Here is a 115,343-nt window from a genome sequence, read left to right on the forward strand (position 1 = left end):
AAGATCATGACTATTGCAGAAAGATTACGTCAGGAAGGACATCGTAATGGGTTACAGAAAGGGTTACAGAAAGGGCTACAACAGGGTAAACAGGAAGGCCAACGTCTCGCCGCATTACGCATTGCCCACGCCATGCTGATCGATGGTTTTGATCGCGATACCATACTTAGGGTTACCGGTCTGACGCCTGCCGACCTGGCGTTTGAAAGCCATTGAGTTTTCAAAATGAAGCAGGCCCGGTAACGTCCGTTTTCCGGGCTAACGCCATTCTTACCGCGATGGCTTCAACGCTGTCAGCGCCTGACAGAACGCCGCCGGATGCGAGATAAACGGCGCATGAGCCGCTTTCGCTATTATCTGCGATGTACTGTGCGGCCATAGTGTATCAAGCAAAGGCACAATCTTACGCGGCACAAGGCCATCCAGATAACCATACAAACGCAAAAACGGCATATTCACGTTTTTAAGCGGTTCTCGTAGGTCGACCGTTTTTAAGATTTCCAGCCCGCCATTAAGTACTTCTACATCTGGCACAGGCTGCGCCAGCACCACGCTTTTTAACATGCGTGCATCCTGGCGCGCTGTCTCCGTTCCTAAAGTTTGCAGTGCCAGAAAACGCTCTACCGTACGCTGAAAATCATCACTGAGCTGCTGCTGGAATCCACAGAGGACTTCCGGTTTTATTCCCCGCCATCCCTCACGCGCGCTAAAACATGGCGAGGAGGCGACAGTCACCAGCGCCTGGACGCGTTCAGGATGAGTGAGCGCCATCTGGCTCGCGACCAGCCCGCCCAGACTCCAGCCAAGCCAGATAGCCTGGTCCGGCGCATTTTTCGCCACCTGCGCTGTCATCTCTTCAAGTGTCATGGCGCCATATCCCGTGCTACGGCCATAGCCCGGCAAATCGGCCAAATGCAACGTAAAATGCGAGCCAAGTTCCTCGCGAATGCAATGCCATACCTTCGCGTTCAACCCCCATCCGTGCAGCAGCACAAGATGAACATTTCCCTCTCCGTAGGTCTGCCACCCAATGTCATTCATCAGTTACTGTTCTCTTTTCGCTAACAAGGATGTACCTATGCTAACAGTACCGGGATTATGCTGGCTATGCCGAATGCCACTGGCGTTAAGTCATTGGGGGATTTGTTCTGTATGCGCGCAAGCCGTCCGTCAGCGTACAAGCCTGTGCCCGCAATGCGGATTACCTGCCGCGCATCCTTCGCTTCCCTGCGGTCGCTGCCTGCAAAAACCGCCGCCCTGGCAGCGTCTGGTGAGCGTTAGCGATTATACGCCCCCATTGAGTTGGCTGGTGCATCAGCTTAAATTTACCCGTCGCAGTGAAATCGCCGCCGCGCTGGCGCGTCTGTTGTTGCAGGAGATACTGCTGGCACGCCGCAGTAGCGGCTTGCTACTTCCCGACAGGATCGTCAGTGTTCCGCTCTGGCAGCGCCGACACTGGCGAAGAGGATTCAACCAAAGCGATTTGTTATGCCGACCATTAGCGCGCTGGCTTGGCTGCGCGTGGGACAGCCAGACCATTACACGAGTGCGGGCGACCGCCACACAGCATCATCTCAGCGCCAGGTTACGTAAGCACAATTTGAAAAACGCGTTTCGCCTTGAATTGCCGGTACGGGGTCTCCATATGGTTATTGTGGATGATGTCGTCACTACCGGAAGTACCGTCGCGGAAATCGCGCAACTGCTTTTGCGCAACGGCGCAGCGACTGTCCAGGTATGGTGCCTGTGTCGAACCTTGTAGAGCCTCGATGATGGGCGTATTATAACCAACTAAAATAGTCAACTATTAGGCCATTACTATGATCCGTATTTCCGATGCTGCACAAGCGCACTTTGCCAAACTGCTGGCAAATCAGGAGGAAGGGACGCAAATCCGCGTATTTGTTATTAATCCCGGCACCCCTAATGCGGAGTGCGGCGTGTCTTATTGTCCGCCCGACGCCGTGGAGGCAACCGACACCGCGCTTAAATTTGATCTGCTGACGGCTTATGTGGATGAGCTGAGCGCCCCCTATCTGGAAGACGCCGAAATTGATTTCGTAACCGATCAGTTAGGTTCTCAACTCACGTTGAAAGCGCCAAACGCAAAGATGCGTAAAGTGGCCGATGATGCGCCGCTGATGGAGCGTGTGGAATATGCCCTGCAATCGCAGATTAACCCACAGTTGGCAGGCCACGGTGGCCGTGTCTCACTGATGGAAATTACCGATGAGGGTTATGCTATTCTGCAGTTTGGTGGCGGCTGTAACGGTTGCTCGATGGTCGACGTCACACTGAAAGAAGGGATCGAAAAGCAGTTGCTAAACGAATTCCCTGAACTGAAAGGCGTTCGCGATCTGACCGAACATCAGCGCGGCGAGCACTCATATTACTAAGGTTTTGCCTCATCCATGCCCGATAGCGCTTGCGCTCATCGGGCCTACAGTTTACGCCGCCGTAGTCCCGATAAGGCATTCGCGGCACGATCAGCCTACTTCTCCGAACGATGTTCCTTCTCTGCCGATAACATGACCTGTGTCTCATAATTTAAATTTTGCCTGCCAGAGTCATTTTCAACACCAGCATGTTACCCGTATCATTCTTCTGGGCACCTAACATACGTATAACATCTGACTGCATTTGTTTGTCTCAACGTTAATCAGTATTGGTGCTGTTACGACTCTGTTCCCGCTGAGGGTTACAGGAATTTGTCGTCGAAAAAATGACGTTACCCATAACAAAATAAAGGCCAGGTAAATCATGCCATTAGTCATCGTTGCTATCGGTGTTATCTTGTTACTTCTTCTGATGATCCGCTTCAAAATGAATGGATTTATCGCCCTTGTCCTGGTGGCGCTTGCTGTCGGTTTGATGCAGGGAATGCCGCTGGATAAAGTGATCGGCTCCATCAAAGCGGGCGTCGGCGGTACGCTTGGCAGCCTGGCCCTGATTATGGGTTTCGGCGCCATGCTGGGCAAAATGCTTGCCGACTGCGGTGGCGCTCAACGCATTGCCACTACCCTCATCGCAAAATTTGGTAAAAAGCATATCCAGTGGGCCGTGGTATTAACCGGTTTTACCGTCGGTTTCGCCCTGTTCTATGAAGTGGGCTTCGTGCTGATGCTGCCGCTGGTATTCACTATTGCCGCAGCGGCTAACATTCCATTATTGTACGTGGGTGTGCCCATGGCCGCCGCACTCTCCGTCACACACGGCTTTCTGCCGCCGCATCCGGGGCCGACCGCAATTGCCACCATTTTCCATGCCGATATGGGCAAAACTCTGCTGTTTGGTACGATTCTGGCAATCCCGACGGTGATCCTTGCAGGTCCGGTTTACGCCCGTTTTCTAAAAGGCATTGATAAGCCGATTCCGGAAGGCCTGTACAGTGCTAAAACCTTTACGGAAGAAGAGATGCCGGGCTTTGGCGTCAGCGTCTGGACATCGCTGGTGCCCGTTATTCTGATGGCGATGCGCGCCATTGCCGAGATGATTCTGCCGAAAGGGCACGCTTTCCTGCCGGTTGCCGAGTTTCTGGGTGACCCGGTGATGGCAACGCTTATCGCGGTGCTTATCGCCATGTTCACTTTCGGTTTGAATCGCGGACGCTCGATGGACCAAATTAACGACACGCTGGTCTCTTCCATCAAAATTATCGCCATGATGTTACTGATCATCGGCGGCGGCGGCGCGTTCAAGCAGGTGCTGGTCGATAGCGGTGTGGATAAATATATCGCCTCAATGATGCACGAAACGAACGTCTCTCCACTATTTATGGCATGGTCCATCGCGGCGGTTCTGCGTATCGCGTTGGGCTCTGCTACAGTGGCGGCGATTACCGCTGGCGGTATCGTGGCGCCACTGATCGCCACTACCGGCGTCAGTCCAGAACTGATGGTGATCGCGGTCGGTTCCGGGAGCGTAATTTTCTCTCACGTCAACGATCCGGGTTTCTGGCTGTTCAAAGAGTATTTCAATCTGACTATCGGTGAGACCATTAAATCCTGGTCAATGCTGGAAACGATTATCTCAGTCTGCGGCCTGATTGGCTGTCTGCTGCTGGGTATGGTGGTCTGATAAAATTTTTGCCGGCTGGCGCTTCGCTTACCCGGCCTACAGAACTATTGTAGCTTCTCCCGTTTCAGATAGCTGACAGCTAATCAGCTATCTGTTCAGGATACAAGGCCGGATAGACATGTGACTCGTCGCCATCCGGCAAAATAACGTTACTTTTTCTTCGCTGCCGCTTTCCGGCGTCTGTCCAGATCCTTAATCAGCTTGTTTACCCGTTCGTCGGCAAACATCGCTTCAAGAGAAGCGGATAATTTCCGCCGCCAGTTTTTATACTGATTGCTGGTGCCCGGTACATTAACCGGATCGGCCATGTCCAGCCAATCCTCCGGCTGAAGCCCCAGCAACCCGCTGTTACTGTCGGCGATATAGCGCTGAAGACCGCGATTTAGCGTCGGCGTCATTGACATTAAGGATGCTTTACGTCCGGCGCGTTTCGGCAGACAGCCATAGTGATGTAAGGCATCCAGTAGTCCCTGCTTCGCCCGCTCGCGATCCTCGTATAACCCACGCAGTACGACTTCATCCGGATAAAGTCCCAGGGCTTTGCCCAACGTCAGATCACCACATTCCCAATAACCGCGCAAAGTAGGGAGATCGTGCGTTGAGGCAACGGCCATTGCCTGGTGAGGATACGCTTTTGGCGCACGGAAGTTTTTCTCAAGATCGTTTTCAAACCACAGTACTTTGTAAGAATAGACCCCGCTATCGCGCAGCTTGCCAACAATCTCAACCGGTACGGTTCCCAGATCCTCACCTATCACCATACAGCGATGACGCTGGCTCTCCAGTGCCAGAATAGCCAGCAGCTCGTCAACCGGATACTGAACATACGCCCCTTTATCTGCCGTTTCGCCATACGGTATCCACCATAAACGCAACAGTGACATAACATGGTCAATGCGCAGCGCGCCGCAGTTTTGCATATTGGCGCGCAGCAGGTCGATAAAGGGCTCATACGCCCGTGCGGCGATAATATGCGGGTCCATTGGCGGCAGCCCCCAGTTCTGACCGAGCGGGCCGAGGATATCCGGTGGCGCGCCGACCGACGCTTTCAGACAGTATAATTCACGGTCACACCAGGTTTCCGCGCCGCCTTCCGCTACACCAACCGCCAGATCGCGGTACAGACCAATCGGCAGTTTAAAACGTTGACAGATATCCCAGCAGGCGGCGAATTGGCGCCAGGCCAGCCATTGTAGCCAGAGGTAAAACTCCACCTCTTCGCGGTGCGCTTCACAGAATTGTTTCACAGCCGGAGACGCCACCGACTGGTACGCTTCCGGCCAGGCAGGCCACCCCCAGCGCTGCTCGTCCTCTTTCACCTGGTGCGCGTGCAGCGCGTCGAATGCCGCCTGCCAGTAAAGGCTCTCACCTTCGCGGGCGATAAAGTGACGAAACTCCGCCATTTGCGCATCGTCGCGAGCGGCAAACCGCGTCCACGCCATCCGCAGCGCCGTGATTTTCAGCGCGGTAACGGCAGCGTAATCGACCCATTGCGCATCGCGCGCCTGTCGCAGCGTTTGCTGCGTGGCGGGCATTTGCCACCACGCCTGCGCCTCTTCGCTCAGGCGGAAGTCTTCTATAGCGTTGACATCAATATAAATGACATTCAGCCAGCGCCGGGAGGAAGGACTATAGGGGCTGGCGCTTTCCGGATTCGCCGGATAAAGCGCATGGATCGGATTCAGACCAATAAACGCGCCGCCGCGCTTCGCCACATCGACCAGCATTGACTTCAAATCGCCAAAATCGCCAATGCCCCAGTTTTTTTCTGAGCGTAGGGTATAAAGCTGGACGCATGCGCCCCACAGTTTTTTCCCTTCCCGCAACGCCTGCGGCTCATAGCATCGTTGCGGCGCGACGATAATACGACAGTGCACACGCTGTTTACCCTGGGTCAATGTCAGGGTGTGATAACCTTCCGGCAGCGTTGCCGGAAGGTTGAGTTTTTTACCGCCAACCACGCGCCCTTTATATTGCTCGCCTTCTTCAGTCGTCAGCAGCCAGGCAAACTCGCCGCGTCCCTCTATTGGCAAGGACATTTTTTTACCAACGGTATAGACTTTCACATTCGGTATGATCGCCTGTGGCCCGGCGGCTGTACCCCTCATCGCTGCCAGCAAACGTCTCTTGGTTTCAGCGCCAATAGACTGCGGTTTGCCATGAGCATTAATGTAACTGGGGCTGATCCCCGCCGCCAGCGCGGCACTATCGAGACGTTTATTTTCCATCGCGTTCCCTTAGCGTTTTGCCTGCCAGATACGGGCCTGATAATCGCGAATAGAGCGATCCGAACTGAACATACCGCAGCGCGCGGTATTGAGGATCGCAGCACGCGTCCACGCTTCCTGGTCGCGATACAGCGTATCCACCTGCTTTTGCGCCTCGACATAAGCGATGAAGTCCGCCATGACCAGATACGGGTCGCCCCCCTGTTTGCCGAGGCTATGTAGCATCTGGTCAAAGGCATGTTTATCGCCATCGCTGTATTTACCGCTCTCCAGCTCTTTCAACACCGCATCCAGTACTTTGTCTTTTTTACGCCATTTCACCGGATCGTAGCCCCTGGCTTTAAGCGCCTTCACCTCTTCCACGGTATGGCCAAAGATAAAGATATTCTCTTCGCCCACTTTCTCGGCGATTTCGACATTGGCGCCGTCCAGTGTCCCTACTGTCAACGCCCCATTCAGCGCCAGCTTCATGTTGCCGGTGCCGGAAGCTTCTTTCCCGGCAGTAGAAATTTGCTCGGAGATATCCGCCGCCGGAATGAGCATTTCCGCCGCCGAAACACAGTAATCCGGCAGGAAGACCACCTTCAGCTTATCGCCCACCGCCGGATCGTTATTAATGGTTTCCGCTACCTTATTGATAGCAAAAATGATGTTCTTTGCCAGGTAATAGCCCGGTGCCGCCTTCGCGCCAAACAGGAATACACGCGGCACGCGGTCAGCCTGCGGATTTTCGCGAATCTCTTTATACAGCGCCAGAATATGTAGCAGATTCAGGTGTTGGCGCTTGTACTCATGCAGACGTTTGATCTGAATGTCAAAAATCGCATGGCTTGAAATCTCAATGCCAGTACGAGTTTTAATATATTTCACCAGGCGCTCTTTATTCGCCTGTTTGATATCACGATACTGCTGGCGGAAGGTGGCGTCATCCGCGTATTTTTCGAGGTTGATCAACTGGTCGAGATCGTTAGCCCATTCTTTTTTCAGCGTTTTATCCAGCAGCGCCGCAAGTTGTGGATTGCACTGCTTAATCCAGCGGCGCGGCGTAATACCGTTGGTGACGTTATGGAACTTATTCGGCCAAAGCTGGTGATATTCCGGGAACAGATCTTTCACCACCAGATCGGAGTGCAGCGCCGCCACACCGTTGACCGCAAAGCCGCTAACCACGCACATATTGGCCATTCGCACCTGTCGATCATGCACTACCGCCAGTTTTGCCCATACCTGCTTATCGCCCGGCCAGGTGTTATTGACCAGCGCCTTAAAGCGGTCATTAATCTGTTTGATAATCTGCATGTGGCGCGGCAATAGGGCTTTAATTAACTTCTCGTCCCAGCACTCCAGCGCTTCCGGCATCAGGGTATGGTTGGTATAGGCGAAGGTGTTGCGGGTAATAGCCCAGGCTTCATCCCAGCTCATCTGGTGTTCATCCAGCAATACGCGCAGCAGTTCGGGAATCGCGATGGTCGGGTGGGTGTCATTTAGCTGAATGACCTCATAATCCGCCAGTTCATGCAGTTTTCGTCCGGCCAGATGATGGCGACGCAGAATATCCGCTACCGAGCAGGCGCACTGGAAATATTGCTGCATCAAACGCAATTTTTTACCCGCCGTATGGTTATCGTTGGGATAAAGCACTTTCGTCAGTTTTTCCGCATCGATACCCTGCTGTTCCGCACGCAGGAAAGCGCCATCGTTGAATTTAGTCAAATCAAACGGATGCGCGTGAGTCGCTTGCCACAAACGCAGCGGCTGCGCTACGCCATTACGATAGCCCAGTACCGGCAAATCCCAGGCCTGGCCGGTGATCACAAAACCCGGTTCCCAGCGTCCGTCTTTTGTGACTTTACCGCCGATCCCCACCTGGACGTCCAGCACCTCGTTATGGCGGAACCACGGGTAGCTGCCGCGATGCCAGTCATCCGGCGCTTCCATTTGCTTGCCTTCAACAAATGATTGACGGAACAGTCCATACTGATAGTTCAGACCATAACCGATGGCAGACTGCCCGACGGTCGCCATTGAATCAAGGAAGCAGGCAGCCAGACGTCCCAGGCCGCCGTTACCGAGCGCCGGGTCGACTTCCTCTTCCAGCAGATCGGTCAGATTGATATCATGCGCTTTCAGCACATCGCTAACATCCTGGTACCACCCCAAATTGAGCAGATTATTTCCCGTCAGGCGGCCAATCAGAAATTCCATAGAAATATAGTTCACATGGCGTTGCTCTTTTGCCGGTTGCGCTACCGGCTGCGCGCTCAGTAATTCCGCCAGCGCACCGCTAATGGCCTGCCACCACTGACGAGGCGTCATGTCGGAAGCCGACAATAAACCGAAACGCTGCCACTGACGCGTCAGGGCGCCCTCAAATTGCTCTTTATTGAATATGGGCTGTGACATAGGAAATCCGTCCTCAGGTAATAAAACAACGTTATCGTTAGTTTGCCAGGCTCGCTGTTAGCCTTCCTCCTCCCGACAGGGATTAGGCAGGGAGGAGGTGCGGGGATGAGCATAAAAGTGTGATCGCCGCCACTTTATAAGTGCCACAATACGAATAAATCGGCGTACTTCACCTGAGACATTCCGTCTGGTTTGACAAGAATCCGCATAATACTACGCAAGAAGAGGTGACTAAATATTAGTTATAATTATTACAAAAAGTACTATGCCCGCTATTTTTAAATAATAAGACGGTTGCAATTAAAATACACCAGGAGCACACTGAGGTAAATCTTCGTCAAGAGATAATACATCAAACAAATAATATCCGGAGAAACATATGGCGAATTTATCCCGGATAACACTTAAAGGTGAGCTACAGGGCGATATTTCAGAAAACTGCGGTTCCAGAAACTCTATAGGAAATAAATCTCAGACGAATCATATCAATCAAATTATGATTTATGCTCTGGAGCATGAGACAACGCGTCAACAGAACGTTAATCATCACGAACTTCAGATCATCAAACCTGTTGATCGTTCGTCCCCTTTGCTGAACAAAGCGATCAACGATAACGAAACACTGGAGTGCGAAATATTCCTCTATCGCACCACCCCTACAGGAATGCAGGAAGTCTATTATAAAATTAAATTATTCAAAGCACATATATCAAACATTAAACTAATAGTTCCTCACAATATTATTGAAAACGGAAACGAAGCACAGGAACGAGTTTCGTTTATTTATGAATCGATTAGTTGGGAACATTGTATGGCAAATACCAGTGCTTATAGTTTGTGGAGTGAACGAACTTTCTGACGCCAGATATCTCTTGATAAGGAAACATCATGCGTAAACGTAACGCTATGTTAAATGGCAACTCACTCCGGTTTCATGACGAACGGCCGCAGGCAAGTGATTTTAATAGCTGGCATACCATGAACCCTGTACAGCGCGATATGGCCTTTATGGACGGCTCATTTATCACACAAAGCCATCACATCTTGCTGCTTACCCTCGAAGAAGCACAACAGGTGACAGACGATTTAATGGGCGGAGTGGATAAATTTTTCTCCTACCGTGCAGCGCCAGGTAATATTAAAGATGGCCTGGATGGCTTCCGCAGTCTCTCTAAGCTCACCACCTATTACAATTCCGCACAAGAGCTGGTCTTTAATTTCAGGGCAATCCGCATTAAAGCCATTGAATACAAAGTCGGCGGTAAAACCTATATCAAAATTACAGGGTACCCTGCCCTGCGCCGGATTCTTAACGGAACCCGCTACGGCGCAGGACATCCTCAGATGTTGGAAATGGCATTGGGTAAACGTGGGCTTTATAACAATATCCGAAATGGCGTCAAATATTGCATTTACTTCTCACTTGCCTGGCGGGCAATAGAACTTATCTTTAAGTCTGATTATGATCTGGTGGATTTTTTGGTGGATATCTCAATGGATGCTGCAAAAGCGGTGGTGTCGGGGGTAGTGATTGGGGTCATTGGAGGGATAGCGATATTATTTAGTGCACCAATATTCTTTACTACCGTCTGCATCGTCATATCAGGATTCGCACTTAATGCGAAATTAAACTCTCTTGATGAAAACACAGGATTGTCAAATTCATTAAAAGAAAAATTGCGAGATTATGTAATCCATAATAAAAACAGAATTGGTAATTATGGTTTTAACTCACCATATTTTTATTCTTTTTAAGAGGGTTATATGAAAAAAATATATATGCGCCTGATGGCTATTCTTGTCATTTTTTTTCTCCTTTGGATTCTTGACACACAACTCTTTGGGTACGTAATGACTGATTTTTTATCCATCATAAAAATGGGTGATATTGTTTCCTATAATCATACATTTGTGCTAATAGGCGGAATACCTACTATTATGATGATGACTATCAGTTTCGTCAGAATTCTGTTCAGCAAAAGCGTTAAATATCAAAATTTCCCCAAATCGATTGAGGCGTGGGTTACGTGTGCCGTCGTAATCCCCTTTGCAATAGGTTTGATTGCAGACTGTATTGTACCCTTTTTCTTTCTGGCATCGTCATACACCCGTTGCCCTCAAGAAAAATTTGATGATTATCATGTCGTTGATATCTCACTCTGCGAAAATATCGTAGATAACCGTAGGTTTTGGTAATCGCCTCATGCAAATGCTTCTTTTGTGAGCAACAATGCAGATCTTTAAATCTGATATTCTCAATATTTCTACTTATTCTAAAAAGAATGGCATGAAAATAATATACATACGAGTTTGGGTTTTTATTATGATATTTTCCCTAATCGCTGTGCTTTATAGTTTATTATTTGGCAGAACAATGACTGAATTTTTATCATTAATAAAAATGGAAAATATTATCTCTTATGACAAGACATGTGCACTGATAGGCTCAATACCATTGATAGGTTATACAGTAATTGCTCTCGTCAGAGTTTTTCTTAGTCAAGATGTATAGTACCGTTCCCTTCCCGCTCCTTTTGAAAGCTTAGTCCTCGCTACTATCACTGTTTCCTTTGCTATTGGCATTTTCATACACATCTTGTCCCCATAAGAAACTTCATGATTTCTACGTTACAGATATCGAATTGTGTAAAACTGTCGTAGATAATCGCGGCTTGTGGTAACGGATTCATAATAAAAATTTAACGGTTAAGGTTTTAATCCACTCTATTTCTACTCTTTTCAAGGAAGTGATATGAAAATATATAGGCGCTTGATAGCCTCTCTCAATCCTATTCCTTTACACCCAGGCAATATATTATCTGGTTCGTTAATGAACGATAGTTATCTCTAATAAAAATGGATATAAAAATCTGCAAAAGCCATAGTCAATAACGGTTCTTACTAAAAATTATCACTAAAAGTAACAATCAAGGTAGTTCTATAAGAGCACATTATGATCATCAGATGGCGCGCAATCACGATCCTTGACCAAACATCTCAACAACTACGCCTCTTGCCAACGGTCTCAGTACGAGTCCATCATTTTAAGAATTTGTGACCAAGCGCAAAATAAGACAGTCCAATCCCGGACATAACTTGCAATAAATCTTAATCTGGCCGACCTTATATCTATTAATTACGAAGCGCAAAAAAAATCGCAGTTCCCCCATTCCTCACAGTGAAGTGATTGCTATGTTGATTCCGTCTAAATTAAGTCGTCCGGTTCGTCTCGACCATACCGTGGTTCGGGAGCGGCTGTTGGCTAAACTTTCCGGCGCGAACAATTTCAGGCTTGCTCTGGTAACCAGTCCTGCTGGCTATGGGAAAACCACGCTTGTCTCGCAATGGGCGGCGGGCAAAAATGAGTTAGGCTGGTTCTCTCTCGATGAAGGCGATAACCAGCAAGAGCGATTCGCCAGTTACCTCATCGCCGCTATTCAACAGGCCACCGGCGGACACTGTACGACCAGCGAAGCGATGGCGCAAAAACGTCAGTACGCCAGTCTGACCTCCCTCTTCGCCCAACTGTTTATTGAACTGGCGCAGTGGCATCGCCCGCTCTACCTGGTCATTGATGATTACCATCTGATTACTAATCCGGTGATTCACGACGCGATGCGCTTTTTCTTACGCCACCAGCCAGAAAATGTCACCCTGGTCGTGTTATCGCGTAATTTGCCGCAACTGGGTATCGCAAACTTACGTGTGCGCGATCAGCTGCTGGAAATCGGTAGCCAACAACTGGCTTTTAACCATCAGGAAGCAAAGCAATTTTTTGACCGCCGTCTCTCCTCGCCGATTGAAGCCGCCGAAAGCAGCCGCATGTGCGACGACGTTGCCGGCTGGGCGACGGCGCTCCAGCTAATCGCCCTTTCCGCCCGTCAGAATAGCCACTCGGCGCACCAGTCCGCCCGGCGTCTTGCAGGTATTAACGCCAGCCACCTGTCCGACTACCTGGTGGATGAAGTCCTGGATAATGTGGATGTCAGCACCCGACATTTTTTACTTAAAAGCGCAATCTTACGCTCAATGAATGATGTACTGATCGGTCGCGTGACCGGCGAAGAGAATGGCCAGATGCGGCTGGAGGAGATCGAGCGTCAGGGATTGTTCCTGCAACGCATGGACGACACGGGCGAATGGTTCAGTTATCACCCGCTATTTGGTAGCTTTTTACGCCAGCGCTGCCAGTGGGAACTGTCTGCGGAACTACCGGAGATCCACCGCGCTGCGGCGGAAAGCTGGATGGAACAAGGTTTCCCCAGCGAGGCGATTCATCATGCGCTGGCGGCGGGCGATGCGCAAATGTTGCGCGATATCCTGCTTAATCATGCATGGGGGCTGTTTAATCATAGCGAACTGGCGCTGCTGGAAGAGTCATTAAAAGCATTGCCGTGGGAAAGCCTGCTGGAAAACCCGCGGCTGGTATTGCTGCAGGCATGGCTGATGCAGAGCCAACACCGCTACAGTGAAGTAAATACGCTGCTGGCGCGCGCCGAGCAAGAGATTAAGGGGGTCATGGACGACACGTTACATGCGGAGTTTAACGCGCTACGCGCTCAGGTCGCCATCAATGACGGCAACCCGGAAGAAGCGGAGCGACTGGCAAAACTGGCGCTGGATGAACTTCCTCTCGCCTGGTTTTATAGCCGCATCGTCGCGACCTCTGTCCACGGCGAGGTTCTGCATTGTAAAGGCGATCTCAGCCAGTCTTTATCGCTGATGCAGCAAACCGAGCAAATGGCGCGCCATCATGATGTCTGGCATTACGCGCTGTGGAGCCTGATTCAACAAAGTGAGATTCAGTTCGCCCAGGGATTCCTGCAGGCCGCATGGGAAACGCAGGAAAGAGCCTTCCAGCTGATTAAAGAGCAACATCTGGAACAGTTGCCGATGCATGAGTTTCTGGTACGTATTCGCGCGCAGTTACTGTGGGCATGGGCGCGCCTTGATGAAGCGGAAGCCTCGGCCCGCAGCGGTATCGCCGTGCTGTCCACGTTTCAGCCGCAGCAACAGTTACAGTGTTTGACGCTGCTGGTGCAATGTTCGCTGGCGCGAGGCGATCTGGATAATGCCCGTAGCCAGCTTAACCGACTGGAAAATTTATTAGGCAATGGCCGTTACCACTGTGACTGGATCTCTAACGCCGATAAGGTTCGTGTGATTTACTGGCAGCTAACCGGTGATAAGAAATCCGCCGCCAACTGGTTACGGAATACGCCAAAACCGGCATTCGCCAATAACCATTTCCTGCAGGGTCAATGGCGGAACATCGCCAGAGCGCAGATCCTGCTGGGCGAATTCGCCCCCGCGGAAATCGTGCTGGAAGAGTTAAATGAGAACGCCCGTAGCCTGCGCTTAATGAGCGATTTAAACCGTAACCTTCTGTTGCTCAATCAGCTTTACTGGCAATCAGGACGAAAAAATGATGCCCAGCGCGTGCTGCTTGATGCCTTACAGTTAGCCAACCGAACCGGGTTTATCAGCCATTTTGTGATTGAAGGCGAAGCCATGGCACAACAGCTACGTCAGCTTATCCAGCTCAATACGCTACCAGAGATGGAACAGCACCGCGCGCAGCGCATCCTGCGGGAGATTAACCAACATCACCGGCATAAGTTCGCTCATTTTGACGAAGGCTTCGTCGAACGCCTGCTTAACCATCCTGATGTGCCAGAACTGATCCGGACCAGCCCACTTACCCAGCGTGAATGGCAGGTGCTGGGACTTATCTACTCCGGTTACAGCAACGAGCAAATTGCCGGCGAACTGGCGGTGGCGGCAACCACCATTAAGACCCATATTCGCAACCTCTATCAGAAGCTCGGCGTCGCGCACCGTCAGGACGCGGTACAACATGCGCAACAATTGCTGAAGATGATGGGATATGGCGTTTAAATGAATGCCTGATGGCACTGTCCTTATCCGGTCTACGATCGCACGCAGACTGTAGGCTGGATAAAATGTTTACACTGCCATCCGGCAAGGGTCTTTAGCACAGCTCTAATTGAATATGATGGTCAGCAATGACCTGCATCACGCCAGCTGGCGGCAGAGTATCCGTGTAAACCGCGTCTACCATACTAATGCTGCCCATATTTACCATCGCATTACGGCCAAATTTGGAGTGATCGACCACCAGCATCACATGGCGCGAATTTTCGATAATCGCGCGCTTGGTGCGCACCTCATGGTAATCAAATTCCAGCAAAGAGCCGTCGCTATCAATACCGCTGATCCCCAGAATGCCAAAATCCAGACGAAACTGGGCAATGAAATCCTGCGTCGCTTCGCCAATGATACCGCCGTCGCGGCTGCGAAGTTCACCGCCCGCCAGGATGATACGAAAATCCTCTTTCGCCATCAGCGTATTCGCCACGTTCAGATTGTTGGTGACAATCCGCAGATGGCTATGCCCTAACAGGGCATGCGCTACTGCTTCCGGCGTGGTGCCGATATCAATAAACAACGTAGAGCCATTGGGAATCTGCGCCGCGACCTTACGGGCGATACGTTCTTTTTCTTCCGTTTGCGTCGCCTTACGATCGTGCCACGGCGTGTTCACCGAACTGGACGGCAACGCCGCGCCGCCGTGATGACGCAAAATCATATTCTGTTCCGCCAGATCGTTCAGATCCCGACGGATGGTTTGCGGGCTGACAGAGAAATGCTCCACCAGTTCTTCGGTGCTGACGTATCCCTGTTTTTTTACCAGTTCAATGATCGCGTCATGTCGTTGTGTTTGTTTCATGAATCATCTCTGAAAGTAACCCACCCTGCGCCGGAAATCGGCATTGCCTTATCCGGCCTGGAAAAATATCCCGACCGTCTTATGTTCGTTTTCGCGCATTCAGCGTATCGGCAAAGGCCATCGCTAAACCAACGACTAGCCCGGCGATGTGCGCGCCGTTCGCCATTGACATACCAAACCAGTCAAACCAGCCAGCGACTATCCACAATAACGCAAAAATAATTAAACCGCGCTGAAGGTAAATCCCGCTTTGCGGATCGCGTTCCCCACGCAACCATACGTAGCCCATCAGCGCGTAAACGACGCCGGACAGCCCGCCAAACCACGGACCGCTAAATTTCTGCTGTACATAACCGCTGAGTAGCGCGCTTATCACCGTAATGACGATCAATTTACCGCTACCCAGGCGCTTCTCTACCGCACCGCCGAGATACCACCACCACAGTAAATTAAAGAGGATATGCATCAGCGAGAAGTGCATAAAGATATGGGTAAAGTAGCGCCAGAATTCAAATTTTAAGGCCGGATCGAATGGCCATGCCAGCCAAACCATCGCTGTCTGATCGCCAACGAGATTCATCACAACATACACCAGCACGCAGGCGGCCATCACACTCCAGGTGACGGGGCCGGCTCTTTCGCGCAACGTAGCGAGAAAGGAGAACTGGCGGTAATGCAGCCCGCTGTTAGTTTGTCCGGACTGCCAGCTGGCCGCCAGATAACGCGGATCACCGGGATTTTCTATAAATCGCGCCAACTCAGCCTGCACACGATCGGCCTGCGATTCATCCGCCAGCCAGATATCGCTTTGATTATGTTGTTGAATAGTAAGAATAACGCCCTGTGTCGCCATGTAATCAACAAACGCCTGCGCCACGCGGGGATTCGCAAAGGAAGTAATCATCAACATTGTTGCTGTCGCTTAGTCCACACAAAAGAAGACAGTATATATACCCTTCTCGCCGGAGGCTGCATCTTTGTGGAATTAAGCGCCATACGTGACATCAGCAGGGAAATGGCGATGCCAGGCCTCAAAACCGCCATCAATGCTGTAAACCGCATCATAGCCTTGCTGGAGCAGATACTGCGCGGCGCCTTTACTGCTGTTGCCGTGATAGCACATCACCATCACCGCGGTATCGAAATCATGCTCACGCATAAACACGCCCAACGTATCGTTGGTCAGATGAAAGGCCTTCGCCGCATGCCCCATGGCATAGCTTTGCGGATCGCGAATATCCACCAGTACTGCTTCGTCCTGCTGCAGTTTCTGATATGCCTCTTCAACAGTAATACACTCAAATTGTTCCATGAATCGCTCTTTCGTTATTGCAGGTGAACCTGATTAAGGCATTTTATCGCCAAGTGTACGCCGACGGAGTAGCTTAACGCCATAATGTTATACGTATCACTCTAAAATGTTTTTTCTATGTTACCAATAGCGCGTTTCTTTGCTATTATGTTCGATAACGAACATTTTTGAACTTTAACGAAAGTGCAAGAGGACAGCATGGAAACCAAAGATCTGATCGTGATAGGCGGGGGCATTAACGGTGCGGGCATCGCGGCTGATGCCGCCGGACGCGGTTTGTCTGTACTCATGCTGGAAGCACAGGATTTGGCCTGCGCGACCTCTTCCGCCAGTTCTAAACTTATCCACGGCGGCTTACGCTACCTGGAACACTATGAATTTCGGCTGGTCAGCGAAGCGCTGGCAGAACGTGAAGTACTGTTGAAAATGGCGCCGCATATTGCCTTCCCGATGCGCTTTCGTCTGCCGCATCGCCCGCATTTACGTCCGGCATGGATGATTCGCATTGGTCTGTTTATGTACGATCACCTGGGAAAACGTACCAGTTTACCCGGCTCTACCAGCGTGCGTTTTGGCGCAGATTCGGTGCTGAAACCCGAAATCGTGCGCGGTTTCGAATATTCGGACTGCTGGGTAGATGATGCCCGTCTGGTGCTGGCCAATGCGCAGATGGTGGTACACCAGGGCGGGGAAGTTCTTACCCGCACGCGTGCAACCTCCGCTCGCCGGGAGAAGGGTCTGTGGATTGTCGAAGCGGAAGATATCGATACGGGTAAAAAATATATCTGGCAGGCGCGCGGACTGGTCAACGCGACCGGGCCGTGGGTCAAACAGTTCTTCGACGAAGGGATGCACCTGCCGTCGCCTTATGGCATCCGCCTGATCAAAGGCAGCCATATCGTTGTGCCACGCGTCCATAATCAGAAGCAGGCGTATATTCTGCAAAACGAAGATAAACGAATCGTCTTTGTCATCCCATGGATGGAAGAGTTTTCGATCATCGGCACAACCGATGTTGAATATAAAGGCGATCCGAAAGCAGTAAAAATTGAAGAAAGTGAAATTAATTACCTGTTGAAGGTTTATAACGCGCATTTCCAAAAGCAATTGGGACGCGATGACATCGTCTGGACATACTCCGGCGTGCGTCCGCTGTGTGATGATGAGTCTGACTCACCGCAGGCTATTACTCGTGATTACACCCTGGATATCCACGATGAAAACGGCAAAGCACCGCTGCTTTCCGTGTTTGGCGGTAAGCTGACGACCTACCGTAAGCTGGCCGAACACGCGATGGAAAAACTGGCGCCCTGGTATCCAGGCATCGGGCCGGCATGGACCAAAACGTGCGTACTGCCCGGCGGCGACATCGACGGCAGCCGCGAAGATTACGCGGCCAAACTGCGTCGTCGTTATCCGTTCCTGACGGAATCGCTGGCGCGCCACTATTCGCGTACTTACGGCAGCAATACAGAGTGGATTCTCGGCGAAGCCACGTCACTGCTTGATTTAGGCGAAGATTTCGGCCATGAGTTTTACGAAGCGGAACTCAAATATCTGGTGGATCACGAATGGGTGCGCCGTACTGAAGACGCTATCTGGCGACGCACCAAAGAAGGCATGTGGCTGACCGCTGAGCAGCAGTCGCGCATTACCCAGTGGCTGGCGGAGTATGTTGGCAAACGCCAGCTGTCGCTGGCGTCGTAATAAACAGCCGGATGGCGGCTAACGCTTTGTCCGGCCTACATGCCTGACGTAGGCCGGACATGGCGAATTACAATCTTACCGGATCAATATGCCAGATATTTTCGGCATACTCTTTGATGGTTCTGTCCGATGAGAAGTAGCCCATATTGGCAATGTTGAGCATCGCTTTCGTCGTCCACTCTTCCGGGCGACGATACAATTCATCTACCTTATCCTGGCAGTCCACGTAGCTACGGTAGTCCGCCAGCACCTGATAGTGATCGCCAAAGTTAATCAGCGAATCCACCAGATCGCGATACCGTCCTGGCTCTTCCGGACTAAAGACGCCGCTACCGATCTGCGTAAGTACCTGATGTAGCTCTTCATCTTTTTCATAATAGTCGCGGGGCTTATAACCCTGCTGGCGTAACGCTTCCACCTGCTCCGCCGTATTGCCGAAGATGAAGATATTTTCCTCGCCGACATGTTCCAGCATTTCAACGTTCGCGCCGTCCAGCGTACCGATAGTGAGCGCGCCGTTCAGGGCGAATTTCATATTACTGGTGCCGGAGGCTTCCGTCCCCGCCAGTGAAATCTGCTCGGATAGATCGGCTGCGGGAATAATCACCTGCGCCAGGCTTACGCTGTAGTTCGGGATAAATACCACTTTCAGTTTGTCGCCAATCTGCGGATCGTTGTTAATCACTTTCGCCACGTCGTTGATCAGGTGAATGATATGTTTTGCCATGTAGTAGGCAGAAGCCGCCTTACCGGCAAAAATATTCACCCGTGGCACCCAGTCGGCTTCAGGATCCTCCTTAATACGGTTATAGCGGGTGATGACGTGTAACACATTCATCAACTGACGCTTATATTCGTGGATACGCTTAATTTGCACATCAAATAGCGCTTTAGGATTCACCACAACGTTCAGTTGCTGCGCAATGACCACCGCCAGCCGTTTTTTATTCTCCAGTTTCGCCTGACGCACCGCATGATTGACCAGAGGATAATCACAATGCTGTTCCAGCTCGCTGAGCTGACTCAGGTCAGTACGCCAGGTGCGGCCAATATTCTCATCCAGCACCTCAGAAAGCGACGGATTTGCCAGCGCCAGCCAACGGCGCGGCGTGACGCCGTTAGTGACGTTACAAAAACGGGTAGGGAAAATCTTCGCAAAATCCGCGAACAGCGACTGCACCATCAGGTTGGAATGCAGTTCAGAAACGCCGTTAACTTTATGGCTGACCACCACCGCCAGCCAGGCCATCCGCACCCGGCGTCCGTTCGACTCATCAATAATCGACGCGCGACCAAGCAGGCTGGTGTCGTTGGGATATTGCTCTTGCAGAGTTTTCAGAAAATAGTCGTTAATTTCAAAGATAATTTGCAGGTGACGGGGCAGAATTTTACCCAGCATATCAACCGGCCAGGTTTCCAGCGCCTCGCTCATCAGCGTATGGTTGGTATAAGAGAAAACCTGGCAGCACACCTCAAACGCATCATCCCAGCTGAATTTATGTTCATCAATCAGCAGACGCATCAGCTCCGGAATTGACAATACCGGGTGAGTATCATTAAGGTGAATGGCGATTTTATCCGCCAGATTCGCATAGGTTTTATGCAGCTGATAATGACGGCTCAGGATATCCTGCACCGTCGCTGAGACCAGAAAATACTCCTGACGCAGACGCAGCTCGCGCCCTGAATAGGTGGAATCATCCGGGTAGAGCACGCGGGAGACGTTCTCGGAGTGGTTTTTATCTTCTACCGCCGCAAAGTAGTCGCCCTGGTTGAATTTACCGAGATTAATTTCACTACTGGCCTGCGCATTCCACAGGCGCAGCGTGTTCGTGGCATCGGTGTCATAGCCAGGAATGATCTGATCATACGCGACGGCAAGGATCTCTTCTGTCTCGATCCAGCGCGCTTTTTTACCTTCTTGCTGGATACGGCCGCCAAAACGCACCTTGTAGCGCGTATTGTGCCGTTTGAATTCCCACGGGTTACCGTACTCCAGCCAGTAATCCGGCGACTCTTTTTGCCGCCCGTCGACAATATTTTGCTTAAACATGCCGTAGTCGTAGCGTATACCGTACCCACGTCCCGGCAAGCCTAGCGTCGCCAGCGAATCCAGGAAACAGGCCGCCAGACGACCTAAGCCGCCATTGCCCAGCCCCGGGTCATTCTCTTCGTCGATCAACTCTTCGAGATCTAACCCCATGGCCTCCAGCGCGCCTTTAACGTCGTCGTAAATGCCCAGCGAGAGTAGCGCGTTAGAAAGAGTACGGCCAATCAAAAACTCCATTGACAGATAATAAACCTGCCGGGTTTCCTGCGATAATTGGGCTCGATTAGAACGCAACCAGCGCTCCACCAGACGATCGCGCACCGCGAACAACGTGGCGTTCAGCCATTCGTGTTTATTGGCAATAACCGGATCTTTACCAATCGTAAACATCAGCTTATAGGCGATAGAATGCTTCAGCGCCTCAACGCTGAGTGTGGGCGATGCATAAGTAAATGGAGCATTCATATAAATGATTCCTGGGTGACTATTTCAAGCGATAGTACAGCTCGCGGTACGATTTCGCGGCAACTTGCCAGCTAAAATCCATCGCCATCGCCTGCCGTTGTACAAACCGCCAAAGCGAAGGCCGTGACCACAGCACAAAAGCGCGTCGAATCGCGCGCAGCAACGACCAGGCGTTACTGTCTTCAAAGACAAACCCACTGGCGATACCGTCCGCCAGATTTTCCAACGAACTGTCGGAAACCGTATCGGCCAGCCCCCCGGTTCGCCGTACCAGAGGCAGCGTGCCATACTTTAAGCCATATAACTGCGTCAAACCGCACGGTTCGAAACGACTTGGCACCAGAATAACGTCCGCGCCGCCCATAATGCGATGCGAGAAGGCTTCATGATAGCCAATCTGTACGCCGACCTGCCCCGGATGTTCCGCCGCCGCCGCGAGGAACCCCTCCTGAAGCACCGGATCGCCCGCGCCGAGTAGCGCCAACTGCCCGCCCTGCTCCAGCAGCCCCGGTAACGCCTCCAGCACCAGATCCAATCCTTTCTGGCTGGTCAACCGGCTTACCACGGCAAACAGTGGCACTTTGTCGTTAACCTTCAGTCCCATCGCAATTTGCAACTGGCGTTTGTTTTCCGCCTTCTCTTCCAGGGTATCGCGCGTGTAGCGCGACGCCAGCAGCAGATCGGATTCCGGGCTCCAGATCTTCTCATCCACACCGTTCAGCACACCGGACAAACGCCCTTCCAGATGACGCTGGCGCAGCAGGCCTTCCATGCCATAGGCAAACTGCGGCTCGGTAATTTCACGCGCATAGGTCGGGCTAACCGCCGTAATATGATCGGCGTAGTACAAACCGGCCTTCAGGAATGAAATTTGTCCGTTGAATTCCAGCCCATGCATATTAAAGAATGACCACGGCAATTCGATGTCATCCATATGCTTTGCATAAAACATGCCTTGATAAGCCAGGTTGTGTACGGTAAAGACCGATTTCGCCGGACGCCCACGCGCCGCCAGATAGGCGGGCGCCAGCCCGGCGTGCCAGTCATGGGCATGCACCACATCGGGGCGCCAGAATGGATCAAGTCCGCAGGCCATTTCACAGCCGACCCACCCTAACAGGGCAAAGCGCAGCACGTTGTCGGTATAGGCATATAAATTCGTATCGTGATAAGGACTTCCCGGACGCTCGTATAAATGCGGCGCGTCGATCAGGTAAATGCCGACGCCATTATAATGTCCGAACAGCAACGATATCTTGCCTGCGAAAGTATCGCGACGACTCACCACATGCGCGTCGGGGATCCCCCGACGGATATCGGGAAAGCCGGGAAGCAGAACGCGAACATCAACGCCATCCGCAATTTGTGCCGCAGGCAACGCGCCTATCACATCCGCCAGACCCCCAGTTTTTAGCAGGGGGAACATCTCTGAACATACATGTAAAACCTGCATTATCGCTCCTGTTTGACCTGCAGTTTGCGCAGCATTTCACGCGTGACCAGTACAATACCTTCCTCTGAACGGTAGAAACGACGAGCGTCCTCTTCCGCATTTTCACCAATCACCATGCCTTCCGGAATAATACAGGCACGGTCAATAATACAACGACGTAAGCGGCAGGAGCGCCCAACCCAAACCTCAGGTAACAACACTGCCGAATCAATATTACAAAAAGAATTTATTCTTACCCGTGGGAAGAGCACAGATTGCACCACCACCGAACCGGAGATAATGCAGCCGCCGGAGACCAGCGAGTTCAGCGTCATGCCATGGCTACCGGAGCGGTCCTGCACGAATTTCGCAGGCGGTAGCGATTCCATATGCGTACGGATAGGCCAGTTCTGGTCATACATATCCAGCTCCGGCGTTACCGAGGCTAAATCCAGGTTCGCTTTCCAGTAAGCTTCCAACGTACCTACATCACGCCAGTACGGCTCGGCATCCGGATCAGACTGCACGCAGGAAAGCGGGAAAGGATGCGCGTAAGCCATGCCTTCGCGGGTGATTTTCGGGATAATGTCTTTACCAAAATCGTGGCTGGAAGCGTTATCTTTATCGTCTTCCGCCAGCAGTTCATACAGATAATCAGCGTCAAAAACGTAAATACCCATACTGGCCAGCGCTTTAGTATCGTCACCAGGCATAGCGGGAGGGTTAGCTGGTTTTTCAACAAAATCAATAATCTTATCGCTTTCATCTACCGCCATCACACCGAACGCCGTCGCTTCTTTTATCGGTACTGGCATACAGGCCACTGTGCAACGCGCGCCCTTTTCAACGTGATCGATCAACATGCGCGAGTAATCCTGCTTGTAGATATGATCGCCCGCCAGGATGACGACATACTCCGCTTTATAGCGACGAATAATGTCCAGGTTCTGGGTCACGGCGTCCGCCGTACCGCGATACCAGTTTTCACCCTGCATTCGCTGTTGTGCGGGCAACAGATCGACAAACTCGTTCATCTCTTCGCTAAACAGCGACCAACCGCGTTGAATATGCTGCACCAGCGTGTGGGACTGATACTGGGTAATCACGCCGATACGGCGAATCCCGGAGTTCAGACAATTGGATAAGGCAAAATCGATGATGCGGAACTTCCCGCCAAAGTGGACGGCGGGCTTGGCGCGTTTGTTGGTTAAATCTTTTAATCGCGTGCCGCGGCCGCCGGCCAGGATTAGGGCAACAGATTTCAGTGGCAGCTGGCGCGCCAACATTAAACGATCGTTCTTCTCTAAACTCACCATGATTAACTCCTTTTTTATCCTCTCTGGAACACACACAGTCCATGCGCAGGTCCCTGCCAGACAGCCGTTATCACCGGATTATCCTCTCCAGCGAATGGGGGAACGGCGCGCCATTCCCCTTCGGGTAAATCAATATCTGTCACCTCAAGCGTGGCGTTTATCGCAATCAAAAAACGGTCCGACAGCAGTATTTGCATCAGCTTAGGTCCGTTTTGCCACTCCTCCGCACTTAAGGGTTGTGCGCGTTTATTGAGCCAACGCACGTTGCCATCGCCTTCTTCCCACCAGCTATCGCCGATTAATGCCGGTATCTGCTGGCGCAAACGAATCAACGCGGCGGTAAAGGTGGTTAACCCACGGTTTGCCTGCCGCCAGTCCAGCCAGGTTAAGGCATTATCCTGGCAGTAGGCGTTGTTGTTGCCGTACTGACTATGACCATGTTCATCACCCGCCAGCAGCATCGGCGTTCCCTGAGAGAGCAACAGCGTCGCCAGCAGCGCGTGTATGCTGTCGCGTCGCCGCTCAATGACATCAAGCGGACCGCCTAATCCTTCTTTACCATGATTGTCACTGTAATTATTGTTGGTGCCGTCGCGATTTTCCTCACCGTTCGCCTCATTGTGTTTCTGATTGAAACAAACACAGTCCCGCAGTGTAAAACCGTCATGCGCTGTAATCAGATTGACGGAGGCGCCAGGCCTGCGGCCATGACGTTTAAACAGATCGCTGGAGGCAGCGAAGCGACAAGCAAATTCTCCGGTTGTCAGGTTGCGCGGCAACCAGAAACGGCGGGCCGCATCGCGAAAATGATCGTTCCACTCAGCAAACGGCGGCGGGAAATTGCCCACCTGATATCCCCCCTCGCCGATATCCCATGGTTCAGCGATAAGCTTGACCGCGGATAACACGGGACAGGCTTTAATCGCGGCAAACAGCGGCGCATCCTGACGAAAAACCGGGGTACGCCCCATAACGGACGCCAAATCAAAACGAAAACCATCGACATGGCAGCTTTCCACCCAATAGCGCAAACACTCGCACGCGTACTCCACTACGCCGGGATGGCTTAAATTGAGCGTGTTGCCACATCCCGTCCAGTTGTGATAATCGCCATCGTCTCTTATCCAATAATAGCTACGGTTATCAATTCCGCGCAGGGAGAAGGTCGGCCCCTCCAGATCCAGCTCAGCACTGTGGTTCAACACAATGTCCAGAATGACTTCAATTCCCGCGCGATGCAGCGCTTTCACCGCATCGCGAAATTCGTTCAACGCCGTCTCCGGCGAACTGGCCCAGGCGGGATGCAGCGCGAACATCGCCATCGGGTTATAACCCCAATAGTTCGTCAGCCCCATTCGCTGCAGACGCGGCTCGCTGGCAAACTGCGCCACAGGCAACAGTTCCAGCGCCGTAATGCCAAGCTGTTTGAAGTACTCCACCATGACCGGATGGCCGAGCGCCTTATAGGTGCCGCGTATCTGTTGAGGAAGATCCGGATGCAGGTACGTGAGGCCTTTGACATGGGCTTCATAAATGACCGTTTTTCCCCACGGCGTGCGCGGCGGGACATCATCTTCCCAATCATAATGGTCGCTGGTTATCACGCTTTTCGGCGCAATCGCGGCGTTATCGCGGTAATCCGGTTGATCATGTCCGCTGTGCAACAGCGGATGATCTTTTAGCTCGCCCTCAACCCGGCGCGCATAAGGGTCAAGCAATAATTTTGCCGGATTAAACCGATGTCCCTGCGCTGGTTGCCACGGACCATGTACACGATAGCCGTAACGCAGGCCGGGTCTGGCGCCAGCCAGATAACCGTGCCAGACATCACCGCTACGCCCAGGGAGATCGTAACGGTGTTCATCCCCCCGGGAATCAAATACACACAGCTCTACACGTTCTGCATGGGCGGAAAAGAGCGTGAAATTCACGCCACAGCCGTCATACGTTGCGCCATGCGGCGTTGCTTCGCCGATTGCAAGCTGCGTCATTCCCCCTCCCGCATCAGCCAGATCGTCGCCAGCGGCGGCAAGGTCAGGCTAAGAGAGTGCGGACGGCCATGACTTTCGATCTCATCGCTATGTACCACGCCACCATTGCCAGCGTTGCTACCGTGATAATGCATTGAGTCAGTATTGAGGATTTCACGCCAGCGTCCTGGCTGGTTGATGCCAAAGCGATAGTCGTGACGGGGAACAGGCGTAAAGTTGCTGGCAATAATAATCTCGTTACCGGCTTTATCGCGACGCACGAAAATAAACACCGAGCGCTCATGGTCATCGACCACCAGCCACTCAAAGCCGTAAGCATCAAAATCCAGCTCATGCAGCGCCTTATGGTGGCGATAGGTGTGGTTGAGATCGCGCACCAGACGCTGAACACCGTGGTGCCAGTTATCTCCCCCTTCCAACAGATGCCAGTCGAGACTGACGTCATGGTTCCACTCGCGTCCCTGGGCAAATTCATTGCCCATAAACAACAGTTTCTTACCGGGGAAGGCCCACATCCAGCCATAGTAGGCGCGCAGGTTGGCGAATTTCTGCCACGCATCGCCCGGCATACGATCGAGGATAGATTTTTTACCGTGAACGACTTCATCGTGCGACAGCGGCAGGACAAAATTTTCGGTATGGTTATACACCATGCCGAAGGTGAGCTTATCGTGATGGTACTGGCGGTAGACCGGGTCCAGCTTCATGTAGTCCAGAGTGTCATGCATCCAGCCCAGATTCCACTTGTACCAGAACCCCAGTCCCCCCATTTCTGGCGGACGCGTCACGCCGGCAAAGTCTGTCGACTCTTCGGCCATGCTGACCGCGCCAGGCACCTGTTCGCCAATAATGCGGTTGGTATTACGCAGAAACTCAATGGCTTCCAGGTTTTCACGACCGCCGAACTCGTTCGGGATCCACTCGCCTTCTTTACGGCTGTAGTCGCGGTAAATCATAGAGGCCACCGCATCCACACGCAGCGCATCAATCCCGAAACGCTCTATCCAGTACAGAGCATTACCCACCAGGTAGTTACTGACCTCACGACGGCCATAATTATAAATCAACGTGTTCCAGTCCTGGTGATACCCCTCGCGCGGATCGCTGTGCTCATAGAGGTGCGTACCGTCAAACTCCGCCAGGCTAAACTCATCGGACGGAAAATGGCCCGGTACCCAGTCGAGAATGACATTCAGTCCTGCCGCGTGAGCTGCATTGATGAAATAGCGGAAATCATCACGCGTGCCGAACCGACGGGTGGGGGCATAAAGCCCGGTTGGCTGGTAGCCCCAGCTGCCGTCAAACGGATGTTCGTTAACCGGCAAGAGTTCAAGGTGCGTAAAGCCCATCCATTTGGCGTAAGGCACAAGCTGATCGGCCAGTTCACGGTAGCTCAGCCAGAAGTTGTTATCCGTATGGCGTCGCCATGAACCTAAATGCACCTCGTAAATCGAGATCGGCGCGTCAAACCGATTGGCTTTTTGTCGTTCTTCGCTTTGCGTCACCTTCTCCGGCAAGCCGCAGATCATCGACGCCGTTTCCGGACGCATCTGCGCCTCAAAGGCATACGGGTCAGCTTTAATGCGCAGATTTCCATTCGCGTCGAGCAGTTCGAATTTATACAGTTGCCCATTATGCGCGCCAGGGATAAACAGCTCCCAAATACCGCTCTCTTTGCGCAGACGCATCGGGTGGCGACGGCCATCCCAGTAGTTAAATTGTCCTACAACCGAAACGCGGCGGGCATTAGGCGCCCAGACAGAAAATCGGGTACCGGTGACACCGTCCATCGTATCAGCGTGCGCACCCAGCGTTTCATAAGGACGCAGGTGAGTACCTTCCGATAACAGCCAGGCATCCATTTCCTGAATCAATGGACCAAAACGGTAAGGATCGTCGATCAGATTTTGCTGTCCGTGCCAGACCACGGCGAGCTGATAGCGAAAGAAATTTTTACGTCTGGGTAAAACGCCGCAGAAAAAACCGCGAGCATCGAGACATTCCAGTTTGCCGACTTTACGTCCGGTTTTGGTCTCAATCACCCATACGTCGGTGGCGTCAGGTAATAGGGCGCGGACTTCCAGTCCGGCTTGGGTCTGGTGCATTCCGAGTACGGAAAAAGGGTCCGCAAAATGTCCTGCAATTAGCGCATTAATCACGTCTCTATCGATACGACTGGACATGGTTTGTCATCCTGTTTTGTGGCGTCACTCCATCGCACTGAATTCAACATCCGGTAGTGACACTTCTTTGACCTGAACGGCGCAGCACACTGTGCATCCTCTCTGCGTCGTCCTACCTTCAGGTTAGGCTTAATCCCCGCGGGATTAAGCCACCCTTAAAGAATAGCCAATGCTCTGCTTAACTCCTGATAAAAATGAAACATCTGCGTTTACTCCTGTATTACGCAAAAAAAGGGTGACAATGCACCCCTGGTTCAACACAAATTCCCCCGCCGGATGGCGGCGCGAACGCGCCTTATCCGGCCTACTGGAGAACCACACGCAGGCCCGATAAGCGCTGCAATAGCCGCTACGCCAGTTGGCGCAGCATACGACGCAACGGTTCAGCGGCGCCCCATAATAACTGGTCGCCTACGGTAAACGCCGACAGAAACTCCGGCCCCATATTCAGTTTACGCAGACGCCCAACCGGCGTGGTCAGCGTCCCCGTTACCGCCGCCGGCGTTAATTCGCGCATGGTGATATCACGATCATTCGGCACCACTTTCGCCCACGGATTATGTGCCGCCAGCAGCTCTTCCACCGTCGGAATGGACACATCTTTTTTCAATTTGATGGTGAATGCCTGACTGTGGCAGCGCAGCGCGCCAACACGCACGCACAGACCATCAACCGGAATCACCGATGCGGTATTGAGAATCTTGTTGGTTTCCGCCTGGCCTTTCCACTCTTCGCGGCTCTGACCGTTATCGAGTTGTTTATCAATCCAGGGGATCAGACTGCCCGCCAGCGGCACGCCGAAGTTATCGACCGGCAGCTCGCCACTGCGGGTTAATGCTGTCACTTTGCGTTCGATATCGAGAATGGCGGAAGATGGCGTCGCCAGCTCATCAGCCACATGGCCATACAACTGGCCCATTTGGGTTAACAGCTCACGCATATGGCGAGCGCCGCCGCCGGAGGCAGCCTGGTAGGTCGCGACGGATACCCAGTCAACGAGATTATGGGCAAAAAGCCCCCCCAGCGACATTAGCATCAGACTAACGGTACAGTTACCGCCCACAAAGGTCTTCACGCCCTTGTTGAGTCCGTCGGTAATGACATCCTGGTTGACCGGGTCGAGAATAATAATGGCATCATCTTTCATGCGCAGCGTAGAAGCCGCATCAATCCAGTACCCCTGCCATCCGCTTTCGCGCAGCTTTGGATAAATTTCGTTGGTATAATCGCCGCCCTGGCAGGTCACGATGATATCGAGCGCTTTTAGCGCATCCAGATCAAAAGCGTCCTGTAGCGTGCCGGTGGCGTTGTCGCCGAAGGTCGGCGCCGCTTGCCCGAACTGGGAAGTAGAAAAGAAAACAGGGCGAATCGCGTCAAAATCGCGCTCCTCTACCATGCGTTGCATGAGAACAGAACCGACCATTCCGCGCCAGCCGATAAAACCAACATTTTTCATAGCGTTTTTTTCCTGCAAAGAGATGTGCTGTGTATGCGCGCCAGTATCCTGTGGCGCATTCTTCACCATACAAAAAGCAGCCAAAGTCGCAAGCGAAATTAATCAATGATAGCGAAGCCATCAGTAATGCGACTTATCCTGCCTTACCGCGCAAGCAGAAAGTCCAGTGGCGATTATCAGGGAATTTGCGTTAGGAAGGGAATCATTTCCGTCGCTGTTTTATTGATCCTAATTATGGATCAGCGTGGAAATTTGCCTGCTTTTATGCGCGTACTGAAACATGGCGAGGCAAAACGCCGTTGGGTGATTGCATACGCACACATCAACAAAAAAGCCGGGTGGCGATGACGCCTTACCCGGCTTACAGTAGGAATATGCGCCCCGGTTAACGCTACCGGGTCAGCCCCTCAACTCAGCAACTGGAACGCAATCATCCCGATAATCGCGCCTGTCGTGCCGAGGATGGTTTCCATCATTGTCCAGGTTTTTAACGTCTGCGCTTCGGTCGCGCCGGTAAATTTACCGAACAACCAGAAACCAGCGTCGTTCACATGGGAAACGACAATTGAACCGCCGGCGATACAGATAGAGAGCGCCGCCATCTGTGCGCCGGAGAAATTTAGTTGCTCAATGACCGGCATCACCAGACCGACTGCCGTTAAGCACGCGACCGTTGCAGATCCCTGAATGATACGGACCGCTGCCGCCAGCACGAAGCAGGTGATGGCAATGGGCAGTCCCATACCGGTTAACGCTTCGCCCAGTGCCGGACCGACGCCGGAGTCAACCAGTACCTGTTTGAACACCCCGCCTGCGCCAATAACCAGCAGGATAATACCCGCCGGTTGCAGCGCGTGGCCGCAGATTTCCATCACTTTATCTTTCGGCATCCCCTGACGCATCGCCAGGCCGTAAATCGCTACCAGACAAGCGACCAGAATCGCAGTGAAGGGGTGGCCGATAAACTCAAACCATTCGTAAGCGGTAGAACCTTCCGGCACAAAACGCGCGGCGATCGTTTTCAGCCCGACCAGCACCAATGGTAACAGGATCAGCGCCAGGCTGAAGCCGAAAGAAGGCATTTTACCTTCGCCCAGATGCGGCTCGGTAATGTCGTCAGGAATACGCAGCTCAACGTAACGGCTGATAAAATTCCCCCACAGCGGCCCGGCGATAATCATACCTGGAATGGCTGCGCACAGCCCAATCAGGATCATCCAGCCGAAATCAGCATGCATCTGGGACGCCAGCAGCATCGGCGCAGGCCCAGGCAACAAAAACGCCGCGGCTGCCGCCACGCCCGCAAACAGCGGAATGACCAGCTTCACCAGGTTTGTGCCGGTATGACGCGCCATAGAGAACGCGACGCTAATCAGCAGCACAATCGCCACTTCGAAAAACAGCGGGAGCGCGCAAATCAGCCCGGCCAGGCCAATCGCATAGTGCGCGCGGTTATGGCCAAAGGATTTAAGCATTTTCACGGCTATCTGATCGACCGCGCCGGTTTCATGCAGAATTTTACCGAACATCGCCCCCAGCGCGACCACAATCGCCAGGAAACCCAGTGTGCCGCCCATTCCTTTTTCCATGGTTGCAGCGATTTTATCAAGCGGCATACCCGAAAAAAGCCCCGCGCCCATCGAGACCACCATTAACGCGACGAAGGCATGCATACGCGCCTTCATCACGAGGAACAGCAGCAGCAAGACAGAACCGACGGCGGTTAAAACCAGTGTTAATGTACTCACAGCGTACTGCCTTTGTTGATCGCCTCAATGGTGCTCGCCACCACCCCTTCCAGTGGCTGATCGATATCCACCACCAGAACGTCGCGTTCCTCAGCGCCTGGCTCTTGCAGCGTTTCAAACTGTGTTACCAACATCTGGGTTTTGAAGAAATGGCCTTTGCGCGCTTTCAGACGGCTTTCAATAACGTCGAAATCACCTTTCAGATAGATAAAAGAGAGATTCGGGTTTCCCTCACGTAACAGGTCGCGATAGTGTTTTTTCAGCGCGGAACAGACGATCAGCGAGATTTTATTGGTACGCTGCATCGCAAAGGCCGCGTCGTTCAGCGCCTGCAACCACGGTTTGCGGTCATCATCATTCAACGGCTCGCCGGAGGCCATTTTTTCAATATTGCAGCGCGGATGCAAAAAATCACCGTCCAGAAACGCGGCATGAAGCTGATGCGCCACTGCGCTTGCGACCGCGGATTTACCGCTGCCGGATACGCCCATCAAAACGTAAACGTGGTGATCATGATTAGTCGTGCTCAAAGCGGGCCCCCACTCTACAAGGTTCAATTTTGTTACGGGTAACTGTTATCGGTAACATTGTCCAGCCACGCTATTCGAGACGCAATGACCATTCGTGCCAAAAGTGAATAAGTGTGAGCTACTTCAAAGTTGTCAGATTAAATAGATCCGCCCGGTGACAAGGTGAAACCTAAATCTAACATTTTCGGCGTCACCGTTTCGCCGCGGATACGGGCCAGCAGCCGCTCTGCGCCAATGCTGCCCATCCGTTCGCGCGGCGTCAGGACACTTGCCAGACGCGGTTCCATTACCTGACCGATATCATGACCGTGGAATCCGGCAATGGCCATATCATCCGGGATTTTTAGCCCCAGACGCTGGCATTCAAAGGCTGCGCCCACCGCCAGGTCATCGTTAGTGCAAAAAATACCGTCAAGCTGCGGGTATTCGCGTCGCGCCTGGCGCATTAACTCGATACCGGAAGAATAGGATGAAGATTGCTCCATCATCACACTGTAGGGCGCCAGACCTGCGTCCCGCATCGCCTGCTCATAACCCTTTTGCTTGATAATAGTTCGTTCGTCGAGCCGCGCGCCCAGATAAGCAATATGACGGTGGCCACGCGCGATAATTGCGGCAGTCATCTGGCGGGCGGCGTCAAAGTTGTCAAAACCTACGGCAATATCGAGACACGGCGACTGGCTGTCCATCAGCTCAACCACCGGAATCCCGGCGACTTCGATCATTTTTAAGGTGCGCGGCGTATGGGTACGCTCAGTGAGAATAAGGCCGTCAATATTCCAGGAGAGCATTGATTCCAGGCGCTCCTGTTCCATCTCCGGTTTATAACCGTAGTGCGCCAGCATGGTCTGATACCCATGGGCGTCGGTGACGCTTTCAATACCGCGTAAGACTTCCGCAAAGACCTGGTTGGTTAAGGACGGTAGTAGAACGCCAATGGCGCGGCTGGTCGCATTGGAAAGAATATCAGGCGCGCGATTGGGGATGTACCCAAGTTCATCAAGCGCAGCCGCAATTTTACCCCGCAGCGCGACGGAGACCTGCTCCGGATTACGCAAAAAACGGCTGACCGTCATTTTGGTCACGCCGACACGGTCGGCCACATCCTGAAGTACGGGTCTTTTCTTTTTCATCGTCCTGAAAGGTGTAAAAGGAATAGATTTTCCCAGTTTACCACGGACGTGCGGAATTAATGACAAACGATGAAAAGCCGGATGGTAACGCTTTCGCGTCTTATCCGGCCTGTATCCTGAACAGATAGCTGATTAGCTATCAGCTATCTGAAACGGGAGAAGCGACAAAGGGTTACAGCAAGTTAGACTGGCGGCAAGTCAAACAGCAGCACTTCGCTATCGCTGTCGGCATGAACCGAGATCGCCGGCTCATCCCAAATCGCCAGACCATCGCTGGTCGTGGCTTTGGTGCCATTAATGGTTACGTCGCCTTTTACCACCTGAATCCAGACGCGACGATCGGCGCTAATCTGATGTACCGACTGCTCCTCTTTCACCATCGCCCAGCGGTACAGCGCCATATCCTGGTAGACCTTCAGCGAACCGTCACGGGCATCCGGTGAAAGCACCAGTTGTTTACCCTGCGCGGCATCAAAGCGGCGCTGTTCGTAGCGCGGCGTAATGCCCGTTTCCGCCGGAATAATCCAGATCTGGTATAGCCGAAGACGATCTGTTTTGCTCGGGTTGTACTCGGAGTGGCGAACGCCGGTGCCGGCACTCATAATCTGGAATTCGCCCGCGGGAACCTGCTCTTTATTGCCCATACTATCCTGGTGTTCTACGGTGCCTTCCAGTACATAGGTCAAAATTTCCATGTCTTTATGCGGGTGAGTACCGAAACCCTGGCCTGCATCGATCACGTCGTCGTTAATCACCCGCAGCGCCGAGAATCCCATAAAATTTGGATCATAATAATCGGCGAACGAAAAGGTGTGCCAGGAGTCCAGCCACCCATGATTCGCGTGGCCGCGGTCGTTTGCTTTGCGTAAGTAGATCATTGTGTTCACCCCAATTCATATTGATAGCGTGAGTGTGAACCTAATCCTTCAATGATGATAGAGGGTGAAAATTGACTCCTCTGTTCAAAAAATATGAATAAGTTCAAAGGAGCCAATCGTACTTACTTAGAAAGGGTTATGGTGGCGGGAGAAGGCTGCTCAAATGCCCGTTCCAGAATCTCCAGATTGGTAAGAACCTCAGATTCACTGACGTAATTTGGCGCGCCGGCAGTAAGCGTTGCATACAAAGCATCATAGACGCGGCCATAGTCACCCGTTTCCGGTTTCACCTCTTCTTTCACGGTCACGCCTTCATCGTTAACATATTCCAGCACACCGACAGATTCATCAGCCGCAAAACCCGGCTCGCCAGGCATAATGTTCGCTTTCAGGCTGGTTTCTTGTTGATCGATACCGTACTTCACAAACGAGCCTTTGGTCCCATGCACGATAAATTTCGGGTAATCAATTTTCACCAGGTGGCTGGTTTTAACGATAGCCTTCAAATCGCCATAAAACAGCTGCGCTTCGAAGGTGTCATCCGGATTCGCTTTATTACGCAGGCTACGAATGTCATACGCGACATGATCCGGGCGACCAAATAGCGAAATCATTTGATCCATCGTGTGAACGCCAAGTCCGTAGAAAGCGCCATCCTGCGGCAGCCCCGGCCTGGTTTCTGCTACCGGGCGGTAATAATCGAAATGGCTTTCAATTTCGACGATATCTCCAAGCTTCCCGCGCTCAATGACCTTCTTAGCCGTCAGAAAGCAGGAGTCAAAGCGACGATTCTGATAGGGCGACACGATTAACCCTTTGCGCTGCGCCAGTTCAAACAACGCTTTCGCTTCCCTCATCGTTGGCGTAAAGGGTTTTTCCACCAGTACGTTTTTACCGGCTTCCAGGGCACGTTTAGCGTATTCGAAATGGCTGTCAGCATGGGTACAGACGATCACCAGCTTAACCAGAGGATCATCGAACACGTCATTCAGATCGCTGGTGAAGTGGATGTGCGAATAGATCGGTGCCTGCTCTTCCGGTTTCGCATGGCGGCGAAAGATATGCGCCACATGCCAGGTGTCCTGACGGTTAAGAACATAGGGAAGATGGTAGCGGGTGGTGCTTTTACCAAAACCAATGAATGCGCAATGTAAGGCCATAGCCGTATCCTTTTTTAAAACTGATGGTCTACACCATAGCGCAAAGCGAAAGGAGACGACATAGTGTATTACCCATAGCCGATAGCCCGCCACTGCTCACACTTTGGATGTCATGGGTATGCTGGCAAGCAGGCGCGTGTGGAAAACCGCAAAAAAAAAGCCAGCACCCGGCTGGCTAAAGTAATACTGGAAGCAATGTGAGCAATGTCGTGCTTTCAGGTTTTCCGTCGAGGTCCCCCTGAACGCAAAGCAATAATAATCATTCTCATTCGCACTTGTCTAGCTTTTTTTTGCAAAAAATGCCGTTAACGCCATTTGACAGCCAGGAATGCCGGGAGGAGCATCCCCCTTCATCATACACCCGCAGTAAGCGAGGCCATGTTACGTCGTGGTGAACCACATGATGATGTTATTCGTCAGCAGATTCATGTCCAGTCGGAGATCATCACTGCACGTCAGGCATTGAAGGTATGGGCAGGATAGAGTCTATGGAATATTGTCACCTGTTTTAGGGAAAACACTAAATAGTTTATTCCTCCTAAATAACGAGCTAAAAAACGCTCTACACGACCTGTTGCGTTATATAAAGACTCCATTTATTTTTTCTGGTACTTGCTCACACTATTTTTATTGGCATTTTGTTACTGGCTTTTTTTGCCGTAAAAGTTCCCCTTTTGCTTTTTTTTGCTTTTGCCCGTCACTTTATGGTGATTATCACAACAATATACTTCCCCTGATATTAACGTAACTCAGGTGAGGTGAACCGTGAAATTTGAACGCCATCATAAAATATTGAAACAAATTAGCACGTCAGGAATCGTAAAAGTCGCTGTTCTGGCGAAAAGTCTGAACGTCACAAAAGAAACCATCCGTTCAGATCTTAATGAATTAGCCAGTCTTGGTTACTTAACCCGTTGTCATGGCGGCGCGTTTATCACTCTCGACTCGCTTGATAACGTTGCGAAAAATGAAATTGCTTACGCACTTGAAAATTATGAAGAAACACGGGGAATAAAAAAGGGCCGCTCCGATATGAAAAGTCATGTATGTGTAATTGGATCATTTAATGTCGATATCATCAGCTATTTGCCCCGACTACCCGCCATCGGCGAGTCGCTTCTTGCCAATAAATTTATTTTCTCCCCCGGTGGCAAAGGCTGTAACCAGGCCTTAGCGGCAAGCTATGCGGATTCGGACGTACATTTTATTACTAAAGTAGGCGCAGATCACTTTAGTGAATATGCTATCAATTTTATGAACGCCTCGAAAATTCATAAAAGTATCATTTACCAAACGCCAGAAACGCAAACTGGCACCGCGACCATTCTGGTTAATGAAGACACCGGCGATAATGTTATCGCTATCTATCCGGGGGCAAATATGACCATTACACCAGATGAGGTCATGATCCAACAAGAGGCCATCATTAACTCCAACATTGTCCTGCTTCAGCTTGAAACTAATTATAGCGCACTACGTCAGGCCATCTCTTTGGCGCAAAAAAATGGCGTTCCAGTAATTATAAACCCAGCACCCTATAATGACGGGGTGGATTCTCTTATTAAAGATATTGATTATATTACGCCGAACGAAACAGAGGCTGGCTTACTGGCAGGGATTGAGGTTACAGATATTACTTCTGCCAGACAGGCAGCCAAAATTATCCACCAGAAAGGTGTAAAAAACACCATTATCACTTTGGGTAGTAAAGGCTCGTTAGCTTATGACGGGAAAAAATTTATATATTCCCCGGCATTTCCGGCAGTCGTCAAAAATACCGCTGGTGCAGGCGACGCATTTAATGGCGCGCTCGCTTCTGGTCTCGCCAAAGGAAAACCCCTGGAGTCTGCGCTGTGCTACGCCAGTGCTTTTGCCTCCCTGGCGGTAGAGACGGCTAACGCCTCTGATATGCCGGAACATGAATCCGTCATTCACCGTATTCAGAGCACACCATATCAACAATCCATCTCTACTCATTAAAAGGAGTCAATAATGCATAATGCCAACACAACGTTAAAGGTGCTCTTTATTGGAGAATCCTGGCATATCCATATGATCCATTCAAAAGGATATGACAGTTTTACCTCAAGTAAATATGAAGAAGGCGCCACCTGGTTACTGGAATGTTTAAAAAAGGGAGGTATCGCTGTCGATTATATGCCAGCACATACGGTGCAAATCGCCTTTCCAGAAAGCGTTGACGATTTAAACCGTTATGATGTTATCGTAATCAGTGATATTGGCAGTAACACGTTCTTATTACAAAACGACACTTTCTATCAGCTAAGAATAAAGCCAAATGCTCTTGAATTAATTAAAGAATATGTGCACAACGGCGGTGGTTTATTAATGATTGGCGGCTACCTCTCCTTTATGGGGATTGAAGCAAAAGCAAATTATAAAAATACCACCCTGGCCGATGTACTTCCGGTAATAATGCCTGATGGCGACGATCGTGTTGAAAAACCGGAGGGCGTCTATGCACAGGTTGAAAACCCTGAACATCCAGTTATCAAAGGTTTTTCTGATTACCCTCCTTTCCTGGGTTATAACCAGGCTGTCGCGAAAGATGATGCTGCCGTCGCGTTAACCATTAACGGCGATCCTTTACTGGTCTTTGGTGAATATCACAACGGGAAAACGGCCTGCTTTATGAGCGACTGCGCGCCACACTGGGGAACACAACAATTTATGGCGTGGCCATTTTACAGCGACTTGTGGATTAACACACTTAACTATATCGCCAAACGATAACAATAGAGGAGTAACGCAGGTTACTCCTTCGCCAAATAAAAGGATTGATGTATGAACAAAAATAAGTACTCAACTCCCTTGCTGATGATTGCCACTATTCTCGCAGGTATGCTTTCGCCCATGCAATCAGCGGTTAATGGTCAACTTGGTCATTGGTTAAAAGATGGCAACGCATGCGCAGTCATCTCTTTTGCCAGTGGTCTGGTAGTGATGTTTTTTATTATTATGGCCCGCAAAGAGACTCGCCAACAATTTGCCGCTATTCCTTCTCTCATTAAAAATAAAAAAGTGCCGCTGTGGAACTGGTTTGCCGGTCTGTGCGGCGCAATGGTGGTATTTTCCGAAGGCGCTTCCGCCAGCGCGCTTGGCGTTGCCACCTTTCAGACTGCGTTAATTTCTGCCTTGCTACTCTCCGGTCTGCTTTGCGATCGCTTTGGTATTGGCGTGGACGAAAAAAAGTTTTTTACCCCCTGGCGTGTTACCGGCGCGCTTTTTGCCGTCATCGCTACGGTATTTGTCGTCTCTCCGCAGTGGCACTCAACTTCTTTTATTCTGCTGGCTATTCTGCCTTTCCTGGCGGGTCTGCTGGCAGGCTGGCAGCCCGCCGGTAACGCTAAGGTCGCGGAAGCCACGGGTTCAATGCTGGTCTCTATCACCTGGAATTTTATTGTCGGTTTTTGCGTGCTTGGCGCGGCACTGGCCATTCGCGTTGCGATGGGACACCTTACCGTCCAGTTGCCGAACGTATGGTGGATGTACCTCGGAGGCCCCTTAGGTCTGATGTCTATAGGCCTGATGGCTCTGTTAGTCAGAGGCCTGGGACTGTTGATGCTGGGCGTCGCGTCTACTGCCGGCCAGTTACTGGGTTCTGTGCTGATTGATAAATTAATCCCTTCCCTGGGTAACACCGTTTATCTGGTCACCATCATCGGCACGTTATTTGCTCTTGTCGGCGCAATCGTCACCACTATTCCTGAATACAAAGCCTCTAAATTAGCGAAAAAAATGGAGATTACAGGATGAAAGGCTACCTGCAAACTGTCACCGGACCGATCGTAAAAGAAGAGATGGGACTGACTCTCCCCCATGAACATCTGTTTAATGACCTCTCATCAGTGGTTGATAAGCCGCACTATGCATTTTCGGAACAACTGGTCGATAAAAAAGTGAGTGCGGAGATCCAGTGGGGGCTAAAACACGATCCCTACTGCTGCGCCGATAACATGGACAAAAAGCCCATCGCGGATGTCATTTTTGAAATCAATAACTTCATGTCGCTGGGCGGCAAAACTATCGTTGATGCCACCGGGTCTGAATCCATAGGCCGGGATGCGCAGTCACTGCGGGAGGTGGCGGTTCGCACCGGGTTGAACATTGTGGCTTCTTCCGGCCCTTATCTGGAGAAGTTCGAAAGCCACCGAATCCATCAGTCTGTCGATACGCTGGCGGCCATTATTGATAACGAGCTTAATCAGGGGATTGGTGAAACGGATATTCGCGCCGGCATGATTGGCGAAATCGGCGTATCCCCGGCTTTTACCGAGGCTGAGCATAACAGCCTGCGTGCGGCTTCACTGGCTCAGGTCAATAACCCGCATGTGGCAATGAATATACATATGCCGGGGTGGCTCAGACGCGGTGACGAGGTGCTGGATATTGTGCTGGGAGAAATGCAGGTATCGCCGGCAAAAGTGTCTCTCGCCCACTCCGATCCTTCCGGGAAGGATCTTACCTACCAGCGCAAAATGCTCGATCGCGGCGTATGGCTGGAATTTGACATGATAGGGCTGGACATTACCTTTCCTAAAGAGGGTGTAGCGCCCGGCGTGCAGGAGACCGCTGACGCGGTTGCTCATCTGATTGAACTTGGGTATGCCAACCAGCTTGTGCTTAGCCACGACGTCTTCCTCAAACAGATGTGGGCTAAAAATGGCGGTAACGGCTGGGGATTTGTGCCAAATGTCTTCCTTGCATACCTGGCGGAGCGCGGCGTAAATGCAACGACGTTACGCAAACTGTGTATTGATAATCCCGCCCGTTTGCTAACCGACTGAGGGAATGACAACCCGGTGCCACGTACCGGGTTGTTTGCAATTCATCACTCGCCCCATTTTTATTACCCTGCCACTGGCTCTTTTATAAGATTTTCCTTAATTATTTTTGCCAAAGTGAAAGTTTTTATTGCTTCTGTATACGCGCGTTGTTATCAGGCGTAAATAAACAAATGCATAAGGCGCAAACGACGCCATTATTTACCAATGCAATTAACAATAACGAACAACTGTTTATGGCATTTTACTTCTGGCGTATCAACCGATTCGGCAGATGGGAGAAATATTATTCTGTTCAACGTCGGGGAGCCTTTGTATCCGGTATCCACTGTCTGTTCCGTGAAAATTTCTTACCCACGGAAACCATAAGCATCAGCTATGAATATATTCTCTGCAAGCATCTCATTGCTAATACCGAATTCAGCTATCTGGCGCTGCCCGAAAATTATAACCGCCTGTTTATTCCCCGAACAAAAGCGCCCACAGATAACCGTCTCAAAACGTTAAACAGCAAAGGGGTTGGCATACTGCTTGCCGCCGGAGGTATCTACAACGGGAATATAGACGGGTTCAGAGACACGGCGGAAAAGTTGGGCGGCGATGCGCCTGCGGGTTACAAGCAGGTTATGGATAACAAAGGATTGCTTATCCTTGGTGCTTCAGTAGCTGCTGGATTAACAATGGGAAGGATGAAATTTCCTGAATTAGAAGAACTGGAGCAGTTTGGAGCGAAAGGAACTTATACATCAAGGCCATTTGATCCAGATAAAGCGGGAGGCCCTGTTGAACATCTTACAACTGAAGGCGTAAATATTACCTATGAAGGAATTGCAATTGTAGAAAAACACATATCTCGCTTCGATCCAGATCCTGGTAATGAATTTATGGTAAGCCGTTTAAAAAAGATAGCGAGCGGTGAATTGTTACCAGAACAAGTGGATTTAAACTACTACATTCATGAATGTCGAGAGTATCAACGTTATTGCAATTTAGGTTGGGAAACTGGCAGGCCAAGCGATAACCAAGAGGCTTATGATCTATGGAATAACACGCATACATCAACACTCGAAGATTATAGAATAGCTGGTAATGACCTTTATCACCCGGATGCACCATCATGGTAAACAACACTGAACTTAACATCTTGAAATTATTAGCTTCCAGAGATGACGTAAATTGGACCTGGTATAATCTTGATCGCGCAATGACCAGTAGGAAAATGGATGGAGTTGGTAACGTAGTCAGACTCATAAATAACCTATCTAAAGCGGGTTTAGTCGATATAGTAACAAGAACCCCCTCAGGAATGGATTATTATCGCGTATCCGCCCAAGGCCATAAGTTGCTAATCGAAATTGACCAGCATCACCAAGACCATTCACTATAGTGAAAACTACTCGACAAGCCCTCTCCCATCGAAGAGGGCCACTTGCCTTAATATCCCGCCGTTAAATCATCGACCGAACGCGGGTCGGATGCGCCATACAGTTCACCGTCCGGTCCAACCATAATACTTTGGGTGCTGCCCATCGCTTCTTTCAGCGCCACTTTCTGCCCTTTCTGTTCCAGCAACTTTAGCGTATCGGGGCTGAAGCCCTTTTCTACCCGCAGTTCGTCCGGCAACCATTGATGATGGAAACGCGGCGCGTTGGTCGCTTCGGCGACGTTCATTCCGAAATCAATGCTGTTCACTACCATTTGCAGCACGGTAGTGATGATTCGACTCCCGCCAGGGCTGCCAGTGACCAGCCATGTTTTGCCCTCTTTCACCACAATGGTCGGCGACATCGACGACAGCGGTCGTTTGCCAGGCCCAATCGCGTTAGCATCGCCGCCCACCAGCCCGTAAACATTGGGCACGCCGGGTTTTGCCGAGAAATCATCCATTTCATTATTCAGTAAAATGCCGCTGTTGCCCGCCACAATCCCGGTACCAAAGGTAGTGTTCAGGGTGTAGGTCACCGCGACGGCGTTACCGTCTTTATCGACTACCGAGTAATGGGTGGTTTGGTTGCTTTCGTAGGGTGCCAGCTTGCCGGGACGAATCTGGCTGGAGGGCTTCGCTTTGTTGATATCGATCTGTTCAGCGAGCGATTTGGCGTACGCTTTGTTCGTCAGCGCCTGCCACGGCACCTTAACGAAGTCCGGATCGCCAAGGTATTCCGACCGATCGGCATAGGCATATTTTTCTGCCTCTGCCATGACCTGCATGGCGTCCGCGCTGCCAAAGCCGTATTTCTTCATATCAAAGTTTTCGAGGATATTGAGGATCTGCACAATATGGATCCCGCCGGAAGACGGCGGAGGCATGGAATAAACCTCATAACCGCGATAATTGCCGCTAATCGGCGTGCGCTCTACCGCTTTATAGGCGGCTAAATCCGCTTTGCCAATCAGACCACCATTTTTTTGCATCTCTTCGGCTATCTGGTCGGCAATGGCCCCTTTATAGAAGGCATCCGGCCCGTTCTCAGCGATCATCTCCAGACTTTTCGCCAGGTTGGTTTGTACGAGTCTGTCGCCTTTTTTCAGCGGCTCGCCGTCTTTCCAGAAGATAGCCTTGCTGTTCTCATGTTGAGGGATCACTTCACTGCCGTAGGTTTTCAGATCATCGGCCAGCGCATCATTAACGATAAACCCCTCTTGCGCCAGTTTAATAGCCGGACGAACGACTTTGTTGAGCGGCAGGGTGCCGTATTTGTCCAGCGCCAGCGAGAATCCCGCTACCGTTCCGGGCGTACCGGATGCCAGATGTGAGGTCAGAGATTTTTTGCTGTCCGGATTGCCCTGCTCGTCCAGAAACATATCACGCGTGGCGTTAGCAGGAGCCATTTCACGAAAGTCGATCGCCGTGGTTTTACCGTCTTTGGTTCGCAGCAGCATAAACCCGCCGCCGCCCAGGTTACCGGCCTGCGGGTGCGTTACCGCCAGTGCATAACCCACGGCCACAGCTGCATCCACAGCATTACCGCCCTGCTTTAAGATATCCACCCCAACCTGCGTCGCCATTGCATCCACGGACGCCACCATCCCCTGCGTTGCTCGCTCGGGATGAAAGATATCTTCTTCAACACCATAGGAGACGGGCGGCGCGTCGGGAGGATTGGCCACCGCGTTAAATGTCCCCCCGGCCAGCAGAGCGGCAATCGCCACCCAGCGCATAAACGTTGGTTTCATCGTTGTTTTTCTCCAGATAAATGGGTGTATGTCCCGTTTAATCCTGGTTCACAATGCTTAAAAAATCATCGTCATGAAGAAATAGAGATACACTTAAAAAGAGGCCTCATCGGGAGGAGACGACAATGAAACGCTTACTACTTATTACGGCTTTATTGCCATTTACGGTATTTGCCCAACCAATTAACACTATGAATAACCCTAATAAGTCAGGCTACCAGATCCCCAGCCAACAGCGTATGCAGACGCAGATGCAAACGCAGCAACTTCAGCAACAAAGTATGTTGAAGCAACAGATACAGACGCAGGCGCGCAACCAGCAGCAGCATCTACAGTCGCAATTGAATTCCAATACGCAGCGGGTGCAGCAGGGACAGCCGGGCAACGGTATGCTCGGCCAGCAACCAGTTCCCAATAGCAACGGAGGCATGTTGAGCGGCGCAGGCAACCCCGACAAAATGCTAAATAGCCAACAGCGCATGTTACCGCGAAACAGCGGGACGCCATCGCCTGACATCCCGCTGAAAACCATCAGCCCTTAAAGCGGAAAACAGGGGCCAATATCGTCAATGCGATCGGTACAGATACAGTCCACGCCCCAGCGCAGCAGCTCTGCTGCGCGCTGCGGCTGGTTGACGGTGTAAACCAGAATCCGTAGCCCTGCTGCCTTAATTTCTTGTACTCGCCGTTCATCCAGCAACTTATGGTTAAGGTGCAGGGAAACGCAGCCCAGACGCGTCGTAAGTTCGCGCCAGTCTTCACGCCATTTATCCAGCAGTAACCCGCGCGGCAACTCAGGCGTGACCGCCTGTGCCGCTTCCAGCGCATCAATTTCAAACGAAGAAAGCAGTGGCGGTGTCATATCAGCCCACAGCTCACGGGCAGCCTGAGCCACAACGCGTCCCGTTAACGGCCCGGTTCCAGTCGTCGGCTTAATCTCAATATTTGCCATCATGCCATGTTTACGGCAACGCTCCGCCACCTGTGAGAGCAATGGCAGCGGTTCGCCTTTAAACTCACCGCTGAACCAGCCGCCGGCATCCACACGCTGTAAATCCTGCCAGTTCAGTTCACCTGCCACACCCCAGCCGTTGCTGGTCCGCTCAAGATTGTCATCATGCAGCAGGAAGATCTCGCCGTCTTTCGACAGTTTGGTGTCAAACTCAATCATAGTGTGCCCATACTGCGCGCCCACATCGATCGCCGCCAGAGTGTTTTCCGGCGCGAGTTTACCGCCACCGCGGTGGGCGACAATAGGGGGATAAGGCCAGTGACTCATACGCGTTGTCCTGTTTCACCATTAAATAAATGCAAATGATTCTCCGGCAGGCGCAACCAAAGCATACTGCCTGCCGCCGGACGTTGCTGGTGAGCCAGACGCACCACCAGTTTCTGATCGCCCCACCGTCCATGCGCCAGATTATCCGCCCCCAGAATTTCCAGCGTGTCTACCGTTAGCGGCACGCCGCCTTCCGCCTGCGAGCTTAACGCAATATGCTCCGGGCGGATACCCAGCGTCATTTTGCGTCCAGCCTGACGACGATAATTGCCGCCGAGCGGTAACACCATACCACCAGGTAGTTCGAAACGATCGCCAGAGGCGCTGATTACACCGTCCAGCAGGTTCATCGCCGGGCTGCCGATAAAGCTCGCCACGAAACGGCTGGCTGGTTTTTCATACACCTCTACCGGCGTACCGACCTGCTCTGCAACGCCTTTGTTCATTACCATAACCCGCTGGGCAAGGGTCATTGCTTCCACCTGATCGTGGGTCACGTACAGCGAGGTGGTTTTCAGCCGCCGGTGCAGGTGCTGAAGCTCCAGACGCATCTGCACACGCAGCTTAGCATCGAGGTTAGAGAGCGGTTCATCGAATAAAAAGACCGCCGGATCGCGCACTATCGCCCGCCCCATTGCCACACGTTGCCGCTGACCGCCGGAAAGCTCGCGTGGACGACGTTTGAGCAGGCCATCCAGCTCAAGGATGCGCGCCGCCTCTTTAACCCGCTCTTCGATATGCCCCTTGCTCATACCGCGAATTTTCAGTCCCCACGCCATGTTCTCCTCTACGCTCATATGCGGATAGAGTGCGTAGTTCTGGAATACCATCGCGATGCCGCGATCTTTAGGTTCCATCTCCGTAACCCGTTTGCGGTCAATCCAGATATCACCGCTGGTCACGCGCTCAAGGCCTGCGACCATCCGCAATAGCGTTGATTTTCCGCAGCCGGAAGGCCCAACCATCACGATAAATTCGCCGTCCGCGACATCCAGCGTCAACGGTTGGATTACCTGGGTCTTGCCGTCCCAGCTTTTACTTACTGCCTGTAGTTTTAAACCAGCCATTTTTATTTCTCACTATCGACCAGGCCACGCACGAAGGCACGCTGCATGGCTAACACGATGATTACCGGAGGGATGAGCGTCAGCAGCATGGCTGCCATAACGTGGTTCCACTGCGTCGAGCCCTCTCCGGTAGCAATCATCCCTTTGATTCCCGCCACGGCAGTGCCCAAATCGACATCGGTGATAATCAATAACGGCCACAGATACTGGTTCCAGCCGTAAATAAAAGTGATAACGAACAGCGCCGCCAGATTGGTTTTCGACAGTGGCAGCACAATATCGCGGAAAAAACGCATTGGGGAAGCACCGTCAATACGCGCCGCTTCCACCAACTCATCCGGCAGCGTCATAAAGAACTGGCGAAACAGAAAAGTGGCGGTAGCGGAGGCCATCAGCGGCAGCGTCAGCCCCGCATAGCTGTCGAGCATTTTCAGGTTGGCAATAACTTCCACCGTCGGGAAGATACGCACTTCAACCGGCAGCATCAGGGTGATAAAAATCATCCAGAAGAACAGGTTACGCAGGGGAAAACGAAACCAGACAATGGCGAACGCGGAAAGCATAGATACCGTGATTTTGCCGACTGTAATGCTCAACGCCATAATGAAACTGTTAAGCATCATCAGCCAGAAGGGCGCGCTATTGACACCTACGCCATTAACCCAGATGGTTTTGATATTTTCCAGCAGATGCGAACCGGGGATCAGCGTCATCGGTGTCTCAAACACCGCGCGGTTGTCCAGCGTTGCGGCAACAAACGCGACATACAACGGAAACAAAATGACCATAATGCCCAGAATCAGCATGGTGTGGCTGAATATTGTCAGCCCGCGTCGATTTTCTATCATTGATAACGCACCTTACTTTCCACATAGCGGAACTGCACTACCGTCAGAATGATGACGAGGAACATCAAGATGACGGACTGCGCGGCGGATGCCGAGAGATCCAGTCCGGTAAATCCTTCGCGGTAGATCTTATAAATTAGCGTCGTGGTGGCCTGTACCGGCCCGCCTGCGGTCGCGGCATCGATTACCGGGAAGGTGTCGAAAAAGGCATACACCAGGTTGACTACCAGCAGGAAGAAACTCACCGGCGCGATAAGCGGCAGAGAAAGCCGGAAGAAACGCCGAATCGGTCCGGCGCCGTCAATCGCCGCCGCCTCGACCAACGAGCGGGGAATGGACTGCAACGCCGCGAAGAAAAACAGAAAGTTGTAGCTGATTTGCTTCCACACTGAGGCAAATACCACCAGGAACATCGCCTGGCCACTGTTTTGCGCATGGTTCCAGTCATAACCGAATTCGCCGAGAAAATGGGTGATTAATCCCCGCCCCGGATTAAACAGGAAAATCCACAATACGGCGGCAACAGCGGGCGCGACGGCATAAGGCAGGAGCATCAGCGTCTGATAAAAGCGGCTGCCGCGGACCACATAATCTACCAGGGCGGCGAAAAACAGCGAGACCAGCAGGCCGCTAAACGTCACCAGTGTGCTGAATTTAATCGTCGTCCAGAACGAGTCGAGGTAATAGCTGTCATGAAAGAGCGTAACGAAATTCTCCAGCCCGACAAATTGACTGGAAAAACCAAACGGATCGACGCTTTGCAGTGAATACCACAGCGCTTCGCCCGCAGGCCAGATAAAGAATATAAGGGTGATAACCAGCTGCGGGGCCACCAGCAGATAGGGTAGCCAGCGCGAGCGGAATACCGGACGGAAAGATGACATGAGGATTAGGTTCCTGAACAGCGCCGGGAGGCGGCTTCGCCTTACCCGGCCTACGGTCTTGTAGGCCCGGTAAGCGCAGCGCCACCGGGCCTATCACACATTACGCTTTGCTTGATTTCTCAAAACGGCGCAGCAACTGGTTACCGCGCTCCACGGCGGCGTCCAGCGCCTGCTGAGGCGTTTTCTTGCCGGTCCAGACGCTTTCCAGCTCTTCGTCAACGATGGTGCGGATCTGCGGCATATTGCCAAGGCGCAGGCCTTTAGTGAATGCCAGCGGCGGCTTGTTCAGCATCTGGCGGGTGGCAATGTCCGCCCCCGGGTTTTTATCGTAGTAGCCTTGCTCGCGAGTCAGCTCATACGCGGCGGTGGTAATCGGTAGATAGCCGGTTTTTTGGTGCCATTCGGCGGCGTTTTCCGGCTTCGCCAGGAAATCGAGGAATTTCGCGACACCAGTATAGGTTTCTTTATCTTTGCCCTGCATCACCCACAGACTGGCGCCGCCGATAATCGCGTTTTGCGGCGCACCTTTGATATCTCCGTCATACGGCATCATCCCTACGCCGTAATTAAATTTGGCGTACTGGCGGATGTTGGCAAGCGAGCCGGAAGAGGCGGTAGTCATCGCACAGTCCCCGTTATAAAACTTCTCGGTAGATTCGTCTTTGCGACCAACGTAACTAAAATCGCCCTTCTTGTTCATCTCCTGCAACAAGGCAATATGTTTCACCTGCTCCGGCTTATTAAACTCCAGCACCGCGTCCGTACCGTCAAACCCATTATTTTTGCTGGCGAAAGGCAGACCGTTCCAGGCGCTAAAGTTTTCCAGTTGGATCCAGCCCTGCCAGCCGCTGGCGTAGCCGCATTTCATTCCTGACGCACGCAGTTTCGCGGTATAGTCAGCCAGCTCCTGCCAGGTTTTCGGCGGCTGTTCTGGATCTAACCCAGCTTTTTTGAAGGCGTCTTTGTTGTAGTACAACACCGGGGTGGAGCTGTTAAAGGGTTGAGAAAGTAAATGGCCCGATTTCGCATCGGTGTAATAGCCTGAAACAGTTGGAACAAACTGCGACTCGTCAAAGTTAATCCCGGCATCTTTAAAAACTTCATACACGGGTTTGATGGCTTTTGACGCCATCATGGTCGCCGTCCCGACCTCATAAACTTGCAAAATAGCCGGCGCGTTGCCGGTACGGAAAGCGGCTATTCCGGCGCTCAGGTTCTGCTCATAGTTACCCTTATACACCGGCACGATTTTGTAATCCGGGTTGGCCTGGTTGAAACGTTGCGCCAGTGAATCAACTTCTTTGCCCAGTTCGCCTTCCATAGAGTGCCAGAATGGGATAGTCGTAACTGCCAGCGCCTGACCTGCAAATGCCACACTTAACGCCAGTCCTAAAGCGGTATGTCGTAACGATATCATCGGTTATCTCTCTTTTTTGTGCCGGATGCGCGATATCACGCGGTTTATGTTCGCGGGGGTAACATGACATGCTCGAATGACAGAAAAATAACTTTTTTATTACAAAAAAAAGATAGTAAGGCGACAGAGAGATGGCAAGGCAGTGAATATCCGGCGAAGGAAAAGTGAGAGCTATGGCACGTCTGACGCGAAAGAAGCGCCAGACAGGATAAAACAGGATATCGACGATTTAATCACGAAACTTTTTTTCATCGCCATTCTGCCAGCGTCGCTGCTCTCGTCGTTCGCGTTCGCGCTGAATATTGGATTTTTCATCTTCCCATCTGGCACAGTGCGGGCCACTGCGCACTTCACAGGGTACATCGACCAGAGGATAAGGCGCAGGAGGTTGTTCCTCCTGCCAGATGGTGGGATCGCGGGGATCGAAATCATTTGAGGTGATCGCATGGGCATTCAATGCCGCAACGAGGATCACGGTTGCCATGATGCAGGTACCAGAACGTATCATCCTTTTTCCTTGTTCTGTGTTTATTATTGATAATCATTATCAATAATAACATAACTGTATCAAAAATCAGCAACCGGTGTTCCCGGGCGGAGTCTGCGCCATATTCAGCCTACAACGCCATACCGCCACTTAGCCGCCTAAATAAGCGCTTCTGACCGCTTCGTTCGCCAGAAGCCGCGCGCCGGTATCCTCCAGTACCACATGACCGTTTTCCAGCACGTAGCCGCGATCGGCCAGCTTCAGCGCCTGGTTAGCGTTTTGTTCAACGAGGAAGATGGTCATCCCCTGCTCACGCAGTTGCTCGATGGTGTCGAAAATCTGCTGAATGATGATTGGCGCTAACCCCAGCGACGGCTCATCCAATAGCAGCAGACGCGGCTGGCTCATTAACGCCCGGCCAATCGCCAGCATTTGCTGTTCACCGCCGGACATGGTGCCCGCCCGCTGAATACGGCGCTCGTGCAGACGCGGGAACAACTCGTACACCCACTTGATGCGCTCCTGGAACGGCTCGCGCCCGGCAAAGAAGCCCCCCATCGCCAGGTTCTCTTCCACCGTCATACGCGAGAAGACGCGACGCCCTTCCGGCACAATCGCCACCGCTTCGCGCATAATTTTCGCCGTCTGCCAGTCGGTAATGTCTTTATCATCAAACACAATACGTCCGCTGGAAGCGCGTGGATCGCCACACAGGGTACCCAGTAGCGTGGTTTTTCCCGCCCCATTCGCGCCAATCAGGGTCACAATTTCCCCTTGATTGATGTGCAGACTCACTTCATGCAGCGCCTGAATCTTGCCATAGTGGGCGCTAACCTTGTCGAAAGATAACATCACTTTATCCATCTTATGCCTCACCCAGATAAGCGCGGATCACGTCCGGGTTGTTGCGGATCTGTTCCGGCGTACCGTTCGCCAGCGGCGTGCCCTGGTTCACCACGTAGATACGATCGGAAATTCCCATCACCAGCTTCATATCGTGCTCAATCAGCAAAATGGTGGTGTTATGATGGTTACGTAACTCGGCGATCAGCTCGTCCAGCGCTTTGGTCTCTTTTGGATTAAGACCAGCTGCAGGCTCATCGAGCATCAAAATTTCCGGTTGTGTCACCATGCAGCGGGCAATCTCCAGCCGCCGCTGATCGCCATAGGCCAGGTTGCTGGCCTGACGGTTGGCGTGTTCAAGCAGGCCGATACGCTCAAGCCAGGTTGCCGCTCTGTCCAGCGCGTCGCTCTGTGCGCGACGAAATGATGGCGTTTTCAACAGGCCAGAGAAAATGCCGGTTTTCAGCTGCTGGTGCTGCGCGACCAACAGGTTTTCAATCACCGTCATTTCACGAAACAGACGCACATGTTGAAAGGTACGAACCAGGCCCATACGGGCAATTTGCTGGCCCGGCAGACCTTCCAGATGCTTATCGCGCAGCATGATAGTGCCGCCGGTTGGCTTATAAAAACCGGTGAGGCAGTTAAAAACGGTGGTTTTTCCGGCGCCGTTTGGGCCGATCAGAGAGACGATCTCACGCGGGTGCAGCTCCAGCGACACGTTATTGACCGCCAGCAGGCCGCCAAAACGCATCATCAGGCCGTTAACCGATAATAAAGGCTGACTCATACCTGCTCTCCTTCTTTCACGGCCCCGTTTTTCAGCTTCAACTGGGGACGGGTCATCGGCAGCAAGCCTTGTGGACGCCAAATCATCATCAGTACCATCAAACCACCCAGCATCAACATGCTGTACTCATTGAAGTCACGCATCAACTCGCGCGATACCACCAGCAGAATTGCCGCCAGAATGACCGCAAATTGCGAGCCCATACCGCCGAGCACCACAATCGCCAGCACGAAGGCGGATTCGGCGAAGGTGAAGGATTCCGGGCTGACGAAGCCCTGACGGGCGGCAAACAGAGTACCGGCAAAACCAGCAAACGCGGCGCTGATAGTAAAAGCGGTCAGCTTGATGCGCGTCGGGCTTAACCCCAGCGAACGACAGGCAATTTCATCCTCACGCAGCGCTTCCCATGCCCGTCCCAGCGGCATACGCAGCAGGCGATTAATCACGAACAGCGAGAATACCACCAGCAGTAGCGCCACCAGATAAAGGAAAATAACCCGATCGGAAGGATCATACTTCATGCCAAAGAAATTACTGAAGGTATCCCAGCCGCCCTCGCGAACGCTACGGCTAAACTCCAGTCCGAAAAAGGTCGGTTTCGGGATCTGGCTGATCCCGTTCGGGCCGCCGGTCACTTCGGTATTGTTGAGCAGCAGGATACGGACGATTTCGCCAAAGCCCAGCGTCACAATCGCCAGATAGTCGCCGCGCAGCCTCAGCACCGGGAAGCCAAGCAGAAAGCCCGCCGCCGCCGCTACCAACCCTGCCAATGGCAGACAGGTCCAGAACCCTAAACCGTAATAGTGGTTAAGCAGCGCAAATGTATAGGCGCCGATGGCATAGAAGCCGCCGTAACCCAGCACCAGCAAACCAGAAAGCCCTACCACTACGTTTAAGCCCAGCCCGAGAATGATGTAAATCATGGTCAGGGTGGCAATATCCACCGTACCGCGTGACACCATAAACGGCCACGCCACGGCAATCACCAGCAGCGCCACGAGGAACAGCTTCTGCTTCACCGTAGAGCCATCAATCGCTGGCAGAATAAACTTCGGCCCGGAAACGTGCTTCAGGCTTTTTCGAAACACAGGGCGCAGAAGCTGGAAGACAAAAACCACCGCCGTGCCGATAAACACCCACTGCCAACGGATATCGGAGGCCGTATCCACCACCAGTCTGGTGCCCTCCAGCCCCAGTTGCACGCCCATAAAAACGCCTGCCAGGATGAAAAACATCACGGCAGAGAGTAGCGCCATCGCAAAATGCATCGGTTTCATACTTTCTCTACCTCCGGACGGCCCAGAATCCCGGTCGGCATCACCAGCAGCACCAGAATCAGCAGCGCGAAAGACACCACGTCCTTATATTCGGTACTCAGATAAGCGGAAGATAATGCTTCAGCGACGCCCAGAATCAAGCCGCCAATCATCGCACCCGGAATGCTACCAATGCCGCCCAGTACTGCAGCCGTAAAGGCCTTCATCCCGGCCATAAACCCGATATACGGGTTAATCACACCGTAAAACTGGCCGAGCAGCACGCCAGCTACCGCCGCCATCGCCGCGCCGATAACGAATGTCAGGGCAATCACCCGATCAGTATTGATGCCTAACAGACTCGCCATTTTCAGATCTTCGGCGCAGGCGCGGCAGGCGCGTCCCATCCGTGAGTAGCGGATAAATAGCGTCAGGGCCAGCATCGCGAGGAAGGTAACAATCCAGATAACCGCCTGCATAGTGGTGATGGACGCAGAAAAGTTTTCGCTGCTGCCAACGATCCACTGGCCGTTAAACAGGCTGGGCAACGCCACATCACGCGAGCCTTCGGTCAGGCTCACGTAGTTTTGCAGGAAGATAGACATACCAATCGCCGAAATCAGCGCAATCAGACGCTTGGAGTTACGCACGGGCCGGTAAGCGACCCGCTCAATACTCCAGCCATAAGCGCTGGCGATCACGATCGCGCCGATGAATCCGGCAGCCACCAGCAGCCAGCTGGCGTCAATGCCCATCATCATGAGCGCGGCGATGATCATAAAGGAGACATAGCTGCCTATCATGTACACCTCGCCGTGGGCGAAGTTGATCATACCGATAATGCCGTACACCATCGTATAGCCGATGGCGATGAGCGCGTAGGTGCTTCCCAGCGTGACGCCGTTAAACATCTGCTGCAAAAAATAGAGAAACTGCTCGGACATATGCAAACCTTTTTATAGCCGCCCGGCAGGGACGGGCGGTGGGATAATTATTTGGCGACGGTTGATGAACCGTCGGCATGCCACTGGAAGACACCAAATTCAAATCCCTTCAGATCGCCTTTTTCATCCCAGGAAATAGGCCCAATCACGGTATTCGCACCGCTTGCTTTCAAATCGTTAGCCAGCGCCAACGGATCTTTACTGCTGCTGCGATCCAGGGCAGTTGCCAGCGACTGCACAGCAGCATAGGTGATCCACACATACGGGCCGCTGGGGTCTTTTTTGTCCGCTTTCAGCGCGTCGACGATCGCTTTGTTCGCCGGATCCTGGTCATAGCGTTTTGGCATGGTGACCAGCATACCTTCCGCCGCATCGCCCGCGATGTTAGACAGCGAAGCGTTACCGACGCCTTCCGGCCCCATAAACTGCGTCTTCAGACCATTCGCGCGTGCCTGGCGCAGCATTTGACCCATTTCCGGGTAATAACCGCCGTAATAAACGAAGTCGATGTTTTCTTTCTGCAGGCGGGCAATCAGCGCGGAAAAGTCTTTTTCGCCAGCGGTGATGCCATCAAAGAACACGATATTCGCGTTAGCCGCCTTCAGCCCATCCTGCACTGAACGCGCCAGTCCTTCTCCGTATTGCTGTTTGTCATGAATAATGGCGATGCGCTGCGGTTTCACTTTTTCAAGGATATATTTCGCAGCGGTCGGTCCCTGAGAGGAGTCCAGACCCGCGGTGCGCATGATGTACGCATAGCCGCGCTGGGTCAGTTCCGGATTAGTGGCGCCCGGAGAAATCATCAGAATGCCTTCATCTTCATAGATATCTGAAGCGGGCTGCGTGGAAGAGGAGCACAGATGACCGATAACGTACTGAATACCGTCATTAACAATTTTGTTAGCGACTGCAACGGCCTGTTTTGGATCGCAGGCGTCGTCATACTCCACACCCACCAGCTTATCGCCCTTGATCCCCCCCCTGGCGTTAATATCTTTAATGGCCTGACGCGCGCCGTTAAATTCCATGTCGCCCCACTGCGCGACCGGGCCGGACATCGCCCCGACCACCGCAATTTTAATATCGTCTGCCATTGCTCCTTGCGAGACAGCTAATGCAACGATCCCTGCGATTATCGTTTTCGCTTTCCGTTTCATATGCCAGTATCCCCGTTCGTGATGTTATATATTTTGTGTTTTGCTGGTTAAAAAGCAGACTGTGCTTTTATCAATGATGCGTTTTTACCTGTCTCATTAAGGAGTTAGAACATCATTTAACGCATGATGAGATTAAAATCTCTATTTTTCAGTCTATTAAGGAAAGATAATATTCTGCTTTTAGCCATAGATGAACAAAAAAAATTGCAGTTGTCAGCATAAAATAACGGCACAATAAGCGGAATAATTCACTAGTATTCAGGGAATTATGCTGCCTGTTTTTCATTCTGCAATGTTTCAAACTATGGTTATCGTTGTTAAAAAATTAATAAGCTAAGAAACGACACAAAAAAGAGAAAGCGTCTGACCTGACTATTTCGGTACACTAATCACATCTTTCACGATTTGGACATGCTGCCATGAAGCTGACTATTGTTCGTTTAGAACATTTTAGCGCCCAGGATCTGATCGACCTGGGTAAAATCTGGCCGGAATACTCCGCCGCGTCTTTAAGCGTAGATGATACGCATCGGATTTATGCCGCCCGCTTTAACGAGCGTCTGCTGGCCGCCGTCAGGGTGACGCTGAGCGGAACGCAAGGCGCGCTGGATTCTTTACGCGTGCGCGACGTTACCCGGCGTCGCGGCGTCGGTCAGTATCTGGTGGAAGAAGTGATACGCGATAACCCGGCTATCGCCTCCTGGTGGATGGCTGATGTCGGCGTTGAAGATCGGGCAGTGATGGCAGCGTTTATGCAAGCCTTAGGCTTTACCGCCCAGCAGGACGGCTGGGAGAAGCGTTAATCAACGAGTTCAGTCGACTTCATGGGATAAAGGAACGAAGCCCAGCGCCTGATTTCGTTGTGAGGCTGGACAGGAAATTACACGGAAAAAGCCGGGGGGCGGCTACGCTTTACCCGGCCTACAATACAAATAGTGCAACATCAATAAGTGAAATTGCTCTCTGTAGATCTGATAAGCGTAGCGCCACCCGGCCAATCCTTATTTCGCGTCGGTCGCCGTACCGTTAGCATGCCAGGTAAACACGCCGAACTCGAAGCCTTTCAAATCACCCTTCTCATCCCATGATAGCGGCCCCATCACGGTTTCCACCGTGTTCGCTTTCAGGTATTTGGCGATTTCCGCCGGATCGTCAGACTGATTCAGCCCTGCCTGTAACGATTGCAGCGCGGCATAAGTGGTCCAGACGAAGGCGCCGCTCGGATCCTGTTTTTTCGCTTTAATAGCGTCCACGATCGGTTTGTTGGCGGGTACCTGATCGTAGTTCTTCGGCTTGGTCACCAGCATACCTTCCGCCGAATCACCGGCAATATTAGACAAAGAAACGTTCGCTACCCCTTCCGGCCCCATAAACTGCGTCTTCAGGCCAGCTGCGCGTGCCTGGCGTAAAATCTGCCCCATTTCCGGGTGATAGCCGCCGTAGTAAACAAAATCGATATTCTCTTTTTTCAGGCGCGCCACCAGAGTGGAGAAATCTTTCTCGCCTGCGGTGATACCGTCAAAAAACACTACGTTAGCATTGCCCTTCTTCAGGCCGTCCTGTACCGCACGCGCAAGGCCTTCGCCGTACTGCTGTTTATCGTGGATGATGGCGATACGCTGCGGTTTTACGCTCTCAAGGATATATTTCGCCGCCGTAGGGCCTTGATCAGAGTCCAGACCGGTAGTACGCAAAATCAGGTTATAGCCACGTGCGGTCAGCTCTGGCGCGGTGGCCGCCGGGGTGATCATCAGAATACCTTCGTCTTCATAGATGTCAGAAGCGGGCTGCGTGGAGGAAGAACAAAGGTGGCCGATCACATATTTAATACCGTCGTTAACCACTTTGTTAGCGACCGCAACCGCCTGTTTCGGGTCACAGGCATCGTCATATTTCACCGCGACCAGCTTATTGCCCTTAATACCGCCTTTGGCATTAATATCGGCAATCGCCTGCTCCGCGCCGGTAAATTCCTGATCGCCATACTGCGCCACGGGCCCCGACATCGCGCCGACCACCGCCACTTTAATCTCTTCTGCCAGCGCCTGGCTGCTCATAATTAAGGCAATACATCCTGCCAGTAACGCTTTACCCTTCATATTCATCCTGAAGCTCCCCATGATTGTGGTTATTGCATTTGTTATGATGTTGTTTTTTAGCGCATTATTCTGTTTTATGAAATAAGAAAAGCATATGATAGCTATCTAAAGGGCTGCATTGCGCTCTTTTGCAGCACACTATGCTAAACATAACGCTATTCACCCGGATTTGAAAAGATAAAATTAGCGGAAATGTAAAAGAATAGTGACAAAAAAACCGCGCCCGTGATGCCGGCGCGGGGGAGCCAAATAGCCGCTTTACCAACCGGCCGGGAGATAGCCCAGCGCAGAAGCAATGGCATACACGGCGCTACAAAGGTACAACAACACAATGAAGGTCTGGATCAGGGGATGAGTAATGAGTGCCGGACACGTCCAGCCCGGCGTAAGGTCGCCGCGCTGGCGCGCCCCTTTTAGCATCAGAATGGGCATGATAGACAGGATCACCCCGCTGAAGACGCCCGCAAAATAAAGCGCATTTACAAACGACACCATACCGCTATAAGCGAGAATAAACGGTGGTATCACGACGACCAGCAGCACCAGAAAGCGTTTGACTGGCTGGCTGTCATCGCCCAAACGGAACTGGTCAAAGATATTGGTCAGAAAGCTGCCACCGAGCCCCCAGTAAGAGGTTAGCATCGCGCAAAGGGCAAACAGGTTCGCGGAGAAAAAGGCCCACTCCCCCAGCGCCCGCCCCCAGGAAATGGTCGCCACATCAGAAATATTATCCAGCCCGTTGAGTACAATGACCGACATCGGCACCAGCGCCAGCAGGCTGAAGGTAATTCCCATCCCGACCATAATCGCCTTCGGCAATTTTTCTGGCTTGTCAGTAAAACCGCGCGCCATTTCCGGTACGATATACTGCGCCGAGAAACAAAACGCCACAACGTTAAAGACCGGCACCATATACAGCCAGTTGCCATCCAGCAGGTAACGCATTTGCGTCGTGTCTTTCAGCATCGTGGCGACGATCAGGATAGCAATCATCACCACCATACCGATACTGATAAATTTTTCCCCGCGACCGATCGCTTTCAGACCAAGGTAAAGCACCCCGGCGGCGGGAATGAAAAATAATACGCTGCCCAGTGCCGGCGAGATGCCCAGCAGAGAATGCAGCAGCTTACCGCTTCCGCTCATATAGGCGATCAGCGCGCCAACGCTGTTCACGCAGACGGAAAGGAACATCATTAGCGCGCCAAATCGCCCGACATAACGATGCGACAAACCGCTTAACTGCAAATGTTTACGGGTACGTAAGGTAGATTCAGCCACATACAGCATGGTGATAGTGGTCAGGCTCCCCACCAGCACCAGCCAGAACAACAGCGGCAGGAAGCCGGCTTTGCTGGAGGCGTAGGCGATAGAAAGTACGCCTGCGCCAATGTTCGTGCCGACAATCATCGACACGCCTTCAACGAAACTCAGAGATTTAGCCGGTACAGCGGTACGCTCCCGGCGCGACAGGGCCGGGGAAAAGGTGGAATTTTCAGACATAATATTTTCCGTTTTACTCCGGCGACAATCGCCGCCGGAAAAAAGGTGATATCAGGGTGATTAACCACTCACGCTGAGCACGAACGACACAAGGGTCGTAAAGGCTTCCCTGCCGCTGTAGAGATTTTCCGGGCGCGTCAGGCGCGCAGCACACGGGCCAGAATATCCAGCGCTTTGCTGAACTGGGCATCCGGGATTGTTAAGGGATAAAGGAAACGGATAACGTTACCGTAGACACCGCAGCTCAACAGCAGCAGGCCGTTTTCCTGAGCTTTGCGCTGTACCTGGCGGGTATATTCCGCAGACGGCTCGCCGCTTTGCGGATCGTTAAACTCTACTGCCACCATCGACCCCAGACCACGCACATCCGCAATCGCCGGACAGCTTGCGCGCGCCTGATTCAGCACCTCTTGCAGATGTTCACCCAGTTGATTAGCCCGCTGGCAGAGCTGTTCTTCTTCAATAATATCCAGCACCGCATGCGCGGCGGCTACTGCCAGCGGATTACCGGCATAAGTTCCGCCTAATCCACCCGGCGCAGGGGCATCCATTACTTCGGCACGCCCCACAACACCCGATAGCGGGAAGCCACCTGCCAGGCTTTTCGCCATCGTCATCAGATCGGGTTTCACCGCATAGTGCTGCATCGCAAACACCTTGCCGGTACGGGCAAAGCCGGTTTGCACTTCGTCGGCAATCAGCAAAATGCCGTGGGTATCGCACAACAGGCGCAACGCCTGCATAAAAGCGGCGGGCGCGACGTTGAAACCGCCTTCGCCCTGAATGGGCTCCAGCACAATCGCGGCGACCTGATCGGCGGCGATATCCGCTTTAAATATACGTTCCAGGCTCTTGAGCGCATCGTCAACGGAAACCCCGTGGGCAGCGTTCGGATAGACCGCGTGGTAAACCGAGCCCGGGAACGGGCCAAAGCCAATTTTGTAGGGAGCCACTTTGCCGGTCAGCGCCATGGTCATGAATGTACGGCCATGAAAACCACCGCCAAAGGTAATAAGTCCCGGGCGTCCAGTGTAGGCGCGGGCAATTTTTACAGCATTTTCAACCGCTTCGGCACCGGTGGTAAAAAACGCGGTTTTTGCTGGCCCGTCGACAGGGGCGATAGCATTAATGCGTTCTGCCAGTGAGACGTAACTCTCATAAGGGACAATCTGGTAAGCGGTATGGGTAAACGCCTGCAACTGCTGCTCTACCGCCGCCACAATCTTCGGATGGCGATGTCCGGTATTCAGCACGGCGATCCCGGCAGCAAAGTCGATCACTTCATTGCCTTCCACATCCCACAGCGTGGCGTTCTCCGCTTTCTCTACAAAGTAGTCGCACATTACACCTACGCCACGGGGAGTCGCCTGCTGGCGACGATGATTCAGTTCAGCACTTTTCACCCTCGGATCTCCTGTTAAGCATGTCACTTAATTGCAACAAATCTGAAACTATGACGTTTATTTACACAGGAGTTGGCCCTATAATCGAGTACCAATTCCGATTATCTGAGGGATCCAATTGCGGGCATTAGTAGGCGACCTGCTGCTGGTCAGGATGCAGCAGGAGCAAGACGAATTCCTCCATAAGCGGCTCTATAACGCGCTTCGTCACGCTATTCTCGATGGTTCTTTACCGCCGCATAGCCGTCTACCCGCTTCCCGGGATCTTGCCAGTGAACTTGGAATTTCAAGAAACACAATATTAACAACTTATGAACAATTACTGGCGGAAGGATATGTGGTATCGCGTCGGGGAAGCGGAACATACGTCGCACAAACGGCGCCGGATACCTTCTTAACGGCGATCAGCGGCACAGAAAACTGTGCGGACGTCGGCCTGAGTGGTTCTGTTTCGCAACGCGGGCGTTATCTGCTCCAGCACGTCAGCGCCAGCCCGCGCCAGTGGGGGGCATTTATTCCCGGCGTCCCGGATGTCAACGCCTTTCCCCATCCCCTATTCAGTAAGATTCAGGCGCGTATCAGCCGCCGTCCAAAGCCGGAGCGGCTGAGCTATAGCTGTAACGGCGGGACACCGGAATTACAGCATGCGCTGGTCGATTATTTGCGGGTTGCGCGCGGTGTACGCTGCCATGCAGATCAGATACTTATCACCGAAGGTATCCACCAGGCGATCGACCTGGTGACACGGATGCTGGCGGACGCTGGCGATATGGCCTGGGTGGAAGAACCGTCTTACTGGGGAATTCGCCATGTACTGGCAATGAATGCTATGCGGATCACTCCCGTTGCCGTTGATGCCAATGGCCTGGCGCCGCCCGAGCGCTCGCAGGACCCTCCCCGGCTAATTTTCGTGACGCCATCCCATCAATATCCGCTGGGCGCGGTAATGAGCCTTGAGCGGCGGCAACGATTGCTGGCGCTTGCCAGACAGTATGGAAGCTGGATTGTGGAAGATGATTATGACAGCGAATTTCGCTTTTCCGGTCAGCCTATTCCGGCATTGCAGGGGCTGATCCCCGATGCGCCAGTGGTGTACATCGGCACCTTTAGCAAGACGCTATATCCTGGACTGCGACTGGGTTATCTGGTGTTACCGCGTCCGCTGATAGATGCTTTAAAAAGCGCCCATGCTGAACTTTATCGCGGCGGCCATTCGCTGATCCAGATGGCGCTGGCCGAGTTTATCAACGGCGGACATTATTCCGCTCATATTCGCCGTATGCGGTTACTGTACAGCCGCCGTCGCGCCTTTCTTAGCGAACTGATTGAACGTCACTGTGGTGCGCAGGCACTGTCAGATTTTAGCGATAACGCCGGGCTGCACTTGATCTTAAATTTGCCGGACGAGGTTGATGATGTTGCGGTTGCGGCCCGCGCCAATGCGCAAAATATTCTGGTGCGTCCGCTGTCGCGCTACTACCTGACAACACAGCGTAAAAAAGGACTGCTGATGGGATTTGCCTGTCTGACGGAAGCGCAAATGGAACCGGCCTTCGCCACGCTGCTGACCTGTTTGCACCCTCACTGTCCGCAGGCGCTGATAACCACATGAAAGCAGATTTCGTTATGCCGGGGGGCGAAACAAGCGCCTTATCCAACTTGCATGATTAGCAGGAGGCTTAAAGCAAAACGCCCTGACAACGTCAGGGCGTTTGTTGGTCTGCGAAAAACGTTACGCTTCGATCGCCGCACGCAGTTTTTTCATTGCGTTCTTTTCAAGCTGGCGAACACGTTCTGCAGACACGCCATAGCGATCGGCCAGTTCCTGCAGCGTTGATTTGTTGTCTTCATCCAGCCAACGGGCGCGAATAATATCCTGGCTACGTTCGTCCAGACCCTGCATCGCATCGGTCAGACGGTTCGCTGCCTGCTCTTCCCAGTTATCGTCTTCAATGCCGTCGGCAAAGTTAGACGACTTATCCTGCAGATAAAGCACCGGAGCCATTGGCTGGCTGTCGGACTCATCGTCCGAAGACATATCAAACGTCATGTCCTGCGCTGCCATGCGGGATTCCATTTCACGTACATCTTTGCTGGAAACCCCCAGTTCACGCGCCACCATTTCTACTTCATCCTGGTTAAACCAGCCCAGACGCTGCTTGGTTTTACGCAGGTTAAAGAACAGCTTGCGCTGTGCCTTGGTGGTCGCCACTTTGACGATACGCCAGTTACGCAGCACATACTCATGAATTTCGGCTTTGATCCAGTGCACTGCAAAGGACACCAGACGTACGCCCACTTCCGGGTTGAAACGGCGTACGGCTTTCATCAGGCCGATATTACCTTCCTGAATCAAATCCGCCTGCGGCAGACCATAGCCCGCATAGTTACGAGCAATATGAACAACAAAGCGCAGGTGAGACAGGATCAGCGTTTTAGCTGCTTCCAGATCGCCCTGGTAATGCAGCCTTTCAGCCAATGCCCGCTCCTCGTCAGCCGATAACATCGGCCACGCGTTCGCCGCCCGGATATAAGACTCCAGGTTGCCAACAGGGGCTAAAGCTAAATTTTGCATTTCTTTGGTCATTCAAATCCTCTCAATCAGTATTGCCTGGCATCGTCAGCGAGCAACAACCGTGCCAAAGCTGATGAGCAACGAGAATATCATCCACTCTTTTATCAGACAGTGATTTTATCCACAAGTTCAATGTAACATTGTGCATAATTTACACACATAATGTGACATGAAGATGAAACGCGGGGAAGAGACAACAGGAACTCTTTCCCTGCGGACGGAAGCCCATTGCAGGGAAAGATTATACCACGATTTTATCAATCGGGAGTAAAGTGACGTAAATGTTGTACCGTAGCCAACCATGCGGCGATCCAACCAATCATCGAGCAAACCAGCAGCAACAGCAGGCATTCATCGAACGATAAACCATTGAGATCAAACTTAGTGCCAAATACCTGGGCCACGTCAGTCACTGCCGATGATAAACGCATCACCAAAATTTCAGACAATATCAGCGAAAGAAAGGCGCCGGAAAAACCGAGCAACGCGCCACCGTACAGGAACGGACGCAGAATAAAGCCATCGGTCGCGCCAATCAGTTTCTGCACGTTAATGGTATCGCGACGGGCAAAAATGCTCAGACGCACGCTGTTGCCGATAACAAGGAACACGGCGGCGACCATCAGCACCCCGATCATCGCCGATACGCGCCCCACCAGCCCGGTGAGCGCCGCCAGCCGCGCAAACCAGCTATCATCCATCCGGACTTCGTCAATACCGTTAATCTGTGAAATACGGTCGCGCAGCGTGTTAAGCGAAGCAGTACTCTGAAAGTCCAGCTTCGGGATCACGACTGCGACCGCTGGCAACGGATTCTCTTCCAGCATGTCCAGCGCGCCACCAAAGCCAGACCAGTTGCGAAATTCCCCCAACGCATCCTCGCGGGACAAGTAGTTGACCTTTTCAACGCCCTGCTCGGCCTGAAGCTGCCCAACCACCCGCGCCGCCGCGTCATCATCCAGCGTTTTTTGCAGATAAACGGTGATCTGCGGCGACGGATAATACTGAGTCGCCGCCTGGTTGACATTCTTATAGACCATGTAACAGACGCTGGGCAGCGTCAGGGAGATGGCGATCACCATCACCGTCAGAAACGTTGCCAGTGGTTTGCTTTTCAGATCCTGCAGCGCGCCGTGCCAGGCATAGCGCACCTGTTCATTAAAAACGTTCGTTTTACGTGAATTCGGTTTCGGCGCCGGCTTCTGGCGTCCTGGCGCGTTGCGCCCGCCGCCTGTTCCGCCGCGAGACTTACGCAGGCGGTCCAGCCGTCCGCCGAACTGTCTGATTTGGTTGATCGCGTCACGTCTATTCATTGACCAGGCCTCCATGCAGATGTCCATCGCTCAGGACAAGCTGGCGATATGAACGACGGGAGATAAGCCCAATATCGTGCGTCGCCATCAGTACCGTCACCCCTACGCGGTTAAACTCTTCAAACAGACGTAAAATTCCTTCCGACAGCGCATCATCCAGGTTCCCGGTTGGTTCATCCGCCAGCAATACCGCAGGTTTGTTGACCACCGCACGAGCTATCCCCACACGCTGTTGTTCGCCCCCGGAGAGTTGAATCGGAAAGTTTCTCGCTTTGTCCAGCAGCCCAACCTTATCCAGTGCTGCTGACACGCGACGACGAATATCGTCACCGCTGGCGCCGGCAATGATCAAGGGTATCGCCACATTGTCATAGACGGTTCTGTCCATCAGCAGGTGGTGATCCTGGAAAATCATCCCAATCTGGCGGCGCAAAAACGGCACCTCACGGTTTTTCAGGCGGGTAATATCATGCCCGCTGAAGAAGATTTTACCCGCGCTGGGCCGCTCTATCCCACAGATAAGCTTTAGCAGGGTACTTTTCCCCGCGCCTGAGTGGCCGGTCAGAAACGCCATCTCGCCTGGCCGCATATGGAATGTCACTCCCTGCAGCGCTTGTCTCCCGCCGAGATAGGCCTTGCTGACATGTTCAAAGCGAATCATTGTTAATCCTCTCGGGCAAAAAGTGCCTCTATAAAGTCGTCCGCCTTAAACGGACGTAAATCCTCAATTCGTTCGCCGACACCAATATAGCGGATAGGAATGCCGAACTGATCCGCTACCGAGAAAATCACCCCGCCCTTCGCCGTACCATCCAGCTTGGTCAGGGTGATACCGGTTAAGCCCACCGCTTCATGGAACAGTTTGGCCTGACTTACCGCGTTCTGCCCGGTACTGGCATCAATGGTCAGCATCACTTCATGCGGCGCCTCTTCGTCCAGTTTTTTCATGACGCGAACGATTTTTTTCAGTTCTTCCATCAGGTGCGATTTGTTCTGCAGACGCCCTGCCGTATCGGCAATCAATACATCAATGTTACGCGCCTTCGCGGCCTGAATAGCATCGAAGATAACTGACGCTGAGTCCGCGCCAGTATGCTGGGCGATAACCGGAATATTGTTGCGTTGTCCCCAGACCTGTAGCTGCTCGACCGCCGCTGCACGGAAAGTATCCCCTGCTGCCAGCATGACAGATTTACCCTGCTGTTCAAACTGACGCGCCAGCTTACCGATAGTGGTGGTTTTCCCTACGCCGTTCACACCAACCATCAGAATAACAAAAGGCGTTTTACCTTCAATATTAAGCGGTTCGTCAACCTTCGCCAGAATCTCACCCATCTCATCTTTCAGCAGGCCATACAGCGCCTCGGCATCTTTAAGCTGTTTGCGGCTGGCGCCGTCCGTCAGGTTCGCGATAATCTTACGCGTGGTTTCCACCCCGACATCAGCGATGAGTAACTGCTCTTCCAGTTCCTCAAACAAATCATCGTCGATTTTTTTGCCACGGAACAGACTGATAAATCCGGAACCAAGGTTTTCTTTGGTTTTTAACAGGCTGCGTTTCAGACGCGCAAAGAACCCTTCTTTGGTCGGCTTCTCTTGTTCCTGAGCGATCTCTTCAACCGGTGTGCCATCTTCCGCAACCGGCACCACCATCACCGCCTCTTCCGCCGCAGCGGCCGCCAGAGCCTGCGCTTCCAGCTCCTCGTCGGTAAATTTCGCTGCTTTTTCGCCTTCTTCTTCCACCGCTTCAATAATTTCTACGGTTTCCGCTTCGGCCTGCCACTCTTGCGGCGACACCGTTTCGGCTTGCACCTCTTCTACCGCTTGCTGAGCAACCTCTTCCGGCAACGGCAGTTCTTCACGTTCAATGGCTGCTGCGACAACGGTTGGTTCCGGCAGTTCAGTGACCAGCTCTACCTCAGGCTGCGGCGCTTCAGCCACGTCAGGCTGCGAAGGCCGCTTTTCGCTTTCAGCAATCTGTTCCGACACGTCCACGACCTCAGCGGCAAAGGCCTCGGATTCCGCCTCGGTATGCGTTTTGGGCGCGTCAACCGTCACATCTTCTGCAACAGTTTGTTTCTCTTCACTTTTTACTTCTGTCTCGTTTTCCGGCGCCTGCTCTTTTTGACCAAAGCCCAGCCAGGAAAAAAAGCCACGTTTTTTCTCTTTTGCCATTTGCGACCACACTCCCCGCTGTTGCTTCATGGCACAGCGTCAACGCTATGTACATAGCAGCTAAAAAAATGATGAAATAGTCTATCACTTAACTTAATTCACATCACCGCCTGGAATGACATGTAACGGGCGGTTCGAGCAAGAGAAATGAAAAAACCGACTCACTCAGGCAGCGGCCAGATCCGCATTATTGGCGGACAATGGCGAGGACGTAAACTCCCGGTTCCGGACAGCCCCGGTTTACGCCCAACCACCGACCGGGTACGCGAAACGCTGTTTAACTGGCTGGCTCCCGTAATGGTAGATGCTCGTTGCCTGGATTGCTTCGCCGGTAGCGGCGCGCTGGGACTGGAAGCCCTGTCTCGCTACGCCGCCGACGCCACCCTGGTGGAGATGGATCGCGCGGTTTCGCAGCAGCTACAAAAGAACCTTGCTACGCTCAAGGCAGCCAATGCCCGCGTGGTCAACGCCAATACGCTGGCTTTCCTGGCGCAAACGGGAACGCCGCACAACGTGGTGTTTGTCGATCCGCCGTTTCGTAAAGGGTTACTTGAAGAGACGCTGAATTTACTGGAAAGCCACGGCTGGCTGGCGGATGAAGCATTGATCTATGTCGAAAGCGAAGTTGAAAACGGTTTGCCGCCAGTACCGGCAAATTGGGTGCTATACCGGGAGAAAGTCGCCGGGCAAGTCGCCTATCGTTTGTATCAACGCACCGCACAAGGAGAAGGTGATGCTGATTAATCTGGGTCGTTTATTGATGCTGTTCGTGTGGGCTTTTTTAATTCTCAACCTGGTACAGCCCTTCCCGCGCCCACTCAACATTTTCGTCAACGTGGCGCTGGTTTTTATGGTGTTGATGCACGGCATGCAACTGGCGCTACTCAAATCGACAATGCCGAAAGACGGCCCGCAAATGACCACCGGCGAAAAAATCCGTATTTTTCTGTTTGGCGTGTTTGAACTGCTGGTCTGGCAGAAAAAGTTTAACGGTAAAAAATAACTGCTGCCGGAGAGCGATTTACGGCTTATCCGGCCTGTCAGCAACAAAATCGACAAAGCGCGAGCCTTTATAGCTCAGCATACCTTTATCCCCGACCGTTAACGCATGATATTGCTGCGCGCTGAGGCGGAATGTCTGTTCCAGCCCGCCGCTTTGCGGTTTGAAGCTGGCCTCATAACGCATACTGGTGCCTGCCGGACTCACTTCCTGCTGACGCGATCGCCGATCGTTAAGCGGCTTTTCCCGTTTATTGCTGACTTCCACCTGCTTTTGCACCAGCGGCGCGGCATCGTTATCTGCTTTTTCCCGCCGCTGCTGCACAAAGCGAAACGACGCGGCGACAACAATCAACGCAATGATAATTATAAAAAAAAGAGGTGGCTTGTTCATCGTATTAACCCATCAGAAAATGCGGAAATAAGCATACCCTGTCGGTTATAGTGTTGTCATCTGACCGTCACGGCCTCTACACTGAATAATAGAGCCGCAAGCATACCGTTTGCGAAAAAATAACGAACTCAAGGAATTAAGATGCTTTGGTCGTTTATCGCTGTTTGCCTGTCCGCATGGCTGTATGTGGACGCCTCCTATCGTGGGCCAGCCTGGCAACGCTGGGTTTTTAAACCCGTCACGTTATTACTTTTGTTGTTACTGGCCTGGCAAGCGCCGATGTTCGACGCCATCAGCTATCTGGTACTGGCCGGTCTGTGCGCCTCGCTGGTCGGCGATGCGTTAACGCTCTTGCCACGTCAACGCTTGCTGTACGCCGTCGGGGCCTTTTTCTTATCCCATCTGCTTTACACCATTTACTTTGCCAGCCAAATGACGTTGTCGTTCTTCTGGCCGCTGCCACTGGCGTTACTGATCGTCGGCGCGTTGCTTATCGCCGTTATCTGGACACGGCTGGAAGAGCTGCGCTGGCCGGTGTGTACTTTTATCGCCATGACGCTGGTGATGGTCTGGTTGGCGGGCGAACTGTGGTTCTTCCGCCCAACGGCGCCAGCCCTTTCGGCCTTTACCGGCGCAACGCTGCTATTCATCGGCAATATCGTCTGGTTGGGTAGCCATTATCGCCGCCGTTTCCGGGCGGATAATGCGATTGCTGCCGCCTGTTACTTCGCCGGACACTTCCTGATTGTGCGCTCGCTGTATCTGTAAATAATAGCGCTTGACTCTGGAGTCGACTCCAGAGTGTATCCTCCGGTTAATGAGAAATTTATCATCAACCGGAGGACGTTATGTCGACGCCCGAAACTGATATTAAGAACCCCCCGCACTTTACTGCGTTCAAACCCGCTTCCGCGCCAAAGGCTGATGACTGCTGCTGCGAAAGCACCTGCTCTTCTGCTCCGGCCGTTGCTGAGACCGTCCCAGGCACGATAAACGGGACGCGCTATACGTGGAAAATCGCCGGTATGGACTGCGCCGCCTGTGCCCGAAAAGTGGAGAATGCCGTCCGCCAAATCCACGGCGTCAACCAGGCGCAAGTTCTGTTCGCCACCGAAAAGTTAGTCGTCGATGCTGCCGCCGACCTGCGCGCGCAAATTGAACGCGCCGTACAGAAGGCGGGTTATACCTTACGTAGCGAAGATTCACGCGACGCCACGCCCGAGTCCCGCCTGAAAGAGAACCTGCCGCTTATTACGCTGATCATTATGATGGCAGTAAGCTGGGGACTGGAGCAATTTAACCACCCGTTCGGCCAACTGGCCTTTATCGCCACCACGCTGGTAGGGCTGTATCCCATTGCCCGCCAGGCGCTGCGGCTGATGAAAAGCGGCAGTTATTTCGCCATTGAGACGTTGATGAGTGTCGCCGCCATTGGCGCACTGTTTATTGGCGCAACAGCGGAAGCCGCCATGGTATTACTGCTGTTCCTCATCGGCGAACGCCTGGAAGGATGGGCCGCCAGCCGCGCCCGTAAAGGCGTCAGCGCGTTAATGGCGCTTAAACCGGAAACAGCTACCCGTCTGCGTAACGGCGTGCGGGAAGAGGTCGCCATCAATACCCTACGACCGGGAGATATTATTGAAGTCGCCGCCGGGGGACGTTTACCGGCCGACGGTAAATTGGTATCCGGTTTCGCCAGCTTTGATGAAAGCGCGTTAACCGGCGAGTCTATCCCTGTGGAGCGCGCAACGGGCGAAAAAGTTCCGGCAGGCGCAACCAGCGTAGACCGTCTCGTCACCCTGGAGGTGTTATCTGAACCAGGAGCCAGCGCGATTGACCGCATCCTGACGCTGATTGAAGAGGCCGAAGAGCGCCGTGCGCCCATTGAGCGGTTTATTGACCGTTTCAGCCGTATCTATACGCCGGTGATTATGGTCGTTGCGCTGCTGGTAACGCTGGTTCCGCCGCTGATGTTCGATGGCGGCTGGCAGGAGTGGATTTATAAAGGGCTGACGCTGCTGCTGATCGGTTGCCCGTGCGCGCTGGTGATCTCCACGCCCGCGGCCATTACCTCCGGGCTGGCAGCGGCGGCACGGCGCGGCGCATTGATTAAAGGCGGCGCAGCGCTGGAGCAACTGGGCCGTATCACGCAGGTCGCCTTTGATAAAACCGGTACGTTGACCGTTGGTAAACCACGGGTGACGGCGATTCATCCGGCAAGCGGTATCAGCGAGGCTGAACTGTTGGCGCTGGCGGCAGCCGTAGAGCAAGGCGCTACGCACCCGCTGGCGCAGGCTATCGTCCGCGAAGCGCTGGCGCGCGACCTTATACTTCCAATGGCCGAGTCTCAGCGAACATTGGCCGGCACCGGGATTGAAGCGCAGGTTAATGGCGAACGGATTCTGATTTGTGCGGCAGGGAAACAGCCCGCCGCAGCATTTGCCGGGCAAATTAGCGAACTGGAAAACGCCGGGCAGACGGTGGTTCTGGTGCTGCGTAACGAGACCGTACTTGGCGTACTTGCCCTCCAGGATACGTTGCGTGACGATGCGCGCGACGCCATCCGCGATCTGCATCAGTTGGGCGTTAACGGCATCATTCTGACCGGGGATAACCCACGAGCGGCGGCAGCGATTGCCGGTGAGCTGGATCTGGCGTTTAAAGCTGGTCTGCTGCCGGAAGATAAGGTTCAGGCAGTCACCGCCCTTAACCGGCAAGCGCCGCTGGCAATGGTGGGCGACGGCATTAACGATGCGCCCGCGATGAAAGCCGCCAGTATCGGTATTGCGATGGGCAGCGGTACTGACGTCGCGCTGGAAACGGCTGACGCCGCCCTCACCCATAACCGCCTGCGTGGGCTGGCGCAGATGATTACGCTGGCGCGCGCTACTCATGCCAATATCCGGCAGAATATTGCCATTGCGCTGGGACTGAAAGCGATTTTCCTTGTGACTACCCTGCTTGGCTTTACCGGGCTATGGCTGGCGATACTGGCAGATACGGGAGCCACGGTACTGGTGACCGCCAACGCGCTACGTTTGCTGCGTAAGAAATAATACTCTCCTGCCCGGCGGCATCGTGTCCGCCGGAATATCCCCCGCAGTATCTCTTTACGCCTGTTATTCACGCAAAAATTATTTATTTTCTATTACTTATCAAACCATTAATCAGAAATAGCGTGATTTGATGTAAGGTTAATTTTTATCCAACCGATATTGATCATACCGTCTACAACATAAGGAATGTTAGGCACGATGAAAAATATCAAAGTCATGACCGGCGTTATCGCGACGTTAGGTATATTTAGCGCCTTATTGCTGGTAACAGGAATACTGTTTTACTCCGCGGTCAGCAGCGATCGGCTGAATTTCCAGAATGCGAGCGCATTAAGTTATCAGCAACAGGAACTGGGCGGCAGTTTTCAGACACTGATTGAAACGCGCGTCACTATTAACCGCGTGGCGATACGCATGTTAAAAAATCAGCGCGATCCCGCCTCGCTGGACGCCATGAATACACTCTTAACCAGCGCTGGCGTGTCGCTGAATGAAGCAGAAAAACACTTCAACAATTATGCGAATTCCGACGCAATCGCGGGCAAAGACCCTGCCCTGGATGCCCGGGCAGAAGCCAGCTTTAAGCAGATGTATGACGTTTTACAGCAGTCTATTCACTATCTTAAAGCCGATAATTACGAAGCCTACGGCAATCTCGACGCCCAAAAAGCGCAGGATGATCTGGAACAAATCTATAAGCAGTGGCTTTCGCAAAATGCGCAGTTAATAAAATTAGCCAGCGATCAGAACCAGAGTAGCTTTACCCAGATGCAATGGACGCTGGGAATTATTCTGCTTATTGTGCTCGCCGTACTGGCGTTTATCTGGCAAGGGCTTCAGCACGTGCTGTTACGTCCGTTGCAGCGAATTATGACGCACATTCAGACTATCGCCGACGGGGATCTTACCCGTGTTATAGAGGCTGAAGGACGCAGTGAAATGGGGCAACTGGCTGCAGGCCTCAAAACAATGCAGCAGTCGTTAATCCGTACCGTCAGCGCGGTGCGTGATAACGCAGACTCTATCTATACCGGCGCAGGCGAGATCTCCGCAGGCAGCAGCGATCTCTCTTCCCGTACCGAGCAACAGGCCTCGGCGCTGGAGGAAACCGCCGCCAGCATGGAACAATTAACCGCCACGGTACGGCAAAACACCGATAACGCACGACAGGCGACTGGCCTTGCGAAAACCGCCTCAGAAACCGCGCGTAAAGGAGGACGCGTAGTGGATAACGTCGTGAGCACCATGAACGATATTGCCGAAAGTTCAGAAAAAATCGTAGACATCACCAGCGTAATTGACGGCATCGCCTTCCAGACCAATATCCTGGCGCTAAACGCCGCGGTGGAAGCCGCCCGCGCTGGCGAGCAGGGACGCGGGTTCGCGGTCGTGGCTGGAGAGGTACGCACGCTGGCCAGCCGGAGCGCGCAGGCAGCCAAAGAAATTAAGGTATTAATTGAGAACTCCGTGTCGCGCATTGATACCGGCTCTACGCAGGTACGCGAAGCAGGAGAAACGATGAAAGAGATCGTCACCGCCGTAACCCGCGTGACCGACATTATGGGCGAAATCGCCTCTGCGTCTGATGAGCAAAGTAAAGGCATTGAACAGGTGGCGCAGGCGGTATCGGAAATGGACAGCGTGACGCAGCAAAACGCCTCGCTGGTGGAGGAATCCGCAGCAGCGGCGGCAGCACTGGAAGATCAGGCTAACGAACTACGCCAGGCGGTCTCTGCGTTCCGTATTCGGCAGCCGTCTCGCCGGGAAACGCCGCCCGCGCCGGTAAGCAAAGGCTTAACGCCCCAACCCGCTAGAGAGCAGGCGAACTGGGAAAGCTTCTAATCAGAATGCTATCTGCCGTGCGGTTAATGCGCTTTACGCAATAAATAGCGGTACGGCAGTCCCTCCGTCTCTTGCGCCAGCAAATCGTGTTCCATAAAGGTACAGAACCCCGGAATATCACGCGTCGTCGCCGGATCGTCGGCGATAATCAGCAATGTTTCGCCAGTTTGCATGTTGCGCACCGTTTTGCGCACCATCATTACCGGTTCAGGGCAACGCAGCCCCAGGGCGTCAAGCGTATGGTCAGGGGAGGAAAACAGATCGCTCATCTTCGTCTCAATAGTAGAAAAACGGCGACATTTTACGCTCATCTTCGTCAGTAAGCCAGGCAGGTTAACGATTGCGTGAAAATTAGCCATTGCAATGCCAGCGCAAAACAGTATCATGCGGCGGTGCTTTATTGGGTTCCCTCACCCCATCCAACAAAAAGGTCACAATATGACTCCGTTTACACAATCACAGCGCATAAAAGCGTTGTTCTGGCTATCGCTATTCCATTTACTGGTGATCATTTCCAGTAACTATCTGGTGCAGCTCCCCATTACCATTTTTGGCTTCCACACCACCTGGGGCGCGTTTAGTTTTCCCTTTATTTTTCTGGCTACCGATCTTACCGTGCGTATTTTTGGCGCACCGCTGGCGCGCCGTATTATCTTCGCCGTGATGCTCCCCGCGCTGCTGGTATCGTATGTGGTGTCGTCGCTATTCTATATGGGGAGCTGGCAAGGTTTCGCCGCGCTGACAAACTTTAATCTGTTTGTCGCCCGTATCGCCGCCGCCAGTTTTATGGCTTACGCGCTGGGGCAGATCCTTGATGTGCATGTGTTTAACCGTCTACGCCAAAACCGTCGCTGGTGGCTGGCGCCAACGGCCTCGACACTGTTTGGCAATATCAGCGACACCCTTGCCTTTTTCTTTATTGCGTTCTGGAGAAGCCCCGACGCCTTTATGGCCAACCACTGGATGGAAATTGCGCTGGTGGATTATAGCTTCAAGGTGCTTATCAGCATTATTTTCTTCCTGCCTATGTATGGCGTTTTACTGAATATGTTGCTGAAAAAGCTGGCAGATAAATCTGAAATATCTGCATTGCAGGCAAGTTAAAGGTTCGTTTTCCGAGTTGTGATAAGATGAGCGAATGAGCCGTTATGGCCGTTTATCGAAAGGAAGAAGTCAATGCGCAATTTGGTTAAATACGCCGGTATTGGCCTGCTGGTTATGGGGCTTGCAGCCTGTGATAATAACGATACAAAAGCGCCGTCAGAAGGCGCCGCCGCGGAAAGCCAGGCATCCGGACAGCCCATCAGCCTGATGGATGGCAAACTCAGTTTTTCTCTGCCGGCAGATATGACCGATCAGAGCGGCAAGCTGGGCACACAGGCTAATAATATGCACGTTTATTCTGACCCAACGGGACAGAAAGCGGTGATTGTCATCGCTGGTGACAACACCAATGAAGAGCTATCCGTGTTGGCGAACCGCCTGTTAGAACAGCAGCGTAGCCGCGACCCGCAGCTTCAGGTCGTCACAAATAAGTCAATTGAACTTAAAGGTCATACCTTACAGCAGCTGGACAGTATTATCTCTGCAAAGGGCCAGACGGCGTATTCGTCCATCGTGCTGGGCAAAGTAGATAACCAACTGCTGACGATTCAGGTCACATTGCCTGCGGACGATCAGCAAAAAGCGCAAACCACCGCTGAAAACATTATCAATACTATCGTTATCAAGTAATCTTTAAGACGATGATACGGTCTCCGGCAGTGCAGACGGAGGCCGTTTTTTTAAGCGCCAGGTAAGCAATAGCGCTATCGCCACCAGTCCAGCCGCCGCCAGATAGATCACCGGTACGCCCGTCCAGGCCATCATCAGTCCCGCCAGCGGCCCGGTAATCCCCAAAGACATATCCATAAATACGGTATAGGTCGCCAGCGCCGCACCCTGATTCTGCGGCGGCACCGCCTTGACGGCCACCACGCCCAGCGCCGGAAAGACCAGGGAAAATCCCATCCCGGTGAGTAAAACACCGCTTTTCGCCATCCACGGCATAGTTGCCACCCCAACCAGTAGCAGTCCTGCGATCTCTACACCAAAACAAATCATTGCCACATTGAGACCACCTAACCTATTGATGCCATTAGGAAACAATAAACGCGTACCGACAAACGCGACGCTAAAAAGCGTGAGCGCAAAGGCAGCGCCATCCCAGCCTTTAGCCTCATAAAATAAGGTAATAAACGTCGCGATAACGCCAAATCCTGCCGACGCCAGCGCTAACGCCATACCATACAGCCAGACACGTCCCAGCACCGCGCGAAACGGCAGCGGCTTGCCTTTGTTCGCTTTTACCGACGGGCGCGGAAGGGCCAGCAGCACCGCCAACAGCGCCACACCCATCACCGTTAGCGCCAGCCCCTGTAGCCCGCCCCAGGCATAACACAGCACGCCCAGCGGCGCCCCCATCGCCATAGCGCCATAGGTGACAATACCGTTCCATGAGATGACGCGTCCGATATGCAACGACCCCACGACGCCGACGCCCCACAGGGTCGACCCCGTGCCGGCAAAACTTTGTCCAATACCCAAAATAACGCGCCCAAGTCCCAGTAATAACAAGCTGATAATGGGCCAGGCGTTGGCGACATCCGCCAGCAGATAGCCGAAGCCGCTGAAAAAACAGCCGCATAAGCCAAAGATGACGATTTTTTTCGGCCCGAATACATCCGCATACCGCCCGGCATGAGGACGGCTTAGCAGAGTGGCGAAATATTGCAGGCTGATGATTAGCCCCGCCCAAAAAGTGCTAAACCCCATTGCGTCATGCACATAGCCAGGCAAGACGGCGAGCGGCAGGCCGATCGTCAGGTAGCTGGCAAAGTTAAACATGACAATGGAGACAATACGCAGATTGAGGCGCAATCCATTCAGCGCCGGTTCAGCGACGGGTTCGGGCATGAGAGTCACCGCAGTATTACCACTTATTTTTATTTCTATCATGGCGCGCGGTGAAAATCAGTAGAGAGTTTCAGATTATCGGTATCAAGTCTGCCGCTACACTTAGAAAAAACACAACAAGGAAAACGTCATGGTCACCGCTCAGCCCGACAAAACGGGTATGCATATTCTGTTGAAACTGGCATCACTGGTCGTCATTCTCGCCGGGATTCATGCCGCGGCGGATATTATTGTCCAACTGTTACTGGCGCTCTTTTTCGCTATTGTGCTTAACCCCTTAGTGACCTGGTTTATTCGCCGGGGCGTGAAGCGGCCGCTGGCTATTACTATTGTGGTCGTGGTCATGCTGATCGTCCTTACCGCGCTGGTAGGCGTACTTGCCGCATCGCTTAATGAATTTATCGCCATGCTGCCTAAATACAGCAAAGAGCTGACGCGTAAGGTTTTATATCTGCAAGGCCTGATGCCGTTTCTCAATTTGCATCTGTCGCCGGAAAGCATGTTACGCGGCATGGATTCCGAGAAAATTATGCTCTTCACCACCACACTCATGACCGGCGTGTCGGGCGCGATGGCAAGTATTGTGCTACTGGTAATGACCGTGGTTTTTATGCTGTTTGAGGTGCGCCATGTGCCTTATAAATTACGCTTTGCGCTTAATAATCCACAAATCCATATTGCAGGCCTGCATCGCGCCCTGAAAGGCGTTTCGCATTATCTGGCTCTGAAAACGCTGCTTAGTCTGTGGACAGGCGTGATTATCTGGCTGGGGCTGGCGTTAATGGGAATTCAGTTTGCGCTAATGTGGGGGGTACTGGCCTTTTTACTTAACTACGTTCCTAATATCGGTTCGGTGATATCCGCCGTTCCGCCAATGATCCAGGCGTTGTTATTTAATGGGTTTTACGAATGCGTCCTGGTCGGCACGCTATTTTTGATTGTCCATATGGTGATAGGCAACATTATGGAACCACGTATGATGGGCCATCGTCTGGGAATGTCCACACTGGTCGTATTCCTCTCATTACTGGTCTGGGGATGGCTGTTAGGCCCGGTCGGTATGCTGCTGTCTGTTCCCTTGACCAGCGTCTGTAAAATATGGATGGAAACCACGAAAGGCGGCAGCAAGCTGGCGATCTTGCTGGGGCCGGGCCGGCCGAAAAGCCGTTTACCGGGATGAGACGACAAATGCTACAATCTCCTCTTCTTAACTGATAACGTTGGTCCTGATATGTACCGGATCGTTCTGGGAAAAGTGTCCACATTAAGCACGGGCCAGTTGCCTGACGCATTAATCGCTCAGGCGCCGCAGGGCGCTCGCCGGGCAAGCTGGCTGGCCGGGCGCGTGCTGCTCTCCCATATGCTTTCGCCGTTACCGGATATGGTTTATGGCGAACAGGGCAAACCGGCTTTCTCTGCCGGAACGCCGCTGTGGTTCAATCTCAGCCATAGCGGCGACGATATTGCCCTATTGCTCAGCGATGAAGGCGAAGTGGGCTGCGATATTCAGACGATTCGTCCGCATGATAACTGGCGGGCACTGGCAAACGCGGTATTCAGCCTCGGCGAACACGCTGAAATGGAAGCTGAGCATCCCAGGCAACAACTGGCCGCATTCTGGCGCATCTGGACACGTAAAGAAGCCATAGTAAAACAACGCGGCGGCAGCGCCTGGCAAATCGTCAGTGTGGACAGCACGCTGCCCTCTTCGTTATCGGTCAGCCAGTGCCAACTTGATACGCTCAGCCTGGCGGTCTGTACCCCCACACCGTTTACGCTGACTTCGCAGACGATAACAAAAGTGCAATGACACATTAATTTTCCCTCTGGCGACGAACGTGTGTTACAAAATGCGGAGCTTTCCACGCGCCAACGCGCCACACCATAAGGTTTAAGTCAGATGCAACGTGTCACCATCACCCTTGATGACGATTTACTGGAAACACTGGACAGCCTGAGCCAGCGCCGTGGCTACAATAACCGTTCGGAAGCGATTCGCGATATTTTGCGCGGCGCGCTGGCGCAGGAAACCACGCAAGAACACGGAACACAGGGTTTTGCCGTGCTCTCATATGTTTATGAACATGAGAAACGCGACTTAGCCAGCCGCATCGTCTCTACCCAGCATCATCATCATGACTTATCGGTCGCCACGCTGCATGTGCACATCAACCATGACGATTGCCTGGAGATTGCGGTGCTGAAAGGTGATATGGGCGATGTGCAGCATTTTGCCGATGACGTAATCTCCCAGCGCGGAGTGCGTCACGGCCATTTGCAGTGTTTACCCAAAGAGTAAGCACCCGTTCCCGCAGGCCGGATAAAGCGCAGCGCGCCGCCATCCGGCATAAGATTCAAGCCATCGTACTGATGGTTTTTCGAAAACGCAGCAAAGCAATGGTAAAAAATACGCCGCCAATCGCCAGCATCGTCAGAAACTGCGGCCAGACGATACTCAAACCTGCGCCGCGATAAAGAATAGCCTGGGCAAGGCTGACAAAATGCGTCGTCGGCATGGTCAGCATAATATCCTGCACCGCCTGCGGCATACTTTCACGCGGCGTGGAACCGCCGGAAAGCATTTGTAGCGGCAACAGCACCAGAATCATTAATAACCCCATCTGCGGCATCGAACGGGCGATGGTGCCCATAAAAATCCCAATTGAAGTGGTGGCGAACAGGCTCAGCGCCACGCCCAACATAAACAATGGGATCGATCCTTCAATCGGTACGCCAAGTACGCCTTTCACCATCAGCATCAAAGACAAACCGGAAACCACCAGCACGACCAGCCCCATCGACCACACTTTCGCCATCATGATCTCAAAGGGTGTGACCGGCATCACCAACAGGTGCTCTACCGTGCCATGTTCTCGCTCGCGGATCAGCGCCGAGCCGGTCAGCACTATCGCCAGCATGGTAATGTTGTTGATAATCGCCATCACGCCGCCAAACCACGCCGGGTCCAGATTTGGGTTAAAGCGCATCCGAATCTCCAGCGACACCGGCTGAACGCTATCTCCCCGCGCGCGCGCCACAAAGCTGTTGACCTCGCCGCTAATAATATTCTGGATATAACTGTTGCCGGTAAACGCCTGGCTCATGCGCGTCGCATCGACGTTAACCTGAATATCAGGCTGACGTCCGGCCAGCACATCACGCTGGAAATTCGGCGGAATAGTGACCGCAAAGGTATAGCGTCCGGCATCCAGCCCGGCATCCATTTCCGTTGCCGTAATCATCTCCGGCGGCAGAAACCACGGGCGGTAAAAACTATTCACAATACGGTTCGACAACTGCGACTGATCCATATCGGCGATGGCGATAGGGGCAAGATGCAATGAACCGGGCAGGACGGTAGCGGAGGAGTAAACCGAAATCGTAAAGGCGAAGACGATCAGCGCCAGCATCGCTTTATCCCCCAGCAGGCTGCGTAGCTCTTTAATGCCGAGATTATAAATATTGCGTAATCCGCGCATCACCCCTCCTGTTTTTTCAGCAGCAACACGCTCAGGCCAATCACCACCGGAATGGCAATCATCAACGGCACAAACAACGCCCAGAGGTCCATCAGATCCAACGCTTTGGAGAACGTCCCGCGCGCAATCGTCAGAAAATGACTGGTCGGGTAGATCTCACCGATCCACCGCCCCGGCCCTTCCAGCGAAGCCACCGGATCGATCATCCCGGAGAACTGCGTTGCCGGAATAAGCGTAATGATTGCCGTACCAAAAATGGCGGCAATCTGGCTTTTCATAAATGTTGAGATCAGCAATCCCATACCGGTAGCGATGGTGATATACAGCAGCGCTGCCAGCGTCAGGGTCAAAAAGCTGCCCTTATGCGGTACGCCAAAGACAAAGACCGATAAGGCGCAGAGCAGGAAAAAGTTAAGCATCCCCAACACGATATACGGCAACTGCTTGCCGAGCAGAAATTCGCTGCGGGTTGTGGGGGTGACGTACAGATTGATAATCGACCCCAGCTCTTTTTCACGCACCACGCTTAATGCGCTTAACATTGAGGGGATCATCATCAGCAGCAGTGGGATCACCGCCGGGACGATCGCAGGCAGGCTTTTGACATCCGGATTGTAGCGGTAGCGTGTCTCAATATTTAACAGCCCCGTTTGCCCTGTGCTCCCTGGCTGAAGGCTCATCGCCTGTTGCAGCCAGTTCTGGTGCATCGCCTGAACATAACCGCGCACCGTCTCGGCGCGGCTCGGCATCGCGCCATCGACCCAGACGCCAATCTGTACCGGCGTGCCACGGGCGATATCACGGCCAAAGTCAGGGGGAATTTCGATCGCTACCGCCACTTCGCCAGCGCGCATTCGACGGTCAAGATCGTCGTAGCTGGTCAGCGGCGGCTGTTCAACAAAATAGCGCGAACCCGCCAGATTGAGTGACCACTGTTGGCTGCTCACGGTTTGATCGCGATCGAGCACGGCAAAGCGTAGATTTTCTACGTCCATACTGATGCCGTAGCCCATAATCAGCATCAGGATCACCGTCCCCAACAGCGCCAGCGTTGAGCGCACCGGATCGCGACGCAGTTCCAACGCTTCACGGCGGCTATAGCTAAACAGGCGACGTAAGCTGAAGCCCTGACGCGGGGGTTTAACTGCCTCATGCGTTGTGCTTTTCACCGGCGGGGCCGCAGGCTCGGCGGGCGTTCCCGCCGCCTCCTGCAGCCAGGCAATAAACGCTTCTTCCAGATTGCGAGCGCCACGCTGTGCAATCAGCGCCTGCGGCGTCCCGCTGGCGAGCACTTTACCGGCGTGCATTAGCGACATACGGTCGCAGCGCTCCGCTTCGTTCATAAAGTGGGTGGAGATAAAGATGGTGACTTTATCCTGGCGGGAGAGATCGACCATAAGCTGCCAGAACATATCTCTGGCGACCGGATCAACGCCAGAGGTCGGCTCATCGAGAATCAGCATTTCCGGGCGATGGATCACCGCCACCGCCAGCGACAGACGCTGACGAATGCCCAGTGGTAGTGAGGCGGGCAACGCATCCTCAACCTCCTGCAGCTTAAAACGTTCGCACATCTGCGCCACGCGCTGCGGAATTTCTGCGGGCGGAAGATGAAACAGACGCGCATGCAGCTCAAGGTTTTGCCGTACGGTCAGCTCATTGTAGAGGGAGAAGGCCTGCGACATATAGCCGACCCGTCGACGGGTATCAATATCTTTCGGATCGACCGGTTGACCAAATAGCCACGCCTCCCCTTCGCTGGCGGGCAGCAGCCCGGTCAGCATTTTCATGGTGGTGGATTTACCGCAGCCGTTTGAGCCAAGAAAACCAAAAATTTCGCCGCGCGGAATGCGGAAGTTAACGCGATCGACCGCGACAAAGGTGCCAAAACGCATGGTCAAATCCCGCGCCTCAATAGCAATATCGGCCTCTTCAGACTGATAAGGCGGAATAACGACCGGTTTATGCGCCTGACGTTGCGCTGGCGGCAACAGGGCAATAAACGCCTGTTCCAGCGTGGCGCTGCCGGTTTGCTCACGCAGTTGCTGCGCGCTGCCGGTCGCCAGCACCTCGCCCGCATTCATCGCCACCAGCCAGTCAAAGCGCTCGGCCTCTTCCATATAGGCCGTCGCGACAAGCACGCTCATATTGCTTTGCCGCTGGCGAATACTGTCAATCAACTCCCAGAACTGAGCGCGCGACAACGGATCAACGCCGGTGGTAGGTTCGTCGAGTATCAATAATTCCGGATCGTGAATCAGAGCGCAGCACAGCCCCAGCTTTTGCTTCATCCCTCCGGAGAGTTTCCCGGCTGGGCGATCTCGAAACGGCGCCAGTCCGGTACTGTTCAGCAACGCCGTAATGCGCGCCTCGCGTTCCGCCTTGTCATGTCCAAACAGACGGGCAAAAAAGTCCACGTTTTCATAGACCGACAGCGTGTGATACAGGTTTTTCCCCAATCCCTGCGGCATCCAGGCGATGCGTGGGCACACGTTACGGCGGTGTCGGGCATCGTGCATATCGCCGCCCAGGACGATAACGTTCCCTTGCTCAATCACCCGCGCGCCAGAAATCAGCGACAGCAGGCTCGACTTACCCACCCCGTCCGGACCAATCAGCCCGACCATACTACGGGCGGGAATGTCCAGCGTGATATTGTTCAGCGCGACCGTTTTTCCGTAATGCTGGCTCACCCCCTCAAGTTGCGCCACGGGAGGAACAGGCACCAGCGTCAGCGACGTCATTGCGACAACCTCACCGTCAGCGAATCAGGCCAGGGAAGCTGTTCATTCAAGCGCACCCATGCCATTCCCGGCAGGCCGGTTTTGACGTATTCCAGATGCTGTCGCAGCAGCTCTGGCGGAATACGCGCCTTCACCCGGAACATCAGCTTCAACCGTTCATCGTGGGTTTCCACGGTTTTGGGTGTGAACTGCGCGACGCTGGCGACAAAGCTGATAGTGGCTGGAATACGCAGATTCGGCGCGGCGTCGAGTACCAGGCGTGCTTCACCGCCAATTTTCAGTTGCCCTGCCTGTTCAGTCGGCAGAAAGAAGGTCATGTAGACATCGCTAAGGTCAACCATGTTCAGGACCCGACCACCGGCGGAAAGCACCTCTCCCGGCTCGGCCACCCGGTACTGTACCCGGCCATCGCGCGGCGCTTTTAATTCACTGTCGTCAATGTCGGCGACAATACGCCGCTCGGTCGCCTGAGCCGCTTCCACCCGCGTTTGCGCCTGGATAATACTGGTACGCGCCGCCTCAATCGCCGCTTTCGCCGCAGAAACCTGCGCTCTGGCAGATTCCAGCGCGGCACGCGCGCTTTCGGCAGCAGCCCGGTCATCGTCCAGTTGCTGTGCGGATACCGCACCGCGTTTTGCCAGCGAGTGCGAACGGACGTGGCGTTTTGATACCGACTCCAGTTCAGCTTCACGCTGTTTCACTACGGCCTGGGCGGCGCGCATTTCACTTTGTCGCTGCTCCTGCAACGCACGCGCAGCGGCTACCGCGCTTTCCGACTCTTTGATTTGAGCAATGGCCTCCAGCCGTTGCTCCTGCAACACTCGGGTATCCATCTTCGCCAGCACTTCTCCCTGGCGAACAAACTGCCCTTCTGACACCAGAATGGTATCAATCCGCCCGGCAATTTTGGTGGCTATATCCACTTCGGTAGCTTCGATTCGACCATTGCTGGCGGCGAACCCTTCCGGCACATCCGCAGGGCGTAGCATCCACCATACTGCAACGGCTATCACCGCCAGAATGCCCGCAATCCACCATGCCAAATGACGCTTCATGTTATCCATAATCGACCCGCCGTAATCCCTGTTGTCTAACCATGCGTGTCACAAAGCCCGCCGGGCGCGCGCTCAGCGGAGGTTTCCATCCGGGATAAGAGGGAAAGGAATAAACAGGCCGCGCGGCAAACCGACGATAAACGTCCGCTCGCTGCTAAAGAAAGTGAATGATGAAGATGTCGTGAAATCGGGTAGTAATGTTGTCATCATCAGCGTTCCTGGCCGTAAATGAAACACGCATACTCATAAGTCCTGTTGATTAGATACTAACACTTGTATTTGTTATGTCTATTCGCTTGTCCCGACAATCTCGCCGCCAACGTAATGGCGAAAACCGACGGCGACCGTACACGGGCCGCCGTGATGTTGGGGATCAGCGCAACAACGCTGTGGCATAAACGAAAAGAATATCCTCTCAACGGTTAGTCTATGCTTTTGGCGCCAGATCCTGCGCACACGCCCAGGCGCTTGACCACGCCCACTGGAAGTTATAGCCGCCCAACCAGCCGGTCACGTCCATTACTTCACCAATAAAATAGAGGCCGGGCACTTTACGCGCTTCCATAGTGCGCGAGGACAATTCATTCGTATCCACGCCGCCAAGCGTCACTTCCGCTGTGCGGTAACCTTCGGTGCCGTTTGGCTGAACACGCCATTCGGTCAACGTGTTCACCAGCGTTTGCTGTTCACGAAGGTTTAGCTGCCTGAGCGACACATCCGGAATCTGCCCAAGCTGCTGCAGGCACTCTACCAGCCGTTTTGGCAACTGCATCGCCAACGTGTTTTTTAAACTTTGGTTCGGATGCGCCGCGCGCTGCTCGTTGAGGAACCCTTCCACATCGACATCCGGGAGCAGGTTGATAGTGACGTATTCCCCGGGTTGCCAGAAACTGGAAATCTGCAATACCGCAGGGCCGGAAAGACCGCGATGGGTAAAGAGCAGGTTTTCCCGAAAAACCGTACCGTCCTGCGCGGTAATAACCGAAGGCACCGAGACGCCGGAAAGCACCTGGAGGTGTTCGAGTAGCGGTTTGTGCAACGTAAAAGGCACTAACCCCGCGCGTGTAGGTAGCACGTTCAGGCCAAACTGTTCGGCAATTTTATAACCGAACGGTGACGCGCCGAGCCCCGGCATCGACAGGCCGCCGCTGGCAATCACCAGCTTTTGCGTAGTGACCGTCTCGCCGTTCAACGCCAGTATGAAACCCGACTCATCACGCGCGACGCTCAATACCTCGCTACGCAGGCGCATCGTTACGCCGCCTTTGTCGCACTCGGCAACCAACATATCGACAATGCGTTGCGCGGAATCATCGCAGAACAGCTGTCCCAGCGTTTTCTCATGCCAGGCTATCCCATACCTGCCGACCAGATCAATAAAGTCCCACTGTGTATAACGGGCTAGCGCTGATTTGCAAAAATGGGGGTTCTGGCTCAAATACGCGGCAGGCTCAACATAAAGATTAGTAAAGTTGCAGCGCCCACCGCCGGACATGAGGATTTTACGTCCTGGCTTCTTACCATTATCGATGAGCAGCACGCGGCTACCCGCCTGTCCTGCCTGCGCAGCGCAAAACATGCCCGCTGCGCCAGCGCCTATAATAACGGTATCAAACCTTTCCACATGACTATCCTCTCTGAAAACAGGGGCAGAATTGTAAAGTTTCCTCAGTGGTCGCACCAGCACGAAAAGCGGCTGAAAATGGTATTTATCTGAAATATATAAGATAATTCTTTAGTGGCATAAAACAGAGCACGAAGTACATCAAAAAAAGTCTATATTTCACTTTGCCCGCGCCGCCAAAGTCCCTGATAATGCGCCGCGTTCATGTCCTCAAAATGGCGTAACGTCCTATGCTACATTTGTTTGCTGGCCTGGATTTACATACCGGGCTTTTATTATTGCTTGCTCTGGCTTTTGTGCTGTTCTACGAAGCAATCAACGGCTTCCATGATACAGCCAACGCAGTGGCAACCGTAATCTACACCCGCGCGATGCGTTCGCAGCTTGCGGTAGTTATGGCTGCGCTGTTCAACTTCTTTGGTGTTTTGCTGGGCGGTCTCAGCGTAGCCTATGCCATCGTGCATATGCTGCCGACAGACCTGCTGCTTAACATGGGGTCTTCACACGGTCTTGCCATGGTCTTTTCCATGCTGCTGGCCGCCATCATCTGGAACCTGGGCACCTGGTACTTTGGTTTACCCGCGTCCAGCTCGCACACGCTGATCGGTGCGATCATCGGGATTGGCTTAACCAATGCGCTGATGACCGGCACCTCGGTGGTTGATGCGCTTAACATTCCAAAAGTGATGGGCATTTTCGCCTCGCTTATCGTCTCGCCGATTGTCGGCCTGGTGGTTGCAGGCGGGCTGATTTTCTTGCTGCGTCGCTACTGGAGCGGCACCAAGAAACGCGCCCGTATTCACCTGACGCCAGCGGAACGTGAAAAGAAAGACGGCAAGAAAAAGCCGCCGTTCTGGACGCGTATCGCGCTGATCCTTTCGGCTATCGGTGTCGCGTTTTCGCATGGCGCGAACGATGGTCAGAAAGGCATTGGCCTGGTCATGCTGGTGCTGATTGGCGTCGCGCCGGCAGGCTTCGTGGTCAATATGAATGCCTCCAGCTACGAAATCACCCGTACGCGCGACGCTATCAATAATGTCGAAACGTACTTTGAGCAGCGTCCTGATCTGCTGAAAGCTGTTACCGGCGTTGATCAACTGATTCCATCTCCGGAACCGGGTGCAACTGAACCGGCTGAATTCCACTGCCATCCGGCCAATACCATTAACGCGCTCAACCGTGCGAAAGGGATGCTGGCAAACGTGGAAAGCTACGACAAGCTAAGCGTTGAGCAGCGTAGCCAGTTGCGTCGTATTATGCTGTGCATCTCCGACACCACCGATAAAGTCGTGAAATTACCTGGCGTCAGTAGCGATGATCAGCGTCTGCTGAAAAAGCTGAAGACCGATATGTTGAGCACCATTGAGTATGCTCCGGTATGGATCATTATGGCGGTCGCGCTGGCGCTGGGTATTGGTACAATGATCGGCTGGCGCCGCGTGGCAACCACCATCGGCGAGAAAATTGGTAAAAAAGGCATGACCTATGCGCAGGGAATGTCGGCGCAGATGACAGCGGCGGTCTCTATCGGTCTTGCCAGTTATACCGGTATGCCGGTTTCCACTACCCACGTCCTTTCCTCTTCAGTAGCGGGAACGATGGTGGTTGATGGCGGCGGGCTGCAGCGCAAAACCGTGACCAGCATTCTGATGGCCTGGGTATTTACATTACCGGCAGCGATTATTCTTTCCGGCGTGCTGTACTGGCTTTCGCTGAAAATTATTTAAGCCAACGTGCCGGATAGCGCTGTCGCCTATCCGGCCTGTCTGGATGAAATAATGTAGGCCGGCCATCCGGGATGGCTTATCTAACACGGGCGGGTCAGAGAACTGGCCCGCTTTTTTTATTCAGTGCCAAATCATTAGCGCAATCAGGCTCACCACCACCAAACCGCATAACGCGCTGGTCAACAGGAACTGTCGGCGCACACGCTCACAACGGCGAATAAATTCCTCATCATGATGATCGCGATAGCGCTGAGCATAGATATACCAGACCAGGCGCACCTGTTTATTAGGCTGGCCATGCGTGGTAAAGAAGCCGCCGCCATCGACATATTGATAGAGCAAAGGATCGCAACCACGAAGTACCACTAATAATGCGCGTAGCGATGAGAAATAGCGCGCCATATTAACAATGCAAACGACACATAAAGCCCAGAATAGTGAGACGGTGCTTATCATATCTCCTCCCCGGCGACCCGCCCACGGAGTTCCTCTCCGGGGCTACCGCTCCCCGATACCCTGCCAGACAATCAGTGAAAGCGTACTGCGAAAGCCGCCCGTGTTAGCGCTCCGCATTCGAACGGCTCTTATACTCATTGTAGGAGATCAGTTAATTTTTTTGCCAGAAGGTTAATCACTATCAATGCAATTGACTGAAAATTTTGTTTAACTACCTGGTAAGCAAGGCAGATTGACGGATTATCCTGGCCGCTATAATGTAGGGATAGTCTCTATATGGTAAACGGCTGAGCTGGCCCCGCGCATAGAGTTCGCAGGACGCGGGTGACGCGGCGGCATGAGAAACGCCAGTAGCTCAATGGTCATCGACAACTTATGGAAGGAGTAACACTATGGCTTATAAACACATTCTTATCGCAGTAGATCTTTCCCCGGAAAGTAAAGTTCTGGTTGAAAAAGCGGTCTCTATGGCGCGCCCCTACAATGCGAAGATCTCCCTCATTCACGTAGATGTGAATTACTCTGACCTGTACACCGGCCTGATTGACGTCAACCTGGGCGATATGCAGAAACGCATCTCCGAAGAAACTCATCATGCACTGACCGAACTGTCTACCAATGCGGGTTATCCGATCACGGAAACCCTGAGTGGTAGCGGCGATCTGGGCCAGGTGCTGGTTGACGCCATCAAGAAATACGATATGGATCTGGTTGTTTGCGGCCATCACCAGGACTTCTGGAGCAAACTGATGTCTTCTGCGCGTCAGCTGATCAACACCGTTCACGTTGACATGCTGATTGTTCCGTTGCGCGACGAAGAAGAGTAATACGCCGAGCCTTCCGGCACATTCTGGTTTCAACCACAACGCCCGCTTATGTGGGCGTTTTGTTTATCTTCCTTCCCAACGCTTTTAGTACATCATTCCATCACACTAAACATAATTAGTGTGATCCACTAATTAGTTTGTATATCATTTGTATAATAACCTATTAATCCGGTTAATAACCGCAGCCTATATCAGGGTAAGGCTTTTCGACGCGTTTTGATATACGCGTTCATACGTTTCGGGATGGCATTAAAAGGCGAAGGAATATGAATACAACTGCACCTACGGGCTTGCTGCAGCAACCTCGTCCGTTCTTCATGATCTTTTTTGTAGAATTATGGGAGCGATTTGGCTATTACGGCGTCCAGGGCATCCTGGCGGTTTTTTTCGTTAAGCAGCTGGGCTTCTCTCAGGAACAAGCCTTCATTACATTTGGCGCTTTTGCGGCGTTGGTTTATGGTTTAATCTCCATCGGTGGCTATGTTGGCGACCATCTGTTAGGGACTAAACGCACGCTGGTGCTGGGTGCGATTGTGCTGGCGATTGGCTATTTTATGACCGGGATGTCACTATTAAAGCCCGATCTGATTTTTATCGCTCTGGGTACCATTGCTGTAGGTAACGGCCTGTTTAAAGCCAACCCCGCCAGTCTGCTCTCTAAATGCTATCCCCCCAAAGATCCTCGTCTGGATGGCGCCTTCACCCTGTTTTATATGTCGATTAATATCGGTTCTTTGCTATCGCTATCACTGGCGCCGGTGATTGCCGATAAATTTGGTTATGCCGTGACTTATAACCTGTGCGGCGCGGGGCTGATTGTGGCATTGCTGGTCTACTTCGCCTGTCGTGGTATGGTGAAAAATATTGGTTCTGAACCGGATCATAAACCGCTACGTTTTCGTCATCTGCTGCTGGTATTACTCGGCACTGTTATTATGGTTTTCCTTTGCGCCTGGCTGATGCACAACGTTAAGGTTGCCAATCTGGTGCTCATCGTTCTTTCTATCGTCGTGACCATTTTCTTCTTCCGTGAAGCATTTCGTCTGGATAAAACCGGGCGCAATAAGATGTTTGTGGCGTTTATTCTGATGATTGAAGCGGTGCTGTTTTACATCCTGTATGCGCAGATGCCGACCTCGCTGAACTTCTTTGCCATTAATAACGTACATCATGAAATTCTTGGATTCGCCATTAATCCGGTGAGCTTTCAGGCGCTGAATCCGTTCTGGGTGGTCGTTGCCAGTCCGGTACTGGCAGCCATTTACACTCGCCTGGGCAGCAAAGGCAAAGACCTGACCATGCCAATGAAGTTTACGCTCGGGATGTTCCTCTGCTCGCTGGGTTTTCTGACCGCCGCTGCTGCCGGAATGTGGTTCGCTGATGCGCAAGGTCTGACGTCGCCGTGGTTTATCGTCCTGGTATATCTGTTCCAAAGTCTGGGCGAGTTGCTGATTAGCGCGCTGGGACTGGCCATGGTCGCGGCACTGGTACCGCAACATCTGATGGGCTTTATTCTGGGGATGTGGTTTTTAACTCAGGCCGCCGCGTTCCTGCTGGGCGGCTATGTCGCAACGTTCACGGCGGTGCCGGAAAATATCACCGATCCGCTGCAAACATTGCCTATCTATACCGGCGTCTTTAGCAAAATTGGCCTGGTAACACTGGCGGTCACCATTGTGATGGCGATGATGGTGCCCTGGTTAAATAGAATGATTAATACGCCGAGTACCGAGCAATAATCTTCAGTGCCGGATGGCGGCTATTGCCTTATCCGGCCTGCCTTCAGCATGCCCGATCGTTTTGCGCTATCGGGCATTTTTAATCATTACCCTTTGCGGGCATTAATCCATTCCTGAACTTCAACCACAAACGTATCCGGCGCCTTACGATACATTTTGCGTGCCAGGTCGAGAATAGTATGTTGCCCGAGCGCTTCTTCCATCCGTTGTTGCGCCATATCCATCACTGAGCGCACGCCGCAAATCCCTTCGCAGGCCCACGCAGGCGGTTGTTCATCAAATACCGCCAACCGCTGGCGAATCTCGCGACACTCAAAGATTCGTTTATCTCCGTCAATAGCGTTAACCACATCGAGCACCGTAATATGCTCGGCAGGTTTGGCGAGCTGAAAACCACCTCCCTTTCCTTCAATGCTGCGTACTAACCCAGCTTTCGACAGACGGGTAAAGATTTTAGCGAGATAATCGTAGGGTACGCTTTGCAGATCGGCAATTTCGCGCACACTCATCTCGCGGGCATCTCCCTTGCTGTCCACCATGCACATCAGACTATGGATGCCGTACTCAACCCCGGAACTGTAGAACGCCATACTCTTATCTCAGCCAAATTAATTCTGAGTTATTGTAGCTTTTTCATCATACTCATTCCAGACGGGAAGAAATACCGCATAGAATAAAATAATTTTATTCATTATTTTTCATATATATAAATGCATTTCCCGACCAGATATTCAAAATAGAAGCTAAATGACATTGCCTCTTTTAACTAGGACAAATACAATCCGAGTAAATACCTTATATTCAACCAGGTGAAAGCCAAATGCATAAACATATTCTGATCGTAGGGGCTGGATTTTCCGGGATGTGGGCGGCGCTCAGCGCGGCTCGTCTGGTAAATAACCATCAAAACAAGAACATTCAGATCACCGTTATCGCACCTCAACCAGAGCTACGCGTGCGTCCTCGTTTTTATGAAAACGCAGTAGAAACGTTAGTTGCACCGCTTCAGCCGCTGTTTGATAGCACAGGTATTCACTTTCTGAGCGGAACGGTGCAGCACATCCTTCCGGACACAAAAGAGGTGAGCTGGACAGATGCCTGCGGCGAAACGCATATAAGTCGCTACGATCGGCTGGTGCTTGCCAGCGGTAGTCACGTAGATCGCTCACAGGTGACTGGCGCCCGGACACATGCCTTCGATCTGGATCAGCTGGAAAGCGCAGTGGTTCTGGAAAACCATCTGAAAGACCTGGCTTATCAGGCCGACAGTGAAGCGCGTAATACCGTGGTCGTATGCGGCGGCGGTTTTACGGGTATCGAAATGGCGTTAGAATTGCCGGGCCGCCTGCGCGATATTCTCGGTGCCGATGCTAAGACCAGAGTAGTCGTAGTTGAGCGCGGCCCGATACCCGGCGCACGCTATAGCGAAGCATTGCGTAACATCATCATTGAAGCCTCTGCGGAACTGGGCGTAGAGTGGCTCGTTAACACAGAAGTAGAAAGCGTTCATGCCTCGGGCGTGACGCTGAAAAACGGGCAAACTCTTGCTTCGCAGACGGTAATCTGGACAGTGGGCGTACAGGCCAGTGCCCTGACGGCGCAGATTGATGCACCGCGCGATCGTCAGGGGCGTCTACAGGTAAACACCGAACTTCAGGTGCCAGGTTACGAAGATATCTACGCCACCGGCGACATTGCCTGTGCCGCGACAGACGATAAAGGCCACTATGCGCTGATGACCTGCCAGCACGCGATTCTGTTAGGTAAATTTGCCGGTAACAACGCCGCTGCCAGCCTGCTACACGTTGCTCCCCTGCCTTATCGTCAGGAAAAGTATGTTACCTGTCTGGATCTGGGAGCCTGGGGCGCAGTCTATACCGAAGGGTGGGATCAGCAGGTGAAACTGACGCGTGAAGAGGCGAAGAAGCTGAAAAAATCGATTGTCAGCGAACTGATTTATCCGCCGAAAGCCGATAAAGCCGTGGCATTTGCGCTTGCGGATCCACTGGCGCCGTTTGTTTAACCGATATTGCCGGATGGCAGAATGGCAGCGTAGGCCCGGTAAGCGTTAGCGCCACCGGGCAACGAATTACGCGACCGACGGCGTACCGGGGTAAATATCGAACCGGTGCCCCCTGGTCACTACCGCGTTCGGTGTGGTGACATCGCCGAGCGGCGGCGCATAATCCGGGCGTTTCACCACTACGCGTTTGGTCGCTAACTGACGTGCCGGCTCTAACAGCCCGTCGGCGTCTAAATCCGGCCCGACCAGTGACTGAAACACCCGCATCTCTTTCTTCACCAGCGCGCTCTTTTGTTTATGCGGAAACATCGGATCGAGATACACCACCTGTGGACGCGGCGTGATGTCGGTTAACGCCGTCAGGCTGGAGGCATGGATTAACTGTAAACGTTGCCGTAGCCACGGCCCGATTTCCGTATCGGCATAGCCGCGCGCCAGACCATCGTCCAGTAAGGCCGCCACCACCGGGTTACGCTCCAGCATACGCACACGGCAACCGACGGAAGCCAGTACAAACGCATCACGCCCCAGCCCCGCCGTCGCATCCACCACATCCGGCAGATAATCGCCCTTAATCCCTACCGCCTTTGCTACCGCTTCACCGCGTCCGCCGCCGAACTTACGCCGGTGCGCCATCGCGCCGCCGACAAAATCAACAAAAATGCCGCCGAGCTTCGGTTCGTCACGCTTGCGCAATTCCAGATGTTTCGCCGTCAGTACCAGCGCCATCAGATTGTCTTCGTCATGCTCCAGCCCCCAGCGGGCAGCCAGAACAGATAAGGCGCCGTCTGTGGCGCCCGTTTCATCCATTAAGCAGATTTTCACCACAGGATTAACTCTTAATACCGTAGTGTTCCAGCATCGCATCCAGTTGCGGTTCGCGGCCACGAAAACGTTTAAAGAGTTCCATTGGCTCTTCAGACCCCCCGCGAGTCAGAATGTTATCCAGGAATGACTGACCGGTATCACGGTTGAAAATGCCTTCTTCCTCGAAGCGGGAAAAAGCGTCTGCCGCCAGCACGTCGGCCCACAGATAGCTGTAGTAACCCGCTGCGTAGCCACCAGCAAAAATGTGGCTGAACGCGTGCGGGAAGCGCCCCCATGTTGGTGACGGCACCACAGCAACCTGTTTTTTGATTTCAAAGAGCGTTTCAAGAATTTTCGCTCCTTGCTGCGGGTTAAACTCCGCGTGCAGACGGAAATCGAACAGACCGAACTCCAGCTGACGCAGAATAAACAACGCTGCCTGATAGTTCTTCGCTGCCAACATCTTATCCAGCAGTTCCTTCGGCAGCGGCTCGCCGGTTTCATAATGACCGGAGATAAACGCCAGCGCGTCCGGCTCCCAACACCAGTTTTCCATAAACTGACTTGGCAGTTCGACCGCATCCCACGGTACGCCGCTGATACCGGACACCCCAGCAGTTTCAATGCGGGTCAACATATGATGCAGGCCATGACCAAACTCATGGAACAGGGTAATCACTTCATCATGGGTAAAAAGCGCGGGTTTACCGTTCACCGGCCGGTTAAAGTTACAGGTCAGATAAGCGACCGGTTTTTGTAGGGTGCCGTCGGCTTTGCGCATCTGGCCGACACAGTCGTCCATCCACGCCCCGCCGCGTTTGTTCTCGCGGGCGTACAGGTCGAGGTAGAAGCTACCGCGGAGTTCATTATGCTCGTCATATAACTCAAAGAAACGCACATCAGAATGCCACACATCCACATCAGTACGTTCTTTCGCGGTGATGCCGTAAATGCGCTTCACCACTTCAAACAGGCCATTCACTGCTTTGTTTTCCGGGAAGTACGGGCGTAACTGCTCATCGCTAATGCTGTAAAGATGCTGTTTCTGCTTTTCGCTGTAGTACGCGATATCCCACGGTTGCAGCTCGTCGACGCCGAATTCTGCTTTAGCGAAGGCGCGCAGTTGCGCCAGTTCTTTTTCTCCCTGTGGACGGGCGCGTTTCGCCAAGTCGGTTAAGAAATCGAGCACCTGCTGCGGATTTTCCGCCATTTTGGTAGCCAGCGATTTATGGGCATAGTTTTCGAAACCCAACAGTTGCGCCAGTTCATGGCGCAACGCAAGAATTTCTTCCATCACCGGACTGTTATCCCATTTACCCGCGTTCGGCCCCTGATCGGACGCACGGGTGGAATAGGCGCGATACATCTCTTCGCGCAACGCCTGGTTGTCGCAGTAGGTCATGACCGGCAGATAGCTCGGGATATCCAGGGTCAGCAGGTAACCTTCCTGCTCTTTGGCTTCCGCCTGGGCTTTAGCGGCGGCGAGCGCGCTTTCCGGCATTCCCGCCAGCTCAGCGTCATCGGTGATGAGCTTTGTCCAGCCCATCGTTGCGTCAAGCACGTTATTACTGTACAGGTTACCCAGTTCCGACAAGCGCGTGGCGATTTCACCATAACGCTGTTGTTTCTCTTTTGGCAGACCGATGCCGGACAGTTCAAAATCACGTAACGCGTTATCGACCGCCTTCTTCTGTGCGGTATTCAGAGTGGCATAATGATCGCCGTCACGCAGGTTGCGGTACGCGTTGTACAGGCCTTCATGTTGCCCAACCCAGGTGCTGTATTCAGACAGCAGCGGCAGCGTCTGCTCATATGCTTCACGCAGTTCAGGACTATTTTTTACGGAGTTAAGGTGACTCACGGGGGAGAAAATTCGTCCCAGTACGTCATCCGCCTCTGCCAATGGCTGGCAAAGATTTTCCCAGGTATACGGCGCGCCCTGCGCCACTACCCCTTCTACCGCCGTCCGGCAATCGGCCAACGCTTTGGTGACTGCAGGCACCACATGCTCAGGTTTAATGGCAGAAAAAGGCGGCAGTGAAAAAGGTGTCAGTAATGGATTGGTCATATGCGCAGTCCTGTAGAAAAGGTGAAAGGAGCGCGCTTTCGGCGCTCTCGCGATGAGATCTAGAATGGGGGATAGTAGGCGGAATTTCAATGATAGACCGTGCGCAGTGGCGGGTATCACTGCAATAAGCCGCCCCTTAAAATATCATCCCGGCTTACGCACGATAAGCCGGACGATAACATTAGCGCATTTTTCTCGCCATTTCATAAGCCGCCGACAAATCCAGACGCTGCCAGAACTGTTGGTCATCCGTCTCGCCGGATAACGGATATCCTGCCGGTATCGCCGTCTCTTTCATCAGCGTCTCGCGCTGCGCCGAAGACAGATTCGGCAGAGCAGCATGGAGCAAAACCTCAGCGCCTTTTGGTACTTTCAACGGCTGATACGCGTCTTTCTGCTGCGGCAGATTATAGGTCATGGTGAAGCGATAAAAGGTATGCATGGCCGGGTCGCGGTACGGATCATCTTTTCCGGTCGAGGCCGCACATTCGACAATCGTCATACCGCATTCTTTCACCAGCGCCTCGCGCAGTTGGGCGCGAGCTTCATTGAATAACGTACGATAATGCGGATCATTAAGATAATGCGCGACATTACGCTGTGCGATCATGCGTCCGCCCATCACATCCAGCGGATAGTGTACGCCGAGAACCAGACGGGAATAGCCATAGCGCGCGCCGCGAATAACCAGCGCATCAAAGCGTTCCGGAATCATTTCCGCCATCAGTAGCGCATCCGTGTAACCGTCATTAGTATGGCCACTGGGGAAAGCGCCGCCATCCGCGGTATAAGGATGATCATCTTTTACCACCACATCATCTGGCGTCAGACGAATAGCATTGCCCGGAACCTGGAAAGGGCGTGGATAGTGAAAATACGTTTTCGCAGCGCTGGTGCTGACTTCCGACGCTTTAATCAATGCCGCGGCTTTGCCTAACTCACCTTTATCATAGGCGGCGAGAAATGCTCTCCCCAGCCGTGGCCCCATCGCATCGCTAAGATAGTAGAGATAACCCACGCTTTCCGCATCCGCCAGCGCCTGGTGACGAGTGTTGAGATCGGCATCGTGGTTAATCGCCGTCACCGTCGCCAGATTGTCTTTCAATACCGCCTCCGGCAACGTCCTGAAAGCGGAAAGCAGCGTAATTCCTGCCTGTTGATTCTCCCTGGTCTGAAAGTCGTAACCGCTGGCCTGTAGCCAGGCGGTATCCGCCTGAGGGGGATTCTGTTGTGCCTGAGCCAGCGCGTCGCGGGTCAACTCTGCGGCATGGCCTTGTAATGCTTTACGCAATTGAGTCAACCATTGAGACTGAAGATGATTAAAGGCGGCGCTCGTCGAGTCTGGGGTTACACTTTTCGCTACCGACTCCGCCTGAGAAAGAGGAATATCCTGGGCCAGTGTCGGTATCGCCAGCGTCAGCGACAACGCCAGTGCAGTAATTTGTAGTTTCATTATGGTTCCTTACATTAAAAATAACGTCAGGTCAAAGCCACTACCTTGCCTGCAGGCGATGCTGGCCTGCTTATTTGACGGTTTGATGATACGAACACGCTTTGCAATACTTTCACAACAGGCGAAACAACATAGCGGTACTGGGGTAATCTGCGCGGAACTGCGGTAAACTATCGGTTAACTTGTTTACTTCCCGGAATATCTGCATCCATGCTCAGTTATCGCCACAGCTTTCACGCAGGCAACCATGCCGACGTCCTAAAACACACCGTTCAGAGTCTGATAATCGAATCGCTCAAAGAAAAAGAAAAACCGTTTCTCTATCTGGACACGCACGCTGGCGCGGGGCGCTATCTGTTGGGCAGCGAACATGCTGAACGTACCGGAGAGTATCTGGAAGGCATCGCCCGAATCTGGCAGCAGGACGACCTCCCCGCTGAACTGGAGGCGTATATTGGCGTGGTAAAACACTTCAATCGCAGTGGGCAATTACGCTACTATCCGGGTTCGCCGTTAATTGCCCGCCAGTTGCTGCGCGAGCAGGACAGTCTGCAACTCACGGAATTGCATCCCAGCGATTTCCCTCTGTTGCGTGCAGAGTTTCAAAAAGACAACCGTGCCCGCGTGGAGCGCGCCGACGGCTATCAGCAGTTAAAAGCCAAATTACCGCCGGTTTCCCGCCGCGGCCTGATCCTCATTGACCCGCCTTATGAAATCAAAACCGACTACCAGGCCGTGGTCAACGGTATTAGTGAAGGATATAAACGTTTCGCCACCGGCACGTACGCGCTATGGTATCCGGTGGTGTTACGCCAGCAGATTAAGCGCATGATTCATGATCTGGAGGCCACCGGCATCCGCAAAATTCTGCAAATTGAGCTGGCGATCCGCCCGGATAGCGATCAGCGCGGTATGACGGCATCCGGCATGATTGTGATTAACCCGCCGTGGAAACTGGAGCAGCAGATGAACAACGTGTTACCGTGGCTGCACAGCAAGCTGGCGCCGAACGGTCACGGACATACCTCGGTAAGCTGGATCGTGCCGGAGTAATCGCAGCCATCGGTGGAACCTTTTAACTTCAGGTATACAATCGCGAATATTTTGGCGGGTAGCGCAGAACCTATCCGTCCGACAACGAACATAAAGGAGCGGTCATGACCAAACACTATGATTACATCGCTATCGGCGGCGGCAGCGGCGGTATCGCCTCGATTAACCGCGCTGCCATGTACGGCCAGAAATGCGCGCTCATCGAAGCCAAAGAACTGGGCGGCACCTGTGTTAACGTGGGCTGTGTGCCGAAGAAAGTAATGTGGCATGCCGCGCAAATTCGTGAAGCGATTCATTTGTATGGCCCGGACTACGGTTTTGACGCCACGATTAATCAGTTCGACTGGAGCAAGCTGATAGCCAGCCGTACCGCGTATATTGACCGCATCCATACTTCATACGACAACGTGCTGGGCAAAAATAACGTGGATGTGATCAAAGGCTTTGCCCGCTTTGTCGATACCAAAACCATTGAAGTGAACGGCGAAACCATCACCGCCGACCATATCTTGATCGCTACCGGCGGTCGTCCGAGCCATCCGAACATTCCGGGCGCGGAGTACGGCATTGATTCCGACGGCTTCTTTGCACTGCCTGCCTTGCCGGAGCGCGTCGCAGTGGTTGGCGCAGGTTATATTGCCGTTGAACTGGCTGGCGTGATCAACGCACTGGGTGCCAAAACGCATCTGTTTGTCCGTAAACATGCGCCACTGCGCAGTTTTGACCCGATGATTAGCGACACTCTGGTTGAAGTGATGAACGCCGAAGGCCCGCAATTGCACACCCATTCTGTACCGAAAGCCGTGGTAAAAAACGCCGACGGCAGTCTGACTCTGGAGCTGGAAGATGGCCGCAGCGAAACCGTTGATTGCCTGATCTGGGCGATTGGTCGCGAACCGGCGACTGATAATCTTAACCTGGCGGCAGCGGGCGTGAAAACCAATGAAAAAGGTCACATCATTGTCGATAAATTCCAGAATACCAACGTTGAAGGAATTTACGCCGTTGGCGACAATACTGGCGCGGTAGAACTAACGCCCGTCGCGGTTGCTGCCGGTCGCCGCCTCTCCGAACGCCTGTTTAACAACAAGCCGGACGAGCATCTGGACTACAGCAATATCCCGACCGTGGTCTTTAGCCATCCGCCTATCGGTACCGTCGGGTTAAGCGAGCCACAGGCGCGTGAGCAGTACGGCGATGAGCAAGTGAAGGTTTATAAATCGTCGTTTACCGCCATGTATACCGCTGTCACAACGCACCGCCAACCGTGCCGTATGAAGCTGGTCTGCGTCGGGCCGGAAGAGAAAATTGTGGGCATCCACGGCATCGGCTTCGGTATGGATGAAATGTTGCAGGGCTTCGCGGTAGCGCTGAAGATGGGTGCAACCAAGAAAGACTTCGATAATACCGTCGCCATCCACCCGACCGCATCGGAAGAGTTTGTGACCATGCGTTAATTTCCTGTGCGCCCATCCTGTAACATGGGCGCACAGAACAAACTGATTAATACGTACTGAAATAACGTTGAATCAGTTCCGGATTACGCGTCCGGGTTAACGCCGTCATCAGCAATATCCGCGCCTTCGCCGGGTTGAGCGAATCGGACACCAGTCCCGGCTGTCCTTTATCCAGAGGAACCACGCCATTTCCGGTGCGGGAAGCACGTACTACAATAATCCCGGCTTTCTCCGCTTTTTTAATCCCCGCGTCGCTGCGTACGGACACTGAACCTGCGCCGGTTCCGGCATAAATAATGCCGTCGACATGATGGGCGATCGCCGCATCATACATATATTCCGGGTCATCCTGATAGCCGTAAATAATGACCACATTGGGTAATTTTTTGATATTACGTACGTCAAAAACAGATCGCAGGGTATGGATTTTTTCCACCCGCGTTTCGAACTGCGGGTTACCATTAACAATGACCCCCAGATAGCCCTCTTCCGGCGCTTTAAAGGTATCCAGCGTCGTGGCATTGGTTTTCGTCACAAAGCGCGCAGAACCGATACGATCGTTTAAAATCACCATCACGCCGCGTCCTTTTGCGTTCGGATCGGCAGCCACCGTGACCGCTTCCAGCAGGTTCATTGCGCCATCGGCGCTGATTGCCGACGCGGGCCGCATTGCAGCGGTAAACACCACCGGTTTGTCACTTTTCACGGTCAAATTAAGAAAGTAGGCGGTTTCATCGAGCGTGTCAGTGCCGTGAGTAATAACCACACCGTCAACATCGTCCCGCGCCAATAACGCATTCACCTTTTGCGAAAGTTTCAGGATAATATCGCTGGTCATATTTTCGCTACCAATATTCGCCACCTGCTCGCCGTCAACGCGAGCGATATTACTCATTTCCGGTACGGCATTTATTAATGTTTGCACGCCAAGTTCACCGGATTTATAGCCGGCGGTTTGCGTATTATTGGCTGCCGTCCCGGCGATAGTACCGCCTGTCGCGAGAATAACAATATGCGGTAGTGACGTTGCGCTAAATACACAATGACTGATGAGCAGCAACACGGTGGCCATGAAAACTCTAATTTTCATTTTCTTCCTCTGAATTAAAAATAATAGGTGACGTGGGCAGTAAGAACATTAATGGCAATCAGGCCAGCACCATTTTCCCTATCAGCAGCCCAACAATAACCGAGACAATCACGTTAACTAATCCCGGACGCATAAAACTATGGTTAAGCACATATTTCCCGATGCGCGTCGTACCGGTATCGTCAAAAGCCAGCGCCGCCAGACACTGACCTGCCACCGGAATAAAGAAATAGCCGTTAACCGCAGGCCAGGAGCCGATTAAAGCATACGCAGGCAAGCCTAATGCCAGCCCCAACGGCAGCAGTATTAAGGTGGTTGCCGCCTGGCTGCTGACCATGGCGGACACGAAAAACATCATAATGGCGATAAGCCAGGTATGCTGCTGTAGCAACGTTTGTACTTCGGCTTTAATCAGCACGATATGCCCATTCACGAAGGTTTCGCTCATCCAGGCCAGACCGAAGGCGCAGACAATCGCCAGCGCACCGGCCCGAAATACCGTACCGCTAATAATTTGATCGACCTGCGGGCGGCATAACAGCACAATCAGGCAGGCAAACGAAAGCATCGTAATCTGGATAGCAGCAGACATCGACAGCGGCTGAAGCCCTTTCGCTGTGTCCACCATTGGCCGTAACGCCGGAATCAATCCTAACAGAACGATAACGATCGCACTGGTCAGAAATAACGCCACCGATAATTTGGCGCGCCAGCCAACCACGATATTTTCGCTTTCCTTCTGCGCGGATTTAATTAATCCTTCAGCAAGTCGACGCTGATATTCCGGATCATCTTTTAATTCTTTTCCTTTATTAAAGGTCGCTATTGCCCCCATCGCTACGCCGATTAACGTGGCGGGTACGCAAATCATCATAATGGTTGAAATAGAGATGCCCAGCGGCGCCATTAACCCCATCATCGCCGCCATAGCGGCAGAGATAGGACTGGCGGTTATCGCCTGTTGCGAGGCGATAACGGAAATAGATAATGGCCGCTCCGGTCGAATGCCCGAATCTCTCGCAACTTCGGAAATAACTGGCAATAAGCTATAAACGACATGTCCCGTTCCTGACATAAACGTGAAGATATAACAGATAAACGGCGCTAATAATGTAATATAGCGAGGGTGACGTCGCAGAATTTTTTCCGCCAGTTTAACCAGTAAATCCAGCCCGCCGGAAGCCTGTAACGACGCGGCCGCCAGGACAACAGAAAGGATAATCAGAATAACATCAATTGGCGGTGTAGAGGGTGTCAGGCCGAAAACAAAAACCATTACGCCGACGCCTAATCCACCGACCATCCCCAGGAATACGCCGCCAATCCTGGCGCCTATCATCAGGGCCACAAGGATAAAACCTAACTCCGTCCAAAACATACTTCCTCCTGGATTATCTGGAGTGAATGTCGCTTTACATTGAGGGACGTAACCTACTGCGCAAACGGCTTACCAAACCCAAATGCGCCATAATGAGATAAAACCTGAGCTGCCGATTTTCCCCCCTGCTGCATGGCGTGTAATACGCTTGCTTTATCCGGTTGCGCCATACCAGACTGCACAATAGAAAGCAGAAAACCGGTTAAGAAGGCGTCGCCTGCGCCAAGGGTATCGACAGGTTCGATATAATCAGGTTGCCACTCCAGATACTCTTTGCCGGAAAAATAATAAACCTTATCATGCCCACAAGTAGCAATAATATGCCGACAGCCATAGTGATAAAGTTGACTTGTTTTGGCTTTGATTTCATCTGTTGATAAACCGCTACAGGAGATAAAGCCATAATCTACCCACGGGCACACCTTTTCAAAATATTCATCTGTACCGCGCCAGGAAAAATCAAAAGATAATAAGACGTTTTGTTGTTTAATTTTCTCCAGCTCCGATTCCAGGTGGCCGTTAATGCTGGAATGGACTAAGGTAAATTGTGATATATACCGAAGATCGCTGTCGGTCAGTCTAAAAGGATGTTCCCGCAATACACCATTTTTATTGCTGGTGACAAATTCCCGGTCACCGTTATTGAGACGGATACAGGCATAACCGTTTTCGCCGGCATAATAGCGGCAATGAGAGATGTCTATCTGTAATTGATGTAATACATCTTGTACATGCTGCGCCGCATCGTCATTGCCAAACGCCCCCATAAACGCGCTGGGGATGTCTACTAATTTCGCATAGACAGAAAAATTTAATGCATTACCGCCGGGGTACATGATACCGGAATGCAGGTATTTATCGACAACGTTGTCGCCAATACCCAATACACTGATGCTCATAAGTATTCCTTGCCTGATATTTAAATTAAAAAGCGTCCCTGCTTTTTTATCAATCCTGAGTTAATTAATATTCCACTTTCCACATATAGCGACGCGTGGTCAATGGATGCTGACGCGCCTCGGCTAACGCCCGATTATAAACGGGATACACATTATTAAAGAGTGAGTGGTTAAAATAATCAATAACCGTAGTTTTAATGGTAGATAGCCCCAGTTCTTTCGCATCGACAACTTCAATCCGGCGGCCATATTTTTTCAGGAAGGTTAACGCGCGTTCATCCACCGCCCGCGTATTGCCCTCGGAAAACTGGAAGAAGAAAGGCGTATTCGCATCGGTAATTTCAAACGGTCCATGAAAAAACTCACCACTATGAATACAGGCCGAATGTATCCACTGCATTTCCATAAAGATACAGATGCTCTGCAGGTAGGCTGCGCCATAGCCTGCGCCGCTGGCGACGGTGTAAATGACTTTATCGTCTTTATATTCCTGCGCGAACGCCTGCGCGCGCTCCGCAACCTGCTCGCAAGCGCGCCAGACAATACGATTGATTTTGCTGACGCCATCCTGAAAATCGTCGTAGTGCGCATACCCTTCCGTCTGCTGGAGCAGCTCGACCGCACTCAGCAGGCCTTTCATCGTTTTCTCTCCGGCAATATCTTTACCGTCGCCAAACGTGTACGTTTCCACATAGTCGCAATGCGCCACCAACGGTGAATCCATTATCCAGGTTAAACCAATGACCGGCGCGCCGTGCTGACGGGCGATTTCAGCCGCTTTGATTGTCTCTGGCGTATTACCTTTGTGAGAGGCGACAACCACAACGGCATTTTCTCCCAGCGCTACCGGCGGATTGTTGATAAATTCACCGCTGTTATACAGACCGACAGTTAACGCTTTCGCCTCTTTTTCTAAAAACGCTTTCGCCGGATAGAACGCCGCATAAGAGCCGCCGCACGCCACATAATAAACGTATTTAACGCCCCCTTTCTCCGCCCGACTGGTCACAATGTTGCTAACTGTCTCTTTCATACCCATCATGCTTTCCTCTGGTTCCATCAATGATACAGGCGAGAATTCGCCGCAAATGACTCATAATGTATTGTTATTTTTATATGACATTTAAATACATTCGATCAAGATGAAAACCAAAAAAAATCGGGATCCGCGATCTGGATCCCGATTCAGCCTGCTAACCATTGGCGTAACATTCACGTCATACGGTAAAACGTATTTTATCGCCAACAATCAACTGCTGCGAAACGCAGGAGAGTTCTCCTTTGTTATCAACCATTTCACTTTTTATCAAAATCAACGGATAACGCTCATTGACCCCGAGATAGTGGGCAACCTCAAAGCTGGCATAAACCAGCTCAATCACCTTACGGGAATGGGTAAACCATAAATGGTGTTTCTCACGTAAACATTCATACAAAGAGTGATTGTTGAGATCTTCTTCCAGTAAAAAGGCAAAACGCGGAGGAAGCTGGACCGTTTCCAGCGACACTGCAACATCATCGGCATAGCGAATACGTTCAATAACCACGGCTTTTTCACCATCGTTCATATTCAGTAACGCTTTTGTCTCATCATCTACCGATTCAAAAACAGATTTAATCGTTTTTGATCCTGGCCGACGCCCCTGGGACTGGCATAACTCACTGAAACTCATGATACCGGTCATACTGCGCTGAAATTTTTCACTGGAGACAAAAGTGCCTTTACCGGAAACGCGGGTCAGCAAATTTTCACGCGCCAGCGCATCCAGCGCCTTACGGACTGTGACTCTGCTCACCTGCCAGCGCGCGCTAAGTTCATTTTCCGTCGGAATTTGCTGTCCTGGTTTATACTCTCCACGCACAATGGCCTCTTTTAATGCAGTCTCGAGCTGCTTATAAAGCGGCCTGGCGCTATTGGTGTCGGGTTGCTCCATTATTTGTATCCATTTGTATTATCATGATGCCATGCCCTGTATTATAACTATTTACATTACCTTTGCTTGTCAATCCACGCTATGCGGCTACGTAGGTAGATCGCTGCAAAACGAATGTTCTGATTTTAGGTCGAAGGGAGACGTCATGAAAAAAGGCTTTTGTTTATAAAATTCAATGAGTTAGACAACTATTTTTTTACAGGCAAACTACAAAATGTGATCCACAGCACACTTTGCAACCCATGTATCGAAGCGAATGTCTACGCTTAATAGACAGCCGGGCAACACCCGTATCTTTTACGACGCAAGCCGGAGGTCCTTGTCATTATGCTCAACCAGAAAGTAAACCCCACGCCTTCTGAAGATCTGACGATCGATGTCGATCTGCTGTATGAAACAGATCCGTGCGAGTTAAAGCTGGATGAAATGATCGAGGCGGAACCGGAGCCGGAGATGATCGAGGGGCTTCCCGCCTCTGACGCCCTGACGCCTGCCGATCGTTATCTCGAACTGTTCGAGCATGTACAGTCAACAAAACTGTTTCCAGACAGTAAAACATTCCCGGACTGCGCGCCAAAAATGGACCCGCTCGATATCCTTATCCGCTACCGTAAGGTCAGACGCCACCGTGATTTTGACTTACGCCGCTTCGTCGAAAACCATTTCTGGCTACCGGAAACCTTATCCAGCGAGTATGTCTCTAACCCCGAAAACTCGCTCAAAGAACATATTGACCAGCTTTGGCCGATACTGACGCGCGAACCGCAAGATCATATTCCGTGGTCTTCGCTGCTGGCGCTGCCGCAATCTTATATCGTCCCGGGCGGCCGGTTTAGCGAAACCTATTATTGGGACTCTTATTTTACCATGCTGGGTCTGGCGGAAAGCGGGCGCGAAGACTTACTTAAATGTATGGCGGATAATTTTGCCTGGATGATTGAAAATTACGGGCATATTCCCAACGGCAACCGTACCTACTACCTGAGCCGCTCTCAGCCGCCGGTTTTCGCTCTGATGGTTGAACTGTTCGAAGAAGATGGCGTGCGCGGTGCGCGGCGTTATCTTGACCATCTTAAAATGGAATACGCTTTCTGGATGGACGGCGCCGAATCGCTGGCGCTCAACCAGGCCTACCGCCATGTCGTGCGGATGCCGAACGGTTCCCTGCTGAACCGCTACTGGGACGATCGCGACACGCCGCGCGACGAGTCCTGGCTGGAAGATGTCGAAACCGCCAAACATTCTGGCCGTCCAGCCAATGAAGTCTACCGGGATTTGCGCGCCGGAGCGGCATCCGGCTGGGACTATTCGTCACGCTGGTTACGTGACGCAGGTCGGCTTGCCAGTATACGCACGACTCAGTTTATTCCCATCGATTTGAACGCTTTTCTGTACAAACTGGAGAGTGCCATCGCCAATATTTCCGCGCTGAAAGGCGAACGTGAAACTGAAGCATTATTTCGCCAGAAAGCCAGCGATCGCCGCGCCGCGGTGAACCATTACCTGTGGGATGACGAAAACGGCTGTTATCGCGACTATGACTGGCGGCGCGAAGAAATGGCACTCTTTTCTGCTGCCAGCATCGTGCCGCTGTATGTCGGTATGGCGAGCCATGAACAGGCCGACCGCCTGGCGAATGTGGTACGCAGCCGCCTGTTAACGCCCGGCGGAATTATGGCCACGGAATACGAAACCGGTGAACAGTGGGATAAGCCGAACGGCTGGGCCCCGCTACAATGGATGGCAATCCAGGGTTTCAAACTCTATGGCGACGATATGCTGGGCGATGAGATCGCCCATAACTGGTTAAAAACGGTGAACCATTTTTATCAGCAGCATCATAAACTGATTGAGAAATACCATATTTCCGGCGGTACGCCCCGCGAAGGCGGCGGGGGCGAGTATCCGCTCCAGGATGGATTCGGCTGGACCAACGGCGTGGTGCGCCGTTTGATTGGCCTTTACGGAGAACCTTAACCCGTTGCCGCGGTAACGCCTGTCCGCCGCTAGTGAATCGCATTATAAATGGCTGTCTGAATTTTCAGCCATTTTTTATTTTCTGCGCTGGGCCGGGCGTGAGCGCGTAACCGGGCTTGTTCCATATCGTGCTGTTGGCGCGTCACAACAGCCGGTACCGTGCAAAACGTTTGCAGATAGGTTTTATGCATCGCGGTCAGGGGAGCGCCTCCCGACATCGCATGGCTTAACGTCGTGATAAATCGTCGGCAGGGTTTTACCTCATCCATCAGCGCGGGATAACGCAACAACAGTTGCAACACTTCGGTATGACCCGTCGCAAACGCCTGCTCCGTCCACGCGAGCTGCCAGTTCATTCCTCCCTGCAGAAACAACGCTGTCACCCGCGTATCATTGCGATCTATCGCCGCCCGCATAGTAAACGCATCCCAGGTAATCCCCATATGATTGAGCGTTTCCCGCGCGGAAGGCGCCTCGCGCGGCGGTTCATCCTGCGCAATGGCGGGAGCTTGCCCGTTCCCGGTGCCTGGCGACGGCGAACTAAATAGCCAGAACGCGCCCGCCAGTATCGTCAGCGTCATGACGCCAACCCCACCCCACAAAGCGCCGGAAATGAGTTGCTCACGTTCTTCAGGCGTACGCGGAGGCCGCTTACGCGGTGGTTCAATACTCTCACTGATTTCATGTTTGTCTGTCCCGGTCTGCCGATCTTTACGCCGCGCAGTCTCCCAAAACTGGCGCAGTTCCCGGTCATCCACCATCAGAAACGAAGCCGGATTCACGCGGGTACGCTTTTCGGCATAGGCCCGCTGAATGGGCCGAACGATTTGCTGATACTGAACGTTGAGCAGCATAAGTTGCGCTGAGGTAAGCGGCTGTCTGGCGATAACCTCATTTCGCGCGAGGCGGCAATTATCCAGAAACAGACGCAGTGTTGTACGGGGTTCGGCGAACAATGTCAGCGCTGAGGCATCATTAAAAATTCTGACGTAGTGGCGGGCAAACAATTTCTTATCGACCACCATGAGCGCCAGCTCGCTAAACAACATACCTTCCAGCGCATGTTGATCTTCTCCCTGCTTCAGCCACTGTCGCAACCGGTCCGGGCCGAAATTTTGCTTGAGGAAGTGATTCAAAGACGCCCGGTCCGGCCAGGCGCGTGCAATAAGCGCTTTTAATGTCAGCTCTAGTGCGCGCAGTTGACGCTGCGCTTCAAGATGCGTCTCCTGGCTGAGTTCTTCCAGGTCAGTTTGATATGTCAGCAATGGTTGCTGCTGGCGGAGGTGTTCCAGCGTGGTGACAAAACGCAAAGCGGCAATCAGCTGATTTTCGCTCACCTCTTGCCCATTGTCATACTGCGGGACCTGCTGTTGAAGGTGGCGCAGTTGCAGCATAAACTGACTTAACTGCGCGTCATTTATCCGCAATTTTTTCGCTACCGCGCCCCACCCGCCCAGGTTGAGACGCGCCTGCTCCAGTTGTTCCATGAACCACCGGGGATCTTTTCCCTCTGCGGTATGAATGCCCAGCAGCAGCAAGATTTCCATTGATGCCTGGCGGATAATTCCCAGACTATGTTCAAAAGGCGCGCGTATCGCCTGCGAAGCGCTATTCGTCATTATCTTCCCTAAAAAGACGATCCCGCGACGAGATCTGAGTTCTCTTTTAATTATGTTTTTTCATAGATATACCAGATTTAGCCACATTTCAGTGACTTAATCTTAATCATTGCAAATTTATAAGAAGATCGGTTGCTAACCTAAAACATTAGCTTTTCATTCTGTCAACATAGCGTAACGGCAAGCGGCCTAGACCTTTTCCCTGCCAGCGCCAGGTCATCTGACCGCTAGTCATGCTGGCAGTACACTTTATAATCGCGCTTTTTATGAGAAAAGCGCCATGCCGCACATTTCAACGCGTTTTAGCCCTGCCTGTGTTGCGTTTATTAAACAGTGGCAAGGTCTGTCGCTGGAAAAGTATCGCGATCGGCAGGGAAATCAGGTGATTGGTTATGGGCATATGCTGACGCCGGATGAGACGACAACGTTCATTACGCCCAAACAGGCAGAAGCATTCTTGCTGGATGACCTCAATAACTGCGATAAGCTGCTACAAACTTATCTACCGGAACTTAATGATCAGTTTCAACGTGAAACGCTTATTGCGCTGATGTTCAGCATCGGACACCAGCGTTTTTTATCGTTAATCAATACGGGGGATATTTCACCGACAGGACCCGGTGGGCTGTCGTTTAATCTTATTAATTCGCTTCGTTTAACATCATAGCGGCCTGAGTACGATTTTTTACATCCAGTCGTCGGTAGAGCGACTCAAGATGCGCTTTAACAGTTCCGGTACTAATATTTAACGCTCGTCCAATTTGCTTATTCGACTCGCCTGCGGCAAGCATCTTTAAAATTTCCCGTTGACGGGCGCTTAATGATTTTATATCGCGGGATTCCGGCGCGGTTGAATTTAACCAGTCCCCCGGCAAAAACAACATATCGCGAGCGACAGTATTGAGCGCAAGGGCAAAGGTCTCCGCGTCGGAATCACGCGGTACAATGGCCTGAATGTTAAATTGCATCATTTCATGCAACCACTTCTGGCTGTTTTCCGTTGCCGTAATGATAATCTTTACCTCGGGAAATTGCTGCACCGTCCTTTGCAGCAGCCAGCGGCAAAATTCAGCCTCCAGGCCGCCATCGAGCATGACCAGCGCTTCTGGCAGGCTCTCTACTTTTTGCCATAGCTCTTCAGCCTGACCGACACTCTGGATACTTATTCCCGGAATACGTTGTTGCAAACTGATTTTCATTCCGTGAATAAATATTGACTGCCTGTCAAACATGATTACCTGCATTACTTTTCTCCGCCAGGGTAAGATAATAGCCTCAAGGTGAGGAAGGGTATTACCCACAGGGTAAAATAAGAATTCGCCATTTGGCCTGGGCCATTTTACCGATAGCCATCGTATAAGGAAGCGGGAGATTATGATTATTTACAGCTTCAGGTTCGGGATTACAGAAGTGGATAAAATTAACGGTTTAATTTAAGGAATATCTTATTAAAGCAGACAAATAATGTCATCTTGAATATTAATTTACCGAAAGAGTACCCCTGGTGCACCGCAAAGGAAACGCCTGTTTTTCGCTTGATATGTTACAAAGTATAAATTAGCACACGGCGTTAAAAAAGTGATAAAGCCTCTCACTGTCGCGGCGGCAAACCCGGTTAAAATAGCATCGACACACGCACTCTCCATCCCATCATCTCCGCTTTTATCGTCACTATTTTACTATCCTCGCCTCGTTTCACGGTTTTTTAACGCAGCAGTCACCGTATTCAAGGAGGAAATCCGATGTGCAACGCTATCAAACGTAATCCTTCACGCAGACAACGTTTGCGAAAGCCCTTATTAGATGCTAGAAAATCAATAAAAAGGCGTTTTTAGTATTATTGTTACACTCAAGACAACAATAGAGCCTGATGATGGATAAAATATATGCAATGAAATTATTTATCCGTGTGGCGGAACGGGAAAGCTTTTCCCGGGCGGCAGAAGAGGCCGGTCTACCCACAGGCAGTATTTCCCGGCAGATACAAGCGCTGGAAAACCAGCTGGGTATACGCCTGCTCCACCGCACCACCCGGCGGGTACAGCTTACTCAGGATGGAATGATCTACTATGAGCGAGCAAAAGATCTGTTGAGCAACCTGGATGAACTGGAAAGTTTTTTCCAGCCTGACCCCGCCAGTATCAGCGGAAAAATACGGGTAGATATACCGTCTGGTCTCGCAAACAGTCTGATCATGCCGCGTCTGCCCACTTTTTTACATCATTATCCCGGCATTGCGCTGGAGCTCTGCAGTGGCGATCGCCAGATCGATGTATTACGCGAGGATTTCGACTGTGTGGTACGTACAGGGCCGTTACACGCGCCAGGGATACTGACACGCCCACTTGGCAATCTGACGATGGTGAACTGCGCCAGCCCACAATACCTGGAACGATTTGGTTATCCGGAAAGTCTTAATGACCTGACCTCACATGCAATGGTGCATTATTCATTGACGCCAGGCGTCTCTTCACCGGGTTTTGCCCTCGACACCGTCCACGGTATGCAATGGGTAAAAACTGGCGGAATGTTAACCGTAAACAGTACGGAAACCTGGCATAGTGCCTGTCTGGCAGGACTGGGCATCATTCAGACGCCGCGCGTGACGGTGCGTGAAGCTTTACGCGCTGGAATGCTCGTTGAGATTTTGCCGCAATATCGCGCCAGCCCGCTACCGGTCACTCTGCTTTATCCCCATCGCCGTAATCTTTCCCGCCGGGTACATCTGTTTATGACATGGCTGACGGAGGCAATCAAAGATGCCACAGAATAGCTACTTTTCGGCATCAGCCGGGGAGAAGCTATACTGAAATACTCGATTGATGATGAAGGACGACCGACCTGATGACGCAGGAAAATGACGTAAAACGCCCCATTCAGGAACTGGAACTCGACCCGGTACAAAAAATTGAAACCCAGCCGCATCACGCGCCGGAAAAAAGTGAGAAAGCAAATCAGGCGTTGCATTCCCTCACCGCCCTGATGCAAAAAATCCAGCGCCAGCCGATGGTGGCTCACCTCATTCGCGCGACCGAACGTTTTAATGACCGGCTGGGCAATCAGTTTGGCGCGGCTATCACCTACTTCTCGTTTCTGTCGATGATCCCGATAATGATGGTGTCCTTTGCCGCAGCCGGTTTTATTCTCGCTTCGCATCCTAATCTGCTGGAAGATATCTTCAGCAAGATATTGATGAATGTGAGCGATCCTACGCTGGCGTCCACGCTGAAAAATACGATTAACACGGCGGTTCAACAACGTACCACGGTAGGGCTGGTCGGACTGGGTATCGCGCTCTACTCCGGCGTTAACTGGATGGGGAATCTGCGGGAAGCGATTCGTGCCCAGTCGCGGGATGTCTGGGAGCGAACACCGCAGGATCAGGAAAAAATCTGGCTCAAATATCTGCGTGATTTTATCTCACTGATTGGGTTATTGGTCGCTTTAATCATTACGTTGTCTATTACTTCCATCGCGGGCTCCGCCCAGCAGATGATTATTTCAGCATTGTATCTTGACAGTATTGAGTGGTTAAAACCCGCCTGGCATTTGATTGGCCTGACGATCTCTATTTTTGCCAACTATTTGCTTTTCTTCTGGATTTTTTGGCGCCTGCCTCGTCACCGTCCACGTAAAAAAGCATTGATTCGCGGTACGTTTATCGCCGCTATCGGTTTTGAAGTAATTAAAATCATTATGACCTATACGCTGCCATCACTGGTGAAATCGCCTTCCGGCGCGGCGTTTGGCTCTGTACTCGGTCTGATGGCGTTCTTTTACTTTTTTGCCCGTCTGACGTTATTCTGCGCAGCCTGGATAGCGACCGCCGAATACAAGGATGACCCACGAATGCCAGGAAAAACCCAACACTAACTTGCGGGTTGATGCCGGATGGCGACGGGCGACGTCCTATCCGGCCTATCATCAGGCACGACCTTCCGCCCTCGGCCTTTGTTTCAGCATATAAATCCATACATTAACTTTTATTTAACCTTAAACCAGTTTTATCCACCAGATTTAAAATTATGTGAAGCATTTCATAGAAGCGAAATTGCGGGCCTAAACATTATCCCCTTTTTGCGTCTTTTTTGACCATTTTTCATTTTTGTTACAGATTGAAATATATCATTTGCTGTGCGTAATATGGCCATTCGTTCGCCAAAAATAAGAAAATTATATGCAAACAACCGCCACAACACTCGACCATGAGCAGGAACATGTTCCGGTAAACTCACGCAATAAAGTTGTCGTCGCCTCGCTTATCGGCACCGCGATTGAGTTCTTCGACTTCTATATTTATGCCACCGCTGCGGTGATCGTATTCCCTCATATTTTCTTTCCGCAAGGCGATCCCACCGCGGCAACGCTACAATCGCTCGCCACCTTCGCTATCGCGTTTGTGGCGCGTCCAATTGGCTCTGCGCTATTCGGTCATTTCGGCGACCGGGTAGGCCGCAAAGTCACCCTCGTGGCCTCGCTGCTGACCATGGGGATTTCGACGGTCATTATCGGCCTGTTACCGGGCTACGCGACGATAGGCATTTTCGCACCGTTGCTGCTGGCGCTGGCGCGTTTCGGCCAGGGGCTGGGCCTGGGCGGCGAGTGGGGCGGCGCGGCGCTGCTGGCGACAGAAAATGCGCCGCCGCGTAAACGCGCGTTGTATGGATCTTTTCCGCAGCTGGGCGCGCCTATCGGCTTCTTTTTCGCTAATGGCACCTTTCTGCTGCTCTCATGGTTGCTGACGGACGAACAGTTTATGAGCTGGGGCTGGCGCGTCCCGTTTATTTTCTCAGCGGTACTGGTCATTATCGGCCTGTATGTGCGCGTGTCACTGCATGAAACACCGGTATTTGCGAAAGTGGCTGCAGCGAAAAAACAGGTGAAAATTCCGCTGGGCACATTGTTAACGAAACATGTCCGCGTAACCATTCTCGGCACGTTCATTATGCTGGCAACCTATACACTGTTCTATATCATGACCGTCTATTCCATGACTTACAGTACCGCCGCTGCACCTGTGGGGCTTGGCCTGCCGCGTAATGAAATACTGTGGATGCTGATGATGGCAGTGATTGGTTTCGGCGTGATGGTGCCTGTCGCCGGCCTACTGGCGGATGCATTTGGCCGTCGGAAAAGCATGGTTATCATTACCACGCTCATCATCCTCTTCGCGTTGTTCGCCTTTACTCCGTTACTGGGTTCCGGCAATCCAGCGCTGGTATTCGCGTTCCTGTTATTAGGTTTGAGTCTGATGGGGTTAACCTTCGGCCCGATGGGGGCACTACTGCCGGAGCTGTTCCCAACGGAAGTACGTTATACCGGTGCGTCGTTTTCCTACAATGTGTCATCGATTCTGGGCGCTTCCGTCGCTCCGTATATTGCCGCATGGTTGCAGAGTCACTATGGACTGGCCGCCGTTGGGGTTTACCTGGCGTCCATGGCCGCGCTGACGCTGATTGCGCTGCTGCTAACCCATGAGACGCGTCATCAGTCGTTATAATAGGGGCGCAGCCGGATGACGCTGCGCTTATGCGGCCTACGAGGTGAGCATTACGTAGGCCGGTTAAGACGCTTTGCCTCGCCCTCCGGTACTCTGTTTTACGTTACTGCTTCATCTGCGTTAAAATTGTCCGGCACTGATTGGCTTCGCCTTCAGAAGGCGAGATGAGTGCCAGCAGAGCAGCGGCGGGGGTCACCAACGTCGCCAGCGCCGCCGCAACCGCGCCGCGCGCAATCAGTGGGCCGGGCTTCACACCCGCCTGCGGATTTTTAAAACTCCCACGTACGTAAAGCGGCGATCGCAGCGTGATAATGCGAATCCCCTTACTTTCCGGATCGATGGTTAAATCCAGCTGTTCAGAGGCAAAACTCGCTGTGCCGGTCACGTTAACCAACGCATTTTCCGTATCAAAAGCAAAAATCTGCGGCCGCGCTACGCCGTTCGTAATATTGAGGTTCGCCGCCGCACAGTTAACCCGGACTTCGTCATCGCCAAAAATCTGCCCGACAATATAGTTGCCGACGTTCAGTCCCACGATTTCCATCAGGTTGCGGCTAATCAACCCATCATTCATCAACAATTTAAGGTTGCCGTTGCTGTTGCCAAGCAGAGCGGCGACTGAATTGCCTGTACCGCGAATATCCGCATCGCCGTTCAGCTCGCCCAGCGTTTTCTGCATCAGCTCCACATCCGGCATCAGTTCTTTAAGCTTCAGTCGACGCGCCTGTATATCCGCCCGTCCCTGCATCGGCTTTTTATCCCCTTCCAGATGGATGTTGGATACAATGCTGCCGCCTGCCAGACCAAACTTCAACGGCTGGAGACGTAAGTCGGCGTTTTTCAAAATGATATGGGTCGACAGATCGCTGATCGGCAGATTACTGCCATGTTCAATACGTCGGCCTTTAAAACGGACATCGGCGTCCATAACGTCCCATTTGTCCGTTTCAAAGCGATCGTAAGGCAATACTTTATCCGCCGGCTGAACATTCTTCTCGCCTTTGCGCTGTTCAGACCGTTTCGACTGCTCAGCGCCTTTCCCGGAATCCACACCAATCAGCGGCCCGAGATCGGCCAGCCGTAGCTGGCGCGATTCAACGTCGCCTTCCAGTTTTGGGCGCGGTTTACCAGTGGTATAAGTAAGGGAACCGTGGATATCACTGTCGCCAATGCGCCCGTTAAAACCGCGATAATCAAATACCGATGACTTTTCAGCGTCGATTTTCGCCACCAGCCGACCATCAGTTTCAAACGGCGGCGTATCCGGCAGCAATACGCCAGTTAAATCATATAAATCGCCCAGTGAATCGCCGGAAAATTTAAGCCGTAGGTCGACGCCGCCCATGTTCATCGGATCATTGACCACGCCGCTGAAGGCCACCCGCGTATTGCCAGAGCGAAAATCGGCCTGCACCGGAAAAGGCGTATCTTCGCTACGCAATGCCAGCATACCGCCTATTTTCCCCGTACCGGTCAACGGTTCACCGTTATAACGCCCCTGCGCCTTCAGGCCGAAGACATAATCGCCCACTCTGGCTTTATCGTCTTTGCCTTTCGTTCCCGTCACTTCGCTGAACGGCAACGGTTTGCCTAACGGATCGATCAGAATAGTGATATCCGCTTTGCTGACCTTATCATCGATCGCGATTCGCCCCTGGTCGAAGAGAATATTATCCAGCCGGAAGGACCAGGCAGAAGGCTTAGCATTCGGGTCCGGATTCTCGTCTTGTGCGAGATGAAAGGTCCAGTTATTGTTTTTCTCGGACAGACGAATAAGACGCGCATCGGGTTTCACCAGTTTGATCCACGGCAGCCAGACAGTTTTGGTCAGTAACGCCAGCGGGGCGAGCGTCGCTTCAACGCGGGGCAGATGCACCATCGTCACTTCTGGAATATCGGGCGGATTGCCGAGAATGACGTCTTCGGCGTGGACATGCGGCCACGGCACCCAGCTTCGCCAGCCGGTCTCCTGCTTTTGACGTTCCCACACCACGCCTAAATCGCCGCGAATCGCGAAAGGCCGGTTCAGCTCGGTAGAGACTTTCTGGTTGATGGTCGGTTTAAGGCGGTTCCAGTCAAATGTTGCGATCAAAATAATAACTATGACGATCAACAACAAGAAAGTCCCTGTAATGGCGGCGGTTATTTTGCCTGCTTTAGTCATGTGTTATTTCCTCACTTCTTCCCTTGCCTGTCCTAAAGATAGTTCAGCCAGACGAAAAAGGAGGACGACCGCGCCCCGTGATACCACAGATTATGGGAGCAGTCTGCGTTACAGGGTCTGTATGACCTCTTCAAGCGATACCAGCGGCACAGGGCGGGAAAGGAAATAGCCCTGAGCCGCAAATGCGGGTGAGCGCTGAACATCACGCCACTCTTCCAGCGTCTCCACGCCTTCGACAATCACGCCGCGGCAGTAGCGGTTCATCAGTTGCAGCAGCAAGATGAAAAGGTTACGCCCTTCGGGGGTCTGACGCAGCATGACAAACAGATCCCGCGCGACTTTTATGTAGTCATAGCGCACTTCACTCAGCGCTGAAAAGTTAGCCATACCGGTACCGAAATCATCCAGCCATAGCGGGCCGAACTCACACATTGAGGCGAAAGAGGAGTCTTTGGGCAAACGAATATGTTCGACGAGTTCGAAACGCAGCCAGGGCAAGCGCTCCATCGTTGCCAGAATATCCGGCTGCCGACGCATCGCAATCAGCGTAGGGCCGTCCACATTGACCGATGCCAACAAGTGGTGGCGGGTGAAAAAATCGGCTTTTTGTTCAAGCTGATGAAGTTGCTCTTTCACCACCTCAATACGGTGTCGAACCGCTAATTCCGCAAAATAACGATCCGGGGCAATACGTCTGGAAGGGTTATCAGGATGGGTGACGACCGTCAGAAGTTCAACCGCCATCAGACGGCCATTCGTCTGATATATCGGCTGGTAAGTATAGGCACGCTCGCATTGCAGCCAATAGCGCCGTTCCTGCAAGTTCTCGATACCTGCATCAGGGACGCTTAGCTGCTGGATAACCTGCTTTATCATCTCAGTTGTCCTGTTAATGGGAGTGTGACTGTCCGGACTTGTCAAAGGTTATCGGCGTTCAGGCAGAGAACTTTACCCTCGCACTCCGGCAAAATAAAAAGAGGTCACCAAAACCTGTCAAAAATACGTTCTGGCTCAAAAAATAATGGAACGATGTTTTAATATGATTGACCACAAAACCTCCACAGCGCACACTAACGCTAATTTTTACAGATCAGGTTCACGACTATGTCTAAAAAGATTGCCGTGATTGGCGAATGCATGATTGAACTGTCACAGAAAGGCGCAGATGTTCAGCGCGGCTTCGGTGGCGATACGTTGAATACCGCCGTTTATATCGCCCGCCAGGTCGATTCCGCAGACCTGACCGTTCACTATGTGACGGCGCTGGGGACCGACAGTTTTAGCCAACACATGCTGAACGCCTGGCAGCATGAAAACGTGGATACCTCACTGACGCAACGAATGGAAAATCGTCTGCCTGGGCTCTACTACATCGAAACTGACGATACCGGTGAACGGACCTTCTACTACTGGCGTAACGAAGCAGCGGCGAAATTCTGGCTGGAAAGCGAGCAGTCAGCGGCGATCTGCGAGACGCTGGCGACTTTCGATTATCTCTATCTGAGCGGCATTAGCCTTGCGATTTTAAGCCCGGACAGCCGTGATAAATTACTTTCTTTACTACGAGAATGCCGCGCCAATGGCGGGAAAGTGATTTTTGACAATAATTATCGCCCGCGTTTATGGGCAAGCCGGGAAGAGACGCAGCAGGTCTATCAAAAGATGCTGGAATGCACCGATATCGCCTTCCTGACACTGGACGATGAAGACGCGCTATGGGGTAAGAAACCGGTGGAGGAGGTCATTGCCCGCACCCACGCGGCAGGTGTACACGAAGTGGTCGTAAAACGTGGCGCGGAGTCTTGCCTGGTCTCGATTCAGAGTGAATCGATCGTTGACGTTCCGGCGATAAAACTCCCGAAAGAAAAAGTCATAGATACCACCGCCGCAGGCGATTCCTTCAGCGCCGGTTATCTGTCTGTCCGTTTGACAGGCGGCCACGCGACGGATGCCGCGAAACGGGGGCACCTGACGGCCAGTACGGTGATCCAGCATCGTGGGGCAATTATCCCGCGCGACGCCATGCCGCAGTAAGGGATTCACTTTTACCCGGTGGCGCTGCGCTTACCGGGCCTGTGTTGACGCGCTGCCTGTAGGCCAGATAAGGCCGTCACGCCGCCACCGGGCAAAATGCCCGGTGACACTGCACTTACCGGACCTACGGGCGGCAGGTTACTGTGCC

The 115,343-nt window shown here is 52.5% G+C and carries 98 protein-coding genes and 1 pseudogene (2 of these 99 cut by a window edge); 40 read left to right on the forward strand and 59 right to left on the reverse strand.

Annotated elements, in window-relative coordinates; genetic code table 11:
- On the forward strand, positions 1-216 hold the 3' portion of the coding sequence (locus SBG_RS16170) for an Rpn family recombination-promoting nuclease/putative transposase (protein ID WP_001140151.1). Its footprint begins 723 nt before the window's first position; 216 of the gene's 939 nt are visible here — the last part of the coding sequence; its start codon lies off the left edge, out of view; it ends in the stop codon at positions 214-216.
- A gap of 54 nt (positions 217-270) precedes the next feature.
- On the opposite strand, the gene bioH is transcribed toward SBG_RS16170, so the two are convergent.
- A complete protein-coding gene (gene bioH / locus SBG_RS16175) occupies positions 271-1,041 on the reverse strand; it encodes a pimeloyl-ACP methyl ester esterase BioH (RefSeq protein ID WP_000997855.1) in 771 nt (256 codons plus the stop codon).
- 37 nt (positions 1,042-1,078) lie between these two features.
- Between bioH and gntX the strand changes: the two genes are divergently transcribed.
- From gntX to gntT, 3 genes are all read left to right on the forward strand, one after another.
- Positions 1,079-1,762 carry a DNA utilization protein GntX gene (gntX, locus tag SBG_RS16180; RefSeq protein WP_000958728.1) on the forward strand — a complete coding sequence of 228 codons (684 nt, stop codon included), beginning with the start codon at positions 1,079-1,081 and terminating at the stop codon, positions 1,760-1,762.
- Positions 1,763-1,820: 58 nt separating this feature from the next.
- Complete coding sequence (nfuA, locus tag SBG_RS16185; RefSeq protein ID WP_000619387.1) at positions 1,821-2,396, forward strand: Fe-S biogenesis protein NfuA; 576 nt, start codon at positions 1,821-1,823, stop codon at positions 2,394-2,396.
- 364 nt (positions 2,397-2,760) lie between these two features.
- Positions 2,761-4,077 carry a gluconate transporter gene (gene gntT / locus SBG_RS16190; RefSeq protein ID WP_001131734.1) on the forward strand — a complete coding sequence of 439 codons (1,317 nt, stop codon included), beginning with the start codon at positions 2,761-2,763 and terminating at the stop codon, positions 4,075-4,077.
- Positions 4,078-4,226: 149 nt separating this feature from the next.
- Here the strand turns inward: gntT and malQ are convergent, their stop codons facing one another.
- Complete coding sequence (gene malQ, locus SBG_RS16195) at positions 4,227-6,305, reverse strand: 4-alpha-glucanotransferase (RefSeq protein WP_000428738.1); 2,079 nt, start codon at positions 6,303-6,305, stop codon at positions 4,227-4,229.
- Positions 6,306-6,314: 9 nt separating this feature from the next.
- Positions 6,315-8,708 (reverse strand): maltodextrin phosphorylase, encoded by a 2,394-nt coding sequence (malP, locus tag SBG_RS16200; RefSeq protein ID WP_000081938.1) that lies wholly within the window; start codon positions 8,706-8,708, stop codon positions 6,315-6,317.
- Positions 8,709-9,087: 379 nt separating this feature from the next.
- On the opposite strand from malP, the gene SBG_RS16205 reads away from it, so the two are divergent.
- From SBG_RS16205 to malT, 3 genes are all read left to right on the forward strand, one after another.
- Positions 9,088-9,567, forward strand: coding sequence for an Hcp family type VI secretion system effector (locus SBG_RS16205; RefSeq protein WP_000002326.1), 480 nt, complete (start codon positions 9,088-9,090; stop codon positions 9,565-9,567).
- Between the two features lie 29 nt (positions 9,568-9,596).
- Positions 9,597-10,463: a hypothetical protein gene (locus SBG_RS16210; RefSeq protein ID WP_001231702.1), complete on the forward strand. Its 867-nt coding sequence runs from the start codon at positions 9,597-9,599 to the stop codon at positions 10,461-10,463.
- A gap of 1,437 nt (positions 10,464-11,900) precedes the next feature.
- Positions 11,901-14,606, forward strand: coding sequence for an HTH-type transcriptional regulator MalT (gene malT / locus SBG_RS16220; protein ID WP_000907022.1), 2,706 nt, complete (start codon positions 11,901-11,903; stop codon positions 14,604-14,606).
- A 94-nt stretch (positions 14,607-14,700) separates the two neighbouring features.
- On the opposite strand, the gene SBG_RS16225 is transcribed toward malT, so the two are convergent.
- The 3 genes from SBG_RS16225 to glpE all read right to left on the reverse strand — a co-directional run bounded on the left by SBG_RS16225 (position 14,701) and on the right by glpE (position 16,771).
- Entirely contained in the window at positions 14,701-15,459 is a 759-nt protein-coding gene (locus SBG_RS16225; RefSeq protein WP_000815083.1) for a DeoR/GlpR family transcriptional regulator, read from the reverse strand.
- A gap of 79 nt (positions 15,460-15,538) precedes the next feature.
- The gene (gene glpG, locus SBG_RS16230; protein ID WP_000928697.1) at positions 15,539-16,369 is read right to left on the reverse strand and encodes a rhomboid family intramembrane serine protease GlpG; all 831 of its coding nucleotides are present in this window, start codon (positions 16,367-16,369) and stop codon (positions 15,539-15,541) included.
- A 75-nt stretch (positions 16,370-16,444) separates the two neighbouring features.
- Entirely contained in the window at positions 16,445-16,771 is a 327-nt protein-coding gene (glpE, locus tag SBG_RS16235) for a thiosulfate sulfurtransferase GlpE (RefSeq protein ID WP_000434527.1), read from the reverse strand.
- A 198-nt stretch (positions 16,772-16,969) separates the two neighbouring features.
- On the opposite strand from glpE, the gene glpD reads away from it, so the two are divergent.
- Positions 16,970-18,478: a glycerol-3-phosphate dehydrogenase gene (gene glpD, locus SBG_RS16240; RefSeq protein ID WP_000448188.1), complete on the forward strand. Its 1,509-nt coding sequence runs from the start codon at positions 16,970-16,972 to the stop codon at positions 18,476-18,478.
- Positions 18,479-18,545: 67 nt separating this feature from the next.
- Here the strand turns inward: glpD and glgP are convergent, their stop codons facing one another.
- The 6 genes from glgP to asd form a co-directional block, all read right to left on the reverse strand.
- A complete protein-coding gene (gene glgP / locus SBG_RS16245) occupies positions 18,546-20,993 on the reverse strand; it encodes a glycogen phosphorylase (RefSeq protein WP_000993431.1) in 2,448 nt (815 codons plus the stop codon).
- 19 nt (positions 20,994-21,012) lie between these two features.
- A complete protein-coding gene (gene glgA, locus SBG_RS16250; RefSeq protein WP_001197663.1) occupies positions 21,013-22,446 on the reverse strand; it encodes a glycogen synthase GlgA in 1,434 nt (477 codons plus the stop codon).
- Positions 22,446-23,741, reverse strand: coding sequence for a glucose-1-phosphate adenylyltransferase (glgC, locus tag SBG_RS16255; protein ID WP_000253988.1), 1,296 nt, complete (start codon positions 23,739-23,741; stop codon positions 22,446-22,448). The genes glgA and glgC overlap by 1 nt, the downstream gene beginning before the upstream one ends.
- 14 nt (positions 23,742-23,755) lie before the next feature.
- A complete protein-coding gene (glgX, locus tag SBG_RS16260) occupies positions 23,756-25,732 on the reverse strand; it encodes a glycogen debranching protein GlgX (protein WP_000192470.1) in 1,977 nt (658 codons plus the stop codon).
- A complete protein-coding gene (gene glgB, locus SBG_RS16265; protein ID WP_000098561.1) occupies positions 25,729-27,915 on the reverse strand; it encodes a 1,4-alpha-glucan branching enzyme in 2,187 nt (728 codons plus the stop codon). Before glgB ends, glgX begins: the two co-directional genes overlap by 4 nt.
- 349 nt (positions 27,916-28,264) lie before the next feature.
- Complete coding sequence (gene asd / locus SBG_RS16270; RefSeq protein WP_000799934.1) at positions 28,265-29,371, reverse strand: aspartate-semialdehyde dehydrogenase; 1,107 nt, start codon at positions 29,369-29,371, stop codon at positions 28,265-28,267.
- A 234-nt stretch (positions 29,372-29,605) separates the two neighbouring features.
- Between asd and SBG_RS23210 the strand changes: the two are divergent.
- Positions 29,606-29,680: pseudogene (locus SBG_RS23210) on the forward strand (MarC family protein); the annotation flags it as partial.
- 98 nt (positions 29,681-29,778) lie between these two features.
- On the opposite strand, the gene gntU reads toward SBG_RS23210, so the two are convergent.
- The 5 genes from gntU to SBG_RS16300 form a co-directional block, all read right to left on the reverse strand.
- A complete protein-coding gene (gntU, locus tag SBG_RS16280) occupies positions 29,779-31,119 on the reverse strand; it encodes a gluconate transporter (protein WP_000105945.1) in 1,341 nt (446 codons plus the stop codon).
- Positions 31,116-31,649, reverse strand: coding sequence for a gluconokinase (gene gntK, locus SBG_RS16285; protein WP_000108343.1), 534 nt, complete (start codon positions 31,647-31,649; stop codon positions 31,116-31,118). The genes gntU and gntK overlap by 4 nt, the downstream gene beginning before the upstream one ends.
- A 137-nt stretch (positions 31,650-31,786) precedes the next feature.
- A complete protein-coding gene (gene gntR / locus SBG_RS16290) occupies positions 31,787-32,782 on the reverse strand; it encodes a gluconate operon transcriptional repressor GntR (protein ID WP_000730254.1) in 996 nt (331 codons plus the stop codon).
- 182 nt (positions 32,783-32,964) lie between these two features.
- Positions 32,965-33,660 (reverse strand): pirin family protein, encoded by a 696-nt coding sequence (locus tag SBG_RS16295; RefSeq protein WP_000639794.1) that lies wholly within the window; start codon positions 33,658-33,660, stop codon positions 32,965-32,967.
- A 122-nt stretch (positions 33,661-33,782) separates the two neighbouring features.
- On the reverse strand, positions 33,783-34,820 hold the full coding sequence (locus SBG_RS16300; RefSeq protein WP_001173649.1) for an oxidoreductase: 1,038 nt from the start codon (positions 34,818-34,820) through the stop codon (positions 33,783-33,785).
- Between the two features lie 765 nt (positions 34,821-35,585).
- Between SBG_RS16300 and SBG_RS16305 the strand changes: the two genes are divergently transcribed.
- The 5 genes from SBG_RS16305 to SBG_RS16325 all read left to right on the forward strand — a co-directional run bounded on the left by SBG_RS16305 (position 35,586) and on the right by SBG_RS16325 (position 40,749).
- Positions 35,586-36,800 carry a PfkB family carbohydrate kinase gene (locus SBG_RS16305; RefSeq protein WP_000667433.1) on the forward strand — a complete coding sequence of 405 codons (1,215 nt, stop codon included), beginning with the start codon at positions 35,586-35,588 and terminating at the stop codon, positions 36,798-36,800.
- 12 nt (positions 36,801-36,812) lie between these two features.
- Entirely contained in the window at positions 36,813-37,574 is a 762-nt protein-coding gene (locus tag SBG_RS16310; RefSeq protein ID WP_000551218.1) for a glutamine amidotransferase, read from the forward strand.
- Between the two features lie 51 nt (positions 37,575-37,625).
- Positions 37,626-38,597 carry a DMT family transporter gene (locus SBG_RS16315; protein WP_001038941.1) on the forward strand — a complete coding sequence of 324 codons (972 nt, stop codon included), beginning with the start codon at positions 37,626-37,628 and terminating at the stop codon, positions 38,595-38,597.
- On the forward strand, positions 38,594-39,628 hold the full coding sequence (locus SBG_RS16320) for a phosphotriesterase-related protein (protein WP_000679495.1): 1,035 nt from the start codon (positions 38,594-38,596) through the stop codon (positions 39,626-39,628). Before SBG_RS16315 ends, SBG_RS16320 begins: the two co-directional genes overlap by 4 nt.
- 170 nt (positions 39,629-39,798) lie before the next feature.
- Positions 39,799-40,749, forward strand: a complete 951-nt coding sequence (locus SBG_RS16325) for an Hcp family type VI secretion system effector (RefSeq protein ID WP_000548505.1) — start codon at positions 39,799-39,801, stop codon at positions 40,747-40,749.
- Between the two features lie 310 nt (positions 40,750-41,059).
- Here SBG_RS16325 and ggt read toward each other — a convergent pair whose 3' ends face one another.
- The gene (gene ggt / locus SBG_RS16335; RefSeq protein WP_000805085.1) at positions 41,060-42,802 is read right to left on the reverse strand and encodes a gamma-glutamyltransferase; all 1,743 of its coding nucleotides are present in this window, start codon (positions 42,800-42,802) and stop codon (positions 41,060-41,062) included.
- A 125-nt stretch (positions 42,803-42,927) separates the two neighbouring features.
- Between ggt and SBG_RS16340 the strand changes: the two genes are divergently transcribed.
- Positions 42,928-43,344 (forward strand): DUF2756 family protein, encoded by a 417-nt coding sequence (locus SBG_RS16340; RefSeq protein ID WP_000826047.1) that lies wholly within the window; start codon positions 42,928-42,930, stop codon positions 43,342-43,344.
- Here the strand turns inward: SBG_RS16340 and ugpQ are convergent.
- The 11 genes from ugpQ to livK form a co-directional block, all read right to left on the reverse strand.
- Entirely contained in the window at positions 43,341-44,081 is a 741-nt protein-coding gene (ugpQ, locus tag SBG_RS16345; RefSeq protein WP_000020120.1) for a glycerophosphodiester phosphodiesterase, read from the reverse strand. The two genes, SBG_RS16340 and ugpQ, sit on opposite strands and share 4 nt — an antisense overlap.
- Positions 44,078-45,148, reverse strand: coding sequence for a sn-glycerol-3-phosphate import ATP-binding protein UgpC (locus tag SBG_RS16350; RefSeq protein ID WP_000907760.1), 1,071 nt, complete (start codon positions 45,146-45,148; stop codon positions 44,078-44,080). The genes ugpQ and SBG_RS16350 overlap by 4 nt, the downstream gene beginning before the upstream one ends.
- A 2-nt stretch (positions 45,149-45,150) precedes the next feature.
- Positions 45,151-45,996, reverse strand: coding sequence for a sn-glycerol-3-phosphate ABC transporter permease UgpE (gene ugpE, locus SBG_RS16355; RefSeq protein WP_000572202.1), 846 nt, complete (start codon positions 45,994-45,996; stop codon positions 45,151-45,153).
- Positions 45,993-46,880: a sn-glycerol-3-phosphate ABC transporter permease UgpA gene (gene ugpA, locus SBG_RS16360; protein WP_000094072.1), complete on the reverse strand. Its 888-nt coding sequence runs from the start codon at positions 46,878-46,880 to the stop codon at positions 45,993-45,995. Before ugpA ends, ugpE begins: the two co-directional genes overlap by 4 nt.
- Before the next feature lie 100 nt (positions 46,881-46,980).
- A complete protein-coding gene (gene ugpB, locus SBG_RS16365) occupies positions 46,981-48,297 on the reverse strand; it encodes a sn-glycerol-3-phosphate ABC transporter substrate-binding protein UgpB (RefSeq protein ID WP_000624756.1) in 1,317 nt (438 codons plus the stop codon).
- Positions 48,298-48,526: 229 nt separating this feature from the next.
- Positions 48,527-48,805, reverse strand: coding sequence for a hypothetical protein (locus tag SBG_RS16370; RefSeq protein ID WP_000621264.1), 279 nt, complete (start codon positions 48,803-48,805; stop codon positions 48,527-48,529).
- 129 nt (positions 48,806-48,934) lie between these two features.
- Entirely contained in the window at positions 48,935-49,648 is a 714-nt protein-coding gene (livF, locus tag SBG_RS16375; protein ID WP_000362079.1) for a high-affinity branched-chain amino acid ABC transporter ATP-binding protein LivF, read from the reverse strand.
- 1 nt (position 49,649) lies between these two features.
- The gene (gene livG / locus SBG_RS16380; RefSeq protein ID WP_000082111.1) at positions 49,650-50,417 is read right to left on the reverse strand and encodes a high-affinity branched-chain amino acid ABC transporter ATP-binding protein LivG; all 768 of its coding nucleotides are present in this window, start codon (positions 50,415-50,417) and stop codon (positions 49,650-49,652) included.
- Positions 50,414-51,694: a branched chain amino acid ABC transporter permease LivM gene (gene livM, locus SBG_RS16385; RefSeq protein WP_000803754.1), complete on the reverse strand. Its 1,281-nt coding sequence runs from the start codon at positions 51,692-51,694 to the stop codon at positions 50,414-50,416. Before livM ends, livG begins: the two co-directional genes overlap by 4 nt.
- Positions 51,691-52,617 (reverse strand): high-affinity branched-chain amino acid ABC transporter permease LivH, encoded by a 927-nt coding sequence (gene livH / locus SBG_RS16390; protein WP_001295102.1) that lies wholly within the window; start codon positions 52,615-52,617, stop codon positions 51,691-51,693. Before livH ends, livM begins: the two co-directional genes overlap by 4 nt.
- Positions 52,618-52,664: 47 nt before the next feature.
- Entirely contained in the window at positions 52,665-53,774 is a 1,110-nt protein-coding gene (gene livK / locus SBG_RS16395; RefSeq protein ID WP_000822972.1) for a high-affinity branched-chain amino acid ABC transporter substrate-binding protein LivK, read from the reverse strand.
- A gap of 419 nt (positions 53,775-54,193) precedes the next feature.
- Between livK and panM the strand changes: the two genes are divergently transcribed.
- Positions 54,194-54,577, forward strand: a complete 384-nt coding sequence (gene panM, locus SBG_RS16400) for an aspartate 1-decarboxylase autocleavage activator PanM (protein ID WP_000778901.1) — start codon at positions 54,194-54,196, stop codon at positions 54,575-54,577.
- A gap of 198 nt (positions 54,578-54,775) precedes the next feature.
- Here panM and livJ read toward each other — a convergent pair whose 3' ends face one another.
- From livJ to SBG_RS16415, 3 genes are all read right to left on the reverse strand, one after another.
- Positions 54,776-55,879, reverse strand: coding sequence for a branched chain amino acid ABC transporter substrate-binding protein LivJ (livJ, locus tag SBG_RS16405; RefSeq protein ID WP_015703043.1), 1,104 nt, complete (start codon positions 55,877-55,879; stop codon positions 54,776-54,778).
- Positions 55,880-56,131: 252 nt separating this feature from the next.
- Positions 56,132-57,376: an aromatic amino acid transport family protein gene (locus SBG_RS16410; protein WP_001293911.1), complete on the reverse strand. Its 1,245-nt coding sequence runs from the start codon at positions 57,374-57,376 to the stop codon at positions 56,132-56,134.
- Positions 57,377-57,513: 137 nt separating this feature from the next.
- Complete coding sequence (locus SBG_RS16415; RefSeq protein ID WP_000833477.1) at positions 57,514-58,779, reverse strand: 4-aminobutyrate--2-oxoglutarate transaminase; 1,266 nt, start codon at positions 58,777-58,779, stop codon at positions 57,514-57,516.
- Between the two features lie 118 nt (positions 58,780-58,897).
- On the opposite strand from SBG_RS16415, the gene pdxR reads away from it, so the two are divergent.
- Positions 58,898-60,391 carry a MocR-like pyridoxine biosynthesis transcription factor PdxR gene (pdxR, locus tag SBG_RS16420; protein WP_001202408.1) on the forward strand — a complete coding sequence of 498 codons (1,494 nt, stop codon included), beginning with the start codon at positions 58,898-58,900 and terminating at the stop codon, positions 60,389-60,391.
- A 120-nt stretch (positions 60,392-60,511) separates the two neighbouring features.
- Here the strand turns inward: pdxR and rpoH are convergent, their stop codons facing one another.
- From rpoH to ftsY, 4 genes are all read right to left on the reverse strand, one after another.
- On the reverse strand, positions 60,512-61,366 hold the full coding sequence (gene rpoH / locus SBG_RS16425; protein ID WP_000159621.1) for an RNA polymerase sigma factor RpoH: 855 nt from the start codon (positions 61,364-61,366) through the stop codon (positions 60,512-60,514).
- Between the two features lie 245 nt (positions 61,367-61,611).
- A complete protein-coding gene (gene ftsX / locus SBG_RS16430) occupies positions 61,612-62,667 on the reverse strand; it encodes a permease-like cell division protein FtsX (protein ID WP_001081702.1) in 1,056 nt (351 codons plus the stop codon).
- Positions 62,660-63,328, reverse strand: coding sequence for a cell division ATP-binding protein FtsE (gene ftsE, locus SBG_RS16435; protein ID WP_000617730.1), 669 nt, complete (start codon positions 63,326-63,328; stop codon positions 62,660-62,662). Before ftsE ends, ftsX begins: the two co-directional genes overlap by 8 nt.
- A 2-nt stretch (positions 63,329-63,330) precedes the next feature.
- A complete protein-coding gene (gene ftsY, locus SBG_RS16440) occupies positions 63,331-64,842 on the reverse strand; it encodes a signal recognition particle-docking protein FtsY (RefSeq protein ID WP_001040604.1) in 1,512 nt (503 codons plus the stop codon).
- A gap of 147 nt (positions 64,843-64,989) precedes the next feature.
- Between ftsY and rsmD the strand changes: the two genes are divergently transcribed.
- Entirely contained in the window at positions 64,990-65,586 is a 597-nt protein-coding gene (rsmD, locus tag SBG_RS16445; RefSeq protein ID WP_000743279.1) for a 16S rRNA (guanine(966)-N(2))-methyltransferase, read from the forward strand.
- Complete coding sequence (locus SBG_RS16450; protein ID WP_000906763.1) at positions 65,576-65,845, forward strand: DUF1145 family protein; 270 nt, start codon at positions 65,576-65,578, stop codon at positions 65,843-65,845. The genes rsmD and SBG_RS16450 overlap by 11 nt, the downstream gene beginning before the upstream one ends.
- Before the next feature lie 18 nt (positions 65,846-65,863).
- Here the strand turns inward: SBG_RS16450 and SBG_RS16455 are convergent, their stop codons facing one another.
- Positions 65,864-66,235, reverse strand: a complete 372-nt coding sequence (locus SBG_RS16455; protein WP_001039883.1) for a DUF2500 domain-containing protein — start codon at positions 66,233-66,235, stop codon at positions 65,864-65,866.
- A 141-nt stretch (positions 66,236-66,376) separates the two neighbouring features.
- On the opposite strand from SBG_RS16455, the gene SBG_RS16460 reads away from it, so the two are divergent.
- From SBG_RS16460 to tcp, 3 genes are all read left to right on the forward strand, one after another.
- Positions 66,377-67,003 carry a lysoplasmalogenase gene (locus SBG_RS16460; protein ID WP_000964735.1) on the forward strand — a complete coding sequence of 209 codons (627 nt, stop codon included), beginning with the start codon at positions 66,377-66,379 and terminating at the stop codon, positions 67,001-67,003.
- Positions 67,004-67,083: 80 nt separating this feature from the next.
- A complete protein-coding gene (gene zntA / locus SBG_RS16465; protein WP_000106697.1) occupies positions 67,084-69,291 on the forward strand; it encodes a Zn(II)/Cd(II)/Pb(II) translocating P-type ATPase ZntA in 2,208 nt (735 codons plus the stop codon).
- A 198-nt stretch (positions 69,292-69,489) separates the two neighbouring features.
- On the forward strand, positions 69,490-71,133 hold the full coding sequence (gene tcp / locus SBG_RS16470; RefSeq protein ID WP_000789693.1) for a methyl-accepting chemotaxis citrate transducer: 1,644 nt from the start codon (positions 69,490-69,492) through the stop codon (positions 71,131-71,133).
- A gap of 23 nt (positions 71,134-71,156) precedes the next feature.
- Here the strand turns inward: tcp and tusA are convergent, their stop codons facing one another.
- Positions 71,157-71,402 (reverse strand): sulfurtransferase TusA, encoded by a 246-nt coding sequence (gene tusA / locus SBG_RS16475; protein ID WP_001541054.1) that lies wholly within the window; start codon positions 71,400-71,402, stop codon positions 71,157-71,159.
- A 169-nt stretch (positions 71,403-71,571) separates the two neighbouring features.
- Between tusA and SBG_RS16480 the strand changes: the two genes are divergently transcribed.
- Complete coding sequence (locus SBG_RS16480) at positions 71,572-72,237, forward strand: 7-cyano-7-deazaguanine/7-aminomethyl-7-deazaguanine transporter (RefSeq protein WP_000187490.1); 666 nt, start codon at positions 71,572-71,574, stop codon at positions 72,235-72,237.
- 72 nt (positions 72,238-72,309) lie between these two features.
- On the forward strand, positions 72,310-72,867 hold the full coding sequence (locus SBG_RS16485) for a DcrB family lipoprotein (protein ID WP_001245275.1): 558 nt from the start codon (positions 72,310-72,312) through the stop codon (positions 72,865-72,867).
- Positions 72,868-72,870: 3 nt separating this feature from the next.
- Here the strand turns inward: SBG_RS16485 and SBG_RS16490 are convergent, their stop codons facing one another.
- The gene (locus SBG_RS16490) at positions 72,871-74,088 is read right to left on the reverse strand and encodes an MFS transporter (protein WP_001114963.1); all 1,218 of its coding nucleotides are present in this window, start codon (positions 74,086-74,088) and stop codon (positions 72,871-72,873) included.
- Positions 74,089-74,218: 130 nt separating this feature from the next.
- On the opposite strand from SBG_RS16490, the gene SBG_RS16495 reads away from it, so the two are divergent.
- The 3 genes from SBG_RS16495 (at position 74,219) to nikR (ending at position 76,387) form a co-directional block, all read left to right on the forward strand.
- Positions 74,219-75,268 carry an AI-2E family transporter gene (locus SBG_RS16495; RefSeq protein WP_000255600.1) on the forward strand — a complete coding sequence of 350 codons (1,050 nt, stop codon included), beginning with the start codon at positions 74,219-74,221 and terminating at the stop codon, positions 75,266-75,268.
- Between the two features lie 51 nt (positions 75,269-75,319).
- Positions 75,320-75,898, forward strand: coding sequence for a 4'-phosphopantetheinyl transferase AcpT (gene acpT / locus SBG_RS16500; protein WP_000285800.1), 579 nt, complete (start codon positions 75,320-75,322; stop codon positions 75,896-75,898).
- Between the two features lie 90 nt (positions 75,899-75,988).
- Positions 75,989-76,387, forward strand: coding sequence for a nickel-responsive transcriptional regulator NikR (gene nikR / locus SBG_RS16505; protein ID WP_001190059.1), 399 nt, complete (start codon positions 75,989-75,991; stop codon positions 76,385-76,387).
- Between the two features lie 55 nt (positions 76,388-76,442).
- Here nikR and SBG_RS16510 read toward each other — a convergent pair whose 3' ends face one another.
- The 4 genes from SBG_RS16510 to SBG_RS22845 form a co-directional block, all read right to left on the reverse strand.
- A complete protein-coding gene (locus SBG_RS16510; RefSeq protein WP_001214745.1) occupies positions 76,443-77,567 on the reverse strand; it encodes an ABC transporter permease in 1,125 nt (374 codons plus the stop codon).
- Positions 77,567-80,311, reverse strand: a complete 2,745-nt coding sequence (rbbA, locus tag SBG_RS16515) for a ribosome-associated ATPase/putative transporter RbbA (RefSeq protein WP_000202919.1) — start codon at positions 80,309-80,311, stop codon at positions 77,567-77,569. Before rbbA ends, SBG_RS16510 begins: the two co-directional genes overlap by 1 nt.
- A complete protein-coding gene (locus tag SBG_RS16520) occupies positions 80,308-81,375 on the reverse strand; it encodes an HlyD family secretion protein (protein WP_000369652.1) in 1,068 nt (355 codons plus the stop codon). Before SBG_RS16520 ends, rbbA begins: the two co-directional genes overlap by 4 nt.
- A gap of 63 nt (positions 81,376-81,438) precedes the next feature.
- Positions 81,439-81,576: a hypothetical protein gene (locus SBG_RS22845; RefSeq protein WP_020845477.1), complete on the reverse strand. Its 138-nt coding sequence runs from the start codon at positions 81,574-81,576 to the stop codon at positions 81,439-81,441.
- Between the two features lie 114 nt (positions 81,577-81,690).
- Between SBG_RS22845 and SBG_RS22125 the strand changes: the two genes are divergently transcribed.
- Positions 81,691-81,792, forward strand: a complete 102-nt coding sequence (locus tag SBG_RS22125) for a helix-turn-helix domain-containing protein (RefSeq protein ID WP_079774305.1) — start codon at positions 81,691-81,693, stop codon at positions 81,790-81,792.
- 1 nt (position 81,793) lies between these two features.
- Here SBG_RS22125 and SBG_RS16525 read toward each other — a convergent pair whose 3' ends face one another.
- Positions 81,794-82,990, reverse strand: a complete 1,197-nt coding sequence (locus tag SBG_RS16525; protein WP_000439246.1) for a BaiN/RdsA family NAD(P)/FAD-dependent oxidoreductase — start codon at positions 82,988-82,990, stop codon at positions 81,794-81,796.
- Between the two features lie 230 nt (positions 82,991-83,220).
- Here SBG_RS16525 and pitA point away from each other — a divergent pair, with 230 nt between their 5' ends.
- A complete protein-coding gene (gene pitA, locus SBG_RS16530; protein WP_000902758.1) occupies positions 83,221-84,717 on the forward strand; it encodes an inorganic phosphate transporter PitA in 1,497 nt (498 codons plus the stop codon).
- A gap of 120 nt (positions 84,718-84,837) precedes the next feature.
- Here pitA and uspB read toward each other — a convergent pair whose 3' ends face one another.
- Complete coding sequence (uspB, locus tag SBG_RS16535; protein ID WP_000626193.1) at positions 84,838-85,173, reverse strand: universal stress protein UspB; 336 nt, start codon at positions 85,171-85,173, stop codon at positions 84,838-84,840.
- 392 nt (positions 85,174-85,565) lie between these two features.
- On the opposite strand from uspB, the gene uspA reads away from it, so the two are divergent.
- Together uspA and dtpB are read left to right on the forward strand one after the other, a co-directional pair.
- Complete coding sequence (gene uspA, locus SBG_RS16540; RefSeq protein ID WP_000323565.1) at positions 85,566-86,000, forward strand: universal stress protein UspA; 435 nt, start codon at positions 85,566-85,568, stop codon at positions 85,998-86,000.
- Positions 86,001-86,266: 266 nt separating this feature from the next.
- The gene (dtpB, locus tag SBG_RS16545) at positions 86,267-87,739 is read left to right on the forward strand and encodes a dipeptide/tripeptide permease DtpB (RefSeq protein WP_001098265.1); all 1,473 of its coding nucleotides are present in this window, start codon (positions 86,267-86,269) and stop codon (positions 87,737-87,739) included.
- Positions 87,740-87,825: 86 nt separating this feature from the next.
- On the opposite strand, the gene SBG_RS16550 is transcribed toward dtpB, so the two are convergent.
- Positions 87,826-88,329: an RrF2 family transcriptional regulator gene (locus SBG_RS16550; RefSeq protein ID WP_000896453.1), complete on the reverse strand. Its 504-nt coding sequence runs from the start codon at positions 88,327-88,329 to the stop codon at positions 87,826-87,828.
- A gap of 230 nt (positions 88,330-88,559) precedes the next feature.
- Between SBG_RS16550 and SBG_RS16555 the strand changes: the two genes are divergently transcribed.
- On the forward strand, positions 88,560-89,762 hold the full coding sequence (locus SBG_RS16555) for an NAD(P)/FAD-dependent oxidoreductase (protein ID WP_000548762.1): 1,203 nt from the start codon (positions 88,560-88,562) through the stop codon (positions 89,760-89,762).
- A 66-nt stretch (positions 89,763-89,828) separates the two neighbouring features.
- On the opposite strand, the gene rsmJ is transcribed toward SBG_RS16555, so the two are convergent.
- The 3 genes from rsmJ to SBG_RS16570 form a co-directional block, all read right to left on the reverse strand.
- On the reverse strand, positions 89,829-90,587 hold the full coding sequence (gene rsmJ / locus SBG_RS16560; RefSeq protein ID WP_015703045.1) for a 16S rRNA (guanine(1516)-N(2))-methyltransferase RsmJ: 759 nt from the start codon (positions 90,585-90,587) through the stop codon (positions 89,829-89,831).
- A 7-nt stretch (positions 90,588-90,594) separates the two neighbouring features.
- Entirely contained in the window at positions 90,595-92,637 is a 2,043-nt protein-coding gene (gene prlC, locus SBG_RS16565) for an oligopeptidase A (RefSeq protein ID WP_000184165.1), read from the reverse strand.
- Between the two features lie 181 nt (positions 92,638-92,818).
- Positions 92,819-94,090: an acid phosphatase gene (locus SBG_RS16570; RefSeq protein WP_000775813.1), complete on the reverse strand. Its 1,272-nt coding sequence runs from the start codon at positions 94,088-94,090 to the stop codon at positions 92,819-92,821.
- 210 nt (positions 94,091-94,300) lie between these two features.
- On the opposite strand from SBG_RS16570, the gene SBG_RS16575 reads away from it, so the two are divergent.
- A complete protein-coding gene (locus SBG_RS16575) occupies positions 94,301-95,143 on the forward strand; it encodes a 23S rRNA (adenine(2030)-N(6))-methyltransferase RlmJ (RefSeq protein ID WP_000954228.1) in 843 nt (280 codons plus the stop codon).
- Between the two features lie 104 nt (positions 95,144-95,247).
- A complete protein-coding gene (gorA, locus tag SBG_RS16580; RefSeq protein ID WP_000160770.1) occupies positions 95,248-96,600 on the forward strand; it encodes a glutathione-disulfide reductase in 1,353 nt (450 codons plus the stop codon).
- A 46-nt stretch (positions 96,601-96,646) separates the two neighbouring features.
- On the opposite strand, the gene fraE is transcribed toward gorA, so the two are convergent.
- From fraE to SBG_RS16605, 5 genes are all read right to left on the reverse strand, one after another.
- Positions 96,647-97,690 (reverse strand): fructose-asparagine asparaginase, encoded by a 1,044-nt coding sequence (fraE, locus tag SBG_RS16585; protein WP_000702749.1) that lies wholly within the window; start codon positions 97,688-97,690, stop codon positions 96,647-96,649.
- 58 nt (positions 97,691-97,748) lie between these two features.
- Positions 97,749-99,068, reverse strand: a complete 1,320-nt coding sequence (locus SBG_RS16590; protein ID WP_000498942.1) for an anaerobic C4-dicarboxylate transporter family protein — start codon at positions 99,066-99,068, stop codon at positions 97,749-97,751.
- Positions 99,069-99,121: 53 nt separating this feature from the next.
- Positions 99,122-99,967 (reverse strand): fructose-aspartate kinase, encoded by an 846-nt coding sequence (gene fraD, locus SBG_RS16595; RefSeq protein WP_000028445.1) that lies wholly within the window; start codon positions 99,965-99,967, stop codon positions 99,122-99,124.
- A gap of 64 nt (positions 99,968-100,031) precedes the next feature.
- Positions 100,032-101,009, reverse strand: a complete 978-nt coding sequence (gene fraB / locus SBG_RS16600; RefSeq protein WP_015703046.1) for a 6-phosphofructose-aspartate deglycase — start codon at positions 101,007-101,009, stop codon at positions 100,032-100,034.
- Between the two features lie 175 nt (positions 101,010-101,184).
- Positions 101,185-101,904, reverse strand: coding sequence for a GntR family transcriptional regulator (locus SBG_RS16605; RefSeq protein ID WP_024135135.1), 720 nt, complete (start codon positions 101,902-101,904; stop codon positions 101,185-101,187).
- Between the two features lie 324 nt (positions 101,905-102,228).
- Between SBG_RS16605 and SBG_RS16610 the strand changes: the two genes are divergently transcribed.
- A complete protein-coding gene (locus tag SBG_RS16610; protein WP_000934260.1) occupies positions 102,229-103,878 on the forward strand; it encodes an alpha,alpha-trehalase in 1,650 nt (549 codons plus the stop codon).
- Between the two features lie 29 nt (positions 103,879-103,907).
- Here the strand turns inward: SBG_RS16610 and SBG_RS16615 are convergent, their stop codons facing one another.
- Positions 103,908-105,497 (reverse strand): STY4199 family HEPN domain-containing protein, encoded by a 1,590-nt coding sequence (locus tag SBG_RS16615; RefSeq protein WP_000184994.1) that lies wholly within the window; start codon positions 105,495-105,497, stop codon positions 103,908-103,910.
- 280 nt (positions 105,498-105,777) lie between these two features.
- Here SBG_RS16615 and SBG_RS16620 point away from each other — a divergent pair, with 280 nt between their 5' ends.
- Complete coding sequence (locus SBG_RS16620) at positions 105,778-106,164, forward strand: glycoside hydrolase family protein (protein WP_001120256.1); 387 nt, start codon at positions 105,778-105,780, stop codon at positions 106,162-106,164.
- On the opposite strand, the gene SBG_RS16625 is transcribed toward SBG_RS16620, so the two are convergent.
- Entirely contained in the window at positions 106,139-106,741 is a 603-nt protein-coding gene (locus SBG_RS16625; RefSeq protein ID WP_001196092.1) for a response regulator transcription factor, read from the reverse strand. The two genes, SBG_RS16620 and SBG_RS16625, sit on opposite strands and share 26 nt — an antisense overlap.
- A gap of 629 nt (positions 106,742-107,370) precedes the next feature.
- On the opposite strand from SBG_RS16625, the gene SBG_RS16630 reads away from it, so the two are divergent.
- From SBG_RS16630 to SBG_RS16640, 3 genes are all read left to right on the forward strand, one after another.
- Entirely contained in the window at positions 107,371-108,270 is a 900-nt protein-coding gene (locus SBG_RS16630; RefSeq protein ID WP_024135136.1) for a LysR family transcriptional regulator, read from the forward strand.
- Positions 108,271-108,341: 71 nt separating this feature from the next.
- Positions 108,342-109,370 carry an inner membrane protein YhjD gene (yhjD, locus tag SBG_RS16635; protein WP_000191236.1) on the forward strand — a complete coding sequence of 343 codons (1,029 nt, stop codon included), beginning with the start codon at positions 108,342-108,344 and terminating at the stop codon, positions 109,368-109,370.
- 304 nt (positions 109,371-109,674) lie between these two features.
- On the forward strand, positions 109,675-110,997 hold the full coding sequence (locus tag SBG_RS16640; protein ID WP_001195089.1) for an MFS transporter: 1,323 nt from the start codon (positions 109,675-109,677) through the stop codon (positions 110,995-110,997).
- 103 nt (positions 110,998-111,100) lie between these two features.
- Here the strand turns inward: SBG_RS16640 and SBG_RS16645 are convergent, their stop codons facing one another.
- Entirely contained in the window at positions 111,101-113,161 is a 2,061-nt protein-coding gene (locus tag SBG_RS16645) for an AsmA family protein (protein WP_000158690.1), read from the reverse strand.
- Positions 113,162-113,269: 108 nt separating this feature from the next.
- Positions 113,270-114,037 carry a cyclic-guanylate-specific phosphodiesterase gene (gene pdeH, locus SBG_RS16650; RefSeq protein ID WP_000595631.1) on the reverse strand — a complete coding sequence of 256 codons (768 nt, stop codon included), beginning with the start codon at positions 114,035-114,037 and terminating at the stop codon, positions 113,270-113,272.
- A gap of 228 nt (positions 114,038-114,265) precedes the next feature.
- On the opposite strand from pdeH, the gene kdgK reads away from it, so the two are divergent.
- Positions 114,266-115,195 (forward strand): 2-dehydro-3-deoxygluconokinase, encoded by a 930-nt coding sequence (gene kdgK, locus SBG_RS16655; protein ID WP_000037570.1) that lies wholly within the window; start codon positions 114,266-114,268, stop codon positions 115,193-115,195.
- A gap of 138 nt (positions 115,196-115,333) precedes the next feature.
- On the opposite strand, the gene SBG_RS16660 is transcribed toward kdgK, so the two are convergent.
- Positions 115,334-115,343: the 3' portion of a M16 family metallopeptidase gene (locus tag SBG_RS16660; protein WP_001163192.1), read on the reverse strand. Its footprint extends 1,478 nt past the window's final position; only the last 10 of its 1,488 coding nucleotides appear in the window; its start codon lies off the right edge, out of view; the stop codon is at positions 115,334-115,336.

The organism is Salmonella bongori NCTC 12419, from assembly GCF_000252995.1.
Classification (GTDB): Bacteria; Pseudomonadota; Gammaproteobacteria; order Enterobacterales; family Enterobacteriaceae; genus Salmonella; species Salmonella bongori.

What these genes read in the sequence shown, in the direction of transcription:
- bioH (WP_000997855.1), bottom strand. Translation starts at nt 1,041, where the DNA reads ATGAATGACATTGGGTGGCAGACCTACGGAGAGGGAAATGTTCATCTT.
- gntX (WP_000958728.1), top strand. Translation starts at nt 1,079, where the DNA reads ATGCTAACAGTACCGGGATTATGCTGGCTATGCCGAATGCCACTGGCG.
- nfuA (WP_000619387.1), top strand. Translation starts at nt 1,821, where the DNA reads ATGATCCGTATTTCCGATGCTGCACAAGCGCACTTTGCCAAACTGCTG.
- gntT (WP_001131734.1), top strand. Translation starts at nt 2,761, where the DNA reads ATGCCATTAGTCATCGTTGCTATCGGTGTTATCTTGTTACTTCTTCTG.
- malQ (WP_000428738.1), bottom strand. Translation starts at nt 6,305, where the DNA reads ATGGAAAATAAACGTCTCGATAGTGCCGCGCTGGCGGCGGGGATCAGC.
- malP (WP_000081938.1), bottom strand. Translation starts at nt 8,708, where the DNA reads ATGTCACAGCCCATATTCAATAAAGAGCAATTTGAGGGCGCCCTGACG.
- SBG_RS16205 (WP_000002326.1), top strand. Translation starts at nt 9,088, where the DNA reads ATGGCGAATTTATCCCGGATAACACTTAAAGGTGAGCTACAGGGCGAT.
- SBG_RS16210 (WP_001231702.1), top strand. Translation starts at nt 9,597, where the DNA reads ATGCGTAAACGTAACGCTATGTTAAATGGCAACTCACTCCGGTTTCAT.
- malT (WP_000907022.1), top strand. Translation starts at nt 11,901, where the DNA reads ATGTTGATTCCGTCTAAATTAAGTCGTCCGGTTCGTCTCGACCATACC.
- SBG_RS16225 (WP_000815083.1), bottom strand. Translation starts at nt 15,459, where the DNA reads ATGAAACAAACACAACGACATGACGCGATCATTGAACTGGTAAAAAAA.
- glpG (WP_000928697.1), bottom strand. Translation starts at nt 16,369, where the DNA reads ATGTTGATGATTACTTCCTTTGCGAATCCCCGCGTGGCGCAGGCGTTT.
- glpE (WP_000434527.1), bottom strand. Translation starts at nt 16,771, where the DNA reads ATGGAACAATTTGAGTGTATTACTGTTGAAGAGGCATATCAGAAACTG.
- glpD (WP_000448188.1), top strand. Translation starts at nt 16,970, where the DNA reads ATGGAAACCAAAGATCTGATCGTGATAGGCGGGGGCATTAACGGTGCG.
- glgP (WP_000993431.1), bottom strand. Translation starts at nt 20,993, where the DNA reads ATGAATGCTCCATTTACTTATGCATCGCCCACACTCAGCGTTGAGGCG.
- glgA (WP_001197663.1), bottom strand. Translation starts at nt 22,446, where the DNA reads ATGCAGGTTTTACATGTATGTTCAGAGATGTTCCCCCTGCTAAAAACT.
- glgC (WP_000253988.1), bottom strand. Translation starts at nt 23,741, where the DNA reads ATGGTGAGTTTAGAGAAGAACGATCGTTTAATGTTGGCGCGCCAGCTG.
- glgX (WP_000192470.1), bottom strand. Translation starts at nt 25,732, where the DNA reads ATGACGCAGCTTGCAATCGGCGAAGCAACGCCGCATGGCGCAACGTAT.
- glgB (WP_000098561.1), bottom strand. Translation starts at nt 27,915, where the DNA reads ATGTCCAGTCGTATCGATAGAGACGTGATTAATGCGCTAATTGCAGGA.
- asd (WP_000799934.1), bottom strand. Translation starts at nt 29,371, where the DNA reads ATGAAAAATGTTGGTTTTATCGGCTGGCGCGGAATGGTCGGTTCTGTT.
- gntR (WP_000730254.1), bottom strand. Translation starts at nt 32,782, where the DNA reads ATGAAAAAGAAAAGACCCGTACTTCAGGATGTGGCCGACCGTGTCGGC.
- SBG_RS16295 (WP_000639794.1), bottom strand. Translation starts at nt 33,660, where the DNA reads ATGATCTACTTACGCAAAGCAAACGACCGCGGCCACGCGAATCATGGG.
- SBG_RS16300 (WP_001173649.1), bottom strand. Translation starts at nt 34,820, where the DNA reads ATGGCCTTACATTGCGCATTCATTGGTTTTGGTAAAAGCACCACCCGC.
- SBG_RS16310 (WP_000551218.1), top strand. Translation starts at nt 36,813, where the DNA reads ATGCATAATGCCAACACAACGTTAAAGGTGCTCTTTATTGGAGAATCC.
- SBG_RS16315 (WP_001038941.1), top strand. Translation starts at nt 37,626, where the DNA reads ATGAACAAAAATAAGTACTCAACTCCCTTGCTGATGATTGCCACTATT.
- SBG_RS16320 (WP_000679495.1), top strand. Translation starts at nt 38,594, where the DNA reads ATGAAAGGCTACCTGCAAACTGTCACCGGACCGATCGTAAAAGAAGAG.
- SBG_RS16325 (WP_000548505.1), top strand. Translation starts at nt 39,799, where the DNA reads ATGCATAAGGCGCAAACGACGCCATTATTTACCAATGCAATTAACAAT.
- ggt (WP_000805085.1), bottom strand. Translation starts at nt 42,802, where the DNA reads ATGAAACCAACGTTTATGCGCTGGGTGGCGATTGCCGCTCTGCTGGCC.
- SBG_RS16340 (WP_000826047.1), top strand. Translation starts at nt 42,928, where the DNA reads ATGAAACGCTTACTACTTATTACGGCTTTATTGCCATTTACGGTATTT.
- ugpQ (WP_000020120.1), bottom strand. Translation starts at nt 44,081, where the DNA reads ATGAGTCACTGGCCTTATCCCCCTATTGTCGCCCACCGCGGTGGCGGT.
- SBG_RS16350 (WP_000907760.1), bottom strand. Translation starts at nt 45,148, where the DNA reads ATGGCTGGTTTAAAACTACAGGCAGTAAGTAAAAGCTGGGACGGCAAG.
- ugpE (WP_000572202.1), bottom strand. Translation starts at nt 45,996, where the DNA reads ATGATAGAAAATCGACGCGGGCTGACAATATTCAGCCACACCATGCTG.
- ugpA (WP_000094072.1), bottom strand. Translation starts at nt 46,880, where the DNA reads ATGTCATCTTTCCGTCCGGTATTCCGCTCGCGCTGGCTACCCTATCTG.
- ugpB (WP_000624756.1), bottom strand. Translation starts at nt 48,297, where the DNA reads ATGATATCGTTACGACATACCGCTTTAGGACTGGCGTTAAGTGTGGCA.
- SBG_RS16370 (WP_000621264.1), bottom strand. Translation starts at nt 48,805, where the DNA reads ATGATACGTTCTGGTACCTGCATCATGGCAACCGTGATCCTCGTTGCG.
- livF (WP_000362079.1), bottom strand. Translation starts at nt 49,648, where the DNA reads ATGGATAAAGTGATGTTATCTTTCGACAAGGTTAGCGCCCACTATGGC.
- livG (WP_000082111.1), bottom strand. Translation starts at nt 50,417, where the DNA reads ATGAGTCAGCCTTTATTATCGGTTAACGGCCTGATGATGCGTTTTGGC.
- livM (WP_000803754.1), bottom strand. Translation starts at nt 51,694, where the DNA reads ATGAAACCGATGCATTTTGCGATGGCGCTACTCTCTGCCGTGATGTTT.
- livH (WP_001295102.1), bottom strand. Translation starts at nt 52,617, where the DNA reads ATGTCCGAGCAGTTTCTCTATTTTTTGCAGCAGATGTTTAACGGCGTC.
- livK (WP_000822972.1), bottom strand. Translation starts at nt 53,774, where the DNA reads ATGAAACGGAAAGCGAAAACGATAATCGCAGGGATCGTTGCATTAGCT.
- panM (WP_000778901.1), top strand. Translation starts at nt 54,194, where the DNA reads ATGAAGCTGACTATTGTTCGTTTAGAACATTTTAGCGCCCAGGATCTG.
- livJ (WP_015703043.1), bottom strand. Translation starts at nt 55,879, where the DNA reads ATGAATATGAAGGGTAAAGCGTTACTGGCAGGATGTATTGCCTTAATT.
- SBG_RS16410 (WP_001293911.1), bottom strand. Translation starts at nt 57,376, where the DNA reads ATGTCTGAAAATTCCACCTTTTCCCCGGCCCTGTCGCGCCGGGAGCGT.
- rpoH (WP_000159621.1), bottom strand. Translation starts at nt 61,366, where the DNA reads ATGACCAAAGAAATGCAAAATTTAGCTTTAGCCCCTGTTGGCAACCTG.
- ftsX (WP_001081702.1), bottom strand. Translation starts at nt 62,667, where the DNA reads ATGAATAGACGTGACGCGATCAACCAAATCAGACAGTTCGGCGGACGG.
- ftsE (WP_000617730.1), bottom strand. Translation starts at nt 63,328, where the DNA reads ATGATTCGCTTTGAACATGTCAGCAAGGCCTATCTCGGCGGGAGACAA.
- ftsY (WP_001040604.1), bottom strand. Translation starts at nt 64,842, where the DNA reads ATGGCAAAAGAGAAAAAACGTGGCTTTTTTTCCTGGCTGGGCTTTGGT.
- rsmD (WP_000743279.1), top strand. Translation starts at nt 64,990, where the DNA reads ATGAAAAAACCGACTCACTCAGGCAGCGGCCAGATCCGCATTATTGGC.
- SBG_RS16450 (WP_000906763.1), top strand. Translation starts at nt 65,576, where the DNA reads ATGCTGATTAATCTGGGTCGTTTATTGATGCTGTTCGTGTGGGCTTTT.
- SBG_RS16455 (WP_001039883.1), bottom strand. Translation starts at nt 66,235, where the DNA reads ATGAACAAGCCACCTCTTTTTTTTATAATTATCATTGCGTTGATTGTT.
- SBG_RS16460 (WP_000964735.1), top strand. Translation starts at nt 66,377, where the DNA reads ATGCTTTGGTCGTTTATCGCTGTTTGCCTGTCCGCATGGCTGTATGTG.
- zntA (WP_000106697.1), top strand. Translation starts at nt 67,084, where the DNA reads ATGTCGACGCCCGAAACTGATATTAAGAACCCCCCGCACTTTACTGCG.
- tcp (WP_000789693.1), top strand. Translation starts at nt 69,490, where the DNA reads ATGAAAAATATCAAAGTCATGACCGGCGTTATCGCGACGTTAGGTATA.
- tusA (WP_001541054.1), bottom strand. Translation starts at nt 71,402, where the DNA reads ATGAGCGATCTGTTTTCCTCCCCTGACCATACGCTTGACGCCCTGGGG.
- SBG_RS16480 (WP_000187490.1), top strand. Translation starts at nt 71,572, where the DNA reads ATGACTCCGTTTACACAATCACAGCGCATAAAAGCGTTGTTCTGGCTA.
- SBG_RS16485 (WP_001245275.1), top strand. Translation starts at nt 72,310, where the DNA reads ATGCGCAATTTGGTTAAATACGCCGGTATTGGCCTGCTGGTTATGGGG.
- SBG_RS16490 (WP_001114963.1), bottom strand. Translation starts at nt 74,088, where the DNA reads ATGCCCGAACCCGTCGCTGAACCGGCGCTGAATGGATTGCGCCTCAAT.
- SBG_RS16495 (WP_000255600.1), top strand. Translation starts at nt 74,219, where the DNA reads ATGGTCACCGCTCAGCCCGACAAAACGGGTATGCATATTCTGTTGAAA.
- acpT (WP_000285800.1), top strand. Translation starts at nt 75,320, where the DNA reads ATGTACCGGATCGTTCTGGGAAAAGTGTCCACATTAAGCACGGGCCAG.
- nikR (WP_001190059.1), top strand. Translation starts at nt 75,989, where the DNA reads ATGCAACGTGTCACCATCACCCTTGATGACGATTTACTGGAAACACTG.
- SBG_RS16510 (WP_001214745.1), bottom strand. Translation starts at nt 77,567, where the DNA reads ATGCGCGGATTACGCAATATTTATAATCTCGGCATTAAAGAGCTACGC.
- rbbA (WP_000202919.1), bottom strand. Translation starts at nt 80,311, where the DNA reads ATGACGTCGCTGACGCTGGTGCCTGTTCCTCCCGTGGCGCAACTTGAG.
- SBG_RS16520 (WP_000369652.1), bottom strand. Translation starts at nt 81,375, where the DNA reads ATGGATAACATGAAGCGTCATTTGGCATGGTGGATTGCGGGCATTCTG.
- SBG_RS22845 (WP_020845477.1), bottom strand. Translation starts at nt 81,576, where the DNA reads ATGATGACAACATTACTACCCGATTTCACGACATCTTCATCATTCACT.
- SBG_RS22125 (WP_079774305.1), top strand. Translation starts at nt 81,691, where the DNA reads ATGGCGAAAACCGACGGCGACCGTACACGGGCCGCCGTGATGTTGGGG.
- pitA (WP_000902758.1), top strand. Translation starts at nt 83,221, where the DNA reads ATGCTACATTTGTTTGCTGGCCTGGATTTACATACCGGGCTTTTATTA.
- uspB (WP_000626193.1), bottom strand. Translation starts at nt 85,173, where the DNA reads ATGATAAGCACCGTCTCACTATTCTGGGCTTTATGTGTCGTTTGCATT.
- uspA (WP_000323565.1), top strand. Translation starts at nt 85,566, where the DNA reads ATGGCTTATAAACACATTCTTATCGCAGTAGATCTTTCCCCGGAAAGT.
- dtpB (WP_001098265.1), top strand. Translation starts at nt 86,267, where the DNA reads ATGAATACAACTGCACCTACGGGCTTGCTGCAGCAACCTCGTCCGTTC.
- SBG_RS16550 (WP_000896453.1), bottom strand. Translation starts at nt 88,329, where the DNA reads ATGGCGTTCTACAGTTCCGGGGTTGAGTACGGCATCCATAGTCTGATG.
- SBG_RS16555 (WP_000548762.1), top strand. Translation starts at nt 88,560, where the DNA reads ATGCATAAACATATTCTGATCGTAGGGGCTGGATTTTCCGGGATGTGG.
- prlC (WP_000184165.1), bottom strand. Translation starts at nt 92,637, where the DNA reads ATGACCAATCCATTACTGACACCTTTTTCACTGCCGCCTTTTTCTGCC.
- SBG_RS16570 (WP_000775813.1), bottom strand. Translation starts at nt 94,090, where the DNA reads ATGAAACTACAAATTACTGCACTGGCGTTGTCGCTGACGCTGGCGATA.
- SBG_RS16575 (WP_000954228.1), top strand. Translation starts at nt 94,301, where the DNA reads ATGCTCAGTTATCGCCACAGCTTTCACGCAGGCAACCATGCCGACGTC.
- gorA (WP_000160770.1), top strand. Translation starts at nt 95,248, where the DNA reads ATGACCAAACACTATGATTACATCGCTATCGGCGGCGGCAGCGGCGGT.
- fraE (WP_000702749.1), bottom strand. Translation starts at nt 97,690, where the DNA reads ATGAAAATTAGAGTTTTCATGGCCACCGTGTTGCTGCTCATCAGTCAT.
- SBG_RS16590 (WP_000498942.1), bottom strand. Translation starts at nt 99,068, where the DNA reads ATGTTTTGGACGGAGTTAGGTTTTATCCTTGTGGCCCTGATGATAGGC.
- fraD (WP_000028445.1), bottom strand. Translation starts at nt 99,967, where the DNA reads ATGAGCATCAGTGTATTGGGTATTGGCGACAACGTTGTCGATAAATAC.
- fraB (WP_015703046.1), bottom strand. Translation starts at nt 101,009, where the DNA reads ATGATGGGTATGAAAGAGACAGTTAGCAACATTGTGACCAGTCGGGCG.
- SBG_RS16610 (WP_000934260.1), top strand. Translation starts at nt 102,229, where the DNA reads ATGCTCAACCAGAAAGTAAACCCCACGCCTTCTGAAGATCTGACGATC.
- SBG_RS16615 (WP_000184994.1), bottom strand. Translation starts at nt 105,497, where the DNA reads ATGACGAATAGCGCTTCGCAGGCGATACGCGCGCCTTTTGAACATAGT.
- SBG_RS16620 (WP_001120256.1), top strand. Translation starts at nt 105,778, where the DNA reads ATGCCGCACATTTCAACGCGTTTTAGCCCTGCCTGTGTTGCGTTTATT.
- SBG_RS16625 (WP_001196092.1), bottom strand. Translation starts at nt 106,741, where the DNA reads ATGCAGGTAATCATGTTTGACAGGCAGTCAATATTTATTCACGGAATG.
- SBG_RS16630 (WP_024135136.1), top strand. Translation starts at nt 107,371, where the DNA reads ATGGATAAAATATATGCAATGAAATTATTTATCCGTGTGGCGGAACGG.
- yhjD (WP_000191236.1), top strand. Translation starts at nt 108,342, where the DNA reads ATGACGCAGGAAAATGACGTAAAACGCCCCATTCAGGAACTGGAACTC.
- SBG_RS16640 (WP_001195089.1), top strand. Translation starts at nt 109,675, where the DNA reads ATGCAAACAACCGCCACAACACTCGACCATGAGCAGGAACATGTTCCG.
- SBG_RS16645 (WP_000158690.1), bottom strand. Translation starts at nt 113,161, where the DNA reads ATGACTAAAGCAGGCAAAATAACCGCCGCCATTACAGGGACTTTCTTG.
- pdeH (WP_000595631.1), bottom strand. Translation starts at nt 114,037, where the DNA reads ATGATAAAGCAGGTTATCCAGCAGCTAAGCGTCCCTGATGCAGGTATC.
- kdgK (WP_000037570.1), top strand. Translation starts at nt 114,266, where the DNA reads ATGTCTAAAAAGATTGCCGTGATTGGCGAATGCATGATTGAACTGTCA.